The 115343-nt window shown below is 57.4% G+C and carries 97 protein-coding genes, 6 tRNA genes, 6 pseudogenes and 1 riboswitch (2 of these 110 running past the window's edge); of the genes and pseudogenes, 66 read left to right on the forward strand and 43 right to left on the reverse strand.

Going from position 1 to position 115343, the window contains the following annotated elements; genetic code table 11:
* Window positions 1-473, reverse strand: the 5' portion of a protein-coding gene (locus tag G5S47_RS01015; protein WP_219585626.1) for a 1,4-dihydroxy-2-naphthoyl-CoA synthase. Its footprint begins 508 nt before the window's first position; the window shows 473 of its 981 coding nt (coding positions 1-473); it begins with the start codon at window positions 471-473; its stop codon lies beyond the left edge, outside the window.
* 154 nt (window positions 474-627) lie between these two features.
* Here G5S47_RS01015 and G5S47_RS01020 point away from each other — a divergent pair, with 154 nt between their 5' ends.
* The 4 genes from G5S47_RS01020 (at window position 628) to G5S47_RS01035 (ending at window position 10203) form a co-directional block, all read left to right on the forward strand.
* Window positions 628-1704, forward strand: coding sequence for an o-succinylbenzoate synthase (locus tag G5S47_RS01020; RefSeq protein ID WP_219585627.1), 1077 nt, complete (start codon window positions 628-630; stop codon window positions 1702-1704).
* Window positions 1604-3373 (forward strand): 2-succinyl-5-enolpyruvyl-6-hydroxy-3-cyclohexene-1-carboxylic-acid synthase, encoded by a 1770-nt coding sequence (menD, locus tag G5S47_RS01025; protein WP_257878472.1) that lies wholly within the window; start codon window positions 1604-1606, stop codon window positions 3371-3373. The genes G5S47_RS01020 and menD overlap by 101 nt, the downstream gene beginning before the upstream one ends.
* A gap of 118 nt (window positions 3374-3491) precedes the next feature.
* Window positions 3492-5288, forward strand: coding sequence for a S1C family serine protease (locus G5S47_RS01030; protein WP_219585628.1), 1797 nt, complete (start codon window positions 3492-3494; stop codon window positions 5286-5288).
* A 619-nt stretch (window positions 5289-5907) separates the two neighbouring features.
* A complete protein-coding gene (locus G5S47_RS01035; RefSeq protein ID WP_219585629.1) occupies window positions 5908-10203 on the forward strand; it encodes an InlB B-repeat-containing protein in 4296 nt (1431 codons plus the stop codon).
* A 335-nt stretch (window positions 10204-10538) separates the two neighbouring features.
* On the opposite strand, the gene G5S47_RS01040 is transcribed toward G5S47_RS01035, so the two are convergent.
* Window positions 10539-11792, reverse strand: a complete 1254-nt coding sequence (locus G5S47_RS01040; RefSeq protein WP_219585630.1) for an isochorismate synthase — start codon at window positions 11790-11792, stop codon at window positions 10539-10541.
* Between the two features lie 229 nt (window positions 11793-12021).
* Between G5S47_RS01040 and G5S47_RS01045 the strand changes: the two genes are divergently transcribed.
* The 19 genes from G5S47_RS01045 to htpX all read left to right on the forward strand — a co-directional run bounded on the left by G5S47_RS01045 (window position 12022) and on the right by htpX (window position 34120).
* Complete coding sequence (locus G5S47_RS01045) at window positions 12022-12741, forward strand: class I SAM-dependent methyltransferase (RefSeq protein WP_006680796.1); 720 nt, start codon at window positions 12022-12024, stop codon at window positions 12739-12741.
* 248 nt (window positions 12742-12989) lie between these two features.
* The gene (locus G5S47_RS01050; RefSeq protein ID WP_006680797.1) at window positions 12990-14270 is read left to right on the forward strand and encodes a geranylgeranyl reductase family protein; all 1281 of its coding nucleotides are present in this window, start codon (window positions 12990-12992) and stop codon (window positions 14268-14270) included.
* A 34-nt stretch (window positions 14271-14304) separates the two neighbouring features.
* Window positions 14305-14664, forward strand: a complete 360-nt coding sequence (gene ndhC, locus G5S47_RS01055; protein WP_006680798.1) for an NADH-quinone oxidoreductase subunit A — start codon at window positions 14305-14307, stop codon at window positions 14662-14664.
* Window positions 14665-14681: 17 nt separating this feature from the next.
* Window positions 14682-15236 (forward strand): NADH-quinone oxidoreductase subunit B, encoded by a 555-nt coding sequence (locus G5S47_RS01060; RefSeq protein WP_006680799.1) that lies wholly within the window; start codon window positions 14682-14684, stop codon window positions 15234-15236.
* Complete coding sequence (locus tag G5S47_RS01065) at window positions 15233-15949, forward strand: NADH-quinone oxidoreductase subunit C (protein ID WP_006680800.1); 717 nt, start codon at window positions 15233-15235, stop codon at window positions 15947-15949. The genes G5S47_RS01060 and G5S47_RS01065 overlap by 4 nt, the downstream gene beginning before the upstream one ends.
* A complete protein-coding gene (locus G5S47_RS01070) occupies window positions 15949-17298 on the forward strand; it encodes an NADH-quinone oxidoreductase subunit D (protein ID WP_006680801.1) in 1350 nt (449 codons plus the stop codon). Before G5S47_RS01065 ends, G5S47_RS01070 begins: the two co-directional genes overlap by 1 nt.
* A complete protein-coding gene (gene nuoE / locus G5S47_RS01075) occupies window positions 17295-17996 on the forward strand; it encodes an NADH-quinone oxidoreductase subunit NuoE (protein WP_219585631.1) in 702 nt (233 codons plus the stop codon). The genes G5S47_RS01070 and nuoE overlap by 4 nt, the downstream gene beginning before the upstream one ends.
* Window positions 17993-19294 carry an NADH-quinone oxidoreductase subunit NuoF gene (gene nuoF, locus G5S47_RS01080; protein ID WP_103632680.1) on the forward strand — a complete coding sequence of 434 codons (1302 nt, stop codon included), beginning with the start codon at window positions 17993-17995 and terminating at the stop codon, window positions 19292-19294. Before nuoE ends, nuoF begins: the two co-directional genes overlap by 4 nt.
* On the forward strand, window positions 19291-21855 hold the full coding sequence (locus G5S47_RS01085; RefSeq protein WP_103632681.1) for an NADH-quinone oxidoreductase subunit G: 2565 nt from the start codon (window positions 19291-19293) through the stop codon (window positions 21853-21855). Before nuoF ends, G5S47_RS01085 begins: the two co-directional genes overlap by 4 nt.
* Window positions 21852-23162, forward strand: coding sequence for an NADH-quinone oxidoreductase subunit NuoH (gene nuoH, locus G5S47_RS01090; protein WP_103632682.1), 1311 nt, complete (start codon window positions 21852-21854; stop codon window positions 23160-23162). Before G5S47_RS01085 ends, nuoH begins: the two co-directional genes overlap by 4 nt.
* Window positions 23155-23817: an NADH-quinone oxidoreductase subunit NuoI gene (gene nuoI / locus G5S47_RS01095; RefSeq protein WP_006680806.1), complete on the forward strand. Its 663-nt coding sequence runs from the start codon at window positions 23155-23157 to the stop codon at window positions 23815-23817. The genes nuoH and nuoI overlap by 8 nt, the downstream gene beginning before the upstream one ends.
* Window positions 23814-24791: an NADH-quinone oxidoreductase subunit J gene (locus G5S47_RS01100; RefSeq protein ID WP_103632683.1), complete on the forward strand. Its 978-nt coding sequence runs from the start codon at window positions 23814-23816 to the stop codon at window positions 24789-24791. Before nuoI ends, G5S47_RS01100 begins: the two co-directional genes overlap by 4 nt.
* Window positions 24788-25087 (forward strand): NADH-quinone oxidoreductase subunit NuoK, encoded by a 300-nt coding sequence (gene nuoK, locus G5S47_RS01105; protein ID WP_006680808.1) that lies wholly within the window; start codon window positions 24788-24790, stop codon window positions 25085-25087. The genes G5S47_RS01100 and nuoK overlap by 4 nt, the downstream gene beginning before the upstream one ends.
* Window positions 25088-25101: 14 nt before the next feature.
* Window positions 25102-27087, forward strand: coding sequence for an NADH-quinone oxidoreductase subunit L (nuoL, locus tag G5S47_RS01110; protein WP_219585632.1), 1986 nt, complete (start codon window positions 25102-25104; stop codon window positions 27085-27087).
* Between the two features lie 24 nt (window positions 27088-27111).
* Window positions 27112-28656 (forward strand): complex I subunit 4 family protein, encoded by a 1545-nt coding sequence (locus G5S47_RS01115; protein WP_103632702.1) that lies wholly within the window; start codon window positions 27112-27114, stop codon window positions 28654-28656.
* A complete protein-coding gene (nuoN, locus tag G5S47_RS01120; RefSeq protein WP_219585633.1) occupies window positions 28653-30221 on the forward strand; it encodes an NADH-quinone oxidoreductase subunit NuoN in 1569 nt (522 codons plus the stop codon). Before G5S47_RS01115 ends, nuoN begins: the two co-directional genes overlap by 4 nt.
* Entirely contained in the window at window positions 30218-31225 is a 1008-nt protein-coding gene (locus tag G5S47_RS01125; protein ID WP_006680812.1) for a polyprenyl synthetase family protein, read from the forward strand. The genes nuoN and G5S47_RS01125 overlap by 4 nt, the downstream gene beginning before the upstream one ends.
* Window positions 31226-31577: 352 nt before the next feature.
* Entirely contained in the window at window positions 31578-33077 is a 1500-nt protein-coding gene (locus tag G5S47_RS01130; RefSeq protein WP_219585634.1) for an FAD-dependent oxidoreductase, read from the forward strand.
* A 167-nt stretch (window positions 33078-33244) separates the two neighbouring features.
* Entirely contained in the window at window positions 33245-34120 is an 876-nt protein-coding gene (gene htpX, locus G5S47_RS01135; protein WP_006680814.1) for a zinc metalloprotease HtpX, read from the forward strand.
* A gap of 151 nt (window positions 34121-34271) precedes the next feature.
* Here htpX and G5S47_RS01140 read toward each other — a convergent pair whose 3' ends face one another.
* Window positions 34272-34775, reverse strand: a complete 504-nt coding sequence (locus G5S47_RS01140; protein WP_006680815.1) for a YajQ family cyclic di-GMP-binding protein — start codon at window positions 34773-34775, stop codon at window positions 34272-34274.
* Window positions 34776-34897: 122 nt separating this feature from the next.
* Here G5S47_RS01140 and G5S47_RS01145 point away from each other — a divergent pair.
* The 4 genes from G5S47_RS01145 (at window position 34898) to rpmG (ending at window position 35470) form a co-directional block, all read left to right on the forward strand.
* A tRNA-Tyr gene (locus G5S47_RS01145) sits at window positions 34898-34981 on the forward strand.
* 91 nt (window positions 34982-35072) lie between these two features.
* A tRNA-Thr gene (locus G5S47_RS01150) sits at window positions 35073-35145 on the forward strand.
* A 28-nt stretch (window positions 35146-35173) separates the two neighbouring features.
* Window positions 35174-35250 (forward strand) — tRNA-Met (locus G5S47_RS01155).
* Window positions 35251-35299: 49 nt separating this feature from the next.
* Window positions 35300-35470, forward strand: coding sequence for a 50S ribosomal protein L33 (rpmG, locus tag G5S47_RS01160; protein WP_006680816.1), 171 nt, complete (start codon window positions 35300-35302; stop codon window positions 35468-35470).
* Window positions 35471-35582: 112 nt separating this feature from the next.
* Here rpmG and G5S47_RS01165 read toward each other — a convergent pair whose 3' ends face one another.
* The 8 genes from G5S47_RS01165 to G5S47_RS01200 form a co-directional block, all read right to left on the reverse strand.
* Complete coding sequence (locus tag G5S47_RS01165) at window positions 35583-37262, reverse strand: sensor histidine kinase (protein WP_006680817.1); 1680 nt, start codon at window positions 37260-37262, stop codon at window positions 35583-35585.
* Entirely contained in the window at window positions 37244-37918 is a 675-nt protein-coding gene (locus G5S47_RS01170) for a response regulator transcription factor (protein WP_006680818.1), read from the reverse strand. Before G5S47_RS01170 ends, G5S47_RS01165 begins: the two co-directional genes overlap by 19 nt.
* Window positions 37919-38566 (reverse strand): phosphate signaling complex protein PhoU, encoded by a 648-nt coding sequence (gene phoU, locus G5S47_RS01175; RefSeq protein WP_006680819.1) that lies wholly within the window; start codon window positions 38564-38566, stop codon window positions 37919-37921.
* A 9-nt stretch (window positions 38567-38575) separates the two neighbouring features.
* Window positions 38576-39331, reverse strand: coding sequence for a phosphate ABC transporter ATP-binding protein PstB (pstB, locus tag G5S47_RS01180; RefSeq protein WP_006680820.1), 756 nt, complete (start codon window positions 39329-39331; stop codon window positions 38576-38578).
* Window positions 39328-40185, reverse strand: a complete 858-nt coding sequence (gene pstA / locus G5S47_RS01185; RefSeq protein WP_006680821.1) for a phosphate ABC transporter permease PstA — start codon at window positions 40183-40185, stop codon at window positions 39328-39330. The genes pstB and pstA overlap by 4 nt, the downstream gene beginning before the upstream one ends.
* A 4-nt stretch (window positions 40186-40189) precedes the next feature.
* The gene (gene pstC / locus G5S47_RS01190; protein WP_219585635.1) at window positions 40190-41056 is read right to left on the reverse strand and encodes a phosphate ABC transporter permease subunit PstC; all 867 of its coding nucleotides are present in this window, start codon (window positions 41054-41056) and stop codon (window positions 40190-40192) included.
* The gene (locus G5S47_RS01195) at window positions 41053-41859 is read right to left on the reverse strand and encodes a phosphate ABC transporter substrate-binding protein (protein WP_006680823.1); all 807 of its coding nucleotides are present in this window, start codon (window positions 41857-41859) and stop codon (window positions 41053-41055) included. The genes pstC and G5S47_RS01195 overlap by 4 nt, the downstream gene beginning before the upstream one ends.
* Before the next feature lie 115 nt (window positions 41860-41974).
* On the reverse strand, window positions 41975-42676 hold the full coding sequence (locus tag G5S47_RS01200) for a uracil-DNA glycosylase (protein WP_103632688.1): 702 nt from the start codon (window positions 42674-42676) through the stop codon (window positions 41975-41977).
* Between the two features lie 117 nt (window positions 42677-42793).
* Between G5S47_RS01200 and G5S47_RS01205 the strand changes: the two genes are divergently transcribed.
* A complete protein-coding gene (locus tag G5S47_RS01205) occupies window positions 42794-43396 on the forward strand; it encodes a LytR C-terminal domain-containing protein (protein ID WP_219585636.1) in 603 nt (200 codons plus the stop codon).
* A gap of 278 nt (window positions 43397-43674) precedes the next feature.
* Window positions 43675-45300, forward strand: a complete 1626-nt coding sequence (gene groL / locus G5S47_RS01210; RefSeq protein WP_040318364.1) for a chaperonin GroEL — start codon at window positions 43675-43677, stop codon at window positions 45298-45300.
* 216 nt (window positions 45301-45516) lie between these two features.
* Here groL and G5S47_RS01215 read toward each other — a convergent pair whose 3' ends face one another.
* From G5S47_RS01215 to G5S47_RS01230, 4 genes are all read right to left on the reverse strand, one after another.
* The gene (locus G5S47_RS01215) at window positions 45517-45810 is read right to left on the reverse strand and encodes a WXG100 family type VII secretion target (protein WP_006680827.1); all 294 of its coding nucleotides are present in this window, start codon (window positions 45808-45810) and stop codon (window positions 45517-45519) included.
* Window positions 45811-45951: 141 nt separating this feature from the next.
* Entirely contained in the window at window positions 45952-46908 is a 957-nt protein-coding gene (locus tag G5S47_RS01220; protein ID WP_219585637.1) for an HD domain-containing protein, read from the reverse strand.
* 167 nt (window positions 46909-47075) lie between these two features.
* Complete coding sequence (locus G5S47_RS01225; RefSeq protein ID WP_219585638.1) at window positions 47076-48608, reverse strand: sensor histidine kinase; 1533 nt, start codon at window positions 48606-48608, stop codon at window positions 47076-47078.
* Between the two features lie 7 nt (window positions 48609-48615).
* A complete protein-coding gene (locus G5S47_RS01230; RefSeq protein ID WP_040318511.1) occupies window positions 48616-49326 on the reverse strand; it encodes a response regulator transcription factor in 711 nt (236 codons plus the stop codon).
* A 176-nt stretch (window positions 49327-49502) separates the two neighbouring features.
* Between G5S47_RS01230 and G5S47_RS01235 the strand changes: the two genes are divergently transcribed.
* The 6 genes from G5S47_RS01235 (at window position 49503) to G5S47_RS01260 (ending at window position 55972) form a co-directional block, all read left to right on the forward strand.
* Entirely contained in the window at window positions 49503-49985 is a 483-nt protein-coding gene (locus G5S47_RS01235) for a PH domain-containing protein (protein WP_006680831.1), read from the forward strand.
* Window positions 49982-51733 carry a PH domain-containing protein gene (locus tag G5S47_RS01240; protein ID WP_257878473.1) on the forward strand — a complete coding sequence of 584 codons (1752 nt, stop codon included), beginning with the start codon at window positions 49982-49984 and terminating at the stop codon, window positions 51731-51733. The genes G5S47_RS01235 and G5S47_RS01240 overlap by 4 nt, the downstream gene beginning before the upstream one ends.
* 69 nt (window positions 51734-51802) lie before the next feature.
* Window positions 51803-52714 (forward strand): Rossmann-like and DUF2520 domain-containing protein, encoded by a 912-nt coding sequence (locus tag G5S47_RS01245; RefSeq protein WP_103632694.1) that lies wholly within the window; start codon window positions 51803-51805, stop codon window positions 52712-52714.
* Window positions 52715-52828: 114 nt separating this feature from the next.
* Window positions 52829-53761, forward strand: a complete 933-nt coding sequence (gene panC / locus G5S47_RS01250; RefSeq protein ID WP_219585639.1) for a pantoate--beta-alanine ligase — start codon at window positions 52829-52831, stop codon at window positions 53759-53761.
* 4 nt (window positions 53762-53765) lie between these two features.
* Window positions 53766-54188, forward strand: coding sequence for an aspartate 1-decarboxylase (panD, locus tag G5S47_RS01255; RefSeq protein WP_006680835.1), 423 nt, complete (start codon window positions 53766-53768; stop codon window positions 54186-54188).
* A 191-nt stretch (window positions 54189-54379) separates the two neighbouring features.
* A complete protein-coding gene (locus G5S47_RS01260; RefSeq protein WP_219585640.1) occupies window positions 54380-55972 on the forward strand; it encodes a lysine--tRNA ligase in 1593 nt (530 codons plus the stop codon).
* Between the two features lie 171 nt (window positions 55973-56143).
* On the opposite strand, the gene G5S47_RS01265 is transcribed toward G5S47_RS01260, so the two are convergent.
* Window positions 56144-57094, reverse strand: coding sequence for a sugar-binding transcriptional regulator (locus tag G5S47_RS01265; protein WP_040318513.1), 951 nt, complete (start codon window positions 57092-57094; stop codon window positions 56144-56146).
* A gap of 433 nt (window positions 57095-57527) precedes the next feature.
* Here G5S47_RS01265 and G5S47_RS01270 point away from each other — a divergent pair, with 433 nt between their 5' ends.
* From G5S47_RS01270 to G5S47_RS01280, 3 genes are all read left to right on the forward strand, one after another.
* Entirely contained in the window at window positions 57528-58310 is a 783-nt protein-coding gene (locus tag G5S47_RS01270; RefSeq protein WP_219585641.1) for an MIP/aquaporin family protein, read from the forward strand.
* A gap of 107 nt (window positions 58311-58417) precedes the next feature.
* The gene (glpK, locus tag G5S47_RS01275) at window positions 58418-59944 is read left to right on the forward strand and encodes a glycerol kinase GlpK (protein ID WP_219585642.1); all 1527 of its coding nucleotides are present in this window, start codon (window positions 58418-58420) and stop codon (window positions 59942-59944) included.
* A gap of 107 nt (window positions 59945-60051) precedes the next feature.
* On the forward strand, window positions 60052-60630 hold the full coding sequence (locus G5S47_RS01280) for an NYN domain-containing protein (protein ID WP_006680840.1): 579 nt from the start codon (window positions 60052-60054) through the stop codon (window positions 60628-60630).
* A 171-nt stretch (window positions 60631-60801) separates the two neighbouring features.
* Here G5S47_RS01280 and G5S47_RS01285 read toward each other — a convergent pair whose 3' ends face one another.
* Both G5S47_RS01285 and G5S47_RS01290 read right to left on the reverse strand, forming a co-directional pair.
* Window positions 60802-61518: a PspA/IM30 family protein gene (locus G5S47_RS01285; protein ID WP_006680841.1), complete on the reverse strand. Its 717-nt coding sequence runs from the start codon at window positions 61516-61518 to the stop codon at window positions 60802-60804.
* 172 nt (window positions 61519-61690) lie between these two features.
* Window positions 61691-63748 carry a TPM domain-containing protein gene (locus tag G5S47_RS01290; RefSeq protein ID WP_219585643.1) on the reverse strand — a complete coding sequence of 686 codons (2058 nt, stop codon included), beginning with the start codon at window positions 63746-63748 and terminating at the stop codon, window positions 61691-61693.
* A 164-nt stretch (window positions 63749-63912) separates the two neighbouring features.
* Between G5S47_RS01290 and G5S47_RS01295 the strand changes: the two genes are divergently transcribed.
* From G5S47_RS01295 to G5S47_RS01305, 3 genes are all read left to right on the forward strand, one after another.
* A complete protein-coding gene (locus G5S47_RS01295; RefSeq protein ID WP_006680843.1) occupies window positions 63913-64290 on the forward strand; it encodes a cold-shock protein in 378 nt (125 codons plus the stop codon).
* Entirely contained in the window at window positions 64283-65143 is an 861-nt protein-coding gene (locus G5S47_RS01300) for a DUF3027 domain-containing protein (protein WP_006680844.1), read from the forward strand. Before G5S47_RS01295 ends, G5S47_RS01300 begins: the two co-directional genes overlap by 8 nt.
* 76 nt (window positions 65144-65219) lie before the next feature.
* Window positions 65220-66668 (forward strand): NCS2 family permease, encoded by a 1449-nt coding sequence (locus tag G5S47_RS01305; RefSeq protein WP_040318367.1) that lies wholly within the window; start codon window positions 65220-65222, stop codon window positions 66666-66668.
* Window positions 66669-66921: 253 nt separating this feature from the next.
* Here the strand turns inward: G5S47_RS01305 and G5S47_RS01310 are convergent, their stop codons facing one another.
* Window positions 66922-67710 (reverse strand): DUF4352 domain-containing protein, encoded by a 789-nt coding sequence (locus tag G5S47_RS01310; protein ID WP_006680846.1) that lies wholly within the window; start codon window positions 67708-67710, stop codon window positions 66922-66924.
* 267 nt (window positions 67711-67977) lie between these two features.
* Here G5S47_RS01310 and G5S47_RS08665 point away from each other — a divergent pair.
* Window positions 67978-68355, forward strand: a pseudogene (locus G5S47_RS08665) (FGGY-family carbohydrate kinase); the annotation flags it as partial.
* A gap of 32 nt (window positions 68356-68387) precedes the next feature.
* On the forward strand, window positions 68388-69701 hold the full coding sequence (locus tag G5S47_RS01320; protein ID WP_006680847.1) for an MFS transporter: 1314 nt from the start codon (window positions 68388-68390) through the stop codon (window positions 69699-69701).
* Between the two features lie 129 nt (window positions 69702-69830).
* Here G5S47_RS01320 and serC read toward each other — a convergent pair whose 3' ends face one another.
* On the reverse strand, window positions 69831-70964 hold the full coding sequence (gene serC / locus G5S47_RS01325) for a phosphoserine transaminase (RefSeq protein ID WP_006680848.1): 1134 nt from the start codon (window positions 70962-70964) through the stop codon (window positions 69831-69833).
* Between the two features lie 231 nt (window positions 70965-71195).
* Between serC and G5S47_RS01330 the strand changes: the two genes are divergently transcribed.
* The 11 genes from G5S47_RS01330 (at window position 71196) to G5S47_RS08670 (ending at window position 84253) form a co-directional block, all read left to right on the forward strand.
* Window positions 71196-71873: a metal-dependent transcriptional regulator gene (locus G5S47_RS01330; protein WP_040318369.1), complete on the forward strand. Its 678-nt coding sequence runs from the start codon at window positions 71196-71198 to the stop codon at window positions 71871-71873.
* 77 nt (window positions 71874-71950) lie between these two features.
* Window positions 71951-72113: riboswitch (cyclic di-AMP (ydaO/yuaA leader) on the forward strand.
* 2 nt (window positions 72114-72115) lie between these two features.
* Complete coding sequence (locus G5S47_RS01335; protein WP_181002102.1) at window positions 72116-72853, forward strand: C40 family peptidase; 738 nt, start codon at window positions 72116-72118, stop codon at window positions 72851-72853.
* 170 nt (window positions 72854-73023) lie between these two features.
* Window positions 73024-73956, forward strand: coding sequence for a universal stress protein (locus G5S47_RS01340; RefSeq protein ID WP_219585644.1), 933 nt, complete (start codon window positions 73024-73026; stop codon window positions 73954-73956).
* Window positions 73957-74167: 211 nt separating this feature from the next.
* Window positions 74168-75649, forward strand: coding sequence for a purine-cytosine permease family protein (locus tag G5S47_RS01345; protein WP_257878474.1), 1482 nt, complete (start codon window positions 74168-74170; stop codon window positions 75647-75649).
* Window positions 75642-76505, forward strand: a complete 864-nt coding sequence (locus G5S47_RS01350; protein ID WP_219585645.1) for a purine-nucleoside phosphorylase — start codon at window positions 75642-75644, stop codon at window positions 76503-76505. Before G5S47_RS01345 ends, G5S47_RS01350 begins: the two co-directional genes overlap by 8 nt.
* A gap of 299 nt (window positions 76506-76804) precedes the next feature.
* Window positions 76805-76877, forward strand: a tRNA-Arg gene (locus G5S47_RS01355).
* A gap of 404 nt (window positions 76878-77281) precedes the next feature.
* The gene (locus G5S47_RS01360) at window positions 77282-77476 is read left to right on the forward strand and encodes a hypothetical protein (protein WP_219585646.1); all 195 of its coding nucleotides are present in this window, start codon (window positions 77282-77284) and stop codon (window positions 77474-77476) included.
* Window positions 77476-77859 carry a hypothetical protein gene (locus G5S47_RS01365; protein ID WP_103632094.1) on the forward strand — a complete coding sequence of 128 codons (384 nt, stop codon included), beginning with the start codon at window positions 77476-77478 and terminating at the stop codon, window positions 77857-77859. Before G5S47_RS01360 ends, G5S47_RS01365 begins: the two co-directional genes overlap by 1 nt.
* A 315-nt stretch (window positions 77860-78174) precedes the next feature.
* Entirely contained in the window at window positions 78175-79590 is a 1416-nt protein-coding gene (locus tag G5S47_RS01370; protein WP_219585647.1) for a L,D-transpeptidase family protein, read from the forward strand.
* Between the two features lie 94 nt (window positions 79591-79684).
* A complete protein-coding gene (locus G5S47_RS01375) occupies window positions 79685-83929 on the forward strand; it encodes a PDDEXK-like endonuclease domain-containing protein (RefSeq protein ID WP_219585648.1) in 4245 nt (1414 codons plus the stop codon).
* A 3-nt stretch (window positions 83930-83932) separates the two neighbouring features.
* Entirely contained in the window at window positions 83933-84253 is a 321-nt protein-coding gene (locus tag G5S47_RS08670) for a toxin (RefSeq protein ID WP_257878475.1), read from the forward strand.
* A gap of 157 nt (window positions 84254-84410) precedes the next feature.
* Here G5S47_RS08670 and mscL read toward each other — a convergent pair whose 3' ends face one another.
* The 3 genes from mscL to G5S47_RS01395 form a co-directional block, all read right to left on the reverse strand.
* Window positions 84411-84806: a large conductance mechanosensitive channel protein MscL gene (gene mscL, locus G5S47_RS01385; protein WP_006680861.1), complete on the reverse strand. Its 396-nt coding sequence runs from the start codon at window positions 84804-84806 to the stop codon at window positions 84411-84413.
* 26 nt (window positions 84807-84832) lie between these two features.
* Complete coding sequence (locus G5S47_RS01390) at window positions 84833-85453, reverse strand: CpaB family protein (RefSeq protein WP_219585649.1); 621 nt, start codon at window positions 85451-85453, stop codon at window positions 84833-84835.
* Window positions 85454-85521: 68 nt separating this feature from the next.
* Window positions 85522-86244: a 5-formyltetrahydrofolate cyclo-ligase gene (locus tag G5S47_RS01395; RefSeq protein WP_219585650.1), complete on the reverse strand. Its 723-nt coding sequence runs from the start codon at window positions 86242-86244 to the stop codon at window positions 85522-85524.
* Window positions 86245-86279: 35 nt separating this feature from the next.
* Between G5S47_RS01395 and G5S47_RS01400 the strand changes: the two genes are divergently transcribed.
* The 8 genes and pseudogenes from G5S47_RS01400 to G5S47_RS08460 form a co-directional block, all read left to right on the forward strand.
* Window positions 86280-86684, forward strand: coding sequence for a hypothetical protein (locus G5S47_RS01400; protein ID WP_219585651.1), 405 nt, complete (start codon window positions 86280-86282; stop codon window positions 86682-86684).
* Entirely contained in the window at window positions 86684-87913 is a 1230-nt protein-coding gene (locus G5S47_RS01405) for a molybdopterin molybdotransferase MoeA (protein WP_103632090.1), read from the forward strand. The genes G5S47_RS01400 and G5S47_RS01405 overlap by 1 nt, the downstream gene beginning before the upstream one ends.
* 106 nt (window positions 87914-88019) lie before the next feature.
* Window positions 88020-88769, forward strand: a complete 750-nt coding sequence (locus tag G5S47_RS01410; protein ID WP_219585652.1) for a GNAT family N-acetyltransferase — start codon at window positions 88020-88022, stop codon at window positions 88767-88769.
* 210 nt (window positions 88770-88979) lie between these two features.
* Window positions 88980-90089 (forward strand): hypothetical protein, encoded by a 1110-nt coding sequence (locus G5S47_RS01415; protein ID WP_219585653.1) that lies wholly within the window; start codon window positions 88980-88982, stop codon window positions 90087-90089.
* A gap of 211 nt (window positions 90090-90300) precedes the next feature.
* A tRNA-Ala gene (locus G5S47_RS01420) sits at window positions 90301-90376 on the forward strand.
* A gap of 422 nt (window positions 90377-90798) precedes the next feature.
* A pseudogene (locus G5S47_RS08455) lies at window positions 90799-91067 on the forward strand (IS256 family transposase); the annotation flags it as partial.
* Between the two features lie 278 nt (window positions 91068-91345).
* Window positions 91346-93166 carry a leucine-rich repeat domain-containing protein gene (locus G5S47_RS01425; protein WP_219585654.1) on the forward strand — a complete coding sequence of 607 codons (1821 nt, stop codon included), beginning with the start codon at window positions 91346-91348 and terminating at the stop codon, window positions 93164-93166.
* Window positions 93167-93342: 176 nt separating this feature from the next.
* Window positions 93343-93489 (forward strand): annotated as a pseudogene (locus G5S47_RS08460) (IS30 family transposase); the annotation flags it as partial.
* A gap of 447 nt (window positions 93490-93936) precedes the next feature.
* Here the strand turns inward: G5S47_RS08460 and G5S47_RS01430 are convergent.
* The 5 genes and pseudogenes from G5S47_RS01430 to G5S47_RS08745 form a co-directional block, all read right to left on the reverse strand.
* On the reverse strand, window positions 93937-95439 hold the full coding sequence (locus G5S47_RS01430) for a recombinase family protein (protein WP_257878476.1): 1503 nt from the start codon (window positions 95437-95439) through the stop codon (window positions 93937-93939).
* A gap of 60 nt (window positions 95440-95499) precedes the next feature.
* On the reverse strand, window positions 95500-96771 hold the full coding sequence (locus G5S47_RS01435) for a recombinase family protein (protein ID WP_257878477.1): 1272 nt from the start codon (window positions 96769-96771) through the stop codon (window positions 95500-95502).
* Between the two features lie 11 nt (window positions 96772-96782).
* Window positions 96783-97019 carry a hypothetical protein gene (locus G5S47_RS01440; protein ID WP_219585655.1) on the reverse strand — a complete coding sequence of 79 codons (237 nt, stop codon included), beginning with the start codon at window positions 97017-97019 and terminating at the stop codon, window positions 96783-96785.
* Window positions 97020-97529: 510 nt separating this feature from the next.
* Entirely contained in the window at window positions 97530-97640 is a 111-nt protein-coding gene (locus G5S47_RS08740) for a hypothetical protein (RefSeq protein ID WP_444518277.1), read from the reverse strand.
* Between the two features lie 92 nt (window positions 97641-97732).
* A pseudogene (locus G5S47_RS08745) lies at window positions 97733-97867 on the reverse strand (N-acetylmuramoyl-L-alanine amidase); the annotation flags it as partial.
* 279 nt (window positions 97868-98146) lie between these two features.
* Here G5S47_RS08745 and G5S47_RS01450 point away from each other — a divergent pair.
* Entirely contained in the window at window positions 98147-98479 is a 333-nt protein-coding gene (locus tag G5S47_RS01450; RefSeq protein WP_179370187.1) for a PadR family transcriptional regulator, read from the forward strand.
* A gap of 2 nt (window positions 98480-98481) precedes the next feature.
* The gene (locus G5S47_RS01455) at window positions 98482-99075 is read left to right on the forward strand and encodes an HAAS signaling domain-containing protein (RefSeq protein WP_179370188.1); all 594 of its coding nucleotides are present in this window, start codon (window positions 98482-98484) and stop codon (window positions 99073-99075) included.
* Window positions 99076-99292: 217 nt separating this feature from the next.
* Here the strand turns inward: G5S47_RS01455 and G5S47_RS01460 are convergent, their stop codons facing one another.
* From G5S47_RS01460 to G5S47_RS08470, 6 genes and pseudogenes are all read right to left on the reverse strand, one after another.
* Entirely contained in the window at window positions 99293-99448 is a 156-nt protein-coding gene (locus G5S47_RS01460; protein WP_179370189.1) for a hypothetical protein, read from the reverse strand.
* Window positions 99445-100002, reverse strand: coding sequence for an SLATT domain-containing protein (locus tag G5S47_RS01465; RefSeq protein WP_218840362.1), 558 nt, complete (start codon window positions 100000-100002; stop codon window positions 99445-99447). The genes G5S47_RS01460 and G5S47_RS01465 overlap by 4 nt, the downstream gene beginning before the upstream one ends.
* Entirely contained in the window at window positions 99980-100873 is an 894-nt protein-coding gene (locus G5S47_RS01470; RefSeq protein ID WP_257878478.1) for an SMODS domain-containing nucleotidyltransferase, read from the reverse strand. The genes G5S47_RS01465 and G5S47_RS01470 overlap by 23 nt, the downstream gene beginning before the upstream one ends.
* A gap of 174 nt (window positions 100874-101047) precedes the next feature.
* A complete protein-coding gene (locus G5S47_RS01475; RefSeq protein WP_179370192.1) occupies window positions 101048-102454 on the reverse strand; it encodes a restriction endonuclease subunit S in 1407 nt (468 codons plus the stop codon).
* Window positions 102451-103038 (reverse strand): annotated as a pseudogene (locus tag G5S47_RS08465) (HsdM family class I SAM-dependent methyltransferase); the annotation flags it as partial. The gene G5S47_RS01475 and the pseudogene G5S47_RS08465, both read right to left, overlap by 4 nt.
* Entirely contained in the window at window positions 103028-103567 is a 540-nt protein-coding gene (locus tag G5S47_RS08470) for an HsdM family class I SAM-dependent methyltransferase (RefSeq protein WP_257878502.1), read from the reverse strand. The pseudogene G5S47_RS08465 and the gene G5S47_RS08470, both read right to left, overlap by 11 nt.
* A 136-nt stretch (window positions 103568-103703) precedes the next feature.
* On the opposite strand from G5S47_RS08470, the pseudogene G5S47_RS08675 reads away from it, so the two are divergent.
* Window positions 103704-104678: pseudogene (locus G5S47_RS08675) on the forward strand (DUF2800 domain-containing protein).
* Here the strand turns inward: G5S47_RS08675 and G5S47_RS01495 are convergent.
* Both G5S47_RS01495 and G5S47_RS08680 read right to left on the reverse strand, forming a co-directional pair.
* Entirely contained in the window at window positions 104632-105117 is a 486-nt protein-coding gene (locus tag G5S47_RS01495; RefSeq protein WP_179370193.1) for an ABC transporter permease, read from the reverse strand. The pseudogene G5S47_RS08675 and the gene G5S47_RS01495 overlap by 47 nt on opposite strands.
* 256 nt (window positions 105118-105373) lie before the next feature.
* Window positions 105374-105493, reverse strand: a complete 120-nt coding sequence (locus tag G5S47_RS08680) for an IS3 family transposase (RefSeq protein WP_179370337.1) — start codon at window positions 105491-105493, stop codon at window positions 105374-105376.
* Window positions 105494-105656: 163 nt separating this feature from the next.
* On the opposite strand from G5S47_RS08680, the gene G5S47_RS01505 reads away from it, so the two are divergent.
* Window positions 105657-105730, forward strand: a tRNA-Ile gene (locus G5S47_RS01505).
* 139 nt (window positions 105731-105869) lie between these two features.
* Here the strand turns inward: G5S47_RS01505 and G5S47_RS01510 are convergent.
* From G5S47_RS01510 to G5S47_RS01540, 7 genes are all read right to left on the reverse strand, one after another.
* Entirely contained in the window at window positions 105870-107594 is a 1725-nt protein-coding gene (locus G5S47_RS01510) for an ABC transporter ATP-binding protein (protein WP_179370194.1), read from the reverse strand.
* Window positions 107591-111010 carry an energy-coupling factor transporter ATPase gene (locus G5S47_RS01515; RefSeq protein ID WP_218840363.1) on the reverse strand — a complete coding sequence of 1140 codons (3420 nt, stop codon included), beginning with the start codon at window positions 111008-111010 and terminating at the stop codon, window positions 107591-107593. Before G5S47_RS01515 ends, G5S47_RS01510 begins: the two co-directional genes overlap by 4 nt.
* Window positions 111007-111822 carry an energy-coupling factor transporter transmembrane component T family protein gene (locus tag G5S47_RS01520; protein WP_179370195.1) on the reverse strand — a complete coding sequence of 272 codons (816 nt, stop codon included), beginning with the start codon at window positions 111820-111822 and terminating at the stop codon, window positions 111007-111009. The genes G5S47_RS01515 and G5S47_RS01520 overlap by 4 nt, the downstream gene beginning before the upstream one ends.
* Window positions 111823-111903: 81 nt before the next feature.
* Window positions 111904-112626: an MptD family putative ECF transporter S component gene (locus tag G5S47_RS01525; RefSeq protein ID WP_179370196.1), complete on the reverse strand. Its 723-nt coding sequence runs from the start codon at window positions 112624-112626 to the stop codon at window positions 111904-111906.
* 129 nt (window positions 112627-112755) lie between these two features.
* Window positions 112756-113310, reverse strand: a complete 555-nt coding sequence (locus tag G5S47_RS01530; RefSeq protein WP_257878479.1) for a hypothetical protein — start codon at window positions 113308-113310, stop codon at window positions 112756-112758.
* Between the two features lie 88 nt (window positions 113311-113398).
* Complete coding sequence (gene nhaC / locus G5S47_RS01535; protein ID WP_219585656.1) at window positions 113399-114862, reverse strand: Na+/H+ antiporter NhaC; 1464 nt, start codon at window positions 114860-114862, stop codon at window positions 113399-113401.
* A gap of 23 nt (window positions 114863-114885) precedes the next feature.
* Window positions 114886-115343 carry the end of a MalY/PatB family protein gene (locus G5S47_RS01540; RefSeq protein ID WP_219585657.1) on the reverse strand. Its footprint extends 730 nt past the window's final position, so 458 of the gene's 1188 nt are visible here — the last part of the coding sequence; its start codon lies beyond the right edge, outside the window; the stop codon is at window positions 114886-114888.

Below are 115343 nucleotides of genomic sequence, written 5' to 3' on the forward strand. Positions count from 1 at the left end.
ATGGTACGAATCAAACGCTGAACTTCAAGAATATGCAGGCGTCCAGCCTGAGCGGGATCTACTTGCTCGCGACGAACTACAGTGTCGGCTTGAGAGTCGGCTCCGTCCACTTCGTATCGATAGCCGTCGTTGCCCCGCACGCGTTGGTCTCCGCCCGAACAGAAGGAATAGCCACCGTCTTTGGAGCTGGGGCCATTGCCCGTCAGGATCACCGCAGCGACATCGCCCGTCATCCGTGCGTGGTCGAGGCAGCGATAGAGCTCATCAACGGTGTGGGGGCGGAAGGCGTTTCGAATGTCGGGGCGGTCAAATGCAATTCGAACGACGGGCATGTCGGCGCCCTTGGGGTGGCCGTCTTCGGCTTCGCCACGCGAAATACCGCGGTGGTATGTCATGTCGGTCAGCGTGAATCCTTCGACCTCGCGCCAACGGGCAGGGTCGAAAGTATCGGAGATGAAAGGCAGTGCGCTCATGCAACCAGCCTAGCGTCTTGCCTTCCGTGAAGCGCACGAGGCTGGGACTCCTTGTGGAAAGCAGTTATCCATAGGTGTCGCCTGTGAATAACGACAATCCACAACTGGGCGTCCTCACAGTTTGTTGAGACGACAATTCGGGCACAATGGAAGTATGAGCGAATCCCATGGTGAACTGACGCGCATTGATATGGCATCTTTGCCGAGCCATGTTCGTCGCGTTCTTGATGGCGTCGATGATCTGCTTCTTCACCATCTGCCGATGAACGTGCGTTTTAGGCGCGTGACCAGCAGGGAAGGACTGCTATTACACGGGCCGTCCGGCTGGGCAGAAGCATCGCCATTTTGGGATTATGACCCAGTTGAATCCTCAACCTGGCTGGCTGGCGCCCATTCGGTGGCGACTGGACCGCGCAGAACTTCACTGCACGATCGCGTTCCCGTGAATGTCACGATTCCGGTTGTTTGCGCATCCGATGCCTACCAGAGAGTCATCAGTTCGGGTGGTTGCGCTACGGCGAAGGTGAAAGTTGCGGATCCCAATACTGAACTGAGCGAAGATATTGCTCGAGTCGAAGCCGTTGCTCAGGCGCTTGTTGATACGGTCGGAGCCGAACGCGGTCGTATTCGAGTCGATGTGAATGCCGCATGGGATGTGGACTACGCGCGAAAAGCCGTTCCTCAGCTAGACCGTGCAGCAATGCAAGTGGGCGGTCTTGAATACGCAGAACAGCCGTGTGCCAGGGTCGAAGATTTGGCAACCTTGCGTCGTTCAATTGATGTGCCCATTGCTGCAGACGAATCAATTCGCAGGGCGGATGATCCTCAAGCAGTTGCGCGCGCTCAGGCCGCGGATGTTGCGATCATTAAGATTGCTCCGCTTGGTGGAATCGAACGAGCCCTACAGATTGGTGAGCAAACCGGCTTGGACCTAGTGGTTTCGTCCGCCTTGGAATCCAGTGTTGGCCTGGCCGTCGGTGTGCGGGCCGCTTCGCTTCTGCCAGGAATGATACGCGCGTGCGGATTGGCGACATCGCACTTCTTGGCTTGTGACGTTGTCCCTCAAAGCCTGCTTCCTGTTGACGGGTTTTTGCCGGTGCGTGACGTTGAACCAGATCAGAGTCTGGTTGATGCCCGCCCCGTTGACGCTGAAATACGTGACCGGTGGCTTCACCGTCTTGACCTCATGTGTGCGCATCTCGAATCTGTCGCTGGAGGACATCATGCCTGAATCCCAGTCAATTGTTCTTGCCCAGCGCATTGTCGGTGCGCTGATTGCTGCGGGTGTCAATGACATCGTGTACTGCCCTGGGTCTCGTAGCGCGCCCCTTGCTTACGCTCTTGACTCAGCAGTGCGGGGCGACCTCGTCCGCGCCCATGTTCGCCTTGATGAGCGCTCAGCTGGATTCCTCGCACTCGGCTTGACCAGGAGATGGGCAAACGAGCCCACCTGCCACGACGTCGAGGACCTGTCGCCGGTTGCGATTGTGACGACTTCGGGCGGGGCAGTGGCTGAGTTACATGCGTCGGTCGCCGAGGCCGCTCATGCTCACCGGCCTCTGATCGTTCTCAGTGCGGATCGTCCAGATGAAATGCGCGGTGTTGGAGCATCCCAAACCACGATTCAGTACGGCATTTTCGGTCCGCACGCTCCAACTGTCCTTGATTTGCCAGCGGATACCAAGCCCGATCAGCGCGTTGACTCGCGAGTAGCTCGAGCCGTGCATCGCGCATGCGGTAGACCGTCAGGTGTTGCAGGTCCCGTTCACATCAATGTTGCGTTCCGTGATCCGCTGACACCTCAGTCAGGTTCAGCGACACTTGAGCCTTTGTCTCTTGCCAAGGTGTCATCGCCGTCGATCTACCGGCCTCGTCGTCTCGGTCAGACGTGGGATGACGTCGTTGATTCGTCACTGCGAACTGTGATCGTGGCGGGCGATGGTGATGATCAGAGTGGGGAAGCTTGGGCGAATTATGCGAAGATCCCGATTTTTGCTGAACCGACCAGTGTTCTTGCGTGCGATCCGAATCGAATTGCTCACCAGCAGGTGCTCCTTGCCTCGCCCTTAGCAGATCAGATTCAACAGGTGATCGTTACCGGTCGTCCGACCCTGTCGCGTCCCGTGTCTGCGTTACTTGGGCGCAGTGACATTCGCTTGATTGTTGTCGACCCGCATGATGAGTGGGTTGATGTTCAGGGGTGTGCCAGTGAAGTGGTGGCATCGCTTGCTCCGCCACGCCAGGTTTCAGCGGACGATGTGTGGCTGGAGCAGTGGAAGGAAGCTGGCCGAAGAGTCTCCCAGCAGATTCGCACGATTCTTGATGAATCCCCGATGTCTGTGCTTGTTCTTGCTGACTTAGTGTGGAGTTACGATTCGCGTCCGCTGATGGTGGGAGCATCTCACTCGATCCGTGCACTTGACCTGGTTGGCGGTGATGGGCATGGGCGCTCCGTTGTTTCTCACCGGGGCCTTGCGGGAATTGATGGCACGATCGCTTCTGCGATTGGTCTGGCACTTGTTCGCGAAGAGCCGACTGTTGCGCTGATGGGGGATCTGACGTTCTTCCACGATGCGGGCGCGTTGGCTATCCCAGCGGACGAGGCCGCCCCCGATTTGTTGATCTTTGTTGCTGACGATGGTGGCGGGTCAATTTTCTCCACCCTTGAACACGGGCGCCCAGAAAACGCTCCGACGTTCGAGAGATGGTTTGCGACTGCTCAACCGCAGTCTCTTAAGCACCTGGCTCACGCCTACGGCGTGGATTATGTGGAATGTATGACGCGTCAAGACGTGATGCGCGAGCTTGATTCCGACGTACACGGGATCCGGATCTGTCATGTGAAATGCGCTCGACCTGTGCAAATTGCTGATGTGAGGAAGCTGGCGGATCAGATTTAGCACCACAGGAAACGCACAGGAAAGATTCAGTGAGTCGGCAAGAAGCGGGTGCACACTAATGTCATCAGCTTCCAAGAAGCACTCAGTTTTTAACACGCTAGCTAATGAAGGATCCGCAATGAGCGACTCACCCAACAATGGCAAACAGCGCGCCTTGTCATCGGAACCGACGAAGACAGAAACCACCCCCACAGCTAAGCCAGCACCACGTGTCCAGACGCAGGCCAGTGGCACGGGCGCTTCGAGGACATCGGAATCGACTCCGCTCTCCCGCTGGGCGGGGCGTCCCGCTCAAGTCTCAGGTCCCACCACGCCGACAGAGTCGTCTCCAACTAGGCCGACAGAGCCGTTGCCTCACGCAAGGTTTGCGCGTCCATCCTCACCCGCTCAGCCGGCCAGCGCGACCGGTTCGACTCCCTCCCAACAGCAGGGGTCATACGGAACAGGTTCTGCGTACTCCGGCGTGACCTCCGGTGGCACCTACCAATCTGCAACGAGCGGCCAGCCCTACCAGCCGTCGAGCTCTCAGGCTTACCAGGGTGCGGAGGCCACTCAATCAGCAGGCTTTCAACAGCCGAATCAGCCAGGATCGCGTTCGCAAGGAGCCTCGTACGCGGGCGGGAAGGGGCCGACGACGGAGACTCACCCCTACACCTCACCTTTGAGTGCACCGACAAATACGCCGACGGTAGCTATTGCAAGGCGGAGTTCGAAGCGTCGCGGTCCTAGCTGGCTTGCAATGATCCTTGGCATGACGGTTACTGCTGCCGTGTCCCTGTCGGGAGCCTTCGCGATGATCAATGCCGGTCATGGAAAGGCAAACGAAACCGATTCGTCAGCAAACACGAAGACAAGCGCGTCAACCGTTCAGCCTGTTAGTACCAGCGGTGAAGACCCTGACTGGCAGGCGGTTGCGGCAGCTGTACAACCCGCGGTTGTCACGATTTCAGTGAGCTCCAGTTCGTCCTCCGGCGTTGGATCCGGCGTCATCTACGACGCTCAAGGCGACATTGTCACGAACTACCACGTCGTTTCAGGTGCGACCGGTGCCGATGCGACGATCCAGGTGACTCTCAGTGATGGTCGCTTGTACAACGCGACAGTCGTCGGAACTGACCCGACGACTGACCTTGCGGTTATTCGCCTGGAAAACGCTCCTTCCGACCTGACGGTCGCTGCCTTCGGTTCGTCGTCAGACTTGGCTGTCGGCCAGGAAGTCATGGCCGTGGGCGCTCCGCTGGGCCTGTCAAACACTGCAACCACCGGTATCATTTCCGCTCTGAACAGGCCAGTTGAAGTTTCGAGAAGCAAAGAAAACTCTCAAGAGGTCGACCCGAACGATCCGTTCGGTCAACTGCCCGGTTTTGGTGGTGGACAAGAAGAAAATCAGGCTCAGGCTCAGTCCTCCACGGATACTCAGATCACCAACGCTATCCAAGTTGATGCATCTATTAACCCTGGTAATTCCGGTGGCCCGCTGTTTGATGCGACCGGTAAGGTGATCGGAATCAACTCGTCGATTGCGTCGAATACCAGCTCGGACAAGGCCGGGTCGATCGGCTTGGGCTTCGCTATCCCCGTTGATTTGGTGACCTCCGTGGCCGATCAGCTAATCGCAACCGGCACCGTTGATCATGCGGTCCTGGGTGTTTCGGTGACCACGAAGGCTGTTGCCGTTGATGGTTCTAACGTTGCGGGCGCCTCGGTTGAGGAACTGACGCGTGGCGGTGCCGCTGCTCAGGCCGGGTTGCAGGCAGGGGACGTGATCACCGCCGTTGATGGAGAGTCGGTGTCCTCGTCGAAGCAGTTGACCGGGTACATCCGTCGCTACCGGAGTGGTCAGGAAGTAACGATCACTTACGTCCGCAATGGTGAGAAGCGGGATGTGACCGTCACGCTCGGCAAGGCGTCCTGACAACTCTGCTGATTCGAACTCTTGGTGGGCCTACCCTTTGGGTGGGCCCACCTGTGTGTATGCACATGTCTCGGTTTGCGCTTGGTACGGACAGTTACTCCAAAAAGGTATGACATATCTCGCGGGAGTGCGGGGCTGGTGCTTTCTTGATGACGAGGAAGATAATGTAAGCATCCCACTGCATATGTGAGCCGGAGTTTTCCTCGTTGAAAACAAACGTGTGTCTAAGAATAAGAGGTAAGTGATGAAGAATCATCGAGCTCCGTGGACGAGGGGGACATGCCGGCGCCTACTTGCGCTCGCCGTCTCTGCCTCGGTAGTCCTGATTGGCGTACCAGCAAGCGCATGGGCTACTGAACAGATAGAAGGCTCAGAGAGTACGGTTTCTAAGGTGCAGGCTCCTGCGTCTCAGACTGCACCGACTGATTCGTCATCCCAGGCAGATGCATCGGACAATGGAATGGGAGTTTCGGCTTCAAATTCGAGCGATTCAGAGAATGCTACAACGGAAAACACGCAGTCGACTGGCTCTGGCGAACCAACCGCTTCGTCATCGCTTCCTTCTCAAGCCTCCCCCTCCGATTCAAATAAGATAGCTCAGCCACAGAGGCTTCCTCGTATGGCGCCGGCTACCAAGTCTTTGTCTGACGTCTGGGTGAATGCTGATTCTGGCAGTGATGATAATGCTGGCACTTCTGCAGATGCGCCACTTGCATCGCTGAAAGCTGGTTTAAATGCACTTGGTGACGGCGGAACTTTGCATATCGCAGGCACTTTTACAACCGGCACTCCGCTTACTATCCCAAGTGGTGCACACCTTGACGTGTACTCAGATGCCACCTTTACCGGTTCAAACGGCCAAAATGGCATCATTCTCTCTGCCGGTGCGAAGCTGGGGGCCTCTCATGGCGCTAAGCTCACGATGAGCGGTTTTGCAACTGCTCTCGACATTGCTTCTGGCGCGGAAGTCAATGATGGTATCTACATCCTTGATCGGAACGCGATTGCTTTTAACTTGAAAGGCAAATTCAACGGTTCGTCGCGAGAAGCGCTGACCGTATCTGCCCTAGAGAGCACTGGGCGAGCTTTCACCTATGGGAAAGGTTCTAGCTTTAACAACTGCACGGTGAATGTGCAAGCGAAGGACGAAAAGAGCGAGCAGTACGCTCCGCTTGTGATGAATAATGCGTCGCTCACCACGCGCGGAGTCTGGTACTACCTGAACCCTGAAAAAGACACGTATTCTCTCGATTTGAATAACTCTGACTTGTATGTCTACAAAGCCACTGGTTCTTCTGCATATAAGCAGACGATGGCAATTTTCGGCCAGCTTCGAATCGTCAACGGCTCTACGCTCACTTCTGACGGATCGCGTATTTCTCAGGGTGATCATTCAACCATGGAAGTCACCGACTCCACGATGGTCTTCAAAAACAGCATCGCAGGTGGCTACAACATCAACTACGAGAATTCAAACGCCACGTTTACGAACTCGACTCTCGTCGGTGAAAACCTGCGGTACATTCCACTATTCGGAGCTGGTCGTAACAACCCAGAAGGCCAGTTCATTAAGTTTGTTGGCAACAGCGTTGTCAACACTGCTGCGGTAGATAAAACAGCCGATAATGGTGGTGCGAACGCTCCTGCGCAGTACGTTGTAACCGGTGGCTCGTTCAAGATCGCTTACGATCCGACCTACAACTATAACGTCACTACGCCGACGAACGGTGCCGAGAACGGTAATGAGCGACTGAGCCTGCTGACCTTGGCTGATTCTTCAACGAATGTGTTGAATCCGAAGAACATTAACGGTGACAGGTACACCTATAACGTTGCGCGTGCCTCAGATGATGGTCTCAAACACGTGTGGGTGCCAAGCGCCAAGGTTACCTACGTATTGAACAACTCCAACGCCTCATTCGCAGACGGGTCACAACAGTCCAAGACTGCCACCACAATTCGCGGTTATGCCCTCGACATGATTGCTGGAAATGTGGATCCCGGTACTCCGACCGACGCGAATGGAGTCGAGTTCCTTGGATGGTTCTACAGGGATGACGCTGGTGCGGAACACGAGTTTGATGCTTCATCTGCCGTGGATACGAACCTTGAGGTTTACGCTAAGTGGAATGCAGCGTCGGTGATCTACCACAACAACAACGGTGGCACGAACTTCGTCAGTGCCGTTGCTCCCTCGGCTCAGTCAGCGACTGTTCTGGACTTTGACTCGATCAGCGCTCAAGATTCAACATTTGCTGTTCCAGGAAAGACGTTTAAACATTGGACGACGGATCCTGCAGGGCAGGGCAAGCCGATTGCTCCGGGCGAGACTCTTTCCATTACGGGTGCATCAAGCATCGACTTGTATGCGCAGTACGACGTCAACCTGTATCAGGTTGCATTCTCTGCAAATGGTGGTCGCTTCTCCGATGATTCCGTTTTCAAGACGAATCCAGACGTGTTCACGGTTATTACCGATCCCAACGGTGGCGACGTCGCAGTACTGAAGAAGAAGGCAGAATACGGCGACGAGTTCCGCTCTCTTCTTGGTGCGCTCGACTACAACACGCTTGTGCCGGATCAGAAGGCTCAGAAGAACGGATGGATACTCGGCGACACGACGAATTGGTACACAACCCCCACCGGTGGAAAGAAATATAACTTCAAGGACCGGAAGTCGTGGCTGTTCTCCAGACCAGGCGATAACCCACAAATCACGAAAGATATGACCTTCTACCTCGGATGGAAAGAAGATCCGAAGGTTGACAAGATCGAGAACGATGCTGAAATCCCTGGAGATATCTGGGGTGTCAACCCTGCCGAAAGCTCCAAGGAACAATTTGTTCGCGTTGGCGACACATTCAGCGTGACCGGTGTTATTAACGCAGATTCCATCAAAGATCAGATGAACGTGATTGAATCGTTGTTCCCTGAGGTTACGGGTAGTGATCGTTCTGCGGTCATGATGGATCGAAGCGCTAACAGCGAAAACTCGAAGCTTTCACAGATTGCTTTGACTTCTCCGACATCGACGTTCACTGCAACGTTGACCATGCCGGAGGGCGTCACTATCCCTGAGTCTCCTCAGGTGACTCCGGCAGGTTTGGGTGATGCTTTCGAGGTCACGGACGTGAAGGTTGACGATCGCGACATCACCGTGACCCTGAGCCTGAAAGCGGGAATGACGGATTACGCCAAACTCAAGGCGGCTGTAGAATCTGTTACCCCGATGGCTGATGGCGGTTTAACGCTGACGGTTAATGGTTTGGGTATTGATGGTGACAAGGTTGCCAACGGTGACAAGCTCACGTTAAGCGGAAAGGTTACTGGTTCATTCTCGGCAGTTGCTACAAGCCCCGGTGGCACCTCAAAGCATTTCAAGTTCGCTTGGAATGCGGTGCAAGATGGTTCGACAGGGGATCCGAACTCGAGCAACGTCAAGGCAATTGAGTACACGCTCGTCGTAGTGAAGCCGTACCAGGGGATTCTGCCCGCCGATATTCGGGTTGGTGAAGAAACTCAGCATAATGCTGCGTATCCGGTGCGTCGTGGGGAATCGCTCGACTTTGTAGGCGCAGTGAATGTGGAGCCTATTAAAAAACAAATGAAGGAAATCGAGGCTCTTTATTCTGGGGGCACTGATTACGAGAAACTTGGGATTCAGGTTCGCAACTTTGCCTTCGAAGCAACCTTCACTATTCCGGAAGGCCTCTCGCTTCCGGCAGAAGTCACGCCACAAGCTCTGGACTTTGGTGAAGGCTTCAAGGTTGAGGAAACATCAGTTCACGGTCGAACCCTTACGGTGAAGATGACGCTGAATAAGGACGTCACGAACTACGCACAGTTGCAAAAGATTGTTATGGATGCTGGTGCGAAGGATCACTGGATGAAGATGGTTATCCCCGGTGTCACGGTTAATTCGGATGCTCCGGCTGGTAAGCAACTGACGCTCTTTGGTGAAGTCACCGGCGCGTTCGAAGCGACAGCTACCTCTGAAGCTGGAACGGCTAAGGAATTCAACTTCTCCTGGGGTGCGGAACAGTGGCCTGATGGCAGGGATGCTGTGGCTGATGCTTCGGACAAGTCCATTCGTTTCACAGTCATCACTCCGGATCAGGCGCTGTTGCCCGCCGACATTCTGGTCAATGGTGATACCGAGAATTCAGCTATCCACATGACCAAGCGCGGAAGTGAATTGAACTTCTCGGCCGACCTTGATGTCAGCGTGATTCAGAAGAAGATGGAAGAGATCGAAAAGAGCAACAACGTGCCCGCGGAGCACTTCGATCGAGTGATGGTGAAGTGGATCGAGAGTGAATTCACGACTCGCATCAGCGTTCCTGAAGAACTTCGAGCAGTCTGGCCGAAGGACAAGGCAAGCTACGCCCTGACCGGAACGGATGCTTTTGAGATCTCGGATGTGGCGTATGCAGATGGTGTCGTCACTCTTTCGATGAAGCTTAAGGGCGACTACCCAACGTACAAGGCTTTGCGTCAAGCAATTCATGATGACACGAAGTCGAGCTTGATTCTGACAGTGGCCGGCTTCAAGGTGCCAGACACCGCGCCACTTGACCAGAACATCACCGTGAGTGGCGAGGTTTCTGGATACATGAAGGCGTTGGCGACAGTTGAAGGTGGTCGTTCGGCATCGTTCTCGATGGAATGGGTTTCTGTCCAGAAGGAAGGCGGACGCGACAAGATCCTTGAGGGAACTGACAGCTCGGCAGTTCAGCTCACCTTGAAGGTCACGAAAGATCCTGCAGTTATCGATGTCAAGCCGCCATCGCCTGCAAAACTCCCGAAGACGGGTGCTGCGTACATTGGGCTGTCTTTGTACGTGTCGCTAGCTTTCCTTGTTGCAGGTGGCACCATGGTGGCGTCCCAACGACGTACTCGCAAGGAGTTCAACTGATCGACGGGCAGAGCGTTATTCGGTATAGCGTGCTGTACCAGTAGCTGAAGCGTCTGTCAGATGGAACAAGACCCTGGCTTCTGCGGACACATTATGTGCCTGTAGAAGCCAGGGTCTTACTGTCTATCAACCGTTGATTTTGGAGCGGTCTAGGGGTCTCTCTTCTGCTGCAAGTGCGCCGACTGCACTTGGTGCGACGGATGTGTGTCTAAAAGCTCGGATTTGTCGCGTTGGGTGTAGTTGGTGCCGTGCCACGATCCTGACCCTGGCATCAGTTGCATCTGACGCGACGCTCTACCCGCCAAGCGACAAAGTGAGTCCGCCAAGGATGTCTCTCACAAGCCGAGTGCGTCCAGCAATGGCGCCATCTTCTGGCGCGTTTCTGCAAGCTCAATCTCAGGATCAGAATCCGGCATAATCCCGCCACCAGCAAAAATGCGCAGTGTATGCCCGTCGTCTTCAACAAGGCCACACCGCAGGGCAATGCAGAATTCACCCTCGCCGTCGGCGTCGATCCAACCGACTGGTCCGGAATAGCGTCCGCGTGCGGTTTGCTCGTGAACTTTCAGCAGCTCAAGCGCCTCGAGGCGCGGTGTCCCGCAGACTGCTGCGGTCGGATGTAAAGCGGCGACTGCATCCAACAGGTTCGAATCTGCCAAAGTGGCGTGAATGTCGGAAGCAAAGTGGACGACGTTCGGGAGCTCCAAAATGAAGGGGTCATCGGGCGCGTTGACTTCAGATGCGAGGGGAGCGAGCGCTGAAACAACGGAATCAACCGCCAAAGTGTGTTCGCGACGATCCTTCGCGGATGCGAGCAATTCATCGGTGTGGCCGGCGGGTGCAGTTCCAGCCAAGACTCGCGAACGTAGCTGAGAAACGTGCACGGACGCGAGCATTTCAGGAGTGGCGCCCACAAGGTCATGGACGGCGAAACGCCAGGTCTGCGGGTAGAGCCTATTGAGTCGAGCAAGAAGATACCGCTGGTCAATCGCGGTTTCAGCCCGTACGAGCATGTCGCGCGCCATGACGGCCTTCGCGGCATCCCCAGCCTGGAGGCGCCCCGCGAGTTCTTTGACGCTGGACGCCCATTCGGCTTGCGTCATCCTGCCGGTATCGGTCACGAGGCCGTCCGGCCCGGTCAGTTCGCTGTCCTTAAAACTGGGGCGGAGCTGGGCGAGCACCTCAAGTGGATCGCGAGCAGTATCCGAGCAGGACATTGAAACAGCCCAGCGTTCCTTGTCGGTCGCCACGATCACGAATTCGGGGACGCTCAGGTATGAAACAGAGGGGGAAGCGAAACCGTAGGACCCAAAAGCAAGGGGAAGGCTGAGGCTAGTGTGGTCGGCCTCGCCGATTGCGGAACGGCGCACCTGGTCCCACCACGATGCCGAATCGGAAATAGCGGACGGGGTGTTGGATGACCATTCGGCGGCGGTGCCCCAGCCGACCATTGATTGACGCCATCCGAACCACACGAAAGGCGAAACGCCGTCGGGGATCAGTTCAAGCAGCGGCGTGTTTTCCCAGCGGGTGCCTTGAAGTGATGCTGCACGCACACGCAAAGTGGGAACGGAAAGCTCGGTGGGCATGGGTCAATCTTACCCGTGCGACTTTGCTGGGGTGTGTGCGCCTCACCTGGGTGTGGGTGTGAGGGGGAATCAATGCGGGCATCTTACTGGTGAGGACGGGCGCGGGGATGCGCGAAGTGTGAACGGGCAGTGCGATGTGGGGACGGGCGCGGGGATGCGCGAAGTGTGAACGAGCAGTGCGATATGGGCGCCGGTATGACACGAGGGTCCGACGTGGGAAGATAGGGGTATGGAGAATGAACCTTCGGGCGCACTGCGCGCTGACCTCACGAAATCAACCACCGACGTCGCATCGATGTTCGACCGTGTTGCCGAGCGCTATGACCTTATGGATGCGCTGATGACAGGCGGTATGGATCACGTGTGGATGGTCGCGTTGCGCAACGCGGTGAAGCCGGCGCCGGGGGAGAGGATCCTTGACCTTGCTGCGGGCACGGGCGCTTCGTCGGCAGCCTTGGCGAAGGGCGGGGCGGAGGTTGTGGCTTGCGACCTGTCCGAAGGCATGATCGAGGTTGGTCGCCAGCGTCACCCCGACATTGAGTTCGTCCAGGGTAATGCGCTTGACCTGCAGTTCGAAGATGGGTCCTTTGATGCGGTGACGATTTCGTGGGGTCTGCGTAATATCCCAGATCCGGCTCGCGCGCTACGTGAGATGGCGCGAGTTGTTCGTCCACGAGGCCGCCTGGTTGTCTGCGAGTTTTCAACCCCGCCGAACGCGGTTTTCCGTAGGCTCTACAACTTCTACCAGTCCACCGTGATGCCGGTGATGGCGAAAGTAATGTCGTCGAATGATGTCGCCTATGACTATCTGATCGAGTCGATTCGTGATTGGCCGGATCAGCAAGATGTTGCTCGAATGATCGCCGCGAACGGCTGGACCGATGTCCAGTATCGAAACCTTACTGGCGGAATCGCGGCACTGCACCGAGCTGTGAAGCCGTTGCCCTAAGGGCACCACAGATCAATGAGGAGGAAGGCGTACCGAATTAGGTACGTCTTCTTTTTCCGAATTGAATGCATCTTTGTTAACGCTCGCATTTCACTTTTCCCGAAAATCCGCCTTTCTTGAAGAACGGGCGCACTCGTTGGCGCAACAGGCTACGCTTTCAATTCGGATCGCGGTGCAGTGCACACCGCTCCGACTTGCACATCTGCGCAGCCCGTACAGCTGCGCTCACTTTTTTGGGAGGGCTACCAGTGGTCAATGACCTTACTGGCGTAACGGATGCCGACGTCATTATCGTCGGTGCCGGACCTGCGGGTTCCTCCACCGCATATCACCTGGCAAAGCTAGGGATTGACGTCCTCGTCCTTGAAAAAGCAGAGTTTCCGCGCGACAAGATTTGCGGTGACGGCCTGACTCCCGCGGCCGTCCACGAATTGATCGCGATGGGCATGGACATCTCCACGTGGAACCGAAACCGAGGGCTGACCGTCGTCGGCGGAGGACACACGATTTCCCTTGACTGGCCTGATCAGAAGTCGCTTCCGGGCTATGGGATGACGCGCGCACGCATGCAGCTGGACCACGATCTGATCCAGCATGCAGTGCATGCGGGCGCCCGTCTGATGGAGGGAATTACCGTCACCGGCGCACTGACCAGTCCAATGGGTCGCGTGTGCGGTGTGAAGGCAAAGAAGGGGCGCGGTAAAGATGCCGAGGCCTTGGAAATGCGCGCCAAGATGGTTGTCGACTGCGGTGGTGTTTCTGCCAGGCTCGCTACCTCTCTCGGCATCGAAAAGGCGATCAAGCGCCCCATGGGTGTTGCGGCGCGCGCCTACTTCAAGTCGCCTCGTGGCAACGAAGACTACATGGAATCCCAGCTGGAACTCTGGTCGGGCGTGCCCGGGCAATCGGACCTGCTTCCCGGTTACGGCTGGGTCTTTCCCATGGGCGACGGAATCGTCAACGTTGGTTTGGGCTCTGTTGCCTCTACAGCCAATGCGACGCAGCTTCCCTACAAGAAGGTCTTCGAACAGTGGATCGCGAACGTGCCTGAGGAATGGGGATTCACCCCTGAAAATCAGATCGGCCCGCTCCGCTCAGCTGCCCTCCCGATGAGCTTCAATCGCAAGCCACACTACGTGTCGGGCCTCGTACTCGTTGGTGACGCAGGTGGCATGGTGTCTCCGTTTAATGGCGAAGGTATCGCACCGGCTCTGAAGGCGGGTCGCTTCGCTGCCTCGTGCATCGCCCAAGCCTTCTCGCGCACCACGTCGGCAGGCATCGACCGCGCCATGAGCGAATATCCCGAACTTCTCCGCGAAGAATACGGTGGCTACTACCAGCTGGGCCGAGTCTTCGTGGCTCTCATTGAAAATCCGCGAATCATGCAGCTCTGCACCAACAGGGGTCTGCCAATTCCGCGACTTATGACTTTCGTTCACAAGCTACTTTCTGACGGCTATGAACGTAAGGGCGGCGACTTTGATGACCGCCTCATCACAATGTTGACAAAGATGGTGCCGTCCGTATGAACGCCCTTCACTTCTTTCAACCCCGGGAGGAACGATGACGAATCCCTATTTTCCGTTGCTGATTATGGCTGCGGCTGCACTCGTGCTGGCACTTGGTGGCCTTGGCGCATCGGCGATTCTCGGCCCGACGAAGAAGTCTAAGACCAAAGCTGACAACTACGAATGTGGCATTGAACCGACCTCGGGGCACCTTCACGAAGGTCGCTTCCCGGTTCGTTACTACCTGGTCGCCATGACGTTCATCATCTTCGACATTGAAGTCGTCTTCATGTACCCGTGGGCAGTGAGCTTCAGCCAGCTCGGCCTGTTCGGGCTTATTGCAATGCTGACGTTCATCGCGCTCATCACCGTGCCATACGTGTACGAGTGGCGACGCGGTGGCCTGGATTACTGAGGGACAGGAGCAGATAAATGGGTCTTGAAGAAAGCCTGCCCGCTGGCGTTGCGCTGACAAGCATCGAGAAGGTTCTCGGCCTTGCACGCAAGTACAGCCAATGGCCGGTCACCATGGGTCTGGCATGTTGTGCTATTGAAATGATGGCAGCCGGCACACCTCGATTCGATATGTCCCGCTTCGGTCTGGAAGTTTTCCGCGCATCGCCGCGTCACTCGGACATGATGATCGTTTCAGGTCGTGTCAGCCACAAGATGGCTCCCGTTATTCGTCGTGTCTACGACTCTATGCCGGAACCCAAATGGGTTATTTCGATGGGTGCATGCGCATCATCGGGCGGCATGTTCAACAACTACGCCGTCGTTCAGGGATGCGATCACATCGTTCCCGTCGACGTCTACCTGCCTGGGTGCCCGCCCCGTCCCGAGGCCCTGATTCACGCGGTTCTGACACTGCGTGAGCAGATTGGTAAGGAACCGCTCGGCGTTCACCGTCAGGAAATTGCCCGCAAGGCTGAACAGGCAGCTCTCGCTGCAACGCCCACCCACCAGATGAAGGGACTCCTCGCATGAGTGACGAAATCGTCACCCCGGACGACTCCCAAGTCGTAGCCAAAGCCCCACAGCGTGCGTTCGGTGCACCCGAACTGATGACGCGTCGCGAAGGCATGTTCCCCGATACGACCGGATTTTCCGGCCTGGTGAAGGAATCTTTCCTTCCCGGTGAAACGCCACGCCCCTACGGTGGCTGGTTCGACAACACAGTCGACATTCTTGAAGAACTGATCGAAGCCGACGGTCTGAAGGTTGAAGAGGTCATCGAAAAGGTTGTTGTCGACCGCGGTGAACTGACAATCTTCATCGTCCGCGATCATATTGCTCGCGTTGCAAAGTACCTGCGTGACGATGCAGATCTTCGTTTCGAGCTCTGCCTTGGCACGAACGGTGTTCACTACCCGTCAGACGAGGGTCGCGAACTCCACGCGATCTACCCGCTGATGTCGATCACCTACAACCGCAACATTCGTCTTGAGGTCACGTGCCCCGATGGCGACCCGCACATTCCCTCCATCGTTTCTGTCTACCCGGCAAACGACTGGCAGGAACGTGAAACCTGGGACCTCATCGGCATCATCTTCGACGGTCACCCGTCGCTGACTCGTACCGCACTGCCTGACGACTGGGTAGGACACCCCCAGCGCAAGGATTACCCGCTTGGTGGCGTCCCCGTTGAATACAAGGGCGCAACAGTTCCGCCTGCAGACACGCGGAGGTCATACAACTGATGAGCACACCACACTTCCACGCGGCGGCTTCTTCAGCCCCGCTGAATATGGACGAAGTCCCCGAGGTCATGACTCAGGGTGGCGACTGGAAGGACGTTCTGAACGAAATCGAAAAGATTTCCTCCGAGCGCATCGTCGTTAACCTTGGCCCGGTTCACCCGGCAACCCATGGCGTTCTGCGTCTGATCCTCGAACTCGACGGTGAAACCGTTCGCGAAACCCGCGTTGACACCGGCTACCTTCATACCGGCATTGAGAAGACGATGGAATACCGTACGTGGACGCAGGGCGTGACGCTCTGTACCCGTATGGACTACGTTGCCCCGATCTTCCAGGAAGCCGTCTACTGCCTCGGCGTTGAAAAGCTCCTGGGCATCACGGATGACATTCCGGAGCGCGCGAACCTGATTCGCATCATGATGATGGAGCTCTGCCGCATCGCCTCGCACCTCGTCGCTATCGGTTCGACCGGTAACGAAATGGGTGCAACGACGATCATGACGATCGCATTCCGCGGTCGTGAAGAGATCCTCCGCATCTTTGAACGCATCACCGGCCTGCGTATGAACAATGCGTACATCCGCCCCGGTGGTGTCGCACAGGACATTGGCGAAGGCACCGTTGACTACATCCGTGAGCTTCTTCCGAAGGCTCGTCGCGATATCGGCGAGCTCGAAGACCTGACGAAGCAGAACCCGATCTTCAAGAAGCGTCTGTGCGACGTGGCCGTCATGCCACTGTCCGCTCTGATGGCTCTTGGCACGACCGGCCCGGGCGTCCGCGCCGCTGGCTTGCCACTCGACCTTCGTAAGTCCCAGCCCTACTGTGGTTACGAACAGTTCGAGTTCGACATTCCGACGCGCGACAAGTCAGACGTCTACAACCGTGTCATGGTTCGTTTCGACGAGTGCTACGAGTCTCTGCGCATCATCTACCAGGTCCTCGATCGTCTTGAGAAGTGCGAAGGTGCTCCCGTGATGGTCGCGGATCCGGCGATTGCATGGCCCGCACAGCTGTCGGTGGCAACCGACGGTCAGGGCAACTCGTTGCAGCACATCTCCGAGATCATGGGCTCCTCGATGGAATCCCTGATCCACCACTTCAAGCTTGTGACCGAAGGTTTCAAGGTCCCCGCTGGTCAGGTGTACCAGCAGGTTGAGCACGCAAAGGGCATCATCGGTGTTCACCTCGTTTCTGACGGTGGCACCCGCCCGTTCCGCGCCCACTTCCGTGACCCCTCGTTCGCAAACCTTCAAGCCATGGCAATGATGACCGAAGGTGGCCAGCTGGCCGACGTCGTCGTTGCACTTGCTGCCATCGACCCGGTGCTGGGAGGCGTTGACCGATGAGCTACACGCAGGCAGTTGAAGCCCGCCTGAGGGCTGAATCCGCAGAAATTATTGGCCGTTACCCGACAGGGCACGCACGTTCGGCTCTTCTTCCGATGCTGCACCTGGTGCAGTCCGAAGACGGCTACGTCAGCCCCGACGGTATCGCCCTGGTCGCCGACATTCTGGGCTTGTCGCGTCCAGAGGTCAGTGCCGTTGCAACGTTCTACACGCAGTACAAGCGTCACCCCAACGGTGACTACTTGGTTGGTGTGTGCACGAACGCGCTCTGCGCAGTTATGGGCGGCGACGCGATTTGGGATGCTGTTTCCGAACACGTTGGTGTGGGAAGCGACGAAACCAACGAATCTGGTCGCATCACCCTTGAGCGCATCGAATGCAACGCGGCCTGCGATTATGCGCCGGTTGTCATGGTCAACTGGGAGTTCTTCGACAATCAGACGCCCGAATCGGCACTTGCTCTGGTCGATGACCTCGAAGCTGGTCGCCCCGTCCACCCGACGCGTGGCGCTGCGGTTGCCCCGACCTTCAAGGAAGTTGAGCACACACTCGCGGGCTTCCTTGATGGCCATGAAAACGAAGGTCCGTCCGCCGGTGAGCCGTCCCTGCTGGGTTGCAAGCTCGCCGCGGAAAATGACTGGACCGAGCCGGTTGCTGTTGCTGGCACCGAAGGTGAGCAGGGAGGCGAACAGGCATGACAACATTTGTAGCTCCTGGGCCCCTCACGCCGATCGTTACGAACGGTTGGGGTGAAGACCAGTCGTGGACTCTCGCTTCGTACCTGAAGCGCGGTGGCTACGAGGGTCTGAAGAAGGCCAACACTCTTGAAGCGGGCGACATCGTCCAGATCGTGAAGGACTCCGGTCTTCGCGGTCGTGGTGGCGCAGGCTTCCCGACGGGCCTCAAGTGGTCTTTCCTTCCACCAGATGACGGCAAGCCTCGCTACCTCGTTGTCAACGCTGACGAGTCCGAGCCGGGTACGTGCAAGGACATCCCGACCATCATGGCGAACCCGCATGTTCTGGTTGAAGGCATCGCGATTACCAGTCGCGCCATCAACTGCAGGCACGCGTTCGTTTACCTGCGTGGTGAGGTCGTCCACGTATACCGTCGTCTGCTGAACGCTATTAAAGAGGCAACCGATGCCGGTCTGCTCGGCGATCTGAAGATCACCGCTCACGCTGGTGCTGGCGCCTATATTTGCGGTGAGGAAACAGCGCTCCTCGATTCGCTCGAGGGCCGTCGTGGCCACCCGCGTTTGAAGCCACCGTTCCCGGCAGTCGCAGGTCTGTACGCCCGCCCGACCGTTGTGAACAACGTTGAGTCGATCTCTCAGGTCGTTGGTGTCTTCCGCAATTCGCCGGAATGGTACGCATCGATGGGCACGGAAAAGTCGAAGGGGCACGGCATCTTCTCCGTTTCCGGCCACGTGAACAATCCGGGGCAGTTCGAGGCTCCGTTCGGTATCACGATGCGTGAACTGATCGAGATGGCCGGCGGTATCCGTGATGGTCATCAGCTGAAGTTCTGGACTCCCGGTGGCTCCTCCACCCCGATCTTCACCGAAGCTGAACTTGATACCCCGCTCGACTACGAGTCGGTCGGCGCTGCAGGTTCGATGCTCGGTACCCGAGCCCTGCAGGTCTTTGACGAGACCGTGTCGGTGGTTCGCGTGGTCACTCGCTGGATCGAGTTCTACCAGCACGAATCCTGCGGTAAGTGCACGCCCTGCCGTGAAGGTACGTACTGGCTCAAGCAGATCATGTACCGCCTCGAAAAGGGCCAGGGGCTTCCCGGAGACGTTGACCTGCTCGGCGAGATCGCGAACAACATTGCCGGCCGTAGCTTCTGCGCCCTTGGCGATGCCGCTGCAACGCCGGTCAAGTCGGGTATTCAGCGATTCCGCGAAGAGTTCGAAGCCGGTCTGACTACTCCGGCCAATGAGCTCTTCCCCTACGAGGCATCCGCCATCTACGCCAGAGGAGGTGTCCGATGAGCGACGCTCCCAACATGGTTGATGTCGTCATTGATGATGTCACTGTCGCCGTCCCGCAGGGCACGCTTGTTATTCGTGCAGCAGAGCAGGCCGGAATTCGTATTCCGCGCTTCTGCGACCATCCGCTTCTGGCACCGGTTGCTGCGTGCCGTCAGTGTTTGGTCGAGGTCGGTATGCCCGATCGCAACACCGGCGAGCTTCGTTTCATGCCGAAGCCTCAGCCGTCATGTGCACAGACCGTCACTCCCGGAATGGTCGTCAAGACTCAGTTCACATCCGAGGTTGCCAAGAAGGCACAGCATGGCGTGATGGAGTTCCTGCTGATCAACCACCCGCTGGACTGTCCGATCTGCGATAAGGGTGGCGAGTGCCCCCTGCAGAACCAGGCAATGACCGATGGTCGCGCAAAGTCCCGTTTCGCCGATGCGAAGCGCACCTACCGCAAGCCGTTGCGTCTGACCAGCCAAATCCTGCTCGACCGCGATCGTTGCATTCTCTGCCAGCGTTGCGTGCGCTTCGGTAAGGAAATCTCCGGCGACGTGTTCATCGACCTGCAGGGTCGCGGTGGTGGTACGGCTCCGACCGACGACCACTACTTCATGGCAGAACAGATCGGCGCGTTCGACACGACTGCTCTGGACTTCCACAACCCGAAGCCGAAGAACCTGGGTAACGCCGGAATCTCCGGTCCCTACGGTGATGCAGGCATCATTGGTTCGGCAAACTCTGGTGACCTGACCGAAGCTGATCTTGATCAGACCGGTCGCCAGTTTGCGTCCTACTTCTCGGGCAACATCATTCAAATCTGCCCGGTCGGCGCACTGACCGCTTCCTCGTACCGCTTCCGCGCCCGCCCGTTCGACCTCGTGTCGACCGCGTCGGTCGCCGAGCATGATGCTTCCGGTTCTGCACTCCGCGTCGATATCCGGCGCGGTGAGGTTGTCCGTCGTATGGCCGGCAACGATCCGGAGGTCAACGAAGAGTGGATCACCGACAAGGATCGCTTTGCTTTCGAGTGGGACAAGCAGGATCGCCTGGTCACCCCGCTGGTTCGCGAAGACGGCATACTGGTTCCGACCTCGTGGTCGGATGCTCTTGACCGTGTCCGTAAGGGTCTCGAAGCTACGGATCAGACGGGCTTCCTGCCCGGCGGTCGCCTGAGTTTCGAAGATGCCTGGGCATGGAGCAAGTTCGCTCGCACCGTCATCGGCTCCGATTCGATCGACGCTCGCGTTCGCACGATTTCCGCTGAAGAGACCTCGTTCTTGGCTTCGAAGGTTGCTGGTACTGGTCTTGGCGTCACCTACACCGACCTTGAAAATGCGGGGCAAGTCCTGCTGGTCGGCCTCGAACCTGAAGATGAAGCGGGCGCGATCTTCCTGCGCCTGCGCAAGGGTGTTCGTAAGGGTGGCGTGAAGGTTGCGACGGTTGCTCCGTTCACCACGAACGGTAGTGCGAAGATGAGCGCGACTCTGTTGCGTGCCGCTCCTGGCACCGAGCCTGAGGTTGTTGCTTCGATTGCTGAGGGCGAACAGAACGCAGAGCTTGCAGCCGCACTGAACGGTGGCGTCATCTTGGTAGGTGAGCGCGCAGCTCGCATCCCGGGCCTGCTTTCCGCGGTTGTCGAATTGGCTGAGCGTACGGGTGCTCGTTTGCAGTGGGTGCCTCGCCGTAACGGTGATCGCGCCGCAGTCGAAGCCGGCCTGCTACCGGGCGTGTTGCCCTTCGGTCGTCAACTGGGCGACGAGGCCGCGCAGGCTTCACTCGGCTGGAAGTCCTATCCGAAGGGCGCGGGCCTGGATGCTGACGCTCAGCTTGCAGGTGCCCTCGACGGCTCGGTTCAGGCACTGGTCGTTGGTGGCGTTGACTACCGCGACTTCACCGATCCGGCTCTTGCGCTTCGCGCTTTTGAAACAGTTCCGTTCCTGGTGAGCCTTGAGGTTCGTTCCTCTGAGATCACCGAGCTGGCCGACGTTGTTCTTCCGGTTGCTCCACAGTTGGAAAAGAACGGCACGTCGATCAACTGGGAAGGTCGTCTGCGCCCCTACGGTCAGGCTGTTTCCGCTCGTTCGCTGACCGACCGCGATGTTCTGGTCAAGCTGGCCGAGGAATTTGGCGAGGATCTTGGCATTCTGACGCTGACCGACCTATACGACGAGGTCAACGCCATCAGTACCTGGGACGGCGCTCGTGCCGAGTTCATGCCGGTTGCCCCGCAGGCTCCTCAAGCAGTCGGTGCTGGTCAGGCAGTTCTCGCAACGCACAAGCCGATGCTTGATGCTGGCCGTCTGCAAGATGGTGCGCCGTGGCTCGCTGGTTCTGCTCGTCGCGTGATCGCATTCGCTTCGCAGGCAACGCTGACAGGTGCCGGCGTGAATGCAGGTGAAGCCCTGACGCTTTCCACTGAACGCGGTTCCATCACACTGCCCGCGCAAATCGCGGACCTTCCCGACAACGTCGTGTGGGTTCCCGAATGCTCGCAGGGTTCTGCAGTCCATCAGTCGCTGGGTGACGCTGGTTGCCTCGTGGCTCTCAGCGCTACTGGGGAGGTGGCCCGGTGAAACTCTTGCTCAGTGCGGTGCCTGATTACACCGCAGCAGATTTCTCGCAGGAAACATGGTGGCTGACGCTCATCAAGGCCGTCTTCATCATCGTTTACCTGATCCTGAACGTTCTTCTTGCCCTCTGGGTTGAGCGTCGTGGCCTCGGCCGCATGCAGACCCGTCCGGGCCCGAACGTGGCCGGCCCGCTCGGTTTGCTCCAGGCAATCGCGGATGCAGGCAAGCTTCTGTTCAAGGAAGACATGTGGACTCGCGGAGCCGATAAGTTCTTGTACTTCATCGCTCCGGCCATCGCAGCATTCAGCGCGTTCAGCGTCTTTGCTGTGATTCCGATGGGTCCGAACGTTAACCTGTTCGGTCACTCCAGCCCGCTTCAGCTGGCTGATATGCCGGTCGCAACGCTCTACATCCTGGCAATCACCTCGCTTGGCCTGTACGGCGTTGTCCTCGGCGGTTGGTCAACCCGTTCGACGCTTCCGCTCTACGGTGCGGTTCGTTCGTCCGCTCAGGTGATTTCATACGAACTCGCAATGGGTATGGCGCTTGTTTCCGTGTTCCTCATGTCGGGCACGATGTCGACCTCGCAGATCGTTGCTTCCCAAGGCCAGGTCTGGTGGGCATTTGCGCTGATCCCAGCGTTCGTTGTCTACTGCATTTCGGCTACCGGTGAAGTCAACCGTCTGCCCTTCGACCTCCCCGAAGCTGAAGGCGAACTCGTCGCCGGTCACATGACCGAATACTCGTCCATGAAGTTCGGCTGGTACTACCTATCCGAATACGTGAACATGCTCAACGTTTCCGCGGTTGCCACCACGATGTTCTTCGGTGGGTGGCACGCGCCGTGGCCACTGTCGCACGTACCGGTCATCAACGACGGCTGGTTCGGTATGCTCTGGTTCTTCCTCAAGATGTGGTTCTTCATGTTCCTCCTCATCTGGACCCGTGCAACGCTGCTCCGCTTCCGTTACGACCAGTTCATGAGCTTCGGCTGGAAGTGGCTGATGCCGATCGCTCTGGTCTGGCTGGTTGCCGTCGCCATCGTTCGTGGCATCACCGAATGGGTTGAGGTTTCCCTGCCAGTCCTTGGCGTATCGATTGTCATCCTCTTCGCAATCATCATGCTGATTATGTGGGTCACGGATAAGGGAGAGCCTGAACCGGCCCCCAAGCCTGCAGATATGGAATACACCGGCTTCGCTGATGGCTTCCCGATCCCGCCACTTCCCGGTCAGAGTCCGGTTGAGTCCCCGCGCGCCGGCCGCACGCCGGTCGTGGCGACTGCCTCGAAGGAGGACACCGATGAGTAAGAAGAACGATTCGAAGAATGAGGAAATGCGCTTCGAGCATGACCCGAAGGGGCCGATCGGCGAATTCTTTGCTCCGATCGCCGGCTACGGCGTCACCATCTCGTCTTTCTTCCGTCCGACCGTCACCGAGCAGTACCCGCGCGAACCCGCGCGCGTCATGCCTCGTTTCCACGGTCGTCACCAGCTGAACCGCTACGCAGATGGTTTGGAAAAGTGTATTGGCTGCGAGCTTTGCGCGTGGGCATGCCCCGCTGACGCTATCCTCGTTGAAGCAGCATCGAATACTCCCGAGGCGCAGTACAGCCCCGGCGAGCGTTTCGGCAACGTCTACCAGATCAACTACTTGCGTTGTATCTTCTGCGGTATGTGCATCGAAGCTTGCCCGACTCGTGCTCTGACGATGAGCAATGACTTCGAGCTCGCCACCTACACTCGCGCAGACGATATTTACGAAAAGCAGGATCTGCTTGTTCCTCTTTCCGATGGAATGCTCGCTCCGCCTCACCCGATGGTCGAGGGGCTGAACGATGGCGATTACTACCGCGGTGCGGTCAGTGGTGCCACCCAGTCCCAGATTGATTGGGTGAAGGAACACCGTCCTGAGGATCCGAGCCTTGCCAACGCGCGCGTGGTGGCAAAGGAGGAAGTCCGATGAATCTACTGGGTACATGGCCCGAGATGGTATCTACCGGCGAAGCCGTGCTGTTCGCATGCACCGCAATCGTCATGGTGGTGTGCGCACTGGGCGTCCTGTTCTTTAAAAAGGCCGCATACGCCGCTATCTCGATGGTCGGCGTCATGCTGGGGCTTGCAGTTCTCTACTTGACGCAACAGGCACCGTTCCTCGGTGTTGTGCAGATCGTCGTCTACACCGGCGCAATCATGATGCTCTTCCTGTTCGTCATCATGATGATTGGCATCGGTGCCACCGATGACTACGCAACGCAGTCACGCGGTTCGATTATCGCAGCAGTCATCGCGGGGCTGGGCCTTGCAGTGATCATCGCTGCCACCCTCGGCCACACGAAGTTCGCGGCTGACGCAAAGGGCCTCGTCCCCGCTGACCCGTACTCGAATGAGCCGATCGAGTCCCTCGCAACGACGCTCTTCTCGCAGCACTGGCTGACGATGGAGGTCGCGGGCGCACTGCTCATCACCGCCGCAATCGGCGCAATGCTACTGACGCACTCTGACAACCTCGGCCCGAAGATCTCGCAGGAAGAAACCGCAAAGGCCAAGATGCGCGCATTTGCCGAATCCGGCCGACGCATCGGTCAGCTTCCGGCACCTGGCGTCTACGCACACAGCAACGCTGCTGACGTCCCGGCCATCTCCGGTGAAACCCTCGGCCCGGTCGAAGAATCCGTCCCGCGCGTGATTCGTGTTCGTGGCTTGGAGCGTTCTATCGATCAGGTCGACCACGACGTCGCACAGTCGCTCATGCTCGCCCGTACCGGCGATACCATCGACTCGCCGTTTGCACAGTTTGCATCGCAGACCGTCGAGCGTTCGGGCTCGTGGGGTATGCCTGGCCCGGCAGCGCCCACCGGCCTTGATCAGCCGGTCGGTCCCGCCGGTGTGGCTGACGCTGAAGCACCCGCACAAACCAAGGAAGAGGAGGAGAAGTGAGTCTGGCTTGGTACCTCCTGCTTGCGGGAGTGCTCTTCTCAATTGGCGCTGTTACCGTTCTGGTTCGTCGCTCCGCCATCATTTCCCTGATGGGCGTTGAGCTCATGCTGAACTCCGCGAACCTGGTGTTCGTTACCTTCGCGCGAATCTTCGGCGATGTGAACGGTGAAATTATGGCGTTCTTCGTCATGATCGTCGCGGCCGCTGAAGTCGTGGTCGGTCTGGCGATCATCGTGTCCATCTTCAAGTCACGGTCGACAACGAGCGTTGACGATATCAACCTGCTGAAGAACTGAGGGAGGAAAACAGAATGACAACATCCTTCGCTCTTCACGCGATGAACGACGGCCTTGCTGAGGTAATCGTTCCTGCCACCGGCGCAGCGTCACTGGCATGGCTGATGATTGCAATTCCGCTGGCAAGCGCAGCGATCCTGCTGTTGCTGGGTCGTTCTTCTGACCGCTGGGGTCACCTGCTGGCCACCTGCGCCTCGTGGGTATCCTTTATCGTCGGTGCCGTCATCGTCGCCCAGGTCCTGGGAGCTGATGGGGGAGCACACCGCATGGCACACACCCTGTTCACCTGGATCCCCGCGGGGGATTTCAGTGTGGACTTCGGCCTGCTGGTTGATCCGCTGTCGCTGACCTTCGTGATGCTGGTGACCTTCGTTGGTTCCCTCATTCACGTGTACGCAATCGCCTACATGGAACATGACAAGGATCGTCGCCGCTTCTTCGCCTACCTGAACCTGTTCATCGCAGCAATGCTGACCCTGGTTCTGGCTGACTCCTACGCCGTCCTCTTCGTCGGCTGGGAAGGCGTGGGCTTGGCCTCGTACCTGCTGATCGGCTTCTGGAATCACGTTCCGGCGAATGCTCGCGCTGCAAAGAAGGCGTTCGTCATGAACCGTGTCGGTGACATGGGTATGCTCGCCGCAATGATGGTCATGGTCGCAAACTTCTCGTCCGTCCGCTTCGAGGATGTGACCGAGGGTGTCGCTACGATCCCGGTTGCTCAAGCAACCGCCATCGGCATCTTCCTCCTGGTTGCTGCCTGTGGTAAGTCCGCGCAGTTCCCGTTGCAGGCATGGCTTGGTGACGCAATGGCAGGCCCGACCCCGGTTTCCGCTCTTATTCACGCGGCAACCATGGTCACCGCTGGCGTCTACTTGGTTGTTCGTTCCGGTGCCGTCTACGTTGCAGCTCCCGCGGCAGCAACTGCAGTCGCCCTTATCGGTGCAATCACGTTGCTCTTCGGAGCGATCGTCGGTTCCGCAAAGGATGACATGAAGAAGGTCCTCGCGGCCTCGACCATGTCGCAGATCGGCTACATGATGCTGGGTGCGGGCCTCGGTCCGATCGGCTGGGCATTCGCAATCTTCCACCTGTTCACCCACGGCTTCTTCAAGGCACTTATGTTCCTTGGAGCCGGCTCAGTCATGCATGGCATGGCTGACCAAGTGAATATGCGTCGCTTCGGTGCCCTGCGTACCGTCATGAAGATTACGTGGGTCACGTTCATGATGGGCTGGCTGGCAATCCTCGGTGTTCCGCCGTTCTCCGGCTTCTGGTCGAAGGACAAGATCATTGAAGCAGCCTTCGCGGCGCACACCTTCGGTTCGATCGAAGCACCGTGGATCGGCTGGGTCTACGGCCTGGTTGCTCTGATCGGTGCCGGTATCACCGCGTTCTACATGTCGCGTCTGTTCTTCATGACCTTCCACGGCAGGCCACGGTGGACGACTGAAGCGGAAGGCTCGCCGGTTCACCCGCACGAGTCCAACGCTCTCATGACCGTCCCGATGATCATCCTTGCCATTGGCGCGATCTTCATCGGTGGCCTCATGTCGATTGGTGACTTCTTCACCAACTGGTTGTCTCCCGCAATCGGTGGCGTTCACCATGGCGAACCGGTCATGCCGGTGATGGCCATTCAGATCCTGACCCTCGTCCTTGTGATTGCCGGTGCCTTCCTCGCATGGCGCATGTACGGTGCCGGCGAGGTTCCGACTGGCGTTCCTGCCGGTAATGCTCTGACCGAGGCTGCACGTCGTGACCTCTACCAGGATGACGTGAATGCCACCCTGTTCGTCGCTCCCGCTGCGGGCCTTGCAAAGCTTGCAACCGGTGGTGACCGTAAGGCAATCGACGGCGCGGTTGGTCTGGTTGCCAAGGGTTCGGCTGGTGTTGGTCGCCTGATTGCGATCACGCAGAACGGCTTCGTCCGCGCCTACGCGTCATACATCCTCGGGGGCGTTGTCGTTGCCCTCGCGATCGTCCTCGGCTTCAGGCTGTGAGGGAGTTAGACAATGGAAAACACAATGGTTGAATCCTCGTTCCCATGGCTTACCCTCCTGGTCGCTCTTCCCGCGCTGGGTGCGCTCCTGCTTGGAGTAACCCCCGCGTTGCGTAAGGGCGCAGGCAAGGGCTTTGCTCTGGTCGTCTCCCTCCTCGAACTCGGTGCTGCTATTGGCGCTGCCATGAGCTTCGACTGGGGTTCGGCTTCTATGTATCAGCTCATCGAATCCGTCTCGTGGATTCCCCAGATGGGCGTTTCATGGGCCCTCGGCGTCAACGCCTTGGCCCTGGTTATGATCCTTCTTGCTGTCATCCTGGTTCCGATCGTTTTGATCGCCGGTTGGAACGAAGATGAAAGTGAAGCGGATGCGGGCTCGTACGCGGCCCTCGTCCTCTTCCTCGAAGCGTTCATGGTCGTCATCTTCGCAGCGTGTGACCTGGTGGTCTTCTACATTGCCTTCGAAGCGATGCTGATCCCGCTGTTCCTGATGATTGGTCGTTACGGTGTCGGCCCGGTTGCCGAGCGTCATGCGGCAGCGATGAAGTTCCTGCTCTACTCGCTCGCCGGCGGTCTGGTCATGCTCGGTGGTCTGATCGCTCTTTGGGCATTCGCTCCAGAGCACTCCGACACCTTCTTCCGCCTCGACACCCTGTCCCAGGTTGCGCCGCTCCTGTCGAGCACAGTGCAGATGGGCGCGTTCGTGTCCTTCATGGTCGCCTTCGCAATCAAGGCTCCGATGGTTCCGGTTCACACCTGGCTCCCCGACACTGCCGCTGTTGCCCGTCCGGGCACGTCGGTTCTGCTCGTTGGCGTGCTGGACAAGATCGGTACCTTCGGCATGATCACCCTCTGCCTGCGCCTCTTCCCGGAAGCTTCCTTCGAAGCGCGCTGGGTCCTCTGCGCACTGGCAGTCCTGTCGATCATCTGGGGCGGTCTTGCTGCTAACGGTCAGGACGACATCATGCGCCTCGTGTCCTACACGTCCGTGTCGCACTTCGGCTTCATGGTTTTGGGTATCTTTATTGGCTCGTCGGTCGCCATGGTTGGCGCTATGTTCTACATGGTTGCTCACGGCGTTTCGATCGCAGCGATGTTTATCCTCTCCGGCTGGCTGTCGCGTCGCGGTGGCACCCAGGACATGAACGCATACTCGGGTATGCAGCGCGTGACCCCGGTTCTTGCCGGCCTCTGGCTGGTTTCCGGTCTTGCATCGATCGCACTGCCCGGTCTGTCAGGCTTCGTTCCTGAATACCTTGTCCTCATGGGTACGTGGCAGGTGAATATCGTGCTGGCGGTCTTCGCGCTACTCGGCGTGATCATCGCTGCCGTGTACGTCTTGATGCCTTACCAGCGTGTCTTCACCGGTGGCCCCGTCGCCGGCAAGGATGCACTGCCTGACTTGAACACTCGTGAAAAGTCAGTGATGGCCCCGCTGCTCATTGCAATGGTTGTTCTCGGTATCTGGTCTGCGCCACTTGTCGGTGCACTGACCCCGATCGGTGAAGATCTTGCTCTTGGCACTGCCGATACTGCCGCAACGGCAGTTCTTGAAGGGAGCTCGAATTGAATCTCTTGCAAGCAGCAAACTTTAGCGCTCCGCAGATTGCGTGGGTGACGCTCATTCCGATCATCGTCGTCTTCGGTGGCGCGGTCTTGGGTGTGCTCATCGAAGCATTTGCTCCCCGCAAGACCCGTCGCACGCTGGTCATTGCCGTCGCTCTGCTGACGACTCTGGCCGCAGGCGCGGTGCTCGCTACGCGGTGGTTCCCGGTTCTTGACAAGCCCACTTCCATTGGTGAGTACATCGAGGACCCGCTGACGATCGGTGCCCAGTTCGTCCTGACCATCGTCGCGTTCTTCGCGATCCTGGTGATGGCCGATCGCACTGTTGTTGGTGACGGCGCTTTCGCCGGTCAGCCTTCGGATCGCCCCGGTTCGCAGGATGAAGAGCGTTCCGATACTCAGAACTACCAGCGTTCGGAAATGTTCCCGCTGACCCTGTTCAGCTTGGGTGGCATGATGTTGTTCCCGGCAGCTGATTCCTACATCATGCTGTTCGTGGCTCTTGAAGTCATGTCGCTTCCGCTCTACATTCTGGCCGCCACCGCGCGTCGTCGCCGTCAGCTCAGCCAGGAAGCAGGCATGAAGTACTTCATCCTGGGTGCATTCGCATCCGGCTTCCTGCTGATGGGTTCGGCGCTCCTCTACGGTTTCACCGGCTCCCTGAAAATCTCCGATGCTGCAGCAGTCGTCCCGACCGCGAGCGGTCTTGATTGGCTGGCAGTTGTTGGCGTCTTCATGATCATGGTCGGCTTGCTGTTCAAGGTGGGTGCCGCTCCGTTCCATGCCTGGACGCCCGACGTGTACACCGGTGCTCCGACCCCGGTTACCGGCTTCATGGCGGCAGCCGTGAAGATGGCGGCCTTCGGTGCGATGGTGCGCTTCTACCAGACGATCGCAGCACTGCTTCAGTGGGACCTGGTTCCGGTTCTGATCGCAGTTGCCGTTCTGACCATGCTGGTTGGCACCTTCACCGGTATCGTTCAGACCGATGTGAAGCGTATGCTTGCCTTCTCGTCGATCGCGCACGCAGGCTTCATCCTGATCGGTGTTTTCTCCCTGGCTCAGGGCTCCGCTGGCCACGTCCTCTACTACGTGCTGGCATACGGGCTGGCAACGGTTGGCGCATTCGGTGTCATCACTCTGGTTCGCTCTGCGACTGCTGAAGGTGAACCCGGTGGCGAGGCAACGGCTCTGGATCGCTGGGCAGGCCTTGGCAAGAAGAACCCGCTGATGGCGGCATCCATGCTTGTCTTCCTACTCTCGTTTGCTGGCATTCCGTTGACGGCTGGTTTCGTTGGCAAGTTCGTCGTGTTCTCCGATGGGTTCGCCGGTGGCTTCGGCTGGCTCGTGGCGCTTGCTTTGGCGTGTTCCGCAGTGACGGCCTTCTACTACTTCCGCCTGGTTCGCCTGATGTTCTTCACCGAGCCGACTGAGAATTCAGTGGTTGTCCGTTCTGAAGGCATGACCTTCATCGCGGTCCTGATCTTGGCACTTGCGACGATTGTGCTAGGCGTCTTCCCCGGTCCCGTTTTGTCGATTCTGTCAAACATCGTCATACTTTTGCCGTGACCGTTTCTACGCCAGATCTCCATGTTCCCGACCTCGAGTCCCGAATTCTTCCGGGGCTCGAGGTCGTCGAGCGTCGCCTGTACGAATCAGTGACGGGGTCGCGTGACCTCGTTGATGACCTGACCAGCCACCTTGCTCTTGCAGGTGGGAAGCGACTTCGCCCCCTCCTCGCGCTGGTGTGCGCGCAACTGGGTGACCCGGAACGTGCGCTCAGTGACGAGGTCATTCGCGGTGCGACTGCCGTTGAAATGACGCATCTCGCGTCGCTCTATCATGATGACGTTATGGACTCAGCGCCGACCAGGCGTGGCGTTCCGTCGGCTCAGCACGTGTGGGGCAATAATCGTGCGATCCTCGCTGGTGACGTGCTTTTTGCGCGGGCGTCGATGCTGATCACGACGCTTGGTCCTGAGATGGTTCGCTACCATGCGAAGACCTTCGAACGTCTCTGCATCGGTCAGCTGAATGAAACCTTCGGTCCGACTGAAGAAGACGACCGCGTCGACTTCTACTTGAAGGTTCTGTCGGATAAGACCGGCTCGCTGGTCGCAACGGCCGCGTACTTTGGTGCGTGTCTGTCGGGTGCTTCTGATGACATTGCTGCGATCGTCTCTGAGTTCGGCGAACGCATTGGTGTGGCATTCCAGATCGCTGACGACGTCCTTGACCTTGCGTCCGATCAGTCTGGTAAGACACCGGGTACTGATCTGCGTGAGGGTGTAGACACCCTGCCGATTCTGCTCCTGCGTCGTCGTGTTGCTGAGGGCACGATCGATGAAGCGGGGAAGCAGATTCTGGCTGAACGTGACGCTGATCTGTCGTCGGATGAAGCTCTCGGTGCCCTGGTAGCGAAGATTCGTGTCCATGATTGCTTGGAGGAAACGCGTGCGCTGGCTCGTCAGTGGTCAGATAGTGCGATCGAGGTGCTCGACTCTCTGCCCGATGGTGAACCGAAGCAGGCACTCATCGCGTTTGCTCACCTGATGGTGGATCGTTTGGTCTGACTTCGACAGTTGTTTTCATCTGTGTGCCCCGTAGCTGTGACTGTGGGGCACACAGTGCTTTACGGGGAGTCTCTTCTCTTTCGCCCGAGCGTGTTTCGCACGTCAGAAGGACAGTGGGTGAGATATTGGCTGGGAGCCGGGACGAGGCCACGCTCCCTGCCAAGAGTTCGTTCGAGCCTCGTGCGCGAACCCAACCGGAGCATCAGAGAAGGTGAAACTCTCCACCAAATGGGTGAAGCCGGTTACGAAATGGCGAGATTTGCGCGATCGACACTAGGATCAACACAGATAGATTTTCAAGTTGTCCTGTTTGCGTAAATCAAAACGCGTGGGGCTTCGAAGGGAGAACGGGTTGACTGCGCTCAACGTTGCTGTCATTGGTGCTGGTCCTGCGGGTATTTATGCCTCCGATATTTTGTCGAAGTCTGGGTTGGACGTGAACATCGACCTCTTCGAGCGTCTGCCCGCTCCCTACGGTCTGGTCCGCTACGGTGTTGCCCCCGACCACCCGCGTATTAAGCAGATCATTGTTGCCTTGTACAAGATCCTGCAGCGCGGTGACATTCGACTGCTGGGCAACGTTGAAATCGGTCGCGACGTCACGATCGATGATCTGCGCGAACACTACGATGCGGTCATTATCGCGACGGGTGCCGACCGTGATGCTCCGCTGAATATTCCCGGCGTTGATCTGCCGGAGTCCTACGGTGCAGCCGATTTCGTGTCCTGGTACGACGGCAACCCGGATTACCCGCGCACCTGGCCGCTTGAGGCGAAGGAAATCGCGGTCGTGGGTGTTGGCAATGTTGCGTTGGACGTTGCGCGGGTTCTGGCGAAGCACGCCGAAGACATGATGGTCACCGAGGTTCCTGAAAACGTCGCAGAGGGGCTGAAGAACAATCCCGTCACCGACGTGCACGTTTTCGGTCGTCGAGGTCCCGCACAGGTGAAGTTCACCCCGTTGGAACTGCGCGAACTGGGCAAGGTGCCCGACGTTGACATCATCGTTTCTGAAGAAGACTTCGACTTCGATGAGGGCAGTGAACAGGCTCTGCGCGAATCCAACCAGCAGCGCCAGGTTGTCAAGACTCTGACGAACTACGCGATGGCTGACGAGGATGAACACACGGCAAGCCGTCGCATCCACATTCACCTGTTCCAGTCGCCGGCCGAGATTGTTGCCGATGACAAGGGGCATGTGAAGGCGATTCGTACCGAGCGTACGGAGCTGACTGGCGATGGAAACGTGCGTGGCACGGGTGTCATCACGACGTGGCCGGTGCAGGCGGTTTATCGCGCTGTCGGCTACTACTCGTCGCCGATTCCTGGCCTGCCGTTCGATACTGCTCGCGGCGTTGTCCCGAACGTTGAGGGCCGAGTTGTTCCGACGCCGGAGGCGAGCGAGGACGAGGCTCTGACGGGCATGTACGCCACCGGTTGGATTAAGCGTGGTCCGGTTGGTCTGATTGGTTCGACGAAGTCTGATGCTCAGCAGACGATCTCCCACTTGGTGGAGGATGCGAATGCTGGACGTCTGCACGCGTCCTCGTCCGCGGTGGGCCACGAAGCGATGGTGAACCTGCTGAACGAGCGTGGCGTCGAATTCACGACCTGGGAAGGCTGGGAACTGCTTGATGAATACGAGCGTGCACTCGGCTCCGAATACGGCGAGCTTCCCGAAGGTCGTGGCGTGCGTGAGCGCGTGAAGGTTGTTTCCCGTCGCGCGATGACAGACATTTCACGAGGTTCCGATTCGAAGCCCACTGACCTGATTGGTCAGATGGGAGAGATGGGTGTTCCTTCAGCTCCCGAGCGTTTCGATGACTACACCGGTCCGGGACGAAGCAAGTAACGTTTTCCTTGTGTGGGCGGGCAGTGCTTTTCTCAGGCCTGCCCGCCCCTTGTTTCAAGGGCAATGCTGATCCCCGCGAGGGCGCTCGTTGGCGATAAGAGGCAGATTTCAGATAGTGTTCCGATTGTTTTCAGGGCTTACCCAGACAGTTCTCGTATTCTGTTTCTATGACGCAGCGTAGATATCACAACGGCTTGAAGACGGCGTTCCTGCTGGGAGGCATGTGGGCGCTTCTACTGGTGATTGGTGGTTTGATTGCCGGTTCAACCGGTCGATCAATCTGGATTTGGATCTTTGCGGGTATTGGATTGGTTCAGACCGCAGTGTCCTACTGGAACTCGGCAACAATTGCACTGCGATCAATGAACGCTTATCAGGTGACGCGGGAAGAACGGCCTGACCTGTATCGAATTGTTGAAGAGCTGGCTGCGCGTGCAAATCAGCCGGTGCCTTCCATTTGGGTCGCTCCGACTATGACTCCGAATGCGTTCGCAACGGGGCGCGACCCGAACCATGCAGCCGTGTGTTGTACCGAAGGCATCCTTGAAATATTGGGCGAGCGCGAGCTACGTGGCGTCCTGGGGCATGAACTGATGCACGTCTACAATCGTGACATCCTGACCTCGTCCGTTGCGGCGGGTATTGCTGGTCTGATCGGATCAGTCGCGCAATTCCTCATGTTCTTCGGTGGTGGGAGCAGGCGTGATGGCGAAGGCGGGGGAGTGGGCATTATCGGTTCGATCCTCATCGCCCTTCTGGCGCCGTTTGCTGCGACCCTCATTCAGTTCTCCCTGTCGCGCACCCGCGAGTTCGACGCGGACGAGGACGGATCGAAACTGACTGGAGATCCTCTGGCCTTAGCCTCCGCATTGCGCAAGCTGGAGCAGGTCACGGCACACCGTCCAATGGAACAAACTCCGGCCAACCAATCCGTTGCTGCCATGATGATCGCCAATCCCTTCGGCAAGGTGCGCAATCTGTTCTCAACGCACCCGTCAATGGATGAGCGTTGCGCGCGCCTCGAAAAAATGGCCGGCTACTGACCCTCTTCCTGTTTGCGCAACGGGCGGAACGAGGTCGCATCTGCTCGCCCAACGTGCATCACGCTTGGGTGAAAGTCGTCACATGGACTGTATAAGGCGGGCGGGGTGGGAGCATTCGCTTCCACCCCGCCCGGCCTCGTGAATCGAAAAATCAGCGGTAGTTCACGAACTGTAACGCGACATCAATGTTCTCGCCGGCCGGGCCCTTCAACAGTGCAATCACAGCTTGAAGGTCATCACGAGACTTCGAAGAAACGCGAAGTTCGTCACCCTGAATCTGGGCTTTCACACCCTTCGGGCCCTCATCACGGATGAGCTTCGCGATCTTCTTCGCAGCATCCTGAGCAATACCTTCACGCAGGGGAGTGACCAACTTGTAGATCTTGCCCGACGGCTTCGGCTCGCGATCCTTATAGTCCAGGCTCTTCAAAGAAATGCCGCGACGAATCAGCTTTGTCTGCAGAACATCAAGGATTGCAAGGACTCGATCGGCGGAATTCGCTTCCATTTCAATCGCGTCACCGCTCAACTTGATCGCTGCATTAACGTTACGGAAGTCGTAACGCGTCGAAATTTCCTTCGCAGCTTGGTTCACTGCGTTATCAACTTCCTGACGATCCAACTTGGAAACAATATCGAACGAGGAATCTGCCATGGGCTTTCCCTTCCTTGTAAATGCGCGGTTCGTGGGCAGGTGAGTCCGACCAGCGGTCCGCCGATTGGCGTTGAGGATAATTTATCTGTTATTCTTCCACGGCACCGAAAAAATTGGTGCACGGCGGGGTACCCGAGCGGCCAAAGGGAGCTGACTGTAAATCAGCCGCGTAAGCTACGGGGGTTCGAATCCCTCCCCCGCCACCATCTTGGATGTATCCAAGATCCATCGTGTGAGGTCATTCTCAGACTGACAGATTGCTAAAGCAATTGGAACTGAGATAGGCTCTTTCGCGTTGCCCCGATAGCTCAGTCGGCAGAGCGTCTCCATGGTAAGGAGAAGGTCAAGGGTTCGATTCCCTTTCGGGGCTCAGGTAGCGACGAGGGTCGCGCCATTGCGGCGGGGTAGCTCAGCTGGTCAGAGCGCACGACTCATAATCGTGAGGTCGCGGGTTCGAGCCCCGCCCCCGCTACCAGATATCAGGTCGCGCGCCGACAAACTACTGAAGCAAAAGAGGACACACCGTGGCAAGCAAGTCTCAGGATGTTCGCCCCAAGATCACTCTGGCCTGCTCGGAGTGCAAGGAGCGCAACTACATCACCAAGAAGAACCGTCGTAACACGCCGGATCGTCTGGAACTCGCGAAGTACTGCCCGCGTTGCCGCAAGTCCACTGCGCACCGCGAGACTCGCTGAGTAAGCAGTAAATAATCCCCGAAGCACGTGCTTCGGGGATTTTTGTTTGCCCAGATTCTGCTCAGATTCAGGTCGCGTTGAACCGGCCTCGAAGGTACGCCGGTGGGAATGGCTAGGGGAGTTGTGCTCGCTCGAACGTGACCGCGACGGTTGTTCCCTGACCGAGGTCGCTGTCCAACGCGATCTGAGCATTGTGGTAGTTGACCGCGTGCTTAACAATCGACAGGCCCAACCCGGTTCCACCAGACTCTTTCGAATGGCTCTTATCGACGCGGTAGAATCGCTCAAAAATACGCTCCTGCTCTTCGGGGGCAATGCCGATTCCCTCGTCGCGAACATTGAGCTCAACCGTTTGATCGGTCGTAGTAACACCGATGGTGACCGTCGATGACGGGTGTGAGTACTTCAGGGCGTTATCGGCAAGATTGAATACGATTTCGTAGATCAATCGACGAATTGCGAGGATCATGCCGTCGTTTCCTTCAAGTGCAAAGCGAATATTCTTCGCCTGCGCTGAAGGCTGAAGCGTATCAACGACTTCGCGACACACAGCTAGAAGTGACACCGGCTCCTTTGGAGCATCGACTCCTTCATCTAGGTGAGAAAGCTGGATGACGTCATCAATAAGATCAACAAGACGCGATGACTCATGGCGAATATGCCCAACAAAACGAGGCAAATCCTCCCCGTCAACAAAACCGCTCTCGATCAGTTCAGCTGAGCCAATAATGCCCTGCAAAGGCGTTTTCAATTCGTGCGACACATTCGCGGTAAATTCACGGCGAATTTTTTCGTGTGTTGCTTGAACCGTCACATCGAACGCCAGAATCACCACCCCAACGGGCTGACCATCAGAATCGATCCTGCTGCAATCAAACTGGAATTCTCGATCACCTATAGGCAAACGGAGTGAAGAGAAACCAATCTTTTTTCCGCGTTCGATGCCATCCCACAACGCATGCCCGTGATGAATGGTCCGCAAGTTGGTACCGACGCAGGTGGTATCCGTGTTAAACAATCGCTGAGCTGCTGGATTGATGGATAGTACGCGATAGTTTTCGTCCAGAAGGATGAGGCCCTCGCGAATATTGCTTGTGATCAACGTGAACTCATCGCTCCGCCTGCGAACGGTCGCAAGTTGAGTCTTCAACTCATTGTGCTGAGCGTCGATACGCTCTAGCGTCGGAGTCAGCTCAACGTAGGTATCGTTCAACAGTGGCTGATCCAGATCGATGCTGTTGAGTGGCTCAATAATTCGCCGGGATATTCGATGAGCAACAAAAGCTGAGATGAGCATGGCACTCAGGATTACTGCCAGTACCGGGACGATCGCTCCAATAGCAAGGGACACGACGGTTGCCCTGCTTATTGAAATGCGAAGAATGGTGCCGTCGGGAAGGCGTTCGGCTTCGTAGAGGGTTTGCTCAGTCAGCGTCGACGAATAACGAGAGCTTGAACCATGCCCATTCGCGCGTGCCTCAGCGATCTCTTCACGGTCAAAATGGTTCTTCAGCGTAGCCGGAGCCGCCTCGCTGTCGTAGATGACACTGCCGTCGGCATCGACCCACGTCAATCGGTAGACTCCCGGCTTAAAGTCTTGCAGGTAGTTTTCTCCAGATACCTGGACGCCATGGACCGCGCACTCTAATTCGTCGCGTAACTGGTGGTCTTGAATCGACGTGAAGTAGTGCCACAGGGTGGCTGAAATGACGCAGAAAGATACCAGGAGAACCGTCGCAGACGCTCCCAAAATCGAACGGAAAACACGAGTTGTCAGTCTTTGCTTACCCACCGATACCCTACGTTCCTCAAAGTTTCGATCTTTGATGCGTACGGTCCAAGTTTTCCTCTGAGTGTGCGAATGTGCATATCCAGGGTTCTGCTATCACCGATATAGTCGGTTTCCCACACGTCCCAGAAGATTTGCTCGCGTGTGAATGCCGTTCCCGGGCGTGAAAGAAGCAGTCGCAATAGAGCGAATTCTTTCGCAGTTAGGAAGATGCGTTCGTCGCCGATAAAGACTGTATACTCATCGAAGTTCACGACGAGATCACCGTGGGTGAAGACATCCGCAAGACGGTCTGGTTCTGTGCGACGTAAAACAGCTTTCACTCGTGAAACGAGTTCGAGCACGGAGAACGGCTTCACCAGATAATCGTCGGCTCCCATGTCAAGAGTCTTAATCTTGTCGAACTCTTGGCCCTTTGCGGTTGCCATGATGACGGGTAAATCTTTGAGCGTGGATGATGCGCGCATACGACGGAGTAACTCAATGCCATCGATGCCAGGAAGCATGACGTCAAGAACGACCAGCTGGGGACGTTCTTTCTGCAGGGCTTCCCAAAACGACGTGCCATCGTCGAAACTGCGAGCTTCGAAGCCGGTAGCGCGCAGAGTATGCACTTCGATATCTCGAGTGCTGGCATCGTCTTCGACACACCAAATCAATTAGATTTCATCCTCGTGTTGTCCCGTGACGGAGAAAACAATCCACTCCGCAATGTTCGTGGCGTGATCGCCGATACGTTCAAAATACTTTGCAATGATCAATAAATCGAGCGCAAGCTCTCCGTCGGTCGAACCGTTCGCAATCATGTGAATGATATTTGATTTCATCTGATTGAAATAGGAATCTACGATGTCGTCATCGGCCACAACACCCAGCGCTTTATCGACATCGCGGGCAACGAACGCCTGGATCGCGTTGGAGAGCATGGAACGTGTTGCTTCAGCCATCATGCTGGTCGTATCAATGTCAGGCAGGTGCCGTCCGTTAAAGAAGGCGACGATTTCGGTGATCTCTTGTGCTTGATCGCCAATTCGTTTCATGTCGGTGATCATCTTTAACGCGGCCGAGACAAGATGCAGGTCTTTCGCAACAGGTTGTTCGTGCAGAACAAGGGCAAGACACCTGCGTTCGATTGTGCGCTCTGTTTGCCGGATTTCTTCGGAGAGTTCTTGGACGTACTGGATCGACTCGATATTGCCCAACGCGAGAGCCTTTTCAGCTCCCAATATTGCTTCTTCACATAGTGACCCCATGGTGATGAGTTCGCTGGTCAGTGTGTTCAGGTGGCGTTCAAATTTGATTCTCATTGGGATTCCTTATCCGAAGCGGCCGGTGATGTAGGATTCTGTGCGTTCATGTTGAGGGCGATCAAAGACCTCGTGCGTTCTGCCAACTTCGATGAGCTCACCCAGGAGGAAGAATGCGGTGTAGTCGGAGATACGTGCGGCTTGCTGAAGGTTGTGCGTGACGATGACGATCGTGTAGTCCTCTTTCAGCTCGCCGACGAGGTCTTCGACGCGTGCCGTTGAGATCGGATCCAGTGCGCTGGTGGGTTCGTCCATGAGGACGATACGAGGCTCCACAGCGAGCGCTCGAGCAATGCAGAGGCGTTGCTGTTGGCCTCCCGACAATCCCAGAGCGTTTTTGTGAAGACGGTCCTTTACCTCTTCCCAGATTGCGGCTCTGGTGAGTGCTTGTTCGACGATTAGATCAAGGTCCTTCTTCTTACGGATGCCGTGTGTTCGCGGACCGTAAGCGACGTTGTCGTAGATGCTCATTGGAAACGGATTCGGTTTCTGGAAGACCATCCCGATTTCACGTCGTAGATCGTTGACGTCAACGTCCCTGTCAAAGATGTCGTTGCCGTCGTAGCGGACCTCTCCGTTGATACGCACGGTGGGAACAAGGTCGTTCATCCGATTGAGGGTCTTAAGGAATGTTGATTTTCCGCAACCGGATGGGCCGATGAGTGCGGTGACAGTGTTTTCGGGGATGTCGAGGCTAACGTTTTTCAAGGCTTGATGTTCGCCGTACCAGAGGCAGAGGTCGCTTGCACTCATAATCGGATTCATACAGCTCGTTTCCTTTCGAAATAGCGACCTGTTTGCGTCGCGATACCGTTGATAATCAGGGGGAGGATCAGTAATAGCGCTCCAAGTGCGAAAGCGACTGTGAAATCGCCGTTTTCTTTGGCGTAGACGTAGAGACTGACGGAAAGAGTCGCGCCGGGAGAATGGAGGGAGTCGAAGAACCCGTGCACTGTGTGAGCGAAACCCGCCGTGAAGAGCAGAGCCGCGGACTCGCCCAGAATTCTTCCGACAGATAGGATGCAACCGGTGATGACGCCGTCGATGGCCTGAGGAAGAACGACCGTGCGGATTGTCCGCCACTTTCCTGCTCCCAATCCGAATGCGCCTTCGCGATAGCTTTGTGGCACGGATTTCAGGGATTCTTGAGTGCTCCGGATGACGGTCGGAAGATTCATAATGACCAGGGTGAGAGCGCCTGCCAGGAGGGAGGTTCCGATCGTGTTTGAGAACAGGAGCATTCCGACAAGACCAAAGATGATCGACGGGATTCCGGCGAGAGTTTCTGTGGCGTATTCGATGGTCTGAACGATCCGCTTGTTCGTTGCGTACTCGTTCAAATAGATCGCGGCTCCGACTCCCAGCGGGATGACAAAAGCGAGGGTCGCAAGAACGATATACAGGGTGTTCAAAATGTCGGGAAGAATGCCGACTCGCTTGCCAATGTAACTGGGCGCGGTTGAGAGCATTTCCCATGTGATGTGGGGGATTCCTTGCGCAAGGACGTAGATCATCAGGCTGATGGCCAAGGTGACGGTGAGTGCGGTACTCAGGTACATCGCCGTTGAAACAGCGATGGCGTAGATGCGCCGGGACAGGCGTGGTCGTGTGTTCCGCATGCGTTTACTTCTTTTCTTTTTTCACCATGACGTTCAACGAGAGGTTGATTGCCAGAATGAACAGGAATAGAACCAGCGCGATCGAAAACAGAGCTTGGCGTTGGAGTCCGGCGGAATATGACATTTCAGAAGCGACTGCCGTTGTCAGGAACCGTACGGATTGGAACAGTGAATTCGGCATATTTGGCGCATTTCCGGCGACCATCATGACGGCCATGGCTTCCCCGATGGCTCGTCCGATACCAAGAACGATCGATGTTGCGATTCCGCTTTTTGCTGTCGGAACGGATACGCGGAAGATAGTTTCCAGAGGGGTGGCGCCTAGGGCCAGTGAGGCCTCTTCCAGTTCACGAGGCACTGCGTCGAGCGCGGTGATCGACATTTTGATGATCGAGGGCAGGATCATGACTGCCAGCACGATGATCGCTGCGAGGAGTGTCGCGCCGTCCGGCACGCTGAATGTCGCACGGATGAAGGGGACGAGCACGATCATGCCGACCAAGCCGAAGACAACGGATGGCACTCCGGCAAGCAGGTTGACGATTGTTTCTACGCTTCGTCGCAGTCGTAAGGGAGCGATCTTTGCAAGAAATACCGCGGTGAAGAATCCCAGCGGAACGCCCAGAAGGATGGCTCCGGCAGTGCCGTAAATGCTGGAGAGAATAAACGGCGCAATCCCGTAGAGGGGCGGAGTTGAGGTCGAGGCCCACTGGGTTCCGAAAAGGAAAGGAATGACGCCAATCGAGTGGATAGCTGGTAGGCCGGAGACAATGAGGAAGACGGTAATGAGGATGACCGAGAGAACACTGATTGTCCCTAATACGAGGAAAAGGCCGTGGAGGATCTTTTCAAGGTTGCGGGCGTATTTCATGAGTGTGCCGGAACCGCTCCGCTAGACAGGATCAGCTCGTAGGCGTTTTCCGACGTGGCGAAGTCAAAGAACTTTTGTGCGTTCTCAGAAAGAGCGCTTCCTTCCTTCGTGACAAGAACGAAGGGGCGCTGAATGACGTAGGTTCCGTTTTGGGTGTTTTCTTCGGTGGGCTGGACTCCGTCCACGCTCAGAGCGTGGACGGAGTCGTTGACGGAAGCTTCAGCTGCGTATCCGATTGCTGCAGGGTTTTGCGATACGGCGGTGATGACGTCGCCCGTCGAGGTGAGCTCTTGACGGTATTTGTTCTGATCTTCAGTTTGAGTGATGGATTCGAAGCCGTCTCGGGTTCCGGATCCGGCTTCACGGCCGATAAGAACGATCTCCTCATTGTTTCCACCGATCTCAGACCAGTTGGTGATGTTGCCGGTGTAGATGTCGGCAATTTGTTCGACGCTCAGGTCAGTGATGGGGTTGTTGGGATTGACAACAACGGCGATTGCTTCGCGTGCAAGAAGCGTTTCTTTCAGTCCAAGGGCTTTTTCTTCGTCCTTGAGGCTTCGCGATGACAAGCCAATGTCGGTTCGTCCGTCTTTGACCGCTTGGATTCCGGATCCAGAACCCGTCGGGTTGTAGGTGAATGCGATGCCGGTTTCGTTAGTGAATGATTCGCCGAGGCTCCCGATGAGCTTTTCCATGGATGTTGAGCCTTCGGTGGAAACGCCACTTCCTTGGTTGGGAGCGCATGCGGCGAGTGCAAGGGGCAGTAGGGTTCCGGCAGCGAGAGTTGTGATGATTTTCTTCATCAGGTCTTTCTCCTTCAACGTGATCGATGATGACCACGCTCAAGTCTGAAAGACGGATGTAAGGGGCAAAGATGAAGAATGTCAACTCTATGTAAATTTTTCCCGTGCCGATGTTTTAGGGGAGTTGCCAATTGATTGGCGTTGCTCCTTGAGCCCGAAGAAGGTCATTTGCCTTCGAGAAAGGCCTCGAACCAAAAAACCCGCGACGTGCTGACAAAGGGGATGGGTGCACCGACTTGATGATCGGGAAGCGGTTCAGTCGCGGTTCCAGCGTCTGTGCCGGTCGGCCCCAGAGGATTGCCACCAGCGGTTGTGGTGTGCCCTCGTCATCTGTGCGGGCAACAAGAGCATCGATCGCGCATTCGGTGACCTCCTCCCACCCGCGTTTCTGGTGCGAGCCTGGGGCACCCGGGCGAACCGTGAGCACTCTGTTGAGCAGACAGACTCCCTCGCGCGCCCACGGCGTCAAGTCACCGGATGTCGGTCGCGCTAGGCCTAGGTCCGACTCCAGTTCGGTGAAAATATTGACGAGGGACCGCGGAATCGGTGTCCCCGGAGTGACGGAGAAACTGAGCCCCATCGCGTGCCCGGGCGTGGGATATGGATCTTGACCGACGATCAGTACTTTCACGTCGTTAAATGGGTAGGTGAACGCTCGCAGTACATCCGTACCGGCGGGCAGATAGTTGTGCCCGGCTTTGATTTCTTTGCGGAGCATTACTCCCAACTCATGAATCTTGTCTTCAACGGGCGCCAAGGCTTCAGCCCACCCGGGATCGATGAGATTGATAAGCGGTTGAGGAGCAACGTCATTCATATGCTCAGATTAGTGCGATCGAAGCCGCGATGTTTATCTGATTGTGATACGTGGCGAGGCCTCGGCGCGCCGGCGTCTTCTTCGGCATCGAAACGTGCGTGACGTTAGGCTAAAAGGGTGAGTTCAGTTAACCCTCGTGATGAATTTGATGTTGCCGGCGAAGATATGCCTGTCGGTATGCACCGCCCTCAGCCGTCGAAGTGGAAGTCAGTCTGGCCATTCCTGGTCATTCTGATCGTTGTTCCCCTACTGGCTTGGGGAGCAAGTAGCCTTCTGACGAACAGGCCGACCTCGTCGAATACGACTGTCGCCCCTTCAGGGCAATCCGAAGCGCAGTCGGCTCAGTCGACACCTGAAACCACCCAGTCTGCTCCCGCTGAACAGGCTGAATCTGCTCGGTCGGAACCGGTAACCGAACCGGAATCAACGCCCGCCCCGGCGAACGAACCCATCGTTGACACCAACGTGAAGATTTCAGTGCTGAACGGTACCGGCCGAAACGGTTTGGCAGCTCAGACCGCCGAAGAGCTCACCGCAGCAGGCTTTGCCGGTGCAGCGACGGGCAACGCAACCGGTTGGACGACCCAGGATTCAACCGTTTACTACCAGGATCCGAACTTGGAAGCCAGCGCGCGAGCAGTTGCCGAAGCTGTTGGCATCACGAACGTTCAGCAGTCGAATAACATCGGCGATTCAGATATTGTCGTTCTGTTGAGGTAGTCTCGCTTCGCGCTCTAGGCGCGAACGCGACACTAGCAGGAGTGGCCAGTCGAAAATCGACTGGCCACTTTGCTGTTTGCGCCCACAGCGAACCCCGTTTGCCTCGTCTTGCACTCGAAAGGGGAGAGTGCCAAACTTGAGTTAGCACTCGCCACGGCAGAGTGATAAAACCAGCGGGAAGGTGAGGGGCGTTCGGCATCTGGAAAGGCCAGATGAACAGCGTTCCGTCCGTCGCGGGCACCATCCCCAATCCGCACCGCGGAAGGAAATACACACCAATGGCAAAGATCATTCACTTCGACGAGGACGCACGTCGCGGCATGGAACGTGGCCTGAACCTCCTCGCTGATACTGTCAAGGTCACCCTCGGCCCCAAGGGTCGCAACGTTGTTCTCGACAAGAAGTGGGGCGCCCCCACCATCACCAAGGACGGCGTCTCTGTCGCAAAGGAAATCGACCTTGAGGATCCGTTCGAGCGCATTGGCGCCGAACTGGTGAAGGAAGTTGCTAAGAAGACCGACGACGTTGCAGGTGACGGCACGACCACCGCAACCGTTCTCGCTCAGGCGCTCGTCCGTGAAGGCCTCCGTAACGTTGCAGCCGGCTCGAACCCGATCGCTCTCAAGCGCGGTATTGACCAGGCTGTCTCCGCTATCGTCGAACAGCTCCACAACGACTCCAAGCCTGTCGAAACGAGCGAGCAGATCGCAGCAACCGCTTCGATCTCCGCTAACGATCTGGCCATCGGCCAGCTGATCGCTCAGGCATTCGAGAAGGTCGGCGCAGAAGGCGTCGTCACCGTCGAAGAAACCAACTCCTTCGATACCACCCTCGAAACCACCGAAGGTATGCGTTTCGACAAGGGCTTCCTGTCCGCCTACTTCGTCACTGACACCGAGCGCCAGGAAGCCGTCCTCGAGGACGCCTACGTACTCCTTATGGACTCGAAGATCTCGAACGTCAAGGACATCGTCCCCGTTCTCGAGAAGGTCATGCAGACCGGCAAGCCCCTGCTGATCGTCGCCGAAGATGTCGAGGGCGAAGCTCTGGCAACCCTCGTCGTCAACAAGATCCGTGGCACCTTCAAGTCCATCGCCGTCAAGGCACCGGGCTTCGGTGACCGTCGCAAGGCAATGCTCCAGGACATGGCAATCCTGACCGGTGGCCAGGTCATCTCCGAAACCGTTGGCCTTTCCCTTGAAAACGCTGATCTTGAACTGCTTGGTCGCGCACGCAAGGTCGTAGTCTCCAAGGACGAAACCACCATCGTCGAAGGCGCTGGCGAAAAGGAAATGATCGACGCTCGCGTCCGTCAGATCCGCCAGGAGATCGACAACACCGACTCCGACTACGACCGCGAGAAGCTCCAGGAACGCCTCGCCAAGCTCTCCGGTGGCGTTGCCGTCATCAAGTCCGGCGCTGCAACCGAGGTCGAACTCAAGGAACGTAAGCACCGCATCGAAGACGCAGTGCGTAATGCTCGCGCAGCCTCCGAAGAGGGCCTCGTCGCCGGTGGTGGCGTTGCTCTGATCCAGGCCGCTGACCGCGCACTGGCAACCCTCGAAGGCCTGCCCGGCGATGAAGCAACCGGCGTGAACATCGTCCGCGTCGCAATCTCCGCTCCGCTCAAGCAGATCGCTGAGAACGCTGGCTTCGAAGGTGGCGTTGTCGCAGACCGTGTCGCAGCAATGGAACCGGGTCACGGCCTGAACGCAGCAACCGGCGAATATGGCGACCTGATGGCAGCCGGCATCTCTGACCCGGTGAAGGTCACCCGCTCTGCTCTGCAGAACGCTGCTTCGATTGCAGGCATGTTCCTGACCACCGAAGCTGTCGTAGCCGACAAGCCTGAACCGCCGGCACCGGCCGGTGGCGAAGACGCCGGCATGGGTGGCATGTACTGAGCCACTGATGCTCGCGCGCGTCTCGCGTAGCTGAAAACAACCGGGGCCGACCCTGAGATGAGGGTCGGCCCCGACTGTCTCTTCAGACCAGTCGAGCAAGTGGTATCAGGCGTGTCTGTGGAACCATCGGCATTACTCAGGCGTCTGATGTTGGCACCTGGAGCAAACGCCAGTAGACAACCCCATCAGACGCTACGTGAGAGCGTGAAATATGGCTTATGCGCCCACAAAAAGGCCTGCGCTCGCGGCCTCGGCGTCTTCGTAGCTTTGGGCTGCAATTTGCATATGAGATCCGATCGTGTCCAAAGATGCTTCGACCTGCGCTTGTGTGGCTTGCCAGGAAGCGACGCATGTCTGAAAATTTGCTTGCGCAGCGCCTGTCCATGAGCCTTCCAAGGCCTGTAGGTCTGCGAGCATCGTCTGAATCTGCGAACGGATTTCGTTGCTGAGGACACTGACGCGCATAGCGCTCGCTGAGATTTGCGAAGAATCGACGGTGAAAACTGCCATGAGAATCCCTTTCCAATCGTGGTGACGCACATTGAAAAATGGTGCGTACGCCCACGCTAGGAAAGAAAGGACGAAGCAGAAACCGGGCGAGCGCTCAATTGTGGATAAGTCTCACCCGCACACAATGTGGATAAGTCTGGCTTATGCCGGGTTTGCCGGCAGATCCATTGCTTCGATCGCGCTTTCAAGGGACGACGTTGTTTCATCGTCTTCTGGAGCGATAGGCTCTGTAGGAATGACGACCTTCGGCAGGGTGCCGGTCATCGTGAGTTCATCTGCCGGAGTTTCGACCGTAGCAACGTTCTTCTTCAGATGGCGTCGCTTTAAGATGATGGTGCCGGTTGTGGTGAGATCCTCTTCGGGGGCGTCGTCGGAATCATCCGTGTCGTCGGCATCGTCATTGTTGTCACCGCACTGGCAGAGTGCGGAGTTGATTTTTGCTAGTTCGACTTCCAGGTTGAAACGGGCGGCGTCTTCCCACGCGCTTCCCAGTGGTGACTGGTAGAGCGGGTCGTAGGACAGGAGCTTGATAATCAGTGCGCGGCGTGCTTTGAGGAAGGGAGTTTCTTCCAGGTCGGCGAGTTCGTTGCGTAGCTTCTCGCGGTACTTCTTGTATTCCTGTGGGCTTCCGGCCAGCAGTGCGAGGTCGGCATCCACCAGTACCTGGGCGTCCACATCGTCACGCGGTGCGCGGTGCTTGGCGAGGTATCCGATGAGTTCACCGATACGGTTTGTCACGTCTTCGCTGACGCCGAGCGATTCCATGTGCTCGGCGGTGTTGGCGACGCACTCGTTGACGGTCGCCTGCGGGTCGATGCCCTTGAGTTTCACCGCGATGCAACGGTTGAGGGTTGCCCCTCTGTACCATGCGGCGACGCGGAGGACGTCTGGGTCGTGTGTGGTTGCAGAGAGCTCATCGATGCGCGTAAGAACGTTAATCAGATGATGCAGGTTATGCAGAGCCAGGCGCTCGTCGGACCATTCTTCGACAAGTGCGTGCGCTTCTTGAGTTAGTCGGTCAACCGAGGCGGTTGTGCCGAGTTCAATCATGGCGTCAGTAAACGAGCTGATAAGCCATTGTGGTGCTCCAGCACCCATACGCTCACTCCTGTTTTAGGGATATGCCGAAATCATACTCAGGGGATAGGAATAAGGCATTTCCGGTGGCCTACGTCTCATTGTGGATTGAGGAGGCCTGTGCGTTCTCGAAGTGAAAGAAGCGCGTGACAGGCGCGCTGGGTGCGTGGGGCCTACCGGTCTGGATGCTACTTTTCTACGTCGGTGGGGCTGATGGCGGGTGTGTCCGGGTTCGTGTCCGCGGGGGAGTAGAGGAGCGGGAGTTCGATGCGGGCGGTCAGTCCGCCTCCTTTAGTTTTGCTCAGTGTGGCGTTGCCGCGGTGGGCATTGATGATGCCGGCAATGATGGCAAGACCAAGGCCGGAGCCTCCCTGTGTGCGAGCACGTGACGTGTCGGCGCGGTAGAAGCGTTCGAAGACTCGCGATTGGTCTGCTTCTGCGATGCCGGGACCGTGGTCGCGGAATTCGACGATGGCCGTGTCTCCTGTTTTGCCGAGTGCGATTTCGACGGGTGAGCCCGCGGGGGTATAACGGACGATATTGCCAATGAGGTTGGTGAATACCTGCGATATGCGATCGCGGTCGGCTTGCGTCACCAGTGTCATGGGTGGTTTGTGTCCGCTGAGAGACGTCAGGGCAACGGAACGAGTGGGGTCCAGTGCCTGCAGGTCAAATACGGCGTTACCGGCAAGTTTCACCAAGTCGATATCGGTGATTTCAAGGGGGCGTCCCTCGTCCAAGCGAGCCAGGGTCAGCAGGTCTTCGACCAGTGAGGCCATGCGCGTTGATTCTGATTGGATGCGTCCCATGACTTCGTCGACGCGTTCATCGGGAACGCCACCCATGGAGTAGAGCTCGCAGTAGCCGGAGATCGCGGCTAGTGGCGTGCGTAGTTCGTGGGATGCATCAGACACGAAGCGACGGATCTTCTGTTCTGACACTTGTCGAGCGTGGAATGATTGCTCAACCTGGGTCAGCATCGCGTTGAGCGACAGGGACAGAGATCCGACTTCGGTGCTTCCCGGTTGGGAAGGAACGCGTTGTGTGAGGTCGCCGGCCGCAATCTTGCCCGCGGTCGATTCGATTTCTCTCAGGGGAAGCAGGGAACGGCGAACCAAAGTGTGGCCCAGGAATGCGCCGACGAAGACGATGACAACACCGGCGATCGAGAAGTAGGTGCCCGTGGTGCGCAGGGTGCGTTGAACGTCTGTCAGAGGAAGAGCGATCGTCATGGTGCCCAGGGGCGTGTGTGCCGTGGAGGACGCATAGAACGGGAAAGCGACCGCGCGCCAGTTGGAGCCCAGTTTAGTCGAGGGCACGGTAATGGGGTTAGTGATCTCGTCGGAGGTTTCCGAAATCTGCGCAGTTGCAAGCAGATCCGGGATCACGGGTGTTCCCGATGTTTCCAACGTTCCCGGGTAGTAGTAGGTCGTATCGTCGCCGCTTATGGAGCGTGCGTGAATGTAATACAGGGTTGGTAGACCCGAGGTGCCGTCTTTAATCGACGTGTTTTCGCCTCGAATGAAAGAGCTCGCCGTGACGCGCAACTGTTCGTCAATCTGAGACACCAGATGGCGTTGCAGGAGGCCTACCATGACCGTTCCAGACATGATCAGCCCCAGAGCCAACAGGGTTGTAATCAGGGTGACCAGCTGAGTAGAGAGGGGACGACGTTCCCAAAAAGTACGCAGGTGGCCAAGCGGTCCCGAGGAGCTACTCATGTATTCCTCAGTCGTCGGCGCGCAGGATGTATCCGACACCGCGCTTGGTGTGGATCAGTTCGCCGCCCGCACCTTCGACTGCCAACTTGCGACGCAGGTAGGAGATATACGATTCGACGATCGCAACTTCTCCACCCCAGTCGTATTCCCACACGTGATCCAAGATCTGCATCTTCGACACGACGCGTCCCTCATTGATCACCAGGTAGCGAAGAAGCTTGAACTCTGTGGGGGACAGGTCGATTTCGACGCCCGCACGGCTGACCTCGTGCGCATCCTCGTCAATGATCAGGTCGCCGACGCGGAGCTTGCCATCGTCTTCGTCGGAGCCGATGGTGCGTCGCAAGATGGCGCGGATACGGGCAACGACCTCTTCAAGGCCAAAGGGCTTAGTAACGTAGTCGTCGCCACCGACAGTCAGACCCTGGATCTTGTCGCGCATATCGTCGCGTGCGGTCAGGAATAGAACGGGGACTGTCGCTCCTGCTTCGCGCAGGCGACGGGTCACGGTGAATCCGTCCATGTCTGGCAACATGACGTCCAAAACGATCAGGTCAGGGGCCTCGTCCATGGCGATACGGTAGGCGGAGTGGCCATCTTCCGCGGTCAGGACATCGAATCCGGCAAAACGAAGTGATGATGCCAGAAGGTCGCGAATATTCGGCTCGTCGTCAACGACGAGCAGGCGAGCTTCTTCCTCAGTGCCTGTGCGTGTCATATCCATAGTGTGACTGATATTTCTGAATGTTTCCTGAATGGTTTGCGAGAGTCGCATGTGTGCGTGTAAAAGCCCGTTTCTGTGCCACACCATTTATTCAGCACTTATCAACGACCTGTGCATATGGCACGATAGAACTCCAAGAACACAAATGAGAGAACCCGAAAGGACCAGCGATGCTCGATCCGATGAGCCCACCCGATGTGGAGTTCCACTCCGTATCGCCCAAGCTTGCCCAGGTCCGCATCATCACGACGATTCTGACGTTCCTGCCTCTGCTCGCCGGCGGAGTCGCGCTCGCGGTTCTCGTTTCGAAGTGGTGGTGGATCGGATTCGCGGTTGTTGTCATCATGATGGTCTGGTCGCTGGCGATTATTCACCGTCAGGTTCGCGCGATGGCATTTGGCACGGGCGATGACGATTTTTTGATCCGCAAGGGCATTATGTTCCGTCGTCTGACGTTGATTCCTTACGGTCGTATTCAGTATGTGGAACTCTCTGAAGGTCCAATTGCTCGCCACTACGGCATCGCAGAGCTGAAGATTCATACGGCGTCCGCATCGACGGATGCGACGTTGAACGGTGTTCCGGTTGCTGAAGCCGCTCGCCTTCGCGACATGCTTGCCGAGCGTGGCACGGCGGAATTGGCTGGCCTGTGAAAAAATCGAATGAATCCGCCCCTTTGCGCGCCACGCAGGGCGGTGTCTCCGACGAGCAGTGGCGCAAACTGCACCCGGCATCTCCGATTATCCATGCGTGGAAGGCGATCGTGGCTCTGCTTGCGGTTGTCACCTATCAGAATTTCGACATGGTTGCCGATATTGCGAATTCTGATTTTGTTCGCCATCAGGCGCTCTCGCTGGTCGTTGGCGTCATTGTCGGTTCGGCCTTCTTGATTCTTCTTGCGATCGCGCTGTTTTCGTACTTCTCGTGGAAGTTCACGTCTTTCGCCGTTGTCGACGAAGGCGTGTATTACCGCGCTGGCATCTTCGTGAAAACGTTGAAGCACGCTCGCCTGGATCGCATTCAGGCGGTCGATATTCATCATCCGTTGCTGGGGCGTATTTTCGGCTTAGGCAAGATCAACATTGAGGTTGCCGGTGGCGGACAGTCGAATGTCGAATTCGGTTTCCTTAAAACACAGGAATTGGATGATGTGCGCGCTGAAATCTTGGCGCGCGCTGCCGGCGTCTACTCTTCGCCAACTTCCGCTTCTGTGGAGGATGTGCCTCAGTCTGATTCCGCCATCGGATCGGGGGACGAGGCCGGCTCCATCGCTCAGACACCGTCATCGGAACAGGACGGTGCCTCGGTTCCTCAGCGTCCGGTGGTCGCTCCCGAACGAGTCCTGTACACGGTTCCTGTGGGCAGGCTTGTTGCTTCGCTGGTGACGAATATGGGCATGATCATTGCGATCCTGGTTGTGCTTGCCATCTTGGTCATGTCGGTTGTTTTGCTGATCAAAGTCGGAATTGAGGGGACGGCGGGTATCTTCGCTGGTTTTGCAGGTATTATTCCTGTCGTCGCTGCAATCTGGAGTCGTTTCGCAGGCGAATTTAACTTCACTGCAGCCGTTTCCCCGGATGGTATTCGCACTCGTTCGGGTCTTCTGGAAACCCGTAATCAGACGATTCCGCCACGTCGTGTCCACGCTGTTCTTGTTCAGCAGCCGTGGCTTTGGCGTCGCTTCGGCTGGTATCGCGTGAAGATCACGCAGGCTGGCTACGGTGGCAAAACCGATAGTGACAAGTCTCAGCGTTCCGCTGACGTTCTTTTGCCGGTGGGCACTCGCGCTGACGCGGAGCTTGCTCTGTGGCTGGTGATCCGTGACTTGGGTGTGACTGACCCCGTTGCTTTCATCGAAGCTGCTTTGAATGGAACGCGCGAAGGGCAAGGATTCCTTCCCGTTCCGATACGTGCGCGCCTGTTTGATTGGTTCTCTTACAGGCGTCGCGCAGTCGCGCTGACAGATACGTGCTTTGTGATCCGCAAGGGCTGGCTGACCTGGCAGACCGGTTTCATCCCCGTGGAGCGGATTCAATCCCTGGCGATCATTCAAGGTCCGTGGGAGAAAAGGCGCCAGCTGGTTGGTGTGAATGCTTCCATCGTTCCAGGTAGTGCCCCAGAGTTGGCAGGCCACATTGATGAGGAAGCCGGCGTTGCCTTGCTTGAAGAGCTCCGCGCGAAGTCTCAGCTGAAGCGTGCCAGCGAGCCCGCGGAACACTGGATGCTGCGCGTCACGAAGGGTCTTGACGCCCGTCATCAGGATGATCAGAGCGTCTACGCGCCACAGGATGACCCCTCGTGTGAAAGCAGCGTGACCGTAGGTGAAGATAACTTCGATTGTGATCGCGCCGATGTTCAGCTGGAAGCCGATGAATCGAGCGCGGCCTCGTCGATCGAATAACGGCGGGCGAATATCGACTACCGTTGAAGACGCGCGCCCGCGCACACCATCTACTCAAGGCGGCACATTGTGAGTGAGCAACCAGGCAGGCTTGACGTCGGACTCATCGGCATGGGGACGGTCGGTCCTGTCATCGCTTCCGCTCTACGTTCCGTGGGGCATCGAATCGCCGGCGTCGTCGCGCACACGGACGCTGAGCGTGAGCGTGCGGAGATGATGCTCCCGGGCGTGGCGATCATGGATGAAACCGAGGTAATTGCCGCATCGGGCTTGGTGATTCTGGCCGTTCCCGACGGAGAAATCGAGCCTCTGGTCAAGGGCCTTGCCGACATGGGCGCGTGGAAAATGGGGCAGATCGTCTGCCATCTGGCCGGTCCGTTTGGAACCGGGATTCTGGCGCCCGCGCAGGCGAATGGCGCGATTCCGACCGCGATTTACCCCGTTATGACATTCACGGGTATGAGCCTTGATATTCCGCGTCTGTCGGGTACTCCGTTTGCTGTCAGCGCGCCCGCACCTTTCTTGCCGATCGCGCAGGCGCTGGTTGTGGAAATGGGTGGTGAACCCATTGTTGTCGACGAAGATGCTCGCCCGGCAGTCCACGCGGCGCTCACGCTTGGCACGCTTGGGATCGTGACGGCGGTCGTCCAGTCGTTGGCTGGTCTTGAACGTGCTGGGATTGAGGACCCCGCTCTCTTCGCTTCTTCGCTTCTGGCTGGAACGGCAGAAAAAGCGCTGTCTGAAATTGAGCGGGCTTTTGCGGCTCCGATTGCGAACGGCGATACGCAGGTCATTGCTGAACATGTGAAAGCGCTGGCTGGCCTGCTCGCATCCGACGGTGATCGTGATGCTGGGGGTGATTTCGCGGATATCTACCGCGCGCGTGCGCATCAGGCGACCGACATCCTCTATCGACGAGGCCACCTGAGTGATAGAGCGTGCGACTCGATTAAAACGGCGTTGATGGAAGGCGGGCTCTGACGCTGGTTGTCCGCGTCGTGTTGGCGCAGAATTGGCAGTGCATCAGTCAGAAACGTGGGGGAATACTCGCCCTTAGAGGTCGCATATGAGTCTGCCTACTACGACAATGGAAGTATGACGAAACGACCAGTGCTCACTCATACGCGTGAAGAACTTGCCACAGCGCTGAAGCCATTGACCGGCTCGCGAGCTCTGGTGATGACGATGGGCGCCCTGCATTCGGGGCATTTGGAGCTGGTCAAACAGGCGAAGGCGCACGGTGATCACGTCATCGTCACGATTTTCGTGAACCCCACGCAGTTTGCTCCGGGTGAGGACTATGATGCCTACCCGCGCACGCTCGAAGCGGACATGGACGCGCTTGAAACCGTGGGCGCGGATGTCGTGTGGGCACCGAGCCCCGAAGATGCCTACCCCGAGCCCGTCACCGTTTCGATTGATCCCGGTCCGATTGCTCGCGTCCTAGAAGGCAAGACTCGCCCGACCCACTTCGGTGGGGTTGCGCTGGTGTGCACGAAGGTCATGGGGCTCGTTTGCCCAGATGTTGCACTGTTCGGCGAAAAGGATGCTCAGCAACTTGCGATGTTGCGCCATGTGTTCCGCCAGCTCGACGTGCCGGTGACCGTGATCGGCGTTCCGATTGTGCGTGACACCGACGGCGTTGCCCTGTCCAGTCGCAACCGCTACCTGTCTGACGAAGAGCGTGTCCGCGCTCGTGCTCTCAACCAGAGCTTGACGCTGGGTGTTGAAGCGGGTCGTGCGGGCGCACCTGCCACCCAGATTATTGACGTCATACGAGGCCACCTCGAGGCGACCGGAGATATCGACATTGATTACATTGCGCTGGTCGATGATGGAACCTTCGATATCCTGGGCGCCTACGGATCGGCAGAACTGACGTCGGCTGATTCCTTGCATCCCGCGACCTTGAATCAGGCGGGGGAGCGCGAATATCGTCTGCTGCTCGCAGCCAAGGTTGGCACCACGCGCCTGATCGACAATATGTCGTTTGTGGCGCCCGTTGAACAGGGGAATGCTGGTGAGTGAAATCATGCGCTCGATGATCCAGGGCAAGATCCACCGCGCCACCGTCACGGGTGCTGACTTGCACTACGTCGGTTCGATCACCATCGATGAGGAGCTGCTGGACGCGGCGAACATTGCGCCCGGGCAACGAGTCGACGTTGCAGACGTGAACAATGGCAATCGCCTGTCCACCTACACGATCGCCGGTCCGCGAGGCTCCGGTGTCATCCAGCTCAACGGCGCCGCTGCGCACCTCGTGAACCTCGGCGATCTGGTCATCATCATGGCCTACTGCCAGGTTCCAGAGTCCATGGTGAAAGGCTGGGAGCCTGCCGTCGCATTCGTTGACGCTGACAACCATATTGTCGAGGTCGGGTCCTCAGCAGGGACGGTTCCAGAAGACTCTGATCGCGCTCGCGAACTCGGCCTGAAGTCGTCCGGCACGTAGTGCCTCTGGGCCCTCCCCGCGTCCCTTTTTAAAACGGGCAACGGTGGCATAGACATACGTTGAAGTGCCCGGCCTCGTCGATACGAGTGCCAAGGTGGAATAATCCGCGAACTGACGTTGTGCGATGTGGCACTGCACCCACTCGCGTTCCCTATGCGAAATGGGTGCGGTGATGCCGTTAAACTGGCAGGGTGACTGACGTGAATACAAACCCAGCTGCCCCGGAAAACGACGACGCCCCCGAACAGGTGCGTGTCCGCCAAGAAAAGCGCGAGCGCCTGCTTGCCGAAGGAGGCCAGGCCTACCCGGTCGTCCTGGCGATTACCACTTCGATCGCCGATGTTCGTGAAAAGTACGCTCACCTTGAAACCGGCGAAGAAACTCAGGACGAGGTCGGTATTGCCGGTCGCGTGATGCTTGCTCGCAACGGTGGCAAGCTCTGCTTCGCAACCCTGATGGATGGCGCCGGCAACCGTATTCAGGTCATGCTGTCGGCCGCAGAGGTCGGTTTGGATTCGCTGGCTCAGTACAAGACCGACGTGGACCTTGGTGACCACCTGTTCGTGCACGGTCGCGTCATTTCCTCGCGTCGTGGCGAACTGTCGATCATGGCATGCCCCGGCACCGCGCCCGCCGACCTGTTCACGCCCGGCATCAACGAAGGCGCCCCGGTCCCCGCATGGCAGATCGCTGCAAAGGCGATCCGCCCGCTACCGAAGACCTACACCGGAGAAGACGGCACCGAAATGTCCCTGTCTGAGGACCTGCGTGTTCGTCGCCGCTACCTCGACATGATTGTTCGCCCGGCCGCCCGCGACATGGTGCGTATGCGCGCCAATGTTGTGAAGTCGCTGCGCAACTACTTTGATGAAGCTGGCTTTATCGAGATCGAAACGCCGATGCTACAGAACCTGCACGGTGGCGCGGCCGCACGTCCGTTTTCGACTCACATGAACGCCTACGACACCGAGCTGTTCCTGCGCATTGCGCCCGAGCTCTTCCTCAAGCGTGCGGTTGTCGGCGGCGTCGACAAGGTCTTCGAAATCAACCGCAACTTCCGTAATGAGGGCGCGGACTCTTCGCACAGCCCCGAATTTACGATGCTCGAGGCCTACGAAGCCTACGGTTCCTACGACACGATGGCTCGTCGCACCCGTGAGTTCATCCAGAAGGCGGCACGCGACGCCCTGGGCACCGAGGTCGTCACCCTGCCTGACGGTTCGTCCTACGACCTTTCGGGTTCGTGGAAAGAAATCTCGATGTTCGAGGCCACGGCTGACGCTCTTGGTCGTGAGTTCACGGTGAATACTCCGCTGGACGAACTGGTGAAGATCGCCGAAGAACTCGGTGAAGACGTTGCTGACCACTGGGGTCCCGGTAAGGTCGCAGAGGTTATCTTCGAAGTCGCCGTAGGTGACAAGCTGTATGCGCCGACGTTCGTGCGCGACTACCCCGAAGACTCCAGCCCGCTGACCCGCGGACACCGTTCCAAGCCGGGCATCGTCGAGAAGTGGGACCTGTACGTCCGAGGCTTCGAACTGGCGACAGCCTACTCCGAACTCGTCGACCCGGTCATCCAGCGCGAGCGTTTCGAAGCGCAGGCGCTTGTTGCGGCAAAGGGTGACCCGGAAGCAATGGTCTTGGACGAAGACTTCCTGATGGCCATGGAGTACGGTATGCCACCGGCAGGTGGCATGGGTATGGGCCTTGACCGTCTGCTGATGGCTCTGACCGGTCAGGGTATCCGTGAGACCATCACGTTCCCGCTGGTCAAGAAGCTCTGAGCATTCCCGGACCGGCCTCTTGAACGTTGTCATTGATGGGCTTCGTGCGCAGATCGCCTAGAACACGTCCTTGTCAACCGGAGTGTGGTGTCTGCTTGGATAAAGAAAAGTGGAGTTCACGATTGTTGTGAGCTCCACTTTTCTTTGGTTTTTGGCTGGGTATGATCTGGCTTAGCGCCTAGGGGCGAGGCCACGCGCCTGCGCCGCGCGAGTGCGAACCAGATCAAGCAGTTCGCGTGCCACGCCATCGTCAAGGACGAGGTCGGTGGCGACGTGTGCGCGCAGCGCGCCAAGTAGCGGGAGCGCCTTCGAGGCACCAGCTACGACGCAGAGGCGACGCGGGATCTTGCGGAGAGTCTCTGGGCTGGGCCCGGAAGCTCGGCTGTTGAGTTCCATGTCTGTTGAGCCGTCTTCGCGCAGGAGGACGGTGCAGACGTCGCCGACAACGCCGTCCTTCTGGGCCATTGCGATTTCTTCAGTGTCCAGGAAGCCACCCGAATAAACGTGGGAGGGCAAGCGTGCCGAAAGTGAGCCGACGCCGAACAGAGCGATATCGCAGTCGTCAATCGTCTTCAACACGGTCTGAACCGAGCGCTCGCGCCAGAGCTGCTTCTTTGTCTCTGCGTAGTCGAAGAACGTGGGAACGGGGAAGTGGACCATGCGTCCGCCCATTGCGCGCGCTGCGCGGGAAATAATCGCGTCTGCGTACGGCATGCCGGACTCGGTAGCGGTCGCGGCCCCGTTGAGCTGGACGACGGTCGATCCGGGGAAGTTGACGCGTGGCATACAACGGGTGATCTCTGAGGTCGTGTTGCCCCATGCGATGCCAAGGGTGACACCGGGTTTGAGCATGTCGACCAGACGTTCCGCCGCGACAAGCGAGACGTTATGAAGTCGGTTGACTTCGGTGTGGACGTCATGGACCGGAACAACGGACGTCTGTACGCCGAAGATTTCAGAAATTTGACCGGCAAGGGTTCCTTTGTGTCCTGGAGCGGCGCTCACTGAGATGCGAACCAAGCCGGTGTCGCGCGCGTAGGACAGTAAACGAGAGACCGAGGAGCGTGATACGCCAAGGTGGCGTGCGATCGTCTCCATGGTCTGGCCTTGGAGGTAATACATTGATGCGGCTTCATGAGCCTGTTCGTCACGAATCGTCACGTGTCATAGTCTGCCATGCACAGGCGTGCAGGTCTAACTGTTGAATGTCCAATCCTTTGGGAGACTGTGCGATTTGGTGAGCGTGCACACATTGGAGAGGTAAGTGTCCCCTCAGATGCACGGTTGTGCACAGGGGCAGGTTCGATGTGCAAACGCTGTCATACTGTGTGGTGTCCAGGTGAAGACATCACAGGTCAGCGCGGGTTTGTTCTGCGACCGCAAAGTGCTCACGAGCGGTCCTGCGAAACAAGCGGAGTCTTGAAAAAGAATTCGTATGTGACGCGGTAGACTTTTCGCACTTGGCGTGATCAGTCCTGTCTCGCTAAAGGAACCCTGCGGGTGGGAAACCGCCCGACAATTCGATGCAACGAAGCATCGAAGAAAGATTGGAAAAATGCTCGCAACACTTCTTCCTCTTGCGCCGCATGAACTCACTGCCGGACATATCTTCATGTCTGAGTTCCTCGGTACAGCAGTCCTTCTCCTCCTCGGTGGTGGCGTCGTTGCTACCAACCTCCTGCCCAAGTCCAAGGGCAACGGCGGCGGTTGGCTCATGATTAACTGGGGATGGGGCCTCGCAGTTCTCGCAGGCGTCTACGTCGCATACGACTCGGGCGGCCACCTGAACCCTGCAGTCACCATTGCTAAGGCCGTCGGCCACATGATGGATTCCTCCGTCGAACTGGCCCCCGGCGTTGCCGTCACTGCAGCAAACGTTGGCATCTACTTAGCAGCTCAATTCCTCGGTGCATTCGTTGGTGCAGTCTTCTGCTGGCTAACCTTCAAGCAGCACTTCGATGAAGATCTCGACCCGGCCCTCAAGCTCGGCGTCTTTTCGACCGCTCCCGAGATTCGCAACGGATTCTGGAACACCCTCACTGAGGCCATCGGCACCTTCGTCCTGATCCTCTGGGTCTTCGTCTCCGGCTACACCGAAACCGCGATTGGCCCGCTCGGCGTTGCGCTGATCATCGTCGTCATCGGTAACTCTCTCGGTGGCCCCACAGGATACGCGATCAACCCGGCCCGTGACCTCGGCCCGCGTATTGCTCACGCAATTCTCCCGATCAAGGGTAAGGGTGGCTCCGACTGGGGCTACTCCTGGGTCCCGGTCGTCGGCCCGATCATCGGCGCCGTCGTCGCAACACTCGTTGCATTCGGCTCCGGCTTGGCCTGAACCTAGAGCTTTGGCACTCTAACCTTGCGTGGGGTCCCAGGCGGACTCGTCTGGGACCCCGCGTTTCTATCTGAAACACAAAGAAGTGAACAGAAGGGACACCATTCATGTCTGATGAAAAATTCGTTCTCGCGATTGACCAGGGCACCACGTCCTCCCGTGCGATCGTCTTCAACCACTCCGGCGAAATCGTCTCGGTTGGTCAGAAGGAATTCACCCAGATCTTCCCGAACCCGGGCTGGGTTGAGCACGATCCCGTAGAGATTTGGGAATCGGTTCGCACCGTCGTCGCCGAGGCGCTTCAGAAGGCAGAAATCAACGCCACCCAACTTGCTGCTGTTGGCATCACTAACCAGCGTGAAACCACCATCGTGTGGGACAAGAACACCGGCGAGCCCGTCTACAACGCAATCGTCTGGCAGGACGCCCGTACTTCGGAAATCGTCCGTGGCGTCGCAGCAGGCGACCCGCTGGGTACCGAACGTTACCGCCAGATCACCGGCGAGAACATCTCAACCTACCCGTCCGCACCTCGCATTACCTGGATCCTCGACAACGTTGAGGGAGCACGTGAGAAGGCAGAGGCAGGCGACCTGCTTTTCGGCACCCCGGACACCTGGGTTCTCTGGAACCTGACCGGTGGCGTTAACGGTGGCGTCCACGCAACCGACGTGACCAACGCATCCCGTACCCTGCTGATGGACGTTCGTGAGCTCAAGTGGCGCGAAGACATCTGCGCCGACTTCCGCATCCCGCCGGCAATGCTCCCCGAGATCAAGGCATCCGCAGACACCTACGGCACCGGTCGCCCGAATGGTCTGCTCGCAGGCGTTCCGATCTCCGGCATCCTTGGTGACCAGCAGGCTGCAACCTTCGGTCAGGCCTGCTTCGAAAAGGGCACCGCGAAGAACACTTACGGCACCGGTTGCTTCACCCTGATGAACACGGGTGAAGAGCCCGTCTTCTCGACCAACGGTCTGCTGACGACCGTGCTGTACAAGCTTGGTGACGCCAAGCCGGTCTACGCGCTCGAAGGCTCCGTGGCAGTTGCAGGCTCGCTGGTTCAGTGGCTGCGTGACAACCTCGGGATGATCGAGAAGTCCTCCGAGATCGGAAAGCTCGCTCAGACCGTTGAAGACAATGGTGGCGTGTACTTCGTCCCGGCATTCTCCGGTCTGTTCGCACCGTACTGGAAGGACGACGCTCGCGGTGCGATCGTTGGCCTGACCCGCTACGTGAACAAGGGCCATATTGCCCGCGCAGTCGAAGAGTCGACCGCATTCCAGTCCGCAGAGCTCATTGATGCAATGAACGCCGATGCAGGCGTCCCGCTGAAGGAACTCAAGGTTGACGGTGGTATGACGGCTGACGATCTGCTCATGCAGTTCCAGGCTGACATCTCCGGCGTGGACGTCATCCGCCCGGTCGTTGCAGAGACGACCGCTCTGGGTGTTGCCTACGCAGCCGGTATCGCAGTCGGCTTCTGGAATGGCACAGACGATGTCATTGCCAACTGGCAGGAAGACAAGCGTTGGAAGCCGTCCATGGACACCGCAGAGCGCGATCGCACCTACCGCCTCTGGAAGAAGGCTGTTACCCGCACCTTCGACTGGGTTGACGAAGACGTGAAGTGATCTGCTCACGCACGTGAGTAGGTAGTTTCCACTCGATAGGGCGTTGCTCGGCACGATAGGTGTCGAGCAACGCCCTTTTCGCGTAATAATCTTTTACTCTTGACCCTATGGATAACTATTCATTTAACGAAGAAAAAACCTACTTGATCGTTGACGGCGAAAATATCGATGCCACTCTTGGTATGTCAGTGTTGGATCGTCGTCCGAATCAAGAAGAACGCCCGCGCTGGAATCGAGTCCTTGAACGCGCCGAAGAACACTGGGGAAGTGAAGCGAAGGGCCTCTTCTTCCTCAACGGTTCTTCCGGTTCGCTACCGATGGGATTCGTTCAAGCACTCATCGCCATGAACTACTCGGTGATCCCGCTTTCGGGTCCTGCCGACGTGAAGGTCGTTGACCTTGGTTTGCAGCGCACGATGGATGCGATCTCAGAGCTGGACTCGGGCTCGGTCATTCTTGCCAGCCATGACGCTGATTTCGCTCCTCAAGTTGAGCGTCTGCTGGATCAGGGACGTCGTGTCGCGATCCTCTGCTTCCGCGAATTCCTGTCGACCGCTTTCCATGAGCTGGAAGCCAAGGGCTTGGAGATCCTTGACCTCGAATACGATCTGCACGCATTCCAGGTAACTCTACCGCGACTGAGCATCATCGACGTCGACGACTTCAACCCGTTCGACTACCTGTAAAAACCGCCAGCCGGGCTGTTTGGGGCCTGTGCGTCAGTATGCCTGTGCCTGAGGCGATCAGGTGCCGGATAGTTCGTCAAACCTCAAACAGAAGTGGTGCGGGGCACTGCCCCACACCACTTCTGTTTGATTCAGCTACTCGCTGGTCGCAATGACGTTCGAGCTGAGCGATCAGTCCTTGTTCTTGAGCTCTGCCAGGCGCGCTTCGATTTCAATCTCGGAGGCGTCGGTTTCGAGTTCTTTAAACTGTGCGTCGAGGGACGAGGCCGCGACCTCTGCCTGACCCTGTGCCAGTGCTTCGGCGCGACGGACACGCTCTTCGTAGCGTGCGAGCTCTGACGTCGGATCGAGCACGTTGATAGATGCGACAGCGTCATTGACCTTGGTCTGTGCCTCTGCGGTCTTCTGCCGTGCCACCAGCTGATCGCGCTTGGACTTGAGTTCTTCGAGCTTGTCCTTCATCTGAGCAAGGCCGGTCTTGAGCTTCTCAACAACCTCGGTCTGTGAGGCGATGATTGGTTCTGCGTCCTTGGCTTCGCCTTCAAAGGTGATCTGCTTGCCGATCGCTGCCTTGGCGAGCTTGTCCCACTTGTCAGCGCCTGCAGCATCGCCGCCTGCACGCATTTCGTCTGCCTTCTGCGAAGCGGCCAGAGCCTTGCGACCCCAGTCAGCTGCTGCGGCAACGTCTTCTTCGTGGTCTTTTTCTGCCAGACGCAGGTTGCCGACAGTCTGGGCGACTGCGGTTTCGGCTTCTGCGATGGAGTTCGTGTAGTCACGGATCAGCTGGTCAAGCATCTTTGCCGGATCTTCAGCGCGATCCAAGAGGGCATTGATGTTTGCTTTTGCGAGCTGGGAAATGCGACCGATGATGGACTGCTTTTCTGCCATTGTTCCTGTCCTTCGCTGGATGGATTGCGCGATTATCGCGTCACCTCCATTTTAGAGTGTGACACCGAATACTTCCTGTGAACGGACTGCATATCCGTTCGGTGTGAAGGTGGAGCCGAGATGGCTGGTGCCCTGCAGGGCATTCCTGCAAGGCACCAGCCATATGTTCAGATCAGAAGGAGCCGGAGCTACCGCCACCGAATCCGCCACCGCTTCCGCCGAAGCCTCCGCCAGAGAATCCGCCACCGGAGCTTCCTCCTTGCCCGAGGCTACGACCGACATCCATCAGGACAGACCACAGCAGGGCATTGCCAAGGCCGGTGTTATCGGTGAAGATTCCACCGCTTCTATTCGTGTGGTGTTTGAACTGATCAGCCTGCCTGTATGAGGGATCGTTTATCGGGGTTGACAGCACGGTAAGGGCCGCGCTACGCGCGCTCTTCGCCAGGGTCGTTGCCTGATCGGGGTCAGTTTGGACAAGTGCAACAGCCTGATCGAGTTCAGCCTTAGCCTCAGCGAGTTTGGAACGGACGTCCAACGGGATGACGCCCCGGCGTCCCTGAATGTAAGAGTCAGCTCGCGCGTACTGGGCTTGAGCGTCGGACACGGTGTTCCGTGCTGCCTGGACCTTGCGTTCTCTTGCGTCAGCCTGAGAACGAAGTGGTTCAAGCGCGGCGTCCAGCTGAGATTCGGCCAAACGTAGGTTTTCCAGCGCAGCCAGCGGGTCACCACTTCCTGTGCGTGCGCTTTGAGCCTCGGCTACAGCCTTCTGTGCTTCGGCAACAAGCGGTGCGAACGCTGCTGAGTCTGCCTTCAGGGTCGTCACGTCGGAAAGATCCGAGGTGATCGAAGCAATTGCCTTCGTCAGAACCTCGTTCGCGGCAGCGAGATCGTGCTTGGCGCTCATGATTGCCTCGGTCTGGTGTCCCGCCATCGCGAGTGCTCGGCGAGCAATATCGAGTTGCACCAGTGCTGCTGACGGATCAGAGGTTGCGAGGGAGGTTGCTTGGTTCGCAGCGACCGACGCTGAATCAAGGAGAGCGCGTGCCTGCTGAGGATTGTCCGTCAACGAGGCAACGGTCGTGGACGAGTACAGCGTCTGAAGGGCGGTGAGTTCAGCTTCCACGCTGGGCAACGCTGCGATTGCCTCAGAAATGCGCGTCTTCACGTCCGTGGCCTGCGTGGGAACGCTTGCCTCTTCATCGCGAAGCTGGCTGAATGCCTTCTGTTGCTCAACCAAAGCTGGCATGACCTGGTTCAACTCATGTTGCAGCGTAAGCGCAGCCTCGGTACGCGAACGAGAATCGGGGGCCTCGTTCATCGTTTGCTGGGCAGTAAATGCCTTCGCGATGCCCGCTTGAGCGGCAGAAAGTGCCTTCGCATATGCGTCGGTCTTCGTTTCACCGAACTGAGCGCGCGCGAAATCAAGCTCATCGGCGGCCGAACGTACCAGTTCGTCTGCCTGAAGGAGCAGAGTCGAAGATTGGTTGGTCAGGGCCAGTACCTGATCCTCGGTCAATGACGGAAGCTGATCGCCGGGTGCCCAAGGGCGGTCAGCGGTTGCCTTCGGAGCGGGGGTTGAAGTGCCCTTCGCCTTGTTGCGCTTCACGAAGAACACAATCAGTCCACCGATAACGACAAGGATGACAACGGTGCGGATCCACCTGAATCCCGACTTCTCGGAGGAAGGAGCGTCGGTCGACGAAGAGTGTGAAGAAGAGGACGAGGTTTGACCTGTCACGGTTGATGTCAACGTTGAAATAAAGGTTGTTGCTGCATCCGTCGTCGTATCAGCGTCCAGAGGATTCGATGCGGCAAGAACTTTCTTTGCTGCCGACGTTGCGCGCGTGATATCCGAATCGGTGACAAGTTGCTGATCAGCGTTGCCACACGTTGCGAACATGCGCTCTTCATAGGCAATCACGTAGATGATCGACTGATGTGACAATCCGGAGTTCAAACCCGAAGTCTTGCACCATTCAATTGGCTCAGCACCCGAAAAATCGGGAACCGTCACGAAATAAACCTGCAAACCGGCAGACCCGGCCTCGTCCGCGGAAGAGGATATTTCCGAAACGTGAGAGTCACTGAGCCAACCCGAGGGGTCGGTCACCGACGTTGAAATAGTGACAGGGGATGTGGCAAGTGCTGGCGCGCCAAGGCCTGCAATCAGGGCGATACCGACAACGGCACTGGCGCACGCACGCGAAACAGCGGAACGGAACGACATGGGGATCTCCTGACCTTTGAGCCGACCTGCAAGCGTTCAATAACTCGATGTTACCCGCCCCGTATTCATTTGGCGTTGAAAGCATGTAGCGCATTAAGGTGGCGGGCGCATTAGAATGACAGGACGAACGAAAACGAATGATTCCTAAAGGAAAGGGGAGCAACATGCCTACTGGCAAGGTGAAGTTCTTCGATGCTGATCGTGGCTTCGGCTTCATCGGCGGTGACGACGGTATGGAAGTATTCCTGCACGTTTCGGCGCTCCCCGAAGGAATTGAAACGGTGAAGCCGGGGACGCGCGTCGAGTACGGTGTCGCTGACGGACGCAAGGGTCCACAGGCACTGACTGTTCGCATCCTGACCCCAAAGAAGTCGCTTGCGGCGGCGCGTCACCGCAAGCCTGAAGCCATGGTCCCCGTGATTGAGGACCTCATCAAACTGCTCGATGCTTCCTCGACCAGCTTGCGTCGCGGAAAGTACCCCGAGAACGCGCCTCAGATCGCGAAGGTTCTTAAAGCAGTAGCCGAGGATTTCGATGCCTGACACACACGCTGGCGATACTGCGCCTGCACCCCAGACGCCCGCCAATGACACAACGGTGAAAACTTCGTCGCGCTCGCCTTCAACGCATAAGGGAGCGGTGCGCACCCCGAAGAAGGACGCGGTTCTTGCCCAAGCAGTCGACGTTGCTCGTGAATCCGCGAAGGCTGTTGCCCACCCGCGTCCCATCGGTGAACACCTTGGGTTCGTCATGGACTCAGAGCGCATCGGAACCCACTATTTCGCTTCCGCCGACGACGGCTATGTCGGTTGGGCGTGGGCAGTGACGGTTGCGCGCGTTCCGCGTTCGCGTCACGCGACCGTGTGTGAGGTCGACATGCTTCCTCGCGATGGTGCGTTGCTTGCTCCGCAGTGGATCCCGTGGGAAGACCGCCTGCGTCCAGGCGATTTGTCGCGCGACGATATCCTCCCCTACCAGGCAGAAGATGCCCGCCTTGAGCAGTCATTCCAAGATGTCGGCGAGGACATTGACTACCCGGAGCTGAAGGAAATCGGCTTGGGTCGCAAGCGCGTCCTGTCCGAAGAAGGCCGTAGTGCTGCCGTTGATCGCTGGTACAAGTCTGAGCAGGGACCGAAGTCGTCTCGCCCGCCACGTAACTCGTGCTCAACCTGTGGTTTCTTGGTGAAACTGTCGGGTTCGATGCGCACGGTGTTCGGTGTATGCGCCAACGAATGGGCTCCCGATGATGGTCGCGTGGTCAGCCTCGATCACACCTGCGGCGCGCACTCGGAAACTGATGTTGCCAAGCAGGGAACCCAGTGGTCGGTTCGCCCGTCGCGTATTGACGACGGTGCACTGGACACCGAGAAAATGCCTGTGAATGTGACCCCGTAGGCACGGTGTCCACATTGTGTTGTGGCGCCCGACACGATTCTTGCCTGTGAGTTTCGCACGTTGGCACGATGAGTTCGTGAGCACACAACAGACTGCCGCTTCATCCCAATCAGCGGCCAAAGGTTCAATTGATTCGTTCTTCAAGATCAGCGAACGCGGATCTTCGATCGGCCAGGAAATTCGTGGCGGTGTCGTCACGTTCTTCGCCATGGCCTACATTCTTGTCGTGAATCCAGCCATCCTCGGGGCAGCACTGCCGGAGGATGGCTCTATTACTGCTCAGGGTATTGCGGCAGGTACCGCGCTTGTTGCAGGCGTTATGACCATCCTCATGGGTGTTGTCGCCAACTATCCGCTGGCACTTGCTGCCGGTCTGGGCCTCAATGCTGTCGTTGCTTTCACCATGGTTATAGGCATGGGCCTGAGCTATGCAGAGGCCATGGGTCTTGTCGCATGGGAAGGCATCATCATCCTGATCCTGGTTCTCACCGGCTTCCGTGAGGCAGTGTTCAAGGCTGTTCCTCATCAGCTGAAGACCGCTCTGACCGTTGGTCTAGGCCTCTTCATCACTCTTATCGGTCTGGTTGACGCCGGTATCGTCCGCGCAGGCGCCACCCCGGTTCAGCTGGGCATCAACGGCTCCCTGCAGGGCTGGCCGACCCTGGTCTTCGTCTTCGGCCTGTTCCTGACCTTCGTCCTCTACATCCGTAAGGTCAAGGGTGCCGTCTTCATCTCGATCGTCTCTTCGACGATTCTGGCCGTCATCGTCGAAGCCGTTCTTCACCTTGGTATGAAATCGGATGAGAACGCTACCGGTTGGGGCCAGACCATTCCGGCTCTCGACGGTTCACCTGTTGCCGTCCCCGTGTTCAACACGCTCGGCAAGGTCGACATGTTCGGCGCATTCGGTAAGGTAGGCATTGTTTCCGTCGCCTTGCTGATCTTCTCGCTCATGCTGGCTGACTTCTTCGACACGATGGGTACCATGGTCGCCGTCGGCGCCCAAGGCAATCTGCTCGACGAACAGGGCAACCCACCGAAGACTCGCGAAATCCTGGTGATCGACTCCCTCGCCGCCGCCGTCGGTGGTTTCGGTGGCGTTTCCTCGAACACCTCCTACGTTGAGTCCGCAGCGGGTGTCGCTGAAGGCGCACGCACAGGTCTTGCGTCTGTCGTCACCGGTATCCTCTTCCTCCTCTCGACCTTCCTTGCACCGCTCATGGAGCTCGTCCCCACCGAAGCCGCTTCGACCGCTCTGGTCTTCGTTGGTTTCCTGATGATGACCCAGGTTACCGAGATCGATTGGCAGGCCCCGGAAATCGCTCTTCCGTCGTTCATGACCATCGCCTTCATGCCCTTCGGCTACTCCGTCTCTGTCGGTATCGGCGTTGGCTTCATTACTCACACCGTCATCCAGGTTGTTCTTGGCCGTGCGAAGAAGGTCCACCCGCTCATGTGGCTGGCTTCGATCCTCTTCGTCGTCTACTTCCTGCTTGGGCCGATCCAGGCTCTGCTGGGAGTCTGATCTCCTCGCAACAGATCGTGTGATGCGCAGAGGTGTGATGCTCTGCTTGACTGATCACCAATCGTCCGAATGGAAAGACCCCACGGTGCATTGAACTGCTCCCCATTAGTCGGTGTCTGATTTCTCAGTCCAACTAAAGGGGAGCAGTTCATTCCTCGAGGTCGCGAGGGCGTTCGTCGGTGCGTGATAAGCCAGCGGGGCCGTCGATGCAGTGATGCTCCAACGGCCCCGATGTACAGTGGAATCGACTCGACTACTTGACGGCGAAGAACTTCTTATCCGCAAGCAGTTCCGCCTGGACAGCGAGAGTGCCTTGCTCGATCCCATCGGTCGGGACCTCGATGACGATGTTTCCGGTCGTCGATGCGCCATTGAAAAGGGGAGACAATTGGTCGAACTCCTCCGGCGCGACAGTCAGCTTCTGAGAAGACGCCAGGTTGTACGTCTTGCCGTCCTTGCTGACGAAGTCGACCGTCGCCCAGGGCATCTGACCCTGGGAGTCATTGCCGAGGTAGGTGGCCGTTATGTTGATAAGAACATAGGAGAAGCCATCCGTGGCCGGCTCGTTGAAATCGCTTGCGGCGGCAACCTTCTCATCCGCATTGAGGTCGACGGAGTTGACGGTGACCTTCCAGTCCTTCGTCGTGATCTCCGAGCCGATGGGGAGAGGATTCTCCCTGGAGGAGCCGGCATCGCCCTCATTCGTAGCGGGGGCGTTCGATTCGGCGGGAGTGCTTTGAGGCGACGAGGCTGCGGGGGTCGAGGTCGTGGTCTCAGTGGTCAGCGCCTGATCTACGGCGTGGTCGATGACGGCGATGAAAGCAATGGCTGCGACGATGGTTCCAACGATGGAAATGATGATCGCTGCGAGGCCTTGACCATGGGCCTTGTCCTTCTGAAGCACGGCGACGAGTCCGAGGACGAAGGAGGCGGGCAGGAGGATCCACCCGAGGATTATGATGCCGGGTACACACGAGAGAATTGTTCCGGCGATGGCGAGGATGAGCGCGACGAGTCCGAGCGTATTGCGCGGCTTCTTCACAGGGATCTGGGGATTAACGGGGGGAGGGGGGGAGGGAACTTCCTGAGGAGTTGCAGCTCCCCCTTCGAACGGGGTGCTCACTTCGGGCCTTTCGCATAGGTGGTGATGGAATGTCGACGCTGAAGACGAGCGAGTGAAGTGACTGCGCAGGAGGTCGGCGTGACGTTTCTCATCTTAACAAGTACCGGCTTCATCTGAGGCTGACGTTGGCGCGATTAGTGGAGTCCCGCATAGTGGTGTCCCGTCTTCGCCTTTCTCAAGCGCGGGGATTTCGTCAGAGAGGCGGCGGTCGCGACTGCAGGAGCCGCGCATCGGTGGTACGTGAAGAATGCTCTACCGCGTGGAACATACGACCGAAGTGATGAACTGGCGGCGCTGGAACTCGACGCGGGGGTGCCCTTCTTCTTCGCCCGTCTTTCCGATCAAAATCGCGGTAGGTGGTCGAAGGCGCCGAGCGGGGTCTTCTGGGGCCTGCAGCTCGGGACCACTGATGCGGACCTCGCCCGATGCGTGTATGAGGCCATCGCGTTCGAGGTCGCGTCATGGTGGGAGCTGATGGGTCTTGGGGCTTCAGCGCTTCGAGTCTTCGGGAGCAGTTCACATTGCCGTGGGGCTTTTCGTATGCTTGAAACAGCTATTTCTTAGGTCTCCGAAAAACTAGGGAGGCGCATCCGCGCGTGTCACGTACTTTCCATTCGTTGCGTTACTTCAACTTCCGATTGTGGTTCTTCGGAAACATTATTGCCTCGACGGGCATGTGGATGCAGAGGGTTGCGCAAGACTGGCTGGTTCTGACCGTTCTGACGAAGAACTCTGGCACGCAAGTGGGTGTTGTCACCGCTTTGCAGTTCCTGCCGATTCTGTTGTTGTCACCGTGGGCTGGTTTGCTTGCTGATCGTCTGAATCGTCGCGCTCTGCTACAGGCGATGCAGTTGGCGAACGCGCTCCTGGGCTTGATCTTGGGCGTGCTGATTCTGACGAATACAGCCCAGCTTTGGCATGTGTATGTGTTGGCGTTGTTGGGTGGTGTTGCTGGCGCGATTGATTCACCTGCGCGCCAGGCATTTGTGTCTGAACTGGTTCCGGCTCAGTCTTTGTCGAACGCTGTCGGTTTGAACTCGACGGCCTTTAATGCTGCGCGTCTGCTTGGCCCGGCTGTTTCCGGTTTGTTGATTGATGCGATCGGTACTGGCTGGGTGATGATCGTGACCGCTGTTGCGTTCTTTGCTCCAGTTTTGACGCTTGCGTTGATGCGTTCTGCAGATTTGGTTCCCCGCAAGGTTGTGAAGCGTTCGCCCGGCCAGATTCGCGAGGGCGTTTCCTATGTGAAGAATCGTCCCGACATTGTGCTGATCCTGGTGATTGTAGCGGTCGTGTCAGGTTTGGGCATGAACTTCCAGCTGACCAGTGCCCTGATGGCGACTGAGGTCTACGGCAAGGCTGCGGGCGAGTACGGCATTCTGGGTTCGTTTATGGCAGTGGGAGCTTTGACCGGTTCACTTCTTGCTGCGCGTCGCGCTCAGCCTCGACTGCGTCTGATCGTGTCGGGCGCGGCGATTTACGGTCTGCTTGAAATTGTGTTGGCTTTGGCTCCGACGTATGAGTCGTTCGCGGTTCTTGCAATCCCGACGGGCCTTGCAATGTTGACCATGGTGACGGCAGCGAATGCGACTATTCAGATCACCACGGAAGAGAGTGTTCGCGGTCGCGTGATGGCTCTCTATTCGATGATTTTCATGGGCGCGACGCCGATCGGCTCGCCCTTCATCGGTTGGGTGGGCGAGCAGTTTGGTGCCCGTTGGTCGATTCTTGTCGGCGGTGGAGCTTCCCTAGCGATCGGAGTTATCGCGGGCGTGTGGGGTCTGATTCATTGGAATTACCGGGTCAAGTTCCGTGTTTCGGCGCACCCGATCGAGGTCGAGGGCCCCGCGGAGCGCGCATACCTAGCTACTCTGCTCGCTGAAGCTGAACGGAACGCGACCGGAAAGTAGCGTGTCAAGTGCCTGCGCGCTGAGCGTCGTGCAGGTTGCGCCTAGTAGGACCTCGTTATGTTCCAGCTTGCGTCCACGTTCTCTGCGGTGGATTATCGCGATCGACGAGGCCTGGGCTGACCTTTGGGGTCACAGTGCTCGTTCGAGCGCCCAATCGATCGACTCCAGAAGTGCTTCGACGTCCGAAGTTGGAGTCGAGGGCCATGTCGCGATGCGGAGCTGGTTGCGACCAACCCCGCGGTAGGCATCGATGTCGACGATGCCCGATGCTCTCAGGCCGTCAGACAGGACCTTCACATCGACCACGTCGTCGAATTCAACGGTGACGACAACGGGGGAGCGCCAGTCCTTATTCTCAACGAAGGGGTGAGCAACTGACGAGGCGTCGGCCCAGGCGTAAATCAGGTCGGAAGCGGCGCGAGAGCGCGCTTCCATCGTTTTTAAGCCACCACCGGCATTCATCCACTGGATTTGTTGATCCATCATGATCAGCGTCGCCACAGCCGGCGTATTCAGCGTCTGATCCTTACGCGAGTGAGAAATCGCCACCGAAAGGTCGAAGAAGGTCGGCATCCAACGGTCGGTCGCCCCATGCAATTCTTGTGCGCGTTCGACGGCTGCAGGGGAGAGGATCGCCGCCCACAGGCCACCGTCAGAGGCGAAAGCCTTTTGGGGAGAGAAGTAATAGGCGTCGGTGTTGGCAATATCAACGTGCGCAGCGCCGGCGATCGAGGTCGCATCCACCAGCGTCAATGCGTCTTCACCACCGATACGGTTCACCCGGCTGATCGTGCCCGTCGAGGTCTCATGGTGCGGATAAGCAAAAGCATCGGGTTCTTCCCCAGCGGTCCCGGCCTCGTTCCCCGTGAGCGTGACAACGGTGCCCAGCTGACCTTCAACGCGAAGCGCGTCGGCGAGATGCGGGGCCTTGTCCACCTCTTTGGCGAATTTTGCGCCGAACTCCCCGAAGGTCGCGAACGCGGCCTGCTTGCGAATGAGCGAGGCCGCCGCCACGTCCCAAAACGCTGAGGCGCCACCGTTGCCAAGGGCGACTTCATAGTCATCGGGAAGATTGAACAAGGTCGTCAATCCCTCGCGGATTGAATGGACAACATTCTTCACCGGGGACTTGCGGTGCGAGGTCCCCATCAACCTAGGCGTCTTCAACGCATCAATCTGCTCCGGGCGCACACGCGACGGGCCGGAACCAAAGCGGCCGTCAGCAGGAAGGATAGAAACAGGAATCGGGGGGAATGTCTCCATAGGCTCAAACTTAGTCGCATTAGATGCGCTCGCGGAACATATTCCATGACACACATGGTGCTAAATACCGTGGGTGCTCACCGCGTATGCCTGTCCACCGTTTGGCGCAATATCAACGGAAATGACAATCGTCAGGTAAAAATACTCGATAACTCATATTCTCTTAAGTACCTGAAAACCTTTGAACGATGCACGATTCGTGCAGGGGTTCATCGTAGGAAAGGAACCGCCGTGGGAGACCTCATCGACACCACCGAGATGTACCTCAAGACCATTTTTGAAATGGAAGAGGATGGGGTGACGCCCCTGCGTGCACGCATCGTTGAACGACTTGATCACTCAGGTCCGACTGTTTCGCAGACCGTTGCTCGCATGGAACGCGACGGGCTTCTGCACGTTCTGGGTGATCGTCGATTGGAGCTGACTGAAGAAGGCCGTAAGCGGGCTGTAGAGGTCGTTCGTAAGCATCGCTTGGCTGAACGACTCCTGGTCGATGTCATCGGTTTGGATTGGGCGTGTGCCCACGATGAAGCATGCCGTTGGGAACACGTCATGTCCGACAAGGTCGAAGGTCGTCTGCTTGAGCTCTTGAAGGATCCGACAACGGATCCTTACGGTAACCCGATTCCTGGAATGGGCGTCGAGGTCAGTGGGCAGTCTGCGGAACTTGTGGCGCGTGCCCACGACGACCAAATTGTGAGACTCGTTCGTATCGGTGAACCTATCCAGGCTGAACATGACATCATCGCTGATTTTGCCGCGGCAAAGATTGGTCCTGGAGTCAGCATTATCCTGCGCGGAGAAGGCGATTATGTGCGGATTGCGCGCGCCGATCAGGATGCCTCTGACAGTGATTCCAGCTTCCGAATTCCTCTGGCGCTGGCACCACATCTAGTAGTCGAAATGTGATTTGACTCCACTTCGTTACCTTTGCGTGACATTTGGGGGTCAAAGGTATAGAGTTCATAACGGTCGATAGGCCAGCCGTCCTTCATTTACCGAAGTTGGATCGTGAAGGATCCGGTTCATTTGATCCAACTCGGGGGAACCAATTCGGCCCTTGTGGCCTTGGGGTGAAGCTTGGGAAACCAAGCCGGGCTCTCCTGCTCGAATCCGACAGCTGACCTCGAAGGTGCAAAAGGAGAACACTCTTGACGAACCTCAAACCTGCGCCACGTCACCGCAAGGCACGTCGCCCAATGGTGCCGATCGTGGAACTGACCGACACGATCACGTCGCTCAGCCCGATCCGTCCGGCGGCAATTGCATCCGTGACCGGTCTTGCTCTGACTGCAGTTGTTGGTGGCGCCGCAAACGCTGTCACCGTTTCTGCTCCTAGTGGCGATCAAGAAGCTACTCCCACCACGACCACTGCTCCTCAAGCAACTGGTGTCACCGTTTCCGTTGCGGATATTGAATGGAAAGCAGAAGCTCCGACCGCGACCGCAGAAGCTCCTGCTGCCGCTACTCCGGTCGCTGAAGAAACTGTCGCCGCGGATCGTTCCGAGGCTCGTGAAGACCTCAGCCTTTCAACCGCTGCAACCGCTGCTGCGTACAACGCTGCCGGATCTTCTATTGTAGCCGCTGCTCTTGCTCTGACCGGTATTCCCTACGTCTACGGTGGCGCTTCCTACGGTGGTGTTGACTGCTCGGGTCTGACCATGCTGGCATATGCCGCTGCGGGAATCAGCCTTCCGCACTCCTCCGGCGCGCAGGCTGCCGGTGGTATCCAGGTTTCGGCCGGCGAAGCTCAGCCTGGCGACCTGGTTGCTTATTCGGGTCACGTTGCCATCTACATTGGTAACGGCCAGATGGTGGAAGCCACCGTCCCGGGTTCTCTCTCTAAGGTTTCGCCCGTTCGTGCAGGTGGCATGTTCGTTCGTTACTGAGCTCAACGTTCGTTAAGAGCGCATACTTCAACTAGAGCGAAAGAACTTCGGTTCTTTTGCTCTAGTTTTTTGTCTAAAACCCTCTTGAACAGGTAAAAGTTCTATTTTCGGTTTCGGAAAATCGCGATGTGGTGCACAATGGTAGGTGATGTAAGTCACGAGGGGGCATTATGGCATCCACCGAAGTCATCTTGGTCGGCGTTGATGGTTCAACGGAGTCCATCGCGGCCGTCAAATGGGCCACTGACCGCGCACTACGCACGGGCGGGCGTGTCCACGTTCTCTGTACCTACGCATTGGCATCCTATTCAGCGGCGGCGTTGGATGGTGGCTACGCGGTTCTTGACGATGAAGCTCTGAAGCGTGGCGCCCAGCAGGTCGTTGAAGAAGCGGTCGCAGCGACGAAAGAGCGTGGCCTAGGAAAGGTCACTTCATCTATTGAGCCGGGTGACCCGGCGGGCGTTCTGGTTGAAATGTCACGCGAAGTTGATTTAGTTGTTGTCGGTTCGCGTGGAGGCGGTTCCTTTGCTGATCGTCTTCTCGGCACGGTCTCGTCCGCGTTGCCGGCACACGCGAAGTGTCCGGTTGTCATCGTTCCTCGCCATACGTCCGGCAAGTGCTTCATGCCGATCGAACGTGTCGTTGTCGGTGTGGATGGTACCGAGGTTCCCTCGTCGGCTTTGCGTCGCGCGATTGATGAAGCATCCACATGGGGTGCTCGACTGACCGCTGTTTCGGCTGTTCCGATTGCTTCGGGCACGTCCATGATGACGTGGGCGCCGACCGGTTTGGATCACTCCAACCTGTTGAAAGATGTCCGCACCGCAATGGGTGCCGCCATTGACCAGGCACTTGACGGTCGCGACATGGAGGTTGCGCGCCATGCGCTGGACGGGTCGCCCGCTTCGCTGTTGATTGAGTTCTCGACAGCAGTTGATCTGGTCGTTGTCGGTACACGAGGCCGCGGTGGTTTGGCAGGCGTCTTGCTCGGCTCGACCGCGCAGACGGTACTCAGTCACTCAACATGCCCCGTGATGATTGTTCCGTCTGATCACCTGGGCAAGGCTGAATCAGCGAAGGCTCCGACGTGGGAGCGTCGCTGACGCTTGACTCAGCCGATGGCTCGCGCGAAGAGCGCGTTGTCTTGATGGATGGTGTCTGGGCGGGTCCCCGCCCAGACACCATTGTGTTGCCACAAGGTTTTCTGACGCGTGGCCGAGGGAGTGTCACTAATATTCAATAATGGTCTAGCCTAATTTGGTGCGAACTACCGATCCTGCGGTTCGCCCTGATCTACACAGACAAGGAACGCCTATGAGCACGCCAGAAATGGCAGCGGACGCAACCCGCTCCGTTTCCCAGTCCAGCATCGAAACTGCCGGCATTGAAATCATCAGCGACGAAGAACGTACCGCTAAGCCCCATAACCTGTTCCTGCCCTGGTTCGCATCGAACATCTCCGTGTTCGGCATGAGCTACGGCGCATGGGTTCTCGGCTTCGGAATCTCCTTCGCACAGGCAGTCATCGTCACCGTCATCGGTGTCGTTGTCTCCTTCATCATCTGTGGCGTCATCGCCCTTGGTGGTAAGCGTGGCTCCGTACCGACCATGGTCATGTCCCGCTCCGCCTTCGGCGTGAACGGCGCGAAGATCCCCGGTATCTTCTCGTGGCTGACCTCCATCGGCTGGGAAACCTCCCTCGCCATCACCGCCGTCCTAGCGACCTCCACCGTGTTCGTCCGCCTCGGCTGGTCGAGCGAAGACGGCAACGCCGTCAAGATCGTTGCCGCCGTTGTCGTCGCAGCGCTCATCGTTCTCGGCGCAGTTGCCGGCTACCACATCATCATGAAGATGCAGGCAGTCCTCACCTGGCTGACCGGTATCACCACGATCATCTACATCATCCTGGTCGTCCCGCACATCGACTGGTCCGCACTCAGCGCAATTGAATCCGGTTCACTGGCTGCAACGATCGGTGCCGCCACCATGGTCATGACCGGCATGGGTCTTGGCTGGGTCAACATTGCTGCTGACTGGGCGCGCTACCAGAGCCGCGACGCCGATGGTAAGTCCATCGTTTTCTGGAACACCTTCGGTGGCTCGCTCGGCCCGGTCGTCCTGATCACCTTCGGCCTCATGCTCGCCGGCTCCGACGCTGACCTGTCCGACGCCATCGGTGGCGACCCGGTTGGTGCGCTGGCCACCCTGTTGCCGACCTGGTTCCTCATTCCGTTCCTGCTGACCGCAATCCTGTCCCTGCTGTCGGGCGCGATCAACGGTATTTACTCCTCCGGTCTGACCCTGCTGACGCTGGGCATCACGGTGCCTCGTCCGCTGGCTTCGCTGATCGACGGCATCATCCTGACCGCCGGCACGATCTTCGTCGTGTTCTTCTCCCCGGACTTCATCGGGCCGTTCCAGTCCTTCCTCATCACCCTGGGTGTTCCGCTCGCCGCATGGGCAGGCATCATGATGGCCGACATTACTCTGCGTAAGGCCGACTACGACGAGAAAGCCCTGTTCGATGCTTCCGGCATCTACGGTTCGATCAACTGGGTGTCCATCGTCATCATGGCCGTCTCTTGCGTGATCGGCTGGGGCTTCGTGATCAACTCATTCGATAAGGTTGCCGCATGGAACAACTGGCAGGGCTACCTGCTGTGGATGCTCGGTGGTAAGGAAGGCCCGTGGGCATACGGCAACATCGGTGTCATCCTTGCTCTGATCATCGGCTACGTTGTCTACCTGGTAGCTTCCATAAAGAAGATCGCTGCTCAGGAAAACCGCAATGCCTGATTCATCGGTTGCCGTTGTGGATGCTGCGCGTAGTGAAGCGTTGGACTACTGCTTCCAGCGTGACCCGCTGGTAGCGGACGAGGTGCGCGAGGGCGCTCAGCTGATCGCAACGCGCACCGGCGTTCAACGCCACGACGCGCTTGTCGTTCTCGGCTCCGGTCTGCGTGATGCGCTGGACGAAATCGGGAAGATCGAGGCTCGCCTGCTCCTGGCAGACCTTCCCGGCGTTCCGGTTCCGGCGGTTGAAGGTCACGGCGCTGAATTGCTGAGCGTGCGCGTGAATGTGCACGGTGGTCGTGAGAAGCACCTTTTGGTTGCTACCGGTCGCGTCCACCTGTACGAGGGCTATACGCCGACACAGGTCTGCCAGCTGGTCCGCGTCTGCGCGATGACCGGCATCACGGTCGCGATTCTGACGAATGCTGGCGGATGCCTGCGTAACTGGACAGTGGGCGACGTGATGACGATTGAAGATCACTTCAATTTCTCTGGTGTTTCCCCGTTCGAGGGCCCGGTGTTTACCGACATCTGGCAGGTCTGGTCGCCACGCATTACGCGTATCCTGGCTCCGATTAGCGACCGCGTGGGCACGTACGGCCTGCTGCGCGGCCCGGAGTTCCAGACGGCAGCTGAATCGCGGATGCTCGCGAACAATGGTGTGGACACCGTTGGTATGAGCACGATCCTTGAAGCGATCTCGCTCCACCAGCTGGGCGTCGAGGTTGGCGGTCTGTCCGTTGTCTCCGACCTCAGTTTTGACGACACACCAACTGAACACGAGGATGTTCTGCGCGCCATGAGCGTCGCGTCTCCGAAGGTTGCTAGCGCGATTATCGAGTGCTTGGCTGCCCTCTGATTCGTAGTACTCGTTTTCTGGTGGGGTGAGGCTTCGGCCTTACCCCACCAGTGTGTTTCGGCGGGGTTTTGTGCGGTGGTGTTCTGCGCCGGCGATGGGGGAGTGGTGTGGCGGTGTACGCGGCCTCGTGGATGAGGGGCGGGCGTGTGCACTGCGCGCTAGCGGATGATTGACGAGGCCATACGTACAACTGGCGCCCGGTGCTGTGCGCTCGCGCGTGGAGCGAAAGTCGGCGAGGCTGGTAGAGTTGGAGGCGCTCAGACTGCCGGCGCGTTCGCGCGCAGGATATGGCTGGCTAAGCCCTCGTAGCTCAGGGGATAGAGCACCGCTCTCCTAAAGCGGGTGTCGGACGTTCGAATCGTCTCGGGGGCACAAGAAACGTTGGAATATCAACGAAAAGTGATCGGGGTTCTGAGCCAAAAAGCCGCTCAGAACCCCGATCTACGTTCCTATCTACTCTCTTTGCCCTCGATTAGAACTCGTAGGCGTGCGCGCGTAGGTGCGGGTTGCGGTCTCGATGGTCTCGCGGAGCCGTGCTTGAAGCGTCCTGGGTTTTGTTCCGCTTCTTAAATGGGTGCCAGTTCTCTGGCACGGACTGCACCTGGTGCGACGGTTTGGGCTTGGAACGCGTGGTTGTGTCGCGTCGGGTGTAGGTGGTGACGCGCGACGAGGTGCGGGTTAGGGGTGGGGTGAGGTCTGACGTGTTCACTTCGGACGTTTCAAGCGATACAGAGGCACCTCTTCCGCGAACGAGGTGCTGACTGTACGCTTGGACTATGGAAGAGCTCGAGCCCCTTGGGCCGACCGCCCCGTCGCCCGAACAGCAGATACCGACTCGCTTTGACCGGCACGCGCCCGCACCTTTCACTCCGAAAGCAGTCGTGGCGCTGATTGTCAGTGGCGTGGGAGTTCCCGTGCTCTTCTATGCGGGTATCGCGTTGCGGGGCTTCCTGATCTGGCAGGTGCAGTGATGCGTCGCGCCGAATGGATTTTGTTGCTCGTCGTATTCGTCGTGCAGGTGGGATATCAATTCCTGCTGTTCCACGTTGATGCCATGCGCACGATGATTGACGATGAAAAAGGGCTGTCGGGAATGTTTATTGTCCTGCCGCTTGTTGCCTACGTGTGCGCGATGGTGTCCGCGTATCGCTGGGGTTTTCGATTCTGGCGCCCGGTGCTCCTTGCCGTCGTGACGACTATTGCGTTCGTTGTCTCAGTTCCCGAGGCGTTTGGCCTGACCTCGCCCAGAGATTGGGGCGACCTTGCGGTGTTCACGCTGATGTACTTCGTGCCTGCCATTGTTGGTGAGTGCATCGGTGCTCTTATTCGCCGGTGGCGATCTGCGCTTGGTTGAAGTCGACGGAGACTTTCTGACCTCCAGTCGCGGTGTACTACTTGGAATCAACTGTGGAGTCATTCAGCGTCAGCGCGTCAACCTTGCCTTCGGTGTAGTCGGACTGTAGCGGATCCTCGAGGGCGACGAACTTAAAGTGTGTGCCAGAAGCGATTGGCGCAACCTTAGCGGTGACAGGCAGGTTAACCCGAGTGGAACGATTGTGAAAAAAGAAATGTCTAATGAGGCGACATTAACAGTGTTTGACAACTCAACGACTTTCCTCAGCAAGCATCAGCCCATTACGATTGTGAGCGGAATGAAAGGCAGTGACGCATGACCCGAATGAAATGGCTGATTGCAGCGATCATTGGAGTATTAGTTGTTGTCGGTGGTGCCGGCACGGCGTACGCCAGCTACTACTCTGATAAAGCTCTTCCGACCGCATCCGTTGGCGGACACAGTGTCAACGCGATGAATCGTGACGAGCTCGTCGCATGGATCAACGATCGGGCCTCCCAGGTTTCAATTGACATAGATGTTGACGGTACCCCGTCAAAGGCATCGCTTGCGGATCTGGGCGTCACCGTTGATGCGCAAGCGTCAGCGGATCAAGTTCTGGCTTCTTCGGATTCCGTCTGGGAACGCTTCGTTGGGCTGTTCAAGCGTAGCGACTACCCCCTTGTTTCCTCTACTGATAAGAAAACCTTCAACGCCTGCATGGCTTCCCTGGTGAAGTCCGTCGGCGAGGCCCCCAAGTCGGCGACCGTTTCAGTCGATGAGCAGGGTGCGTTCGTTGTGACCCCCGGGGTACCTGGTATCGCGATTGATGCCCAGCCACTGAATGATGCTGTGGCCACGGCGTTGCAGACTCTGTCCTCACAGGCAATCTCCGTTTCGCCGTCCACGCAGGACCCGATTGTGTCTGACAAGCAAGCTCAAAAGGTTGCCGACGCAGCCACCGCTCTTGTTGCTCACTCGGTGACGATCAGTGACGGTATTAAGGACTACACTGCCGAAACCGTCGACCGCGCAGCGTGGGTTGCTCTGCCCGGCGTTGATGACGTAGAAGGAACCCCTTCCATCGATCCTGAAGCTGTCCAGGCATGGGTTGATAAGACTGCGGAAGCAACGAACGTTGCCCCAACCCCGGCAATCAACAACGTTGATGGCGCCGGTAATGTCCTGGCCGAATCGATGCCCGGCAAGGAAGGCGAAGCCGTCAACAACTCCGCTCAGGTGGGCGCTGATGTGGTTGCTGCCCTGAATGCTGGGACCGACTACTCGGGTAGCTTTGACTATGACAAGGTTCCGCCGCCCACTGAAACGCGCCCCGTTATGGCGGGCTACGAAGCCTACCCATATGCCATGCATGAGGGTGAAAAGTGGATCGATATTAACCTGACCACGAACCGCCTGACCGCCTACGAAGGCCAGACCGTTGTCCACGACCCCATTGCGGTCAACCACGGCGCCCCCGGTCATGAGACCGTCACCGGCACCTACCACATCTACCTGAAGTACGAGAAGCAGGACATGGGTTGTACCCCCGAGTGGCCCTACTGCGCGAAGGATGTGCCGTGGGTTTCCTACTTCACCGGTTCCTACGCGATCCACGGTGCTCCGTGGGTACGCCAGTTTGGACTAGGCTCCGTTGGTGGTTCGCACGGTTGTGTGAACCTGCCCGTCGCTGAAGCACACTACGTCTTTAGCTGGGCTGATTCCGGTACTGCCGTCGTCACCCACTACTGACATCAATTGCGAGACGCGTTGCCGCGTAGGGGAATCTGCCCCTACACGGCAACGCCTCCGTTGAAAACCGAGGCCACTCCACTACCGTGGAATCGTGGCCTCTAGTTTTTTCTCACGTCATTCACGAACGCCCTCGTCGCAGCAACAGACTCCTGTTGCGCCGACAGAGGAGTCAGCCCAGCCGAACACGCACCAGCGTCTTCGCGATCAACTGACTGTGTGGCAAGATGACCTGCTTCGCCGGACTCGCATTGATGGTGCGGATGCTCCTCGTCTGACTATCGGCGCTCCGCACCCAGGTGGGCTTGCGAAGCTCTACGCTGACCAGCCGACGCGTCTGTCCCTTCTCATCCGTGAGCCTTCCGCCTTGAAACGAGGCTTGGATCATGCGCGCGCAATCATGGCGCGTTCAAGTGAGCTCACTGCACGCCACGGTGTGGGAACTGTTCACATGTCTATCGGCTACGCCCGGTGGATGAATGCTGGCGAATGGGCCAGCTCTGCTGTCCTGCTTCGCCCTGTTCTTCTTGAAGACCAACCTGATGACGTGACGATTCGTCTGGCTTCTGGCTACAAGCTGGACAATACGATCACGTCAGCTCTGTTGAAGAGCGGAGTCGCAGTCGATGCTGAGGCGTTGATTGATGAAGCGACATCTATCCACGGGTTCTCTTCGTCCAAGGCGCTGGCGAAGGTCCGCGAGTTGGGTCGTTATCTTGACCAGTTTGAGCTTCGTGACGAACTCATTATCGGCCTGTTCGAGCATCCGGCTTCTCAGTTGCACCGCGAGTATGACAATGCTGAGCATATTTTGAGCTCGGATATTGTGCGTGCTCTGGCTGGCGATCAGGAAGCTCGCCAGAACACTCATCGCGTACTGCCGGATTCTGTTCCAACTGATCGCGATCCGTGGAAAGAACGTGGCGCAGGCGATTTGACGCCTCAGCAGCAGGATGTTGTTGAAGCTGTTGCTTCGGGTCGTTCTTTCGTTGTGGATGTGCCTCACGGTTCGGATGACACTGCGCTGGTGGGCGCGATTCTTGCTGATAGTGCGGCCTATGGTAGGCGCGTGATCCACTTGGGGGGTTCGCCGTCGCGTACGACGATGGCTGAAGAGCGTCTGCGTTCCTTGGGGTTGAGTGAAGCGGGGGTCCGTCTGGATGGCACTACCGCGGACGGGTCTGAAATCCATGCGCGCATCCATCAGGTGATGACCGATACGTCCCCGGTTGCGGATATGGGTGAAGTGGACGAGATACGTACCAAGCTGCGCGATGTACGTTCGCGTTTGTCGTCGTACACGACGTACTTGCATCGTCCGTTCCGTGCATTTGGGGCAAGCGCGTACGAGGCTCTTCAGGTGCTGACAGACCTGACAAGCGAGCATCCGAGCCCTTCTACCCGCGTTCGTTTCCGCGAGGATGTTCTGTTAGATATTGCTCAGGATCAGGGTGCGAAGGCTAGGGAGCTTCTGCACGAGGCCTCGAACTTGGGTCTTTTTGCACGCGCAACGGCGCATACCGCATGGAAGGGCGTTGTTATTTCGTCGGACGAGCAGGTTCCTGACGTTTTGTTGCGCGTTCATCGTTTGGCAACGGAAAGCTTGCCTGAACTTCGTGTTCGTATCAGCACGATTGCGGGTGAAGCGGATATTCGAACTGCGACAACTCTGTCTCAGTGGCTCGCTCAACTGCATATGTTTGAGGGTGTTCGCGACGTTCTTGATATTTTCACTCCGCAGATCTTTGAGAACTCGGCTGCTGACATGGTGATTGCGACTGCGTCGAAGCAGTGGCGTGCCGCCCACGGCATCACGATGAAGCGTTCAGAACGGACGCGTCTGTTGAAACGAGCCCAGGATTTTGTTCGTCCTGGAACGCATGTTTCGGACCTGCACGCTGAACTCCTCAAGGTGCAGGAACGTCGCGATGTGTGGCGCGACCATACCGGTGGCGACGGTTGGCCGACTTTGCCGAACCGTATGAATGAAGCGATCGAATTGACCACAAGCATTCAGGATGATCTGAAGGCTCTGCGCCCGATGTTCTTAACGGGTCATAAGAACTTCGAAGAGATGACGATCGTTGATCTGGCGGCGTTGTTCGAGTCCTTGGATACTGATCCCGAAGGTGCACGTGAACTGCCGCGTCGCGTCACAGTGCTGAAGAAGCTCAAGGGTGCAGGTTTGGCGTCGCTGGCTGAAGACTTGCGTGATCGTCACGTTGATGACGAGATGGTGGATTCAGAACTGGATCTGGCGTGGTGGGCATCAATTCTTGGCCTGATGCTGGCAAGCGATCCGCAACTGGGTGGTTTCGACCCCGCTCATCTTGAGGCCACGCTTGAGTCTGGTCGTGCCCTGGATCTTGCCCAGGTGAATACGTTGGCTCCGCAGGTTTTGGGTCAGCTTCGCAGGTTGCGTTTACAGGCGATGGCGACACGCCCAGACCAGCAAGAACAACTGGAAGCTCTATTGGCTTCGGGCACGCCCGTTGGTGCGCTTGATTTCTACAACGCTCTTCCCCTGGTCCGTCACCTGGTGCCAGTGGTGTTCACGGTTCCTACGTTGGTTCCCGCGATCGTCAAGGCCGGACATCATGTTGACCTGCTGATCCTGGACGATATTGATGATCTGCCACTGGTTGAACTGATCCCGATTATTGCTCGTGCTCGCCAAGTTGTTGTACTGGCAGACTTGTCTGGCGCTCACGAAGGTGGGGCGGCGCGTGTGCTGGCCAGTGTTCTACCGACGACGCGAATGGACGTTGCACCGACGCGTTTGAATGACCAGGTTGCATTGCTTCTTGCTCGCCATGGCATCGACCATACGGGTGTCCCGGTCCCGTGGACGGCTGCAGCCGCTCCGATTACGGCGTTCTGGTGCGAAAGCTCCGGTATGCCCGCTCCGGGTTCTCACGCGGTGGAATCAACCACCGCGGAAGTCGATGCTGTCGTTGAACAGGTCATCGAGCACGCCGTGTCTCAGCCGGAACGTTCGCTGGGTGTGATCGCCCTGTCAACTACGCACGCGAATCGCATTCAGCGCGCGATCGAGAAAGTCCGCGCCTCGGAACCCGGACTGGCATCCTTCTTCGACGAAGCAACCGCTCAGCCGTTCGCTGTCGTGGATCCTGGCGGCGCTCGTGGTTTTAGTCGCGATCGGATCATCATTTCCGTTGGTTTTGCAAAGACCCCGCACGGGCGTGTGATCCACGATTTCGGTGTCTTCTCCAGCCAGAACGGGCTGTCGGCAATGTCGGATGTTTTGCGTGCGGTGCGTGGTGATCTGACGTTGATTTCTTCGATTCACTCCGGCGATATCGATCCGTCGCGTCTTTCCGCTGAAGGCGCCCAGATGCTCTACAACCTGATTGAGATTGGCGAAGGTCAGTCCGGTGTGGGGAATGGAGGGTGGCCGGTTCTGGAAGCTGAACCCGATCGTCTGCTGATTGACTTGGCAGAACGCCTGTATTCGATGGGGCTTGAGGTTGTCCCGAACGTGGGTATCCCGGGTGGAATGCGTATTCCGCTTGCGATTGGTCACCCGGAGGTTCCCGGTCGACTGCTTGTCGCGGTTTTGACTGATGATGAAGAGTATGTGGCGGAGCCGTCCTTGCGTGTCCGTGACCGTATGTGGCCGGCGATGCTTGAAGCCCAGGGCTGGAAGGTCCATACGGCGTTGTCGATGGCCGTTTTCATTGACCCGGCAAAGGAAGCAAACACGATTGTTCAGCTTGTTTTGGATGCGGTGGATGAAATCAACGGTGTGCCTGACCAACAGGTTGTCGAGGTCCCGATGGTTGTAGACGTGGATACCTCCGGCCCGGATACGTTGGTTGGCTTGAACGCTCCTGAAGTTGCATCTAGCGATGCGGGTCCTGCTGTGGCCCCCGCTCCGGTTTTGGCTCCCAGCGAGCAGGTGGTTCTTGGCCCTGAGGCACAGATCGTCCTGGAAGAACCGGCTGAATCCGGTGACGTTGGGGCACAGACGGATGACGTAGTCACGGAGCCTGCGAAGTCGGATCATCAGATGGATGCCCGCGAGCGCGCTGACGAGGTGATTACGGGCATGCTTGAGATCATCGTTGCGAATCAGCCTGAGACGGCGCGTGGTCCGCGTCCGGCGATCGCCCCTGGCCTGCCACTGGCGGCCTACTCCGATGATCAGCTTGATGAGATGGCGATGTGGATCCGCTCTGACGGCGTCGATCGCTCGTTCAATGAGTTGATTGACGAGTTGCGTGACGCTTTGGGGATTACTCGTCGCGGTTTCCAGTCTGATGCGGTGCTGGGCAACGTCGTGCGCAGGACTCGTCCGGCTGACCCTGACGAACAGTGATTCATGGTGTCTGAAAACCTGAGCGTCTCGACTGATTCGCCCGCGTTCACTCCCTCTGATCGGCGAGTTTCTGCTGAGCAGAGAGCGACTGTCGATCAGAGTGCGCCTGTTGAGCGTACGAAGAAGCGTCGTCGCGTGGCGACTTTCGTGTCTGACGTGGATCGTAAGTTGATTGCTCACGGGGTCGCGCCATCGTGGGAGGATCGCGTTCACCCCGACGATCGCAGGGCAGGTTCGTTCGCGGATTCACCGGATCGTGGGGATGGGGCGAATGATCGTCGTCTGCTGGACAACGTTCCGCCTCACGCCCAAGCGCGCGCTTAGGTGCTCTTCGTTTTCTCCTATTGAAAAGGCCTCTCCCGTCACTTCATCGCCTGTCCTTTAAACAAGGGCGGAGTAGGGAGCTTATATCCGTGCATAGCAAAAGTGGCTCCGTCCCTGTAGGGATGGAGCCACTTGAACGCGTGTAAGGAACTGAGTCTCAGTTCTTGTTCGCCAACAGGTCGCGGATCTCGGTGAGGAGCTGTTCTTCGGTGGAGGGAGCTGCCGGTGCTTCTTCTACAGCTTCTTCCTTCTTAGCGGTTGCGGCCTTGATCTTGTTCATCGGAGCAACGATCGCGAAGTAAACAGCAATTGCGACGAGGAGGAAGTTCACAACAGCGGTGATGATGGTGCCCGGCCGAATCGGGTCAGAGCCGTTGATCGTGAACTGGAGGACGGAGTCGAAGTTCGGCTGACCGATGACGGCGCCGATGATGTCCATGATGACGTCGGTGATAGCGGTGACGATGGGGGTGAAGGCTGCGCCGATGATGACGGCGACTGCGAGGTCAAGAGCGTTGCCCTTGGAGATGAATTCCTTGAATCCCTGGATCATTGTGATCTCCTGATTGAAGTGTCCCGCTAGCCATGTGGTGTAGCCAAAGCGAGGCCAAGCGTATGCGTCCCGGCGTGGCCGAGAACGGTGTCGGTTACTGCTTCGTCAACGATGATGTCGAGACGAGCAGTAGCAGACGATCCCCATTGGGATGCGTCGGTTACTGACACTGAGGATATAAGTGCTTGATTAGTCAATAAAGATGCTGAACAGGTGTTTACGTCACAGTTGTCAGGAAAACCCCATAAAACCACGGAATCTCCGGCCTCAAGTGGGGGGACTTGTGTTCTATCTAATATGACAGAAATCAGGTTTTGTCCGGGTTTTAAACTTCGTCCTAACGCTGATCCTGCCATGACGCTTTCCGAGAGGATCGTGCCTTTCGTGGCTGGCTCTCCTGTCCAAGTAGCGGGTAATACGTCGGTCGAGGTAATGGCGTCGGCGGGGACGAGCAGTTCTGGGACCTCGATTGACGTGACCGTCGAAGAGTCGATGGCGTCCCCGCGTTCAATGTCGGCGGCGAGGATCAGCACTTGATGTCCGCCAGAATGAGGGAGCAAGGTCAAAGCGATTGCTCCGATGGTGAACACGAAGATGATGGCGAGTCCAAGCCTGCGGATCGCCGTGAACGAAATGCGTCTGGTCATGCCTCAAGTAAAAGCACGCAGTCGCAACCTCGCACCTGAGCGAAACGGAAACTGTGGATAAGTGGCACTTAGCGCGAATTGTGGATAAGTCGCGTGTAACCGCTGGGAGTCAGCACCCCGTTCACCCGCTGATCGTGAGGCTCAACGGGCAGATAATCGCGAGGATCGGAGAAAAACTCATTGTCGAAGACTACGGCGATAATCGGAACACCAGGCCGAGCGTGCTCGAGCGCCCGGTCGTACCATCCGCCACCCTGCCCAAGACGGACTCCTCGCGCATCCACAGCCAGTGCGGGTACAACGATCAGGTCGGCTTTCGCCAATTCGTCGGCGCTCTCTATACGCGTAGGAGTAAACCGCGGGCCAGTAGACACAATAGATTCCAGCTTCGCCTCCATTGGCCCTGCCGCCTGCGGGCGCGAATCCACGTACGTCCAGGCCACGCCAATGGCTGCCTTCCCATCTGGGTCGACGAGGCCGGGAATCAAACACCACTCACACGCTTGAAGTAGCCCGGCAGTGTCAGGTTCGCTGGGGCTTGAAATGAAGAGAGCGGGAAGAAAACTCGCGCCCTGAGCAGGGGGAGAGGACACGGAGGTAAGCGCGGTCTCGTCAACTGGCGCAGTGGATACAGAGGCGGAAGAAAACCCGAAATCTGCCAGCACCTCGGGCCACAACGCTGCCAGCTGAGCGCGTTCACGCGCACGCTGATCGGCGGAAGTGCAGACCCGACGCTGACTCCGTTGTGTGCGGATTCTCGCGCGAATGAGGGCTTTGTCCTCGTGTATCACTCGGTTTTGCTCCTGCTCGAACTAGGGTGGAGAGCATGATCGAGCAGCATGAGACTGTCACCCACGCGGTTGTTCCCGCCGCGGGACGCGGTACCCGTTTCCTGCCGATCACACAGTCTGTTCCAAAAGAAATGCTACCGAACGTCGGGCGCCCAGCGATCGACGGACGATACATGTGTGACCCCATCGTTGTCGACGCACTCACACACATCACTCCAGGAGCCGGCGGCGAATACCAGCTGACCGACGCATGTGCCCAGCTCATCGCCACGCCGCGCGAAAACGGTGGCGGACTGTACGGTGTCAACATCGACGAACCCCGATACGACACCGGCGACAAACTCGGCTACCTTAGAGCCACCATCGCCTTTGCGCTCACCGACCCAGACATGGGGCCGGCACTGCGTGAATATCTGAACACCCAACCGAATGAGGCCTGATGCGAAGCGTTGCAGAGTTCTACCAAGACTGTCTTTCAGCCGTAGCCCAGCAGCCACCACTGGACGTGCAACTCGCGGACGCAGTGTCCTGCGTTCTTGCCGAGGACGTTGAAGCTCCCTTCGATCTTCCGGTCGCTGACCTTGCGGCCCGCGACGGCTACGCGGTGCGTTCCGAAGACCTTGCTGGCGCTCGCCCCGACAACGAACTCTCCCTGCGCGTCACCGAAGAAATCCGCGCGGGCGACGTGAACCCCGCAGCACTGGTGCCCGGAACCGCGATTCGTATCGCCTCTGGTGCCCCGATGCCGGCCGGTGCCGATTCGGTGATCGCCCTTGAATTCACTGACCACGGCATGGCGCAAGTCAACGTTCGAACCCAGCCAGCAGTCGGCGAAAATATTCGCCGAAAGGCAGAAGACGTTGAAGAAGGCGAAATTGTCCTGCGAAAGGGAACCCGCGTTGGTGCCCGCCAGGTCGCGTTGCTTGCAGGTGTGGGTCGCTCGCGCGTGTACGTTCACCCGCGTCCTCGCGTCGTCATCCTGTCCATCGGCGACGAAATTGTTGAACCCGGCGAAAAAGCGCGTCCTGGCACTGTCTTTGACGCAAACGGCCACGCCCTCTCAACGGCTATCGCCGATGCCGGGGCTCAGACCTTCCGCGTTGCCGCGGTCCCAGACGAACGCCACGTCCTGAGCGAAACCATCGAAGACCAGCTTGTTCGCGCAGACCTGATCCTGACCACCGGCGGTATCTCGCACGGTTCAGGCGACACGGTCCGCGAGGTCCTGTCCACGCTGGGCACCGTTCGTTTCGACAACATTGCCGCGTGGCCGGGACACATCCTCGGCGTCGGAACTGTCGGGGGCGACGACAACGGTGAGGGTGGAACCCCGATCTTCTGTCTTCCCGGCGACCCGGTCTCTGCCCAGGTCTGTTTCGAAGTCTTTGTTCGCCCAGCACTTCGTCATATGCAGGGCTGGACCCAGCTGACCCGACCCTCCGTGAAGGCTGCCGTCGACCGCTCTTGGTACTCACCGCGAGGCCGTCGCGAATTCGTTCGTGTCCGCCTAGTCGGCGACCCCAAGACCGGTTACCAAGCGAAGGTCATGGGTGCTCCCGCATCGCTCCTGCTCAGTGCGCTCGCGGAATCCAACGCGCTTGCCATTGTCCCTGAAAGCACAACTAACGTGCGTACGGGTGACATGTTGCAGTGCTTGGTTCTTGAGTGATTCTTAGACCCGCTCGCTACTACCTGCTAGTGATCAGCCGTCACCTACTGTCTTCCGGCCGCTAGCTTCAGCCCGACCAGTCGTCGACTACGTAGAGGACCAGATCATGTTTGGACACTTCATCCGGATCTGGGGCAGAACTCTTGGTGAACTGAGCCTTGAGGTCCGCGACCCAGTCGGTGAAGGGTTCATGCACGGGCGAGCGGCCTCGTCGATGACGAAATCGGCGGAGCACGAAGGTAGTGCGAAACCCAAGAAAGAGCAGGCGGAACTGCACCCGAAATTGCTACGAATTCGCCCTGCTTTCGCCGGCGCTCACACGGCGATCGACCGAGTGCGACGCGAGAACGCCGATTGGCTACAGCCCTGGGACGCAACCCTGCCACCGAACACGTACGGCAACGCAGGCCAGACGCTTGGCGAATATGCGCGCACCATCGACAGGGCTCAACGCGCGGGGCGGGCGCTGGTGATGAAGCTTGAAATCGGCGGCGAGATTGCCGGACAGTTCTCGCTGACCAACGTGACGCACGGGGCGATGTCATCGGGGATGCTCGGCTACTGGCTGGCGGAAAAATGGGCTGGACGAGGGCTGGCAACATTCACCTGCGCGGCGATCATCGACCTGGTTATCGGCGAACTGGGACTCCACAGGATCGAGGTTGTGATCCGACCCGAGAACCGCGCATCGCTGGGAGTTGCTCGCAAGCTCGGTCTACACCGTGAAGGCCTGCGACCGCGCTACATGTACATCGACGGCGCGTGGGCGGACCATGAAGCGTTTTCGATCGACACGGAGTCTCTGCCGGCCGGTGGATTAGTGAAGAAAATTTACGGTCACGCGATCAGCCAGTAGGTGTCGCGTACGAGGTCCCGACCGGTGGTGTTGCCTAGTTTTCGTGTGGGCTGAACGCGCAGTCTTCAGGCGGGCTGAGGGTGCAGTCGTAGCGTGGCTGGTGGGGCTGATGTTGCGATTGTTGCATGTGTGAAAGTGGCTTTGAGCAGGAAACACAACACGCGCCCACCCCACCATTCAAACGCATGTGAAAACCCATAGCGTTGTCCCGTGGAGTTTGGCGGAATCATCATCATTGCAACGGTAGTGACACTACTGGGGCTGATTCCCCTGCTCGCTGCCCGACAAAAAGCGAAAACTTTCAGCCGTGAAAGTGACCGTTTCTCAACGGGCATGAAGCTCCTCAACAATAATGAAAGCAACCGCCAAACCTGCGGTCGATCTACCGGGCAGTTGCTCGGGGTTCGTCGCACAATTACGCAAAGGGCAACGATCGCCATGGCAGATCAAGCTGCAATGAATGCGAAGATTCGTATCGAGCACCGCGCAAATAAAGCCGTGCGTGAGATTGCTAAGCTTCGTGCGCGTCGTGCTGCGCGCCTCGCCGCTGAAGCGGCTGCAGGTCGCCGTCGCCTTGGAGTCAGCGCCACCTGCGTTGGTCTGACCGGACTGGTCGCCATCGTCTGTGCCGCTCTTTCGGCGTCTTTCCTCTGGACTCTGATCCCCGCAGCTCTGCTTGTCATGTCCCTAGTTGCCTCGCGTATGGCGGCAATTCGTTCCGACAAAGCAAACGAAGCTGAGCTCGAATTGCTCGAAAACCTGCGCAACGCAGCCTCGGCTCGAGGAGTCCGCAAGGAAGAATCCGCACCCGCCCCGAAGGCGCAAAAGGACGACCTCTTCGCCGGTATCACCGCAGATCGTTCCACGTCTCGCGCGACGGTCTCCCCTGCATCGCACGCACTTGAAAAAGTTGAGCTGGAAGCATCCGCTTCTACCTCGCTCGCCGAATCTGGTGACACCAACGTGATCGAGATGCCCAATGCGTCCGCCGATGTGGTCAGCGGTGAAACTCAGACGGACCTCGTCAATGCTGAAGACGAAGCTGAAGAACTCGCACTGACCGGCACCGCCGTTGAGCGTCGCACATGGACCGTCAACCCGATCCCCGCGCCACGATACGCAACGCGCGGTCGCGTCAGCGGTCGTTCGGTCCACATTGACACCGACATCCGCGGAATCCCGAAGGTTGGCGTGGCCGTGCCGGCTCGCCCGATCGCAGCGACTGTCGCCGAGAACGCCATGACCACCGAACAGGTTGTCGCAGACCAGGCTGTTGCGCTTGACTTGGACGCCGTGCTGGATGCTCGTCGCGCGCAGTAACTGACACTCGTGCTGACGCTCTGACTTTTGGACAGGCTCACCTGAACCTTTTGGACAGGCTCACCCGAACGCCGGGTGAGCCTCTGTTCACTATGTGCGCTTCTCTACGCGCGTTCGAAGGTTGAAGCGTTTGAGTTCGGTGCCTCGTTCCTGAGTCTTCGTTTCCCGTTTTTCATCGCTGCCCGTTGGGTGTTATGCTAAACGGGCACCTGGGGCTATGGCGCAGTTGGTAGCGCGTCTCGTTCGCAATGAGAAGGTCAGGGGTTCGAATCCCCTTAGCTCCACCATCTGCACTCTACTTTGGATACAAAAGTGTGAGTGCGAACAGGACCCCTTGGGTTCCGGGTTTTACTAGGTAAAACAAGGAATTCGAGGGGTTTGTTGTGCTTCTGGCATGGTTCGGATCGGGCGTGGAAGAGGGTGTCCGAGCAGGTTTTAGGTGCTTCGATCGGGTCGCGAATAGTGCTCTCAGGGGGTAGCGCCAAAAAGTGTGCTTCGCGCCGAAAAGTATGAGTGCCGCCGAAAAGTATCGGATAGACAGAGAAGTGCGGGATCCATCGATATGCTCGTAGACAGCGAGTTGCCTTGGCACGCCACTCGCGCCGACCCACGAGGTCGTCACCCTCGATCTCCCGCAACACCCTGTAGCTGCGAGTTCGGGGTAATGCATGGTGGCGGCTCATGTCTTTGCGTCACGTACATACACGCTCAGTCACTGAATTACCAGCTACGTAAAATCATCAAAACCACAGGCCATTTCCCCCTCCGATGCAGCCGCTGTCACACTCATGTGGCTAGCGATAACAAATATCGAAGACGAACGAGCCAGGCAACGAGCTAAACAAGCCGGCCTACCCAAAGGGCAACCCCCGAAAAGCACCAGGCAAACTAATCGAAGGACTAGCAATCCAAAGATGGCAGAAAGTACTTGGCGAACTAGCCCTACACTACCCAGACCGATTCCCAACCACTATTTAATAAAAACCGTTTACACCAAAAACTTGACAAGCCCTTTCATTGGCACGGCGATTACTTTACTGATGGGCAGGTTATCGACACGATAACCCCCGCCCTGCAAGCCCAAAAAAATCCTAGACAAACTGGGTCACTAAAATTGCACGAGTCAGAAGGTTTTTGTTCTTGGATATTGATATGCACCTTGACGCCCCCCGGTATGAAACAATGTGTATGTCTTGTTTCTGGTGTTTTTGGTTCGCTGGGGGCACTTTTAGGTTAATTTTGATGAGGAGATGATGATGTCAGCTTTAGGACAACGATTTTTTGGGGGGATAGTGGCCGTTTTAGCCGGTCTGGCGCTGACGTTCCAGTTCCCTACCGCCACCTACGCCGCCGATACAGCTATCGACGAAACCAACTTCCCAGACACTAACTTCCGTAACTACGTTTCCACTAATGTTGACAGCAATAATGACGGTATCTTGCAGCAGTCGGAAGCAGACAAAGTCTTTACAATCAATATTAAGAACAAGTCAATCACGAGCTTGAAAGGTGTGGAGCATTTCACCAAGCTGGAAAAGCTTTACGCGATCCAAAATCGGTTGACAGATATTGATGTGTCGCACAACACTAACCTGACATGGCTTGATTTAAGCAATAACCAGTTGGCAGGCATTGATGTGTCGGCCAACACTAACCTGACAAAGCTTATTTTATTCAATAATCAGTTGACAGATATTGATGTATCAGCCAACACCAACCTGACAGAGCTTTCTTTAGGCAGGAACCAGTTGACAGGTATTGATGTGTCGGCCAACACTAACCTGACAAAGCTTATTTTATTCAATAATCAGTTGACAGGTATTGATGTGTCAGCCAACACCAACCTGACATGGCTTAATTTAGACAGTAATAAGTTGGCAGGTATTGATGTGTCGGCCAACACTAACCTGACATGGCTTAATTTAGACAGTAATAAGTTGACAGATATTGATGTGTCAGCCAACACCAACCTGACAGAGCTTGATTTAGAATCTAATCAGTTGACAGCTATTGATTTGTCGCACAACACTAACCTGACAGAGCTTCGTTTAAGCGATAATAAGTTGACAGATGTTGATGTGTCAGCCAACACCAACCTGACAACTCTTGGTTTAGGCTCTAATCAGTTGACAGATATTGATGTGTCGCACAACACTAACCTGACAAGTCTTGATTTAAGCAGTAACCAGTTGACAGACATTGACGTGTCGCACAACACTAACCTGACACGTCTTGATTTAGAATTTAATCAGTTGACAGATATTGATGTGTCACACAACACTAACCTGACATCGCTTTATTTACACGATAATAAGTTGACAGATATTGACGTGTCGGCGAACACCAACCTGACAGATCTTAATTTAGCCGTTAATAAGTTGACAGCTGTTGATTTGTCGGCCATTAATAATCTGAGTAGTTATTTTTCTAGCGTAAAAGATCAGAGTCAGACGGTGCGTATTTCTGGGTCATCTCGCCTGGTGCCGGTGAACCAGTTGTCGGCTGGATTTGATGCAGGTAAGGTGAGCAACCTGATAGGCGCTACTATCGTTGATGGCCTGTTGCAGGTTGACGAGGGCGCCACTCAGGTAACCTATAGTTACGCCACTGGCAACGGTAGGGTTCCATCAATGCCGGTTACCTTGCAGGTGACGTTTGCCCCGGTATATACCGTGAGCTTTGATATGGGTGGTCACGGGACCCAGGTTGCTGCCCAAAGTGTTGAAGCAGGCAAGCAGGCCAGTGCCCCGGCGGCTCCTTCTGCTGAGGGCCGGGAATTCAAAGGCTGGTACACCGATAACACCTTCACTACACCCTTCGATTTCACGGCACCTATCAATACTGATGTAACCGTGTACGCGAAATGGGAAACGGCTACCAGCGAACCAACCGGTGAACCTACTACTAACCCCACCGACAATCCAACCGGTAAACCTACTACTAACCCCACCAACCAGGTCAATGAGGTGACACCAAAGAGATTGGCCATTACAGGCGCTGACTCTTCCTGGTTCGCACTTCTGGGGGCAGTGTCTATTGCTGCCGGATGGCTGCTGCTTCTCCGTCGTCGTGCTTAAGGTTTATTAAGCCGAGCTGGCCTGCCGCTGCTTACCAGTGGCAGGCCAATTTTTTACGTTAACCCCAGGTTTTTGTTCTTCGATATTGATATGCGTCTTGACCACCCCGCCCTAAAAGTCCAGCTCTTGGGTTCTAGTGGTGGTTGCAACACCGAGTTTGAAAGGATGTTTCAACGGTGTTGTATGAGTATGCGGGTGTTGTTTACCCGTCCCGTTCAAAGATGTGTACTGCTCGGCGTGAGCATTATGTAGAGCTTTTGCGTCAGGGGCTGAATTTTACGCAAGCAGCCAAAGTAATGGGCGTTTCCAAACGTACCGGGAAAGTATTGTGTGCATCTGGGTATTTATCCGTAACCTAGAAACGCATACAAATAATGCGAAGAAATAAAAAATATTTAGCATGAAGTGGCTCCCCGCATATGTTATGCGGGGAGCCACTTCATGGATGGTTTCCTTATGAGTAATTGATTGCCGGCGACCACGGCGTGCATCCCGTATGAAACACACACCCTTTGCGTTAACGAAGTGGCGCCATCACGGACTGAAACCCGTCCTGACACAAACTAGAAACCCACTCCAACACGGGCTTCCAACTGCCTGCTGGTGTTGATACAATTTCGCGCCAGCAGGTTTTGTTTTGCCTTTTTGCTCCAAAAATTGCTTGTTTGCTCCAAAATAGGGGTTACGCGAAATTGTTGTGTTTAGCTGGGCAAATAGAAAGCCAGCAACCAAAATGATCGGTGCTGGCTTTTGAGTTTTGAGCTTTGTCGCTATTGCTCGGGTGTGATGGTTCCGTCTTTCCAGATCACGGTCGCTTTGCCACTTGGTGCTATCTCGATGCGTTGGCACAGGGCGTGGAATGTAGCGGGGTTAAAGTCGCCTACACTGTCTAGTGTGGTGAGGGTGCGCCGGTAGTGGTTGAGTATGGCTTTGATGCCTGTGCGACGTTCAATCTCCACCATGGTTGCTTCATAGATATCGATGGCTTCACGCTGGCGTTGTTCCAGCTTCTTGAAGCGTTGATGGTAGTCATCTTGGTTTTGGGATTGATGTGCATTCGCGTTGATAGCTTGCTCGATCAGTTTCGTGGCGATCTCGATTTCAGCAGCTTGCTCAGCAGCTTGGGTTTCTAGCTCGCTGGTGTCGGTGAGTACGGTTTGCAAGAGTTTCCAGTCGATGAGGCCGCGTTGGTCGATGAGCTGGCCGAGCGCTGTTTGGAAGATTGTTTGCAACTGACTATCGCGTAGTACGGGCATTTTCTTTGGGTGAGGAACTGCGAATTTCTGGTTGCATTGCCAGACGATAGCCAGGTATTTATCAGTGGAGTGCCAGGTTTTACTCCCATATGCCGAGCCGCAGTGAGTGCAGTAGACCATACCGGTGAAGGCACGCTCACGCCGGTCTTGGTTCGTGTTTTTTGCTAGCTCGTAGCGCACGAGTTCCCAGGTTTCAGGATCAATGATGGCTGGGTGAGATCCGGTCACGTAATATTGTGGGACTTCGCTTTCGTTGGCTTTGCGCTGCTTGGTGAGAAAATCTACGGTGAAACGCTTTTGTAAGAGTGCGTCGCCTTTGTATTTCTCGTTGGCAAGAATGGAGTGGATGGTGGTGTGGCTCCATTTTGCCCGCCGCATCGGTGTGGGAATCCCATCCGCATCCAATGAGGCTGCGATCTGTGGGATGCTCATGCCTTCGAGGTATTGGCGGTAGATGCGGCGCACGATTTGGGCTTGCTCAGGGTTGATTACGGGTTTGCCGTCTGGGCCGCGATTGTATCCGAGGAAGTTACCGTAGGGCAGATAAACTTTGCCGTCTTGGAAACGCTTTCTGTGACCCCACGTGACGTTCTCGGAGATAGATCTGGATTCTTCTTGGGCAAGGCTCGACATGATGGTGATGAGTAGTTCGCCTTTGGAGTCGAGTGTCCAGATGTTTTCCTTTTCAAAAAACACCTCCACACCCTTATCCTTCAACTTCCTCACGGTTGTCAAGGAGTCGACGGTGTTGCGAGCAAACCGGGAGACGCTTTTGGTGACGATCAAGTCGATTCTTCCTGAGAGAGCATCAGCTATCATGCGGTTGAATCCCTCCCGGTGTTTCGTGGAAGTGCCAGAGATTCCTTCATCGGTGTAGATGTCGACGTATTGCCAGCCGTCATGGTTTTTGATGTAGTGCTCGTAATAATCCACTTGCGCCTCATATGAGTTCGCCTGGTCAGTATCATCAGTGGAGACGGCGAGCATAGCCAGCAACGCGGCGTAGCTGCTGACCACTAATCGTGGTCGTAGTGGAGTGCAAGGGTTTGGTGGCAGGGATAGTGGTAATCCGTGGCATCAGGCAGTCACCTCCTCACCGGTGCGGTAATCAATCATGGTGGTGTTCCCACTACTGAGGTGGATTGTCAGGAGCCAGTTCGGGCTGGCATCGATCTGCTCGATTTGTTCGATTACTTGCTGGTTGTTCCATTTTTCGAGGCTGAGCAAGCGCAGAATGATGGTGTGCAGGTTTTCTTCTCGTAGTTGATGAGCATGACAGGGGTTGCCCTTGCCTTTCGTGGCGGTTTCGCACCACCAGTATTTATAAGTCGAGTGTGCCAAGCGGCGGGTACGCCGATGATAGTTCCTGCCACAGATAGTGCAGGTGATACGGTGCGTAAGAGCGCTACTCCCACCAGTAGGGGTCAAGCCACGTCCGCCCGTGGCACGCCGCCTGGCTAGCTCTGCCTGAACGGCATCAAAAACGCTACGATCGATAATCGGCGGGTGGGAGTCTTCCACAATATATTTATCCAGCTCGCCACGATTCAGAGTCGGTGTGTTATCTCCGGCGTGAGCACTGAAGTACTGTTGCAAGATTGTGGTACCGATATAGGTGGGGTTTTCCAGCCAATTGCGGGTTAGCGAGGCGCTGAACTTGCCGCCACCACGTGAACGCAATCCCTCTTGGTTCATTTGTTTGCAGGTTTTCTCTGGGCTGATCCCTTCAAGAAACTCGGCAAATACACGCCGCACAATCACGGCTTCTTCTTCAATAATGTCGAGCTGGCCGTGGTGGTAGTGGTATCCGTAGGGGTGGCGCGAATGCAACAGCCCATCCTTGTACTTTTTCCGGATTCCCCACTTTGCATTAGCCGAGATAGATTCGGATTCAGCTTGCGCGAACGAGGCTAGTAAAGTGAGGAGGACTTCGCCCTCAGCGTTGGCGGTGTCGATGTTTTCACGTTCAAAACGCACGCTCACCCCAGCAGCCTTCAATGCTCGCACAGTGCTTAGTAGGTCGACGGTGTTACGGGCAAACCTGCTAATCGATTTGGTGAGAATAATGTCGATACTTCCTGCGAGTGCTTGTTCAATCATCTGGTTGAACTCGCCACGCCTTGTGGTGCTGGTACCCGTCGCGGCATAGTCAGAATACACTCCGGCATACTCCCAGCCTGGCGTTGAGCTGATGAGCTGGTTGTAGTAAGAAACTTGGGCAGAGAACGAGTGAGTGAGGCGCTCGGATTCGCGTGAGACTCGCACATACGCCGCCACTCTCGTGATCTGTAGCTGGGCGGGTTTGTGGGTGGTAGTTTGCGGATTTTCATGCGCGTCTCCTTGTATCAAGTTCGGTGTGTCTATATATCACTCTGTGCGCGGGTTTTATCCAGTACGAGCGTTGCGTGCAGTTGCCCAATCGGAGGAAGATTGCGGGCTATCAGCCCACCTCGAATGCGGCTCACATCTGTATCGGTGAGTATCCCTGCCTCGGCTGCTTTCGTGGCGGCCAGCATGGTGGCCCGGTAGGTGGCTTCCCGAGCAAACTGGGGTGCGCTCATCGCGGGCATTTCTTGCTCCGATGAGCTACGTAGCATTCATGGCGGCAGTAGCGTCGATGCTTATTCCCATACGCGGTGAACGTGGTGCCACAGCCGATACAGGTGAAGGTGTAGGTGGCGTCACGGTTTTTCTCTTCGGGATGTGCCGCCCACCAAGCCCGCCTATGCTCGCTGCAGCAAAAAGATGCAGGTCTGCCAGTCGCTTGAGTCGCTATGGGGTCACCGCACCAACGACACCACCGACCATCCTCCATACCTTGGTTTTGTGGGTGTTGATGGGGATTGCGTGTCAGATGACTGCGAACACTGCTTGGCTCTAGCCCAAGAACCCGCGCAATCATCGGCACAGTCATCCCGTGCTGGTTGAGTTTTACTATCGCCTCTTTTTGAATCGGGTCAATCATCGCTTGTTCCTCCTATAAGGAGGGCTTCGATAAGCACAAAATATAAACAGGGAAAACAAAAAGAGCCGCCTCCGCAAGACGGTGAAATCTCGCTGAGGCGGCTCTTTGTTCGATATAGCATTCAGTTATTAACCTCAGCTTTTTAGCTAAGGATTTGGTTCACTCGGGCTTGTACCTGGTTGTAAAGATTTCCCAGGCGCGCCCGGCGGGTAGCGCCGTTGCCGTAGTCTCCTCGAATCGCGGCGTCTGCCAAGGCATCAATATTGGGTGCGATCGGTGCAGATCCTTCCCCGAGTTTTCGTTAACTCTGCGTTGCACAGCGTCGTAGAGGCTACCTAGGCGTGCGCGTCGCTGGTCTCCGTTGCCATATTCGCCGCGGATAACTGGGTTGGCTAGTGCTTCAATATCTGGTTTACCGGCAGATGATGCCTGGGGTTTGTTTCCGCTGATTTGGTCGTACCAGTAGATGGCTCTAGCCATGTAGGTTGCGTGTTGGGATCCGGCTATGGAGGCGGGGCATTCGGTTGCGGAAAAGTCGCGGTGTTTGACTCTCCGGTGGGTAGAGACAAGGCAATTACGGTCACTTTCCTGGACGGCACGAAGATACGGGCATAACAGAATACAAATGTTCAAGGCGCTCGGCTACGGTCGGGTGTTTTTTGTTATGCAGATGATACTATTTACAACGTCTATACTGTGTAGTACACTATACTTGTCAAGGCGCAGTAGCGCTGTATTTGACGAAAGGTGATGGAGTTGATGAATGAAGAATGGATTTCGCAAATTAAAAGAGGAACACTTGAATATGCCATTCTTCTCCTGATCAAAGATGGGGACAGATACGGATATGACTTGATACAAACATTAGATAATTACCCTTTGCTTAAAACAAAAGAAAACACGGTTTATCCATTGCTACGACGATTATTAAAGAATGGATATCTTGAATCGTATTGGCAGAACACGGATGACGGTGTGCCACCGAGAAAGTATTATCGAATAACTGAATCAGGATGTTCCTATCTTGATGAGTTGAACAGTGACTGGAAGACACTGATGAAAGATATTTCTAAGCTAAGGAAAGAATTATAAAAATGGGAAACAAGTCAAACAATATTGCATTAGAGAAATATTTGTCGCAGGTAGACAAACATTTAAAATATATGCCCGCTTTCGAAAAGACTGACATTTTAAGTGAACTCAAGAGTTCATTTTATGAGCGCATGGAACAGGGGCAGACAGAAAACGATATTATTGCGGAAATGGGACCGGCAAAGGACTTCGCATTAAGCTACCTTGGCAAGGCTATTGTCGAGAATAAAAATTTTTCATTCAGACATTTTATGATGGCTTTAGGATTCTACTCTTTTGCTTCATTAGCGTGGGTTTCGCTGATTCCTACATTAGCTATATTTTCGGTTTCGTTCTTCTTTTCGTGTGGCGTCAGCGTTCTTGCTGGAGTAATGGGATTGCTTAAAGGCTTCCTGCATTTTCCGCTTATTGATAAGATGCAATTTGTTTTTTTCATGTACGAATTAAAAGGGATTCCTGCTCTTTTGGTAGGATTGTTATTGGCGGTTGTTTTCTTTTTCTTAGGAATTCTATGCTGGAAAGGAACTGTAGGAATGATTCGCCTTTTGCAGTCAACGAAATGGAAATTGGATAGTGATGTAAGGAGCGAAGCGTGACAGTACTGTTTTTACACGGCCTTAGATAAAATAAAGAATCATGGTGGCAAACATTAGATTATCGTGAGTGCAACAATGTGGTGTGCCCGGATTTGATATCAGCAGATGGAGGCGAACCGGACGGGTAGAAAGCAAAAAGAGCCATCCCAGCAAGACGGTGAGGTCTCGCCAGAGCGGCTCTTAGTCAATGCGATATTCAGTTGTTGTCCTCGGCTGGTTAGCCAAGGATTTGGTTGACTCGGTTTTGTACTTGTTGGTAGCTGTAGCCAGCATTGATGAGCGTCGCCAAGGTATCGCCTGCACCAACGAAGCCAGTGCCAACGGGCATTCCGCCAAAAGGTGTTCGTCGCGCCAAATGGTTCTGCGAGGTCACTGCCGCAGCCCTTCGGGCAGCAACCGGTTTAGCTCTTCACGACTGAACTCTTTCAGCCCTTCCTTCTGAAGTCGGGCACGTGCAATGTTAAAGCTCTTGTTATCTGTCCTGGGAATGGATGTATAGATCGATTTGGTTTGTTCTACAAGCCTGTCTCTTTCCTTGCGGACTTCCTCATCACTCATCGAGTTGAAGTCAGTCAAACAAGCCAAGTACTGCCGCTGGAGATACCAAAGTTGATCGGCAGCCTTCTGATGGTTCGCTATTTGCGTTCCCAGTTCGAACCGAAAGCTATACGAGTTAAGCGCAAGGAGCGCGAAAGTGAGTAGTCCCGTAGCTACCGTCGCCCATTGCTGCTGCGTCACAAAGATACCAACGATGCCAGCAGTTGAAGCCGCAGAAAGAATGATTTGGAAAGTCTTGATTCTCCGCTCCGAGCGCGCAAGCCTCGTACGCTGTTCTTCCTGCGCGGCGTGAGAGTAGACCACATTCCCATACTCGTTCTCGAGCTGGGAATACAGTCTGTCGCGTTCAGGACTTCGGGAATCGGTCATCGAAGATCAGCCTCCAAAACTCTGTTGCTTGGCATGTGTCCGTCGCATCAATCGCAGTCTTGGCATTGTCCGCGTAAAGCGCTAGAAGATCCACCATAGGAGGTGGAGCAAATGCGTCAATTCGTCGACGTGTACCCGGAGCTACAACAACGCCACCACGGGCAAACTCGTTCTTCCAGTATTCGAAGAAGTCTCTGGCGTGCCAGTCGAAATATAGGTATGGCAGGTTGTCAGCCCACTGGCTCTGTTCCCAGTATTCGAACGCCATTGCGTCCAGTGCCTGCCCGCTGAAGTACTGCCCCTGTTTGTTCCACGCCCTAAGCATCCGGCAGAACTTCTTCAGGCCACCTGGGTGATCCTTGCTCAGGCCATTGAACACTTCCAGCTCACGGCGCGGGTTCATTGTTGGCCAAGAACCGCCGTCATGCGTGTCTGGGTAACGGTACGTGCCGGGCGTTTCCGCCCGAAACACGGGGACTATCTCGAATCGAACTCCATCTGTGAACTCGGCGACGACGACTTGTCCGTCCCCACGCAGCTTGGTTTGGGGATAGGTCGCACTGAGACTTCGTTTCACCTTTTGGAGTAGCTCGGATGGCCCGTTCCCACCAAACAGGGATCGCGCCCAAGCGTTGTTGTATTCACCGGGCGGTAGCTCCACGAGAATATCGATATCACTCGTCGAGATCGCTGTACCGCGACCATATGACCCGGCGTACCAGGAGTGATCTGTGTCTGAGGACGTTCCCCAGAAGTCCACATTGATGCGTCGCGTGATGGCATGATATCGATTGCGCACCACGCTGACTGTCGCCGGAGTCATGCGGAGATTCGCTTCGAATTGTCGAAACAATCGGTTTTCGTCACCCATCGCCTTCTCGCCTCCTGCCAGTAGTCGCTGGCGAGCAGAGTATCTGCGCAACGCCCACCTATACCGCTTCAGGCGGTGCAGTCTGATCTTCGAAACCCGAACTTTGCGTCATCTCAGCTGGTGTGAGGACAAGCTCCTTGAAACAACGAAAGCCCCGGATGTGAACCTTGGTTATCACGACACTAACTCCCCAATGTCTCGCGCCAGGGGTAGCGCTCGGTCGAGCTTGGCAGCAATGCGCTCCTGCTCATCCACAGGCGGTACTGGAACGGGTACTACTTTCAGCTTCTCGACTGAGAGTCCAGGTTGTGCTGTTGCGGTGGCGTACTGATTCAAATTCAGTTGCTCTAATGCTATAGCCGCCCAAGTGGGAGATGTATGCCCGAATGTCTCGACTACTACCGCATGCTCAGTCGCGAAAAAGCGCCCCGAAGCCACATTGATATTGCCGCAAAGAGCGCCTTGACGACCGATGAGCGGGTAGGTTCCATCTCTGTTGTAGTCGGCCACGTAACCCCTGATCCCGTTACCTCCGTAGCACGGGTACTCGCCAACTTCAGAAATGTTGCCAACGGCGACGTTCTTCCCCGCCTGCATGTTGAACACGCGGCCTAGACGCGACCAAATCCAACTATCTGGCAGGTCGAAGGGCTCGTCTTCTTTGTCCACTGGTGGCAGTGGCTTCTGCTTCTTGATTTTGCCCTCCTTTTCGAGTTGTTGGCGTTCAGTTGTGATGGTTTCGAGGAGTTCGGCGGCGGTGCCGTCTTCGGGGTGCTGCTTGGTGAGTTTGCCGCTGATGGCGGCTTGGAGGATCGCGCGTTCGATTGCTTTGGCGAACTCGCGGTCTAGATACTCTCTCTCAAGTTCAGCAAGTTGGTCAATGAGCGGCAGAACCTCGTCAAGCTTGGCGACAATCCGCTCCTGCTCGGCAAGCGGTGGGAGCGGAATCGACACAGTGCCAAAGGTCGCCCCTGAGATTTCCTTGAACGTCGTGCCTGTACCGAGCTTACTGATCATCGGGACACTCGCGAGCAGTGCAAAATACACATACTCGGCTTGCGATGGCATGTGCAGCACGATGGATTTACACTCCTGGTTGGTAGCCAAATCTTGTTCGGCAATTGCCAGGTGACCAATCGGAGCACGACTGGACATAACCACGGAGCGTGCTGGAAGTAAACGGGCACTTGACTCAGAGAGTCCCTTGGCCGTTATAGTCCGTGAGCCGCCGGACACGTATCGCCCGGAGAGTTTGCCGAGATCAGCGGGAGTGATCCAAGGAGTGTCACCACCCCAATAGCTGCTGACAGTCGTCTTCGGTGTCCCGCCCCCGACCACGGAACCAATATTCGCCACTCTTGCCCAAGCCCAGCTCTCAGGCAGAGCAAATGTTTGCTCATCTGCGCTGACAGGTGGAAGTGACTTCTGCTTCTTGAGTTTCTTCGCTTTGACCAGTGCGGCGCGTTCTGCCTTAATCTGTTCAAGGAGTTCTGTGGCGGTGCCGTCTTCTGGGCGTTGGTCTGTGAGTTTGCCGCTGATGGCGGCTTGGAGGATGGCAGCGCGGAGGCGGTCGGCTATCATTCGGTCACCGCCAGGAGCGCTTCGATTTGGGCGATCTTGGCGTCGATTTGCGCGTCGAGTTCGGCTCGTTTGGTCTTGTAATCAGCGATTGTTTCTTCTGGGCTGAGCACGACGGTTGTTTGTTGCGGGAAGCCGCAGAGATCAAGGTTGTAACCGCCCTCGATAAGTTGATCGGCGGTGAACCGTTGGGCCTTGGGGTTGCCGTCTGCGTCTTCGATCTCTCGGCGATCCATCCACCACTCAGCGGCGTCGGCCAGGTGTTCCCTCAGCATTGGTCTGGTCTTGGAGAACGCTTTGTAGCCTTCGGGGAGGTCTACTCGGTAGTACCAGGTCTCCTTGGTTGTACCTGTGTTGTCGAAGAACAGGAGGTTGGTGGCGATTGAGGTGTAGGGCGAGAACACAGAGCCCGGCAGGCGGATGATGGTGTGGAGGTTGAACTCCTTGAGGAGCCGTTCCTTCAGTGCGAGTTTTGCGCCGTCGTTGCCGAAGAGGAACCCGTCGGGCAGCACAACCCCGGCTCTTCCGTGTCGTTTGAGCCGGTAGGTGATGAGCGCGATGAATAGGTCTGCGGTTTCAGAGGAACGGAAGGCTTGCGGAAAGTTCGCTTTGACCGATTCTTGCTCGGTGCCGCCGTAGGGCGGGTTTCATGGTGACGACATCGAACTTCTCGCTGTCTTTGAAGTCGCGCACGTTGCGTTCGAGTGAGTTGCCGTGAATGAACTGGGGCTGGTCGACGTCGTGTAACAGTAGGTTGGTCACGCCAAGTAGGTACGGCATTGGCTTCTTCTCAATGCCGTAAACGCTGGAGCGGTATGCCTCGTGGTCTTCGACGCTTTCGACCTGTTCGTCGAGGTGTTTGAGCGTTGAGGTGAGGAACCCGGCTGTTCCGGCTGCGAAGTCCGCGACGGTCTCTCCGATCCTGGGGTTGATCATTTCGATCATGAAGTCGGTGACCGCGCGCGGCGTGTAGTACTCACCTGAGCTGCCCGCGCTTTGGAGTTCTTTCAGCAAGGTCTCGTAGATCTCGCCGAAAGCATGCCGGTCTGTATAGTCCTCGAAGTCAATCTCGTCGATCAGGTTAACGAGTTGACGGATGAGGATGCCGTCCTTCATGTACTGGTTCGAATCCTCGAACACTGCCCGAACCACGGATTGACTGAGCGGCGTCGATGCGGCAGGTGCGCCCGAGCCGCCGCCTACTGCTCTCGGCGTCGGGTGCGCATCGGTGGCTGAACGCACGCCGTCGGCGGTGCTCGAATCCGGTGAACCCGGCTCCACGTCGGATGCTGCCGAGCAGGGCACCACCGCACACGCCCTGGCGGAGTGGAAGCTCCGCCACGCCCTCCACTGAGCACCGGGCTTCAAACCCGAATAGACCTGGATCGATGACGAGATGGAAACTCTCACGGATGATTATGTCGCTTACGTCCAAGAACACATCTCGTTAGCTGAGGAGGCCTGTGGTGATCCGCAGGTCTTGATTGAGCAACGCCTCGACTTCTCGCACGTCGTGCCGGGAGGGGTCGGCACCGGGGATTGCGTGATCATCGCCGACCCCACCTTGCAGATCATCGATCTCAAATACGGGCAAGGCGTGTTGGCTGAGGCTGAGCGTAATCCGCAGTTGATGCTCTATGCGCTGGGCGCTCTGCACGCGTTCGGGTCACTGTATGACATCGCCGAAGTGGCGGTGACGATCTTCCAGCCCAGGAGTTCGAACGTCTCCACCTGGACGATCACCACCCGCCGAACCGTCCGGCTGCGCAACCTTCGCTTCTCGGTCGAGTCTGGCATCTTGTTCATCACCCTCCCCTCTGGGCGCAGGCTGGCGTATGTGAAGCCGCGTCTGGGTGAGAACCGTTGGGGCGGCACGTCAATCACCTACAGTGGTGTCACCACGGGCAGGAAGTGGGGTCGGTTGGAGACCTACGGAGGGAAACTCGTTGAGAACATCGTGCAAGCCACAGCTCGAGATCTGCTTGTCCACGCGATGGGGTTCGTCGCCCGTGCGGGGCATCGGATTGTCATGCGTGTCCATGATGAGATTGTCATCGACGAACCCATCGGTTCCAGCTTCACCGTGACCCAGGCTGCCAATTCATGTGCGTTTTACCTGGTTGGGCTGCCGGCCTGCCCCTCGCTGCTGACGGGTATGAATGCTCTTATTACCGGAAGGATTAGAGCAAGGATAGGAGCCAGCCATCTAGGACGGCGACGAGGGTGAACAGGAGGGTTCCCCGGGCGAACGCTGCCAGATGTTTACGTGGATTACGGTAAAGCTCGGGGTTGTTCTTCGTGCCGGTGAAACGTATTCGCTTGGAATGTCTCCACCAGAGAAGGTCAATCACCAGCAAATCGAACAGATTCAGTGCCTGCCCTAAAAACAGAACATTCAGAAAGTTGCCGGTAAAGCCTGCTTGTTTTACCGGCAAGCCCGCCAGGAAAAGAACCACGCTGAACACCGGAAGACTGGAAAGGAAAGAGAGCACTGGGGAGGTTTTCTTTCCAGCGTTATCTGTAATCTCAGGCCTGCCGTGTACTGCGTCTTGTGCTTCGCTTGGGTAGGAGGACAAGCTCCGAGCATTCTTTACGTCCGTGCCAGTACCTAGGAAGCACGTCAGCCAAAACACTAGGCATAACACCATGGCTTCGACGTACAACATTCCCGCTCCTCCTAGTGTTTTGTGCTACAGCACGCAGGCTAAAAACCAATCACGCTGCTTTCCCATTATCAGGCAACCCCGCCAATGAAATATGACGACTTCTCGTCCACCCGTCCGGATTCGCCGGCGCTCGGGGCGTATGTGCGAGAGCCCCAAAGCTCAGTGACCACAGACCTGAACTAGCCCCCGAAAGTTGGACTGGTTTAATTCTAGGTGGTTAGGCTCTCAAGGGTCTGATTCCGATATTGCATCGGGGTCAGGCCCTTGAATCATTTTGAAGCCGGGTGTTGTTGTACCAGAAGATGTAATCATCTACGGCCCGGTAAAGCTCATCAACACTGACGTAAGGGGGGGCGTCCAGGAGGCCAGCCGGAATCCGGCAGTGAACTGGTGCGAGCGGAAGTGCGTGGCCTCGTCAATGAGAGAAACGCGGACTTCATAGCGAAACTCGTTCCCGGGCGAGGGATGCAAGTGAAAGCGCCGAGCCGCGCGAGCGGGCGTGAACTGAAGGCGGCATCTTGAGATGGTAGCCTTTAAGAGCCCCAATAGCTCAGTCGGTCAGAGCAACGGACTCATAATCCGTCGGTCGTCGGTTCAAGCCCGACTTGGGGCACTGCTTCAATAAACTCAGGTGCCTGATCCGAAAGGGTCGGGTGCTTTGCTTTTTCGATGGCTTCAGCTGGAACAAGCACTTCGACAGGAACATCCAAGAAGCCGGCTACGCACGCCAAAAGGGGAGTGGACCCCCGCCCTTATCGGACCTTCCAGTCTTGCGCTTGCTGGCGATCCGACCAGAAACTGCGATAGCGCCCCTCTTGGGCGAGTAGTGCCTTGTGGGTTCCCAGTTGCGTGATGTGCCCGTCTTCGAGCATGGCGATCTGGTCAGCCTCAGCGATAGTCGACAAGCGATGCGCAATCACGATGACGGTCTTGTCCTTGGCCAGTGAATGCATGGCGTCCACAATCGCTGCCTCGTTCTCAGCATCGAGTGCCGCGGTGGCCTCGTCGAAGAGGACGATCGGCGCATTCTTGAGTAACGCACGCGCAATTGACACGCGCTGACGTTCGCCACCAGATAGTCGTCCACCACCTTCGCCGACGCGGGTTTCCCACCCATCTTCGAGGTGCTCCGCAACCTCGTCGAGCCGGGCGATGCGTGCTGCTCGGCGCACATCTTGGTCGCTGGCGTCCGGCTGTCCGAAGCGGATATTGTCCTCGATCGTGCCGTCAAACAGGTACACGTCTTGGAAGACCAGCGACACCATCGACAGCAAGTCGTCGACTGCCATGTCTCGAACGTCGACGCCACCGATTCGGACGGAGCCTTCTGTGACGTCCCAGAAGCGAGCGATCAGCCTGGTCAACGTCGTTTTGCCGGAACCGGACGGGCCGACAAGCGCGGTCATCTGTCCGGCTGGACACTCCAAGGTGACATCGTTGATGATCTGGCGCGTGCCATCGTAGGAGAAATGCACGTGGTCGAAGGAAATCGAGGCGTCCGCGGGGTTCTTCGGTGAATCTGTCTCCGGCAGTGGGGAGGTGGCGAGGATCTTCTCGGACGCATTGATCGCGTTCTGGCAGACGTTGAAGGACATGGCTTGGCTACCTGCCTTCAGGAGCGCGTCGACCGATCGCAGGGCTAAAACGATGACGAACAGGTACTCAACCGCGGTTAGCGTTCCATAGGCAAGAAGCGCGGTCGTGCACAGGAATGTCAGGCCGAATGACAGGTACACCAACAGGGTGTACATGGTCATCGGCTTCTGGGTCTGATTGAGAGTGCGAACCGTTGTTTCGTGGTCGCGTTGAATGTCGTCTTCGAGAGCTTTCCAACCGGTTTGAGCCGTGCCCGTTGCGCGCAGGATCGGCTGAGCATGAACGAATTCGAGCATTCGGCTAGCCAGCTGTGCGTTCGACTTTTCTTCTTCAGCGTGTCCGGTTCCGGCTGCTTCGCCCATCTTCTGCGCCCACGTGTACAGCAGTGGCATTGTGATCACGTAGGCGATGAAAATTCGCCAATCGACATATACGTAGAGCAGGGCAATGCACGCGGGGATGGTCATTGCGGTGATCAGTTGTTTTAAGAAAATGCCGGGTAGGTTCATGATCATCTGCAGGTCGCGTTCCAAAAGGGACGCGAGTTCGCCGGCTCGCCCAGCGGTGAACCAGCCGAGAGGGAGCTTCACAACGTGGTCGCCCAAACGTTCTTGGATCGATCGCAAAACGATGACGTCGCCGATCATGTACCCGTGCGTTTCCGCGAAATAGTTCGCAAGCGCGCAGACGACGCCGAGCCCGACGGCAACCATCGACCACGTGAACGCTGTGTGTCCGTCGCCATCAAAAAGGGCGTGAAGCAAGGGGAGGAGGGATGTGTAGACGGCTCCCTCGAGCACTCCGCAGATCGCGAAGTAGACGGCCTGAGCTTTGACTCCAGTCGAGCGGCCAGCGAGCTTATCAATCTTGTTGACGATCATTGCGCGCCTTCCTGCGAATCGTGAGCGAGTGCCGGTGTGGGATTCGTGGTGTATTCAGGGGTAGCGGGTGTGTGCCTATTGGGATTGACGAGGCTCCCCACGAAGTCTTCTTTTTCGTCGCGACCATGGAATGCCTGGACTTGTTGCGTGTTCCAGAGCTGCGCATACCGGCCATTGGCGGCCAAGAGCTTATCGTGCTGGCCGGCCTCGAGCACGCGACCGTCTTCGAGGACGAGCGTCATGTCCGCTCCGGAAACCGTGTTGAGCCGGTGCGCGATGACGATGGTCGTGCGACCGTGCGACAGGTGATTCAGAGCAGTCTGGATCGCAGTTTCGTTTTCGGGGTCGGTGTGTGCGGTGGCCTCGTCGAGGACCAGAATCGGCGCATTCTGCAGAATTGCGCGGGCGATGGCAATCCTCTGAGCTTCGCCTCCCGACAGGTTGCAGTCGGCTGAGCCGATGACGGAATCGTAGCCAGCGGGGAATTCGCAGATGCGATCGTGGATTTGTGCCGCGCGTGTGGCTTCGATCATCTGCTCGTCCGTGGCGGAAGGGCAGGCGAGTTTGATGTTGTCACGAATGGGGAGTGACAGCATCATGGCCTCTTGGAAAACGATGGCTACCTGCGACAACAGGGACTGTGTGGAGATATTCCGCAGGTCGTGTCCGCCAAGGCTGACGCTCCCGCTGGTCGGATCCCAGAAGCGTGGGATCAAGCGCGCGAATGTTGTCTTGCCACTGCCCGAATCGCCAACCAGTGCGCAGACGCTCCCGGCTTCGATGTGCGCGTCTACGTGGTCGAGCGCGAACTTTCCGTCCTGCGTGTAGGCGAACGAGGCGTCGTCGAACGCGATATCCACGTCAGTCGCTGGCAGAGGCTCTGGCTTGTCGGGTTCAGGTAGCTGGTCGGTGGAAAGTACCTGCCCGATGTGTTCGAGATTGTGCAATGCCGTCTGCAAGAATCCCATGGACGATGCCACGGTCACCAGGCCCGACGGGATTGAGGGCCCTAAGACAAGGAAGGGGACAGCGGACGCGAAGTCGAACCAGCCCTTCGAGATGAAGAGGCTGGAGCCCAGGCCGAGGCACGCCAGGACCGTGCCCGGCGAGATGAATGCGCTGAGCATCGAGAACGGTCCGGCAGTTAGTTTCGTCCACTCGAAGGTGACTTCCGTCAGGCGTTCGACCGCCTCGCGATAGCGTGAACCGGCTTTGCGTGTGCTACCGAAGGTCTTCACAACTTCGATGCCCTCAGCGATTTCGACGATCGACGAAGAAAGCTCGATCTTTGCGGCGTTGTATTGCTCGGACAGCGTCGCGTAGTCGCGGGACATGAACATCCCTGAAATGCCGATGAAGACGATGATGTAGGCAAGGAATGCCAGTGCCATTCGCCAGTCGGCAATAAACAGGATGACCAATGGGATTAGTGGGGAAAGGACCGCGCGCACGATCTCGGTGGGAGCATGCCCGATGGTCTGGTGCATACCTAGAACATCGTCGGAAACAGCCTGCGTCGCCTCCGAAGAACTGCGGTCATTGAACCAACCGAGCGGTAGCTTCGAGAAGTGATCGATCAAAATGTGGCGGGCATGGACTCTGAAATCAGCATCCGCAACGTGGCAGACGCCAGTGCCTGCGCCGAACAACATACGGTCGACGGCAGCGCACACGATGGCAACCACGGACATGATGACCAGAGTCGACGCTGGTGGCAGTTGGCCACGTAACGCGTCCTGCGCAATGAGGATCGCGATGACATACGGCACGAAGCCGACGGCAACTGACAAAGCGGACATGACCATGCCACGGATAATCATTCCGTGTGCCGGCTTCGTCAGTCGAAGATACAGCTCTTTCAAGCCAGCGGTCTTTTCTTTCTTCGCCTGGGGGTCATCTTTCGCCGAGGGGCCATTGAGGCTGTCCGTGGAACCATCTGCCTTCATGGACTGTCCTTCTTTCATGTTGAGGACGTAGGAGTGCGTGCAACAACGGCGCAGGAACTCGTTGTCGTGTGTGACGACGATGATCGCTTTGCCTGCCTCGGCCGCGCATTCGAGGGCGCGCGACACGAGCTCCATATTGAGAGCGTCAAGCCCGCTTGTTGGTTCGTCGAGGACCAGAACGGGTCGGTCGGACATGATTGCGCAGGCGATGGACAGTCGCTGTTTTTGTCCGCCCGACAGGGTTACGGGGTGCTGCTTGCGCATCTCCCACAGGCCAAGGTTGCGCAGGACTGAGCGCGCTTTCTCTTTATGCTCCTCGTCAGTGCGCACTTGAAGCATAATTTCTTCTTCGACGCTGGGGGTGAAGAATTCCGCTTTGACGTCGTTGGGGCTGAACCAGACACGCCGGAGGAGATCGCGTCGTTTGCAGGCTTTTCCGTTGACGATAACACTGCCCCCGGACGCTTTCTTCAAGCCCGCCAAAATGCGTGCAAGGGTCGTCTTGCCAGCCCCGTTATCACCGGTCAGAGCAACAATCATTCCCTCGTTGGCGCTGAATGACACGTTGGTGAAGATACTGCGTGAACCGTAGGCAGCACCGAGTTCGCGGATCTGAAGCGTCGGCTGATTCCAGGCTTGCGAAGTGGAGTCGTGCGCCGACGTGCCCGTTGGGTGCTGGTGAGGTCGGGGGAGGGTGGGACGTGAGGTCCAGCGTGGATCGCGGAGCCCCCACTCAAGGCGGATTTCCTCTGGAAGGTCCATTACCTGGTTATGCGTCAGCTCGCGCTCAATTCGGCCACCACGCACCAGCAGGAAACGGTCAGCGACGTCCATCAGATATGCCAGGCGATGCTCGGCGATGACCATCGCGAAGCCCTGCTGCTTCAACTTTTTGAGGGTGCGCCCGAGGTGTGCCGACGCGTCCTCGTCCAAGTTGGACGATGGCTCATCCATGGCGAGCAAAGAGGGACGAGGTCCCAGTGCGGACGCGATAGCGACCTTCTGCTTTTGCCCTGATGAAAGTGAATCGTTCGGGATGGAACGCAGGTTATCCAAAGAGAAAGAAGAGATTGCCTGGTCGGTAAGGGACACGACGCGTTCGTGGCCGTAGCCTAGGTTCTCGCAGGTAAAAGCTATTTCTCCTGCTAATTGGCTAGAGAAGAATTGCGATGACGGGTCCTGGAAAACACTGCCGACTTTTTCGGCTCGCTCCCACTGAGCAAGGCTCGCTGCATCTTGATCGCCCAAAGACACGCTACCGGTAGTTGTTCCCTTATAGAAACCGCCGGCAAGCCCGTTAATCAGGCGGATCAGAGTGGTTTTCCCGCCACCCGAAGGGCCACATAACACCACACACTCACCGGCATTGACGCTGAAGGTGGCCTCGTGAATTGTTTGCGGAGCATCCTTGTATGAGAACGAAACTCCGCGTAAGCACGCCAGGGGCACATCGACGCTGGTCGGGTTCATGCGACGAGGCCGTTCGCGTAGTAAACGGAGGCGCAGACGATGCCAGCGATGACGACGCAGACAACGTCTTTCGTGCGCACTGGAATGTTGTAGTAGCTGGTGCGCGCGTGAGGGGCCTCGGCCGCGCGCGTGACTGCCGACGACGACAACTGATCAGCGGAATCAACCAGAGCAAGCAGAGATGGAACCATGACGTATTCGTAGGTGTCGAGCGGATTGGTGATCATCTGGGTGGGGCGACTGAGGCCTCGTTTGCGCAGAGCGTCGCGAAGCAGGCGCCAGCTGGCCGTGAAAGTCGGGAAGAATCGCAGAAACACCAGTACGCCCAGAATGATCTTCTTTGGGCAGTGGATGCGGGCGAGCGAGGCGCTGATCATCCCGGGTGGCGTCATGAAGACAATCCACGCTGCTGCCAGAACGGGGAACGTGTTCCACGCTTGGTAGATCTGAATGGGGGACAGGAAGACTGGGCGCATCCCGTACGCCATGTACCCCACGTAAATCGGACCGAGGACCGCCAAGTAGATCAGCATACTGAAAGCGGCGCGCGCCTGGCGGGCAACGATCATGTAGACCAGCGACGCGAGGCTCAATGCGAGCATCGGGAACAGTTTCAGATCGCAATCCGCCGTGACCATGACAAGCGCCAAGACGATCACTTCCGTTGCCACGGTGAACCCGGGGAAGTGGGACTCGTACGTGGGGCGGGCGTCGGCGGGTTTGGCCTGTGTACTCGCGCCTTCGAGTGTCGGCGTGGAGGCTGGCGTGGGGGTAGTGGACGCGGTCGGCTCGGATGTCAGGATGGGGCTCATCGGGCTTACGGTGTGGGGTTGCAGTGAAGGTTTGAGCGCGGATTTACAACGCAGGTTGAGGCGCAGATTGACAACGCAGATTTACAGTGCGCCGGCGCGCGAGAAATGCTTCGCCATCAGCTTCCGGCCGATCAAACTGCCCAGGAAGCCGGCGATCATCGTCGCGATGAAGATGCCGAAAACCCACGCGGGGTTGGAGTAGTACTTCAGGAACGTGTCGACCCATTCTTGGGTGAAGCCACGGGCTGCGACTACGTCGTCGATGTACTTCTGCAGATTGCCCATGAAGGGGATCATCGTTGACAGCAGGTACAGGCCGGAGAAAACGGTCCATGTGGCGGTGATCCACCAGGAGTTCTGGCGATGTTCAGGAGTGCGCAGGAAGATCAGGTCCAGGATGATGCCACCAACGACATAGAAGGGTATCAGGTACAGGTAGTTTCCGAGGACGGTGAAGAGGATCGACGCGATCGTCGTGAAAATGAAGGTTGTGCCGAGGCGGTTGACGCGCAGGGTCATCAGCATGAAGACGGGGGCGGCAAGGAAAACGCCGAGGCCACCGGATGCAAGCATCTGCAGATCCAAGCCGAACATTGTGAGTGATGCGCCGATGAACATGACGATGACGGTCAGGGCGCTCAGCAGGATTGCGGTCACGACTTCGCGGACTCCCCATTCCTTCAGGGGGTTGGTCTTTGGAGGCTGAGGCGCGGTGGCCTGCTGAGCTGTGGGGAGGTCTGCGGTCTTGTGTGCGTCTGCGTCTAGGGTGACGGTCTGGTCTGTCGTTGCTGTCTGATTCTCCATATTCGGACTCCATTATCTAAGTTAGGTAGAGCTAATAAAGATTAATGATACTACCTTCAGAACTTGGGGTGAGCGGGTGGAGTGGGCGGGTGGAGTGGGCGAGGGTGAACTGTGCTCAGCTATTGTCGGTCAGTGCGTAAGGCGATAGTGTGAAATTGTCGTACGAAAGAGGTTCGTATGTCGTCGGTGACTGTTCGAGTGAGTGCGCTGCTCGGGCCCATCGAATGAAGGTGGAGTCGGGTGGGCTGCGAGGATGTGGATGATCGTGCCGTCGATATCGATGGGGAGATCAGCGTGTGTCTTTGAGGACAACGAGAGGTGGGCGATCTGCTCATCGGAGTACCACTGTGTTGCGTCCGGATTGGTTGACAGGAGCGCTCTGGGCATGTTCTTCCGCAGGAAGTGTTGGAAGGTGCGGATCGTGTCGGTCTTGATCGGGTATTTCGAGTAGACGATGAAACCGTATTGGCCGGGGAACTTTCCGAACCCCCAGGCGTCTGACGGCCCGTCCGTCTTTCCGTCGTGGTTAAGATCGCGCTCGCTGGCAACGCCGGTGTTTACAGGGCCTGGCCAGGCGTAAGGATAGGTGACGGGCGTGGCATCGTTGTGAGCGACCTCGAGGTAGTTCGTGCGGAACAGGTCGACCGCCCTGCCATCAGCCGCGTATCGACGCGAGAGGCTCAAACGCCGACGAGCGGAGCCCGAAACCGAAGCTCCGGACCCCGCTCGATTGCGCAACTCCCGTCCACGAGGAGTGGCGTGTGATGGAGGCTCAGGCCTCCTGGAGAGCTGCCTTCTCTTCCTCGCTCAGGCGCGCGATGCCGATGCCGGTCGCGCCCCACAGGAGGGCGAAGCCGATGGCGATCCAGTTGCACACCGCCCACGGCAGGTACGAGAGCGTCGCGACGCCGAGCGTGCCCGCCATGTAGGCGCCAGCAGACGTCCAGGGGAGGATCGGCTCCCACAGGGTCGCCGAGTCCTCGATCGTGCGCGAGAGGTTCTTCGGGTCGAGGCCGCGCTTCACGTACTCGCCGCGGAGCATCTCGCCCGGGATGAGGAGGGAGACCTGGCCGTTCGAGGTGATGCCGATCGTCGCGAGGCCCGTCGCGATCGTCGCCGCGATGAGGCCGAAGGTCGAGCGCACCGGCTTGAGGAGCTTCGAGATGAGGACGTCGAGCGAACCGGAGACCGAGACGACGCCGGCGAAGGTGATCGCGCAGAAGCAGATGAGCAGGACCGACATCATCGAGTTCATGCCGCCGCGGTTGAGGAGGCGCGTGACGTCCTCGATGACGTTCTCGGCGTCGAAGCCGGTCTTGCCGACCATTTCGACGTTGAAGCCGTTGACGCCTGCGACGACCGTGTCCTTGAAGGAGATGCCCTGGAAGACCACGGCGTTGAACATCGCGACCGCGCTGGACACGAGGATCACGGGGATCGTCGGCTTCTTCCACATCGAACCGCCCAGGACGATGATCACCGGCAGCAGGAGCAGGAGGTTCCAGTTGAATGCCGAATCGAGGGTGCCGAGGATCGTGCCGACCTTCTCGGGGACCTGGCCACCGGACAAGCCGAGGCCGAAGAGGAGGTAGACGACGGCCGCCGTGAGGAAGGAGGGGAGGGTCGTCCACAGGAGGTGGCGGATGTGCGTGAAGAGGTTGACGCCGGTCGCCATCGAAGCGATGTTCGTCGTGTCCGACAGGGGGGAGAGCTTGTCTCCGAAGTAGGCGCCCGACACGACTGCGCCGGCGACCATCGGGAGGTTCGCATCCATGCCGACCGCGACGCCCATGAAGGCGACGCCGACTGTGCCCGCGGAGCCCCAGGAGGTGCCCGTGCACAGGGAGACGATCGCGGTGACGACGAGGGCGATGACCGCGAGGTACTGCGGGTCGATGATCTTCAGGCCGTAGTAGATGAGCATCGGGATCGTGCCGCCCGCCATCCACGTGCCGATGAGGAGGCCGACCGAGATGAGGATGAGGATCGCGGGCATCGTCTTCGCGATCTTCTCCGCGACCGAGTCCATGATCTCGTTCCATGAGTACCCGAGACGCCAGGCGACCAGGCCAGCGACGACAGCCGAGGCGATGAGGAGGGGCTCGACCGGGAGTTCAGCGAAGATGTAGCCACCTCCCAACAGGACGATCAGCGTGATGACCGGGACTGCAGCGAGGAGCAGGCTCGGAGTCCTGCGCTCGGCCTTCGCCGGGGCGGTGGGGGTTGTAGGAGACATCGTTGTCCTTTCGATATGGGTCGTCAGTTCCTCGTGAGCGCCCCGGCGAGCCGGGTGATCCCCTCGAGGAGTTCTTGACGGGGGAGTGCTGTGTTGATACGGAAGAATCGATCGTATGCGGGACCGAAATCGGGTCCCGGGCTGACCGTGACGGAGGCGGCGTGCTCGGCGCGCACGAGGTCAGCTTCGGAGCCGATGTACGCGGAGGCGTCGATCCACAGGAGATAGGTGCCGTCCGGGTCCGAAACCCTCGCCTCCGGCAGGAGGCGCGCGAGGAGGGACCTCGCGGCTTCGAGGTTGGCGTCGATCTCCTTCGCGAGGGCGTCGACCCACGCGTCGCCCTTCGTCCACGCGGCGATGGCCGCGGGGATGGCGAAGTAATTCGGGTTGTGCAGACCCATGCGCCTCTTCGCCGCCTCGAGCTCGGCGCCGAGGGGCCCGTGGACGCAGATCGCCGTCGCTTCGAGGCCCGCGATGTTGA

The organism is Schaalia turicensis, from assembly GCF_019380255.1.
Classification (GTDB): domain Bacteria; phylum Actinomycetota; class Actinomycetes; order Actinomycetales; family Actinomycetaceae; genus Pauljensenia; species Pauljensenia turicensis_A.

Coding starts and splice junctions, on each gene's coding strand:
- G5S47_RS01285 (WP_006680841.1), bottom strand. CDS start 61,518: ATGGCAGAAAAGCAGTCCATCATCGGTCGCATTTCCCAGCTCGCAAAA.
- ndhC (WP_006680798.1), top strand. CDS start 14,305: ATGACGAATCCCTATTTTCCGTTGCTGATTATGGCTGCGGCTGCACTC.
- G5S47_RS01465 (WP_218840362.1), bottom strand. CDS start 100,002: ATGACCGATTCCCGAAGTCCTGAACGCGACAGACTGTATTCCCAGCTC.
- G5S47_RS01390 (WP_219585649.1), bottom strand. CDS start 85,453: ATGACCAGACGCATTTCGTTCACGGCGATCCGCAGGCTTGGACTCGCC.
- G5S47_RS01455 (WP_179370188.1), top strand. CDS start 98,482: ATGGGAAACAAGTCAAACAATATTGCATTAGAGAAATATTTGTCGCAG.
- G5S47_RS01265 (WP_040318513.1), bottom strand. CDS start 57,094: ATGTATTACCTCCAAGGCCAGACCATGGAGACGATCGCACGCCACCTT.
- G5S47_RS01405 (WP_103632090.1), top strand. CDS start 86,684: ATGCGAAGCGTTGCAGAGTTCTACCAAGACTGTCTTTCAGCCGTAGCC.
- pstC (WP_219585635.1), bottom strand. CDS start 41,056: ATGAAATACGCCCGCAACCTTGAAAAGATCCTCCACGGCCTTTTCCTC.
- panC (WP_219585639.1), top strand. CDS start 52,829: ATGACGAAACGACCAGTGCTCACTCATACGCGTGAAGAACTTGCCACA.
- G5S47_RS08670 (WP_257878475.1), top strand. CDS start 83,933: ATGGTGTCTGAAAACCTGAGCGTCTCGACTGATTCGCCCGCGTTCACT.
- phoU (WP_006680819.1), bottom strand. CDS start 38,566: ATGAGAATCAAATTTGAACGCCACCTGAACACACTGACCAGCGAACTC.
- G5S47_RS01370 (WP_219585647.1), top strand. CDS start 78,175: ATGACCCGAATGAAATGGCTGATTGCAGCGATCATTGGAGTATTAGTT.
- nuoE (WP_219585631.1), top strand. CDS start 17,295: ATGAGCTACACGCAGGCAGTTGAAGCCCGCCTGAGGGCTGAATCCGCA.
- G5S47_RS01440 (WP_219585655.1), bottom strand. CDS start 97,019: ATGCTACGTAGCTCATCGGAGCAAGAAATGCCCGCGATGAGCGCACCC.
- glpK (WP_219585642.1), top strand. CDS start 58,418: ATGTCTGATGAAAAATTCGTTCTCGCGATTGACCAGGGCACCACGTCC.
- G5S47_RS01340 (WP_219585644.1), top strand. CDS start 73,024: ATGGCATCCACCGAAGTCATCTTGGTCGGCGTTGATGGTTCAACGGAG.
- G5S47_RS01410 (WP_219585652.1), top strand. CDS start 88,020: ATGTTTGGACACTTCATCCGGATCTGGGGCAGAACTCTTGGTGAACTG.
- G5S47_RS01360 (WP_219585646.1), top strand. CDS start 77,282: ATGGAAGAGCTCGAGCCCCTTGGGCCGACCGCCCCGTCGCCCGAACAG.
- panD (WP_006680835.1), top strand. CDS start 53,766: ATGCGCTCGATGATCCAGGGCAAGATCCACCGCGCCACCGTCACGGGT.
- G5S47_RS01425 (WP_219585654.1), top strand. CDS start 91,346: ATGTCAGCTTTAGGACAACGATTTTTTGGGGGGATAGTGGCCGTTTTA.
- pstB (WP_006680820.1), bottom strand. CDS start 39,331: ATGAATCCGATTATGAGTGCAAGCGACCTCTGCCTCTGGTACGGCGAA.
- G5S47_RS01215 (WP_006680827.1), bottom strand. CDS start 45,810: ATGGCAGTTTTCACCGTCGATTCTTCGCAAATCTCAGCGAGCGCTATG.
- menD (WP_257878472.1), top strand. CDS start 1,604: ATGCCCGCCCCGTTGACGCTGAAATACGTGACCGGTGGCTTCACCGTC.
- G5S47_RS08470 (WP_257878502.1), bottom strand. CDS start 103,567: ATGAAGGACGGCATCCTCATCCGTCAACTCGTTAACCTGATCGACGAG.
- G5S47_RS01270 (WP_219585641.1), top strand. CDS start 57,528: ATGCTCGCAACACTTCTTCCTCTTGCGCCGCATGAACTCACTGCCGGA.
- G5S47_RS01070 (WP_006680801.1), top strand. CDS start 15,949: ATGAGCACACCACACTTCCACGCGGCGGCTTCTTCAGCCCCGCTGAAT.
- pstA (WP_006680821.1), bottom strand. CDS start 40,185: ATGCGGAACACACGACCACGCCTGTCCCGGCGCATCTACGCCATCGCT.
- htpX (WP_006680814.1), top strand. CDS start 33,245: ATGACGCAGCGTAGATATCACAACGGCTTGAAGACGGCGTTCCTGCTG.
- G5S47_RS01475 (WP_179370192.1), bottom strand. CDS start 102,454: ATGATAGCCGACCGCCTCCGCGCTGCCATCCTCCAAGCCGCCATCAGC.
- G5S47_RS01100 (WP_103632683.1), top strand. CDS start 23,814: ATGAATCTACTGGGTACATGGCCCGAGATGGTATCTACCGGCGAAGCC.
- nuoL (WP_219585632.1), top strand. CDS start 25,102: ATGACAACATCCTTCGCTCTTCACGCGATGAACGACGGCCTTGCTGAG.
- mscL (WP_006680861.1), bottom strand. CDS start 84,806: ATGATCCAGGGATTCAAGGAATTCATCTCCAAGGGCAACGCTCTTGAC.
- G5S47_RS01300 (WP_006680844.1), top strand. CDS start 64,283: ATGCCTGACACACACGCTGGCGATACTGCGCCTGCACCCCAGACGCCC.
- G5S47_RS01525 (WP_179370196.1), bottom strand. CDS start 112,626: ATGGAGAATCAGACAGCAACGACAGACCAGACCGTCACCCTAGACGCA.
- G5S47_RS01040 (WP_219585630.1), bottom strand. CDS start 11,792: ATGCCCACCGAGCTTTCCGTTCCCACTTTGCGTGTGCGTGCAGCATCA.
- G5S47_RS01450 (WP_179370187.1), top strand. CDS start 98,147: ATGAATGAAGAATGGATTTCGCAAATTAAAAGAGGAACACTTGAATAT.
- G5S47_RS01470 (WP_257878478.1), bottom strand. CDS start 100,873: ATGGGTGACGAAAACCGATTGTTTCGACAATTCGAAGCGAATCTCCGC.
- G5S47_RS01280 (WP_006680840.1), top strand. CDS start 60,052: ATGGATAACTATTCATTTAACGAAGAAAAAACCTACTTGATCGTTGAC.
- G5S47_RS01235 (WP_006680831.1), top strand. CDS start 49,503: ATGCTCGATCCGATGAGCCCACCCGATGTGGAGTTCCACTCCGTATCG.
- groL (WP_040318364.1), top strand. CDS start 43,675: ATGGCAAAGATCATTCACTTCGACGAGGACGCACGTCGCGGCATGGAA.
- G5S47_RS01510 (WP_179370194.1), bottom strand. CDS start 107,594: ATGATCGTCAACAAGATTGATAAGCTCGCTGGCCGCTCGACTGGAGTC.
- G5S47_RS01225 (WP_219585638.1), bottom strand. CDS start 48,608: ATGAGTAGCTCCTCGGGACCGCTTGGCCACCTGCGTACTTTTTGGGAA.
- G5S47_RS01045 (WP_006680796.1), top strand. CDS start 12,022: ATGGAGAATGAACCTTCGGGCGCACTGCGCGCTGACCTCACGAAATCA.
- G5S47_RS01065 (WP_006680800.1), top strand. CDS start 15,233: ATGAGTGACGAAATCGTCACCCCGGACGACTCCCAAGTCGTAGCCAAA.
- G5S47_RS01365 (WP_103632094.1), top strand. CDS start 77,476: ATGCGTCGCGCCGAATGGATTTTGTTGCTCGTCGTATTCGTCGTGCAG.
- G5S47_RS01020 (WP_219585627.1), top strand. CDS start 628: ATGAGCGAATCCCATGGTGAACTGACGCGCATTGATATGGCATCTTTG.
- G5S47_RS01230 (WP_040318511.1), bottom strand. CDS start 49,326: ATGACACGCACAGGCACTGAGGAAGAAGCTCGCCTGCTCGTCGTTGAC.
- G5S47_RS01200 (WP_103632688.1), bottom strand. CDS start 42,676: ATGAATGACGTTGCTCCTCAACCGCTTATCAATCTCATCGATCCCGGG.
- G5S47_RS01350 (WP_219585645.1), top strand. CDS start 75,642: ATGCCTGATTCATCGGTTGCCGTTGTGGATGCTGCGCGTAGTGAAGCG.
- G5S47_RS01290 (WP_219585643.1), bottom strand. CDS start 63,748: ATGTCGTTCCGTTCCGCTGTTTCGCGTGCGTGCGCCAGTGCCGTTGTC.
- G5S47_RS01030 (WP_219585628.1), top strand. CDS start 3,492: ATGAGCGACTCACCCAACAATGGCAAACAGCGCGCCTTGTCATCGGAA.
- G5S47_RS01400 (WP_219585651.1), top strand. CDS start 86,280: ATGATCGAGCAGCATGAGACTGTCACCCACGCGGTTGTTCCCGCCGCG.
- nuoF (WP_103632680.1), top strand. CDS start 17,993: ATGACAACATTTGTAGCTCCTGGGCCCCTCACGCCGATCGTTACGAAC.
- G5S47_RS01195 (WP_006680823.1), bottom strand. CDS start 41,859: ATGAAGAAAATCATCACAACTCTCGCTGCCGGAACCCTACTGCCCCTT.
- G5S47_RS01035 (WP_219585629.1), top strand. CDS start 5,908: ATGGCGCCGGCTACCAAGTCTTTGTCTGACGTCTGGGTGAATGCTGAT.
- G5S47_RS01060 (WP_006680799.1), top strand. CDS start 14,682: ATGGGTCTTGAAGAAAGCCTGCCCGCTGGCGTTGCGCTGACAAGCATC.
- G5S47_RS01495 (WP_179370193.1), bottom strand. CDS start 105,117: ATGTTGTACGTCGAAGCCATGGTGTTATGCCTAGTGTTTTGGCTGACG.
- G5S47_RS01520 (WP_179370195.1), bottom strand. CDS start 111,822: ATGAGCCCCATCCTGACATCCGAGCCGACCGCGTCCACTACCCCCACG.
- nhaC (WP_219585656.1), bottom strand. CDS start 114,862: ATGTCTCCTACAACCCCCACCGCCCCGGCGAAGGCCGAGCGCAGGACT.
- G5S47_RS01085 (WP_103632681.1), top strand. CDS start 19,291: ATGAGCGACGCTCCCAACATGGTTGATGTCGTCATTGATGATGTCACT.
- G5S47_RS01345 (WP_257878474.1), top strand. CDS start 74,168: ATGAGCACGCCAGAAATGGCAGCGGACGCAACCCGCTCCGTTTCCCAG.
- serC (WP_006680848.1), bottom strand. CDS start 70,964: ATGGAGACATTCCCCCCGATTCCTGTTTCTATCCTTCCTGCTGACGGC.
- G5S47_RS01295 (WP_006680843.1), top strand. CDS start 63,913: ATGCCTACTGGCAAGGTGAAGTTCTTCGATGCTGATCGTGGCTTCGGC.
- G5S47_RS01140 (WP_006680815.1), bottom strand. CDS start 34,775: ATGGCAGATTCCTCGTTCGATATTGTTTCCAAGTTGGATCGTCAGGAA.
- G5S47_RS01515 (WP_218840363.1), bottom strand. CDS start 111,010: ATGAACCCGACCAGCGTCGATGTGCCCCTGGCGTGCTTACGCGGAGTT.
- G5S47_RS01220 (WP_219585637.1), bottom strand. CDS start 46,908: ATGGGTGCTGGAGCACCACAATGGCTTATCAGCTCGTTTACTGACGCC.
- G5S47_RS01115 (WP_103632702.1), top strand. CDS start 27,112: ATGGTTGAATCCTCGTTCCCATGGCTTACCCTCCTGGTCGCTCTTCCC.
- nuoI (WP_006680806.1), top strand. CDS start 23,155: ATGAGTAAGAAGAACGATTCGAAGAATGAGGAAATGCGCTTCGAGCAT.